The following is a 113410-nucleotide window of genomic DNA, read 5'->3' as shown; positions in this document are numbered from 1 at the left end:
GTCATTGCCGGTTTCGCCAATCATCAGCGTTGCAAGAGGCGCCGAGAGGTTGCGGCCAGCTACTTTCTCCCCGTCACTATACGGGGAGTTGAGAAGTGGTCCGCGCAGCGGACGAAAAGCCAATTGCTTGGCTTTTCGAACGACGAACGCCCGGCAGGGCAATGAGAGGCGGCGCCGACTTCCACAATTAGCCCTGCGCCCCTACGCCGCCAGCAACGACTTCAGCTTGACGGCCTGCGATCCCAATGACTCCGGCGCGGGCTTGGCCTGCCTGCCGATCAGCATTTCGGCCAGCCTGATGTCGCGGGCGACCGCATTGCCGGGGCCGATGCCGCTGGCCGCCACCAGCCTGCCGTCCTGCGCCAAATGGAAGAGGATGAAGGCGCCGTCGCCGAGATCGCGGCGGACGACAGAACGGCCTTCGTCCGCTAGACCAGCGATCTGCAGGGACAGGCCATACTGATCCGACCAGAACCACGGCACCGCCGCATGCGCCTCGCCGGCACCCAGCATGTTTCTTGCAGCAAGCGCGCCCTGTTCCTGTGCATTGCGCCAGGCTTCCAGCCGCACGCGCCGACCGCCATAGACGGCGAGCGGGAATGAACAGCAGTCGCCGGCGGCGAAGATGTCGGGGTCGCTCGTGCGCAATTCAGCGTCGACGGCAATGCCGTTGTCTATGGTGAGGCCTGCTTCGGCCGCGAGCCCGGTCACCGGCACGGCGCCGATGCCGATGATGGCGAGATCGGCTGCGATTTCCCGTCCGCCCGCAAGCGACACGCGCACTTCCTTGCCGTCATCGGCGATGGCCGCAATGCCGTCACCGCACAGGATTTTGACGTCCTCGGCAATGTGCGCCTGGTGAATGATTTCGGCAATCTCGGTCGGCACGCCGCGCATCAGAATGCGCGGCTGTGCCTCGATGACAGTGACCGAGGCGCCGAGCTTGCGGGCGGCAGCGGCGAGTTCAAGGCCGATGAAGCCGCCGCCGACGATGGCGATGCGGTTGCCGGCACTGAGATGGGCGCGAATGGCCAGCGCGTCGGCGAAGGTCCTGAGATAGACGCAGCGCGCGCCGAGACCGGGCATCGGCAGTTTGCGCGGCGTCGAGCCGGTAGCCAGCAGCAGCTTGTCGTAAGGCAGGACCGAACCGTCCGACAGACGCACCGTATGCGCCGCGCGATCGATCGCCACCGCCTGGATGGAATGGATATGTCGGATCGACTTTTCGGCCAGCATCCCATCGCTGGCGATCGCCTTGACGGCAAGCGCGTCGCTGGCCATCGCATCCTTGGACAGAGGCGGACGCTCGTAGGGCAGATGCGGTTCGTCGCCGGCCAGCGTCACCGGCCCGTCATAGCCGAGATCGCGCAATCCAAGGGCGGCCCGCCCGCCGCATTCGCCGGCACCGATGATGACCATTCCCCGCGCCATGTCCGTCACCCGATCTGAACGAGGACTTTGCCGGCGTCGACCTTGACCGGGTAGGTCCTGAGGTTGACGCAGACCGGCGCGCCCCTGGCCGCACCCGTCTTGTAGTTGAAGCGGCCATTGTGCTTGGGACATTCGATGATGTCGTCCATCACCAGGCCGTCGGCCAGATGCACCTTCTCATGCGTGCAGAGGCCGTCGGTGGCGAAATATTCGTCGTCCGGGCTGCGATAGATGGCGAAGGTACGTCCGCCGTGATCGAAGCGCATCACGTCCTCTTCATCGATATCATCAGCAGCACAGGCCTCGACCCAGTCGCTCATTCAGTCCTCCCGGCAAATTTCGATCGCACCATCACTCCGCCGCGACGGCGACGGCATCGTTGTGGAATTCCTCGCGGTACGGCCTTGCGGTCGGCGGCAATTCGCGCTTCAGGAAATAATCCTCATTGCGCAACTGGCGCAGGAAGACCGGGATCATCTCGCGATAGCCCGCCAGGATCGACGGGGTCGGCGCCGGCAGGTCGTGTTTGATCAGCGCATGCAGCTTCGGCAGCGCATGGTAAGGCACCATCGGGAACATGTGATGCTCTACATGATAGTTCATGTTCCAGTAGATGAAGCGGCTGATCGGGTTCATGTAGACGGTGCGGCTGTTCAGCCGATGGTCGGTGACGTTGTCGGCAAGGCCGCCATGCTGCAGCAGGCCGACCATGACGTGATGCCAGGCGCCATAGAGCCTCGGCAGGCCGACCAGCATCAAGGGCAGGAACGAGCCGAAATACAGCGCCAGCGCGATGGTCGCGGCATAGATCGCCGTCCAGATGCGGGCAATGCGGATCGCCTTCTTCTGCTCCTGCTCCGGAATGAAGGTCTTTTCGGCCGCGCTGATGTTGCCGGCGGCGTTGCGCAGCATGTCGCTCATCGCATGCCAGGCATCGAGCACGCCGACAAAGCCGAGAATGGCGCGCACCAGGTCCGGCGGCCGCATGACCGAGATTTCCGGGTCGCGGCCGACGATGATGGTGTCGGTGTGATGACGCGTGTGGCTCCAGCGCCAGGTCACCGGATTGCGCATGATCATGAAGCAGGCGATCTGATAGACCGCATCATTCATCCATTGCGTCCGGAACGCCGTGCCGTGGCCGCATTCGTGCCAGCGTGAATCGGTGGACGAACCATAGAGGACGCCATAGACGAAAAAGAACGGCACGCACCACCAGGTGCCCCATAACCAGGCGCCGCCGGCGCCGCTGACGACCAGCGCGGCAATCCAGATCGCGGTGTCGCGGATGGCCGGGCCGTCGGAGCGCTGCATCAGCTCCTTCATCTGCTTGCGGGGAATATCGGTGTGATACCATTCGGCCGCCGACAGGCCGCTTTCCACGGCGAGCTTGGCGTCGCGGCCGATCAGGCTGTAGTCACGCCGGGACGGCGTTGCGGTCATGATTGCCTCCTGGTCATGATTGCCTCCTTGGGCAAGGGCACTCGCCCGAGCGAATGCCAATCACCTGTTGCTTTTGGCACCAATCTGGCTTCGATCCTGAAAAATACCGCCGACCCGTGATAGACTCAATATCACAAAGATAGTTTCTATCATTTCCTATCAAAATAGCGTATCGATGTTGGAAATCGAACGAGGGCGATCATGGCGAAACGACCGACCATATCAGATCTGGCGCGCGTCTCGGGCGTCAGCGTCGCCACGGTGGACCGCGTGCTCAACAACCGCCTGCCGGTGCGCGAGGAGACCGCGCGCCGCGTCTATGAGACCGCGACCGAGATCGGCTACCACGCGGCCGGCCTGATCAAGCAGCGGATGCGCCACGAACTGCCGGAGTACCGGCTCGGCTTTCTGCTTTTGAGAGGCAATGATGTCTTCTACACGGAGTTCGCGCGGCAGCTCGAACTCGCGGTGTCGCAATCGCGGCGCTTCCGCGGCGTCGCGGTCATCGATTTCGCCAGTTCGCTGACGCCGGACGAGATCGTCGAGCGCACGCGCAAGCTGGCGGCCAAATGCAGGGCCGTCGCCCTGGTCGGGCCTGATCACCCGACGCTGACGGTCACGGTCGAGCAGATGAAGGCCAGGGGACTGCCGGTCTTTTCGTTGCTGTCCGACTTCGCCGCCGGTATCCGCGAGGGCTATGTCGGCCTCGACAATCGCAAGGTCGGCCGCACCGCTGCCTGGATGATTTCGAAGGCGGCGAGGCGGCCGGGCAAGGTCGCGCTGTTCGTCGGCAGCCACCGTTTTCATGGGCATGAACTGCGCGAGATCGGCTTTCGCTCTTTCTTCCGCGAACAGGCGCCGGACTTCACCCTGCTGGAAACGCTGGTCAATCTCGAGGCCAACCAGATCACACAGGACACGCTGCTCGAGCTTCTTGGCCGCCACCCCGATCTGGTCGGCTGCTACGTCGCCGGCGGCGGCATGGAAGGCGCGGTCGCGGCACTGAGGCAGGCAAAGCCGGCCGAGATGCCGGCGGTCGTCTGCAACGAGATCACGGCGGTCTCGCGTTCGGCCCTGGCCGACGGGATCCTGACGATGGTTATCTCCACGCCGCTGGCCGCACTTTGCCGCGAATTGCTCGACCTCATGGCGCATGCTATCGAAACCGGCGCGGCGAACGCGCCAGGACAGACATTCCTGCCGTTCGATATCTATCTGCCCGAAAATATCTAGCGATTACCTCGACACCCGGCGCATCCCGCCGGCAGGATGAAAGAATCCATCACGGTTGATAGGAGCCGCATCGTCGCGCGGCCGACCGCTTGGCACATGGCTTCCCGCATCGACATCAAAATCCCGCGTCCAGATTTGGAATCGCCCTTGACGCCTCGATGCGAAATGGAATAAATATTTCACCAACTGCGCATTTTGGTTCTTTCGTTCCGGAACATCTGTTTCAAACGGAGGTTTGGCGTTCCAGCCCGTGCAGGGGAACGCCCTGCGGAACGAAACGATATCAGGGAGAGATTCCCCGGGGAGATCGGGGATTCCGGATAGATCGGTGCAACCGGACACCAAAAGTGGAGGAGAAACACAATGAAGAAACTGCTTTTGGGCGTCGCCTTCGCGGCGCTGATGAGTTCATCCGCCATGGCCGCCAAGATCGGCGTATCGATGGCCAAGTTCGACGACAATTTCCTGACCGTGTTGCGCAACGGCATGATCGCGCAGGCCAAGGGCATGAGCGGTGTCGAACTGCAGGTCGAGGACGCGCAGAACGACGTCGCCAAGCAGCTCGACCAGATCAAGAACTTCGCCGCCTCGGGCGTCGACGCCATCATCGTCAACCCGGTCGACACCTCGGCCACCCAGGCGATGTCGGACGCCGCCGCCGCCGCCAAGGTCCCGCTGGTCTATGTCAATCGCGAGCCGGTCAATGTGAACACGCTGCCGGACAACCAGGCCTTCGTCGCTTCGAACGAAGCCGATTCCGGCACGCTGGAAACCAAGGAAGTCTGCCGCCTGTTCAAGGCAGCCGGCAAGAAGGAAGCCAATGTCTATGTGATCATGGGCGAGCTTTCCAACCAGGCCGCCGTGCAGCGTACCAAGGACATCGAGGAAGTCATCGCCACCCCGGAGTGCAACTTCATCAAGATCATCGACAAGCAGACGTCGAACTGGGATCGCGACCAGGCCCAGAACCTGATGACCAACTGGCTGTCGACAGGCAAGAAGTTCGACGGCGTCATCGCCAACAATGACGAAAGCGCCATCGGCGCAATCCAGGCGATGAAAGCCGGCAACATCGACATGAAAACCGTGATCGTCGGTGGGGTGGACGCCACCCAGGACGCGCTTGTGGCGATGCAGGCGGGCGACCTTGCCGTGACCGTGTTCCAGGACGCTGCCGGCCAGGGCGCTGGCGCGCTGGACGCGGCGCTGAAGCTCGCCAAGGGCGAGAAGGTGGAGCACAAGGTCTACGTCCCGTTCCAGCTGGTTACACCGGCCAACATCGACAAGTTCCTGAAGAAGAACTGAGCGGCGGACATACGGAGCGGCGCTCCCAGGCTAAAGGTAGCGCCGCTCTCTTTCTCAGCGTCTGAAAGACGTGAGGACGGCCGTGGCTGACGGAGGATAGAGGATTGGCACAGACATCTCATGGCGTCGGCGGGCTCAGCTATGACGCGAAGAAGCGCACATGGCCGGCCGAATTCAACGTTTTCCTGGCGCTCGTCATTCTCGTCGTCATCTTCGAGGCGATCGGCCGGATCTTTCTCGGCGACAGCTTCCTGTTCAACACGCGCAGCGACGTCAGCGGCATCTTCAACGAGGCGCGCCTGCAGATCATCATCCTGCAAGTGTCGATCGTCGGCATCATCGCCATCGGCGTCACGCAGGTGATCATAACAGGCGGCATCGACCTGTCCTCGGGCTCGATCGTCGGCGCCACCGCAATGATCGCCATGAGCTTCGCCCAGGTGGCGACCGTCAACGGCAACCCCAATCCCAAGGCGATGTTCCTCGCGGAGGGCTGGACCGACCTGCCGGTCATCGTGCCGGTGCTGGTGGCGATCGGCTGCGGCCTGCTTGCCGGCCTGGTCAACGGCGCCTTGATCGCCTACACGCGCATTCCGCCCTTCATCGCCACGCTCGGCATGATGGTGACGGCGCGCGGCATTGCCAAATGGTGGTCCAAGGGCCAGCCGATCTCGTTTCCGACCGACAGTTTCGCGGCAATCGGCAAGGGCTTGATGCCGGTCATCATCTTCATCTCGCTGGCGATCCTGTTCCAGCTCATCTTGACCTACACAAGATACGGCAAGCACTGTTACGCCATCGGCTCCAACGAGGACGCCGCGCGCATGTCCGGCATCAAGATCGCCAACCACAAGATCCTGGTCTATGTCATTGCCGGGATCCTGGCCTCGCTCGCCGCCGTGGTGCTCTCCTCCAAGAATCTCACCGCCCAGTCCGGCATGGGCGTGATGTATGAACTCGACGCCATCGCCATGGCGGTCATCGGCGGCGTTTCGCTGTCGGGCGGGCGCGGCTCCATCATCGGCACCGTGATCGGATCGCTGATCTTTGGCGTCATCATCTCCGGCTTCACCTTCCTGCGCCTCGACGCCTACTATCAGGAGATGGTCAAGGGCGTGATCATCGTCGGAGCGGTCGTTCTCGACCAGTGGCGCCAACGTATGCGTGCATTGAGGGCTTGACCATGTCAGACATTGTCCTGAAGACCGAAAACCTGACCAAGCGCTATGGCGGCGTGCATGCGCTCGAGGGCGCGAACTTCGAGCTGCGCAAGGGCGAACATGTCGCCATCATGGGCGACAATGGCGCCGGCAAGTCGACTTTCGTGCGCCAGATCACGGCGGTCGAACAGCGCACCAGCGGCAAGATCTGGTTCGACGGCAAGGAAGTGAATTTTACAGGTCCCATCGCGGCACGCGAGGCGGGCATCGAGACCGTGTTCCAGAACCTGGCACTGGCCGACGACCTCGACGTGCCGTCGAACCTGTTTCTCGGCCGCGAAAAGGTGCTGTTCAATCTCGGGCCATTCTCGATCCTCGACCGCAAATATATGCGCAAGGCGACCGAGGCGGCACTGGTGCGCACCGCGGTGAAAATACCCAACCTCTCCAACACCATCCGCCACATGTCGGGCGGCCAGCGCCAGTGCGTGGCGATCGCCAGGACAGCGACCTTCGCTTCCAAGCTGATCATCATGGACGAGCCGACGGCGGCCCTTGGCGTGCAGGAGACGGCGCAGGTCGAAAACATCATCCGGACGCTGAAGGACAATGGCGAGCCGCTGATCCTGATCAGCCACAATATGCGCCAGGTGTTCGACCTTTGCGACCGCATCGTCGTGTTCCGGCGCGGCCGTATCGTGGCCAATCTGCGCAAGGAGAACACCGACGGCCAGGACATCGTCTCCTACATCACTGGCGCCAAGACCGGGGAAGCCGAACTCGCGGCCTAGGGCCGGGCGCGGAGGCGGCGGTCATCGCCTCCCCGTCGATATATCCGGACCGCAAACTCTACGCCCGTGACAGGCGCCCCTGCTTCGAACCACCCCCAGAGGAAATTTCCATGACTCTCCGCTTCGCCCTCCTCGGTGCCGGCCGCATCGGCAAGGTCCACGCCCGCGCGGTTGGCTCCAATCCACAGGCCAAACTGGTTGCCGTCGCCGATGCCTTCGAGAAGGCGGCGACCGAATTGGCGACCGCCTATGGCGCGGAGGTGCGCACCATCGATGCCATCGAAAAATCCGGCGATATCGACGCCATCGTCATCTGCACGCCGACCGATACCCATGCCGACCTGATCGAACGCTTCGCCAAGGCCGGCAAGGCGATCTTCTGCGAAAAACCGATCGACCTCGACGTCAAGCGGGTGGAAAAGTGCCTGGCCGTGGTGGACAAGGCCAAGGCGACGCTGATGGTCGGCTTCAACAGGCGCTTCGATCCGCATTTCGCCGCCGTGCGCAAGGCGATCGATGACGGCGCCATCGGCACCGTCGAGATGGTCACGATCACCTCGCGTGACCCCGGCGCGCCGCCCATCGATTACATCAAGCGCTCGGGCGGCATTTTTCGCGATATGACCATCCACGATTTCGACATGGCGCGCTTCCTGCTCGGCGAGGAACCTGTTGCGGTCAGCGCCCACGCCTCGGTGCTCGTGGACAAGAAAATCGGCGAGGCCGGCGATTTCGACTCGGTCAGCGTCATCCTCGAGACGGCGTCAGGCAAGCAGGCCATCATCTCCAACTCGCGCCGCGCCACCTATGGCTACGACCAGCGCATCGAGGTGCATGGTTCGAAGGGCATGGTCGCGGCCGAGAACCAGCGGCCGGTGTCGATCGAGTTGGCCAACGACAAGGGCTATACCCGCCCGCCGCTGCACGACTTCTTCATGACGCGCTATCTCGACGCCTATGCCAATGAGATTGCAGCATTCATCACCGCTGCGACATCGGGCAAGAAAGCGGCTCCGAGCGGAGCGGATGGGCTTGTGGCCTTGAGGCTCGCCGATGCGGCGTTGAAATCGGCGACGTCAGGCAAGACCGTCCGTCTCGATTGACTCGGCGAGGCGAATTTTTTGGGGCGATCAGCTTGTCAGTCTACAAGGCTTTGCGATTAGCCGGAGCACCCATTACGTCGTCATCCACGGGCGGAGCAAGGAGCGAAGCGACGCGGCGCAGACCCGAGGATCCATGCCGTTACGTCGGAGCGATGTGAACGGTGCAGAAATCTGCTCCGCCACGTTCTTCGGCCGGGGTCACGGTATGGATCCTAGGGTCTCCGCGACGGAGCTTCGCTCCTGCTTCGCCCTAGGATGACGAGGTTGAGGACGCCTAGGCCAAGTTTTCAATGTACCGGAAAACCGATCGGAACCTCGATGAATCTCGAAAAACCATTGGTAATCAAAATCATAGGAGCAAGACGATGAGCGGATCAATTGATCGCAATTCAGAAACACGCGCCATCGTCACCGGCGGCGCGCAAGGCATTGGCTTCGCCGTCGCGGAGGCGCTTGCCGATGAAGGCTGCCGGGCGCTGGCGCTCATCGGCCGCTCGCAGGAGAAGGGCGACAAGGCCGTCGCCAGCCTCAAGAAATCCGGCGTCGACGCCATCTTCATCAGCGCCGACGTTGCGAAAGTGGCGGACTGCAAGCGCGCGGTGGCGACCGCGATTTCGCATTTCGGCACAATCAACGCGCTGGTCAACGCCGCCGCCACATCGGCGCGCGGTTCGCTGGTCGAGACTTCAGAGGAGCTTTTCGACCAGATATTCGACACCAACGTGCGGGGACCCTTCTTCCTCATGCAGGGGCTGGTCGCACATCTGCTGGAACGCAAGGCGCCGGGCTCGATCGTCAACGTGCTGTCGATGTCGGCGCATGCCGGTCAGTCCTTCCTGACGCCCTATTCGACCAGCAAGGGCGCGCTGATGACGCTGACCAAGAATGTCGCCAGCTCCTACCGGAAGAACCGCATCCGCTGCAACGCCGTGCTGCCCGGCTGGATGGACACCGAAGGTGAGGCGATCGTGCAGAAAAAATGGCACGACGCGCCGGACGACTGGCTGGAAAAGGCCGAGGCCGCGCAGCCGATGGGCCAGTTGGTGAAGCCGGCCCAGCTTGCCCAGCTGATCACCTATATGCTGAGCCCGCAGGCCGGCGTCATGACCGGCTCGCTGGTCGACTACGACCAGAACATAGCCGGCGTGGTTGGGGAGTAACGGCAATTGAGCCGCTGCACGCCGTCTGGGTTCAGCATAACGGTGCGGGGCCCCATGAGCCGCATGCCTAACTATTGCCGCAGCATTACCTTTCCCTCATAGTCATAAGTCCGAACAATCATGGGGGTGGAATGATGTCTGCGCCCGAACATACCAGCTGGACTGTCGCCGAGGCAAAAGCCCGGTTCGCCGAGATTATCGAGCGGGCGCGGTACGCGCCCCAAACGATCATCGAAAACAGCAAACCGAGCGTGCTTGTAGTATCGGCCGAAGAATGGCTTCGAAAGACCGGGCGAAAGGGTACGCTTGCGGAATTCCTGTTGGAATCACCACTGCGTGGTGCCGATTTGGACCTTGAACGTCAACACGACGAACCGCGTGACCTGCCGCTATGAATCGCTACTCACTTCGTCATCCACGGGCGGAGCAAGGAGCGAAGCGATGCGCGCAGACCCGAGGATCCATGCCATTACTTTGAAGCGGCGCAGCGGCGCAGAATTTTGCTCGGGTGCATTCCTCGGCCAAGGTCACGGAATGGATCCCAGGGTCTCCGCGACGGAGCTTCGCTCCTGCTTCGCCCTGGGATGACGAAATCGCGAGATTCGGCCATTCCGAATTGGCTCTCATCACCCACGTGACAAACACCCCCGCATCGACTATATGACCCGCATGATCAACCTGTCCGCCACGTATTGGTACTTTAGCAGCTCGCTGGCGGCGGGAGGATTGCGCTCGATCTGAAGATTGCAGCATCAAAATCCGAACAGCCGCCAGACCTGGCGGCTTTTTTGTTTCAGCCGGCAGGTCTCCCAACCAGGAGCAGAAAGCCGTGTTGACCACCACAGATGACCTTCGGGTCACCGAAATCAGGACACTGAGCACGCCGGACGAGGTGATGCGCGAAATACCGCGCACGCTGACGGCGACGCGTACCGTTGCCACCGCGCGCAATTCCATCCATTCCATCCTCACAGGGGCCGACGATCGACTTGTTGTCATCGTCGGCCCTTGTTCCATCCACGATCCGGTCGCCGCCGTTGACTATGCCAGCCGTCTGGCGGCGCTGCGCGAAGCCCTGGCCGACCGGCTCGAGATCGTCATGCGCGTCTATTTCGAGAAGCCGCGCACGACCGTCGGCTGGAAGGGGCTGATCAACGATCCGGACCTCGACGGCAGCTTCAACATCGAAAAGGGGTTGCGCATGGCGCGCAACGTGCTGTCGGCCGTCAACAATCTCGGCCTGCCGGCGGCGACCGAATTCCTCGACATGACCATACCGCAATACATCGCCGACCTCGTCGCCTGGGGCGCGATCGGCGCGCGCACGACCGAGAGCCAGATCCATCGCGAGCTGGCATCGGGCCTCTCCTGCCCGGTCGGCTTCAAGAACGGCACCGACGGCAATCTCAAGATCGCCGGCGAGGCGGTGAAATCGGCCGCGCAGCCGCATCATTTCATGGCGGTGACCAAGGGTGGACGCAGCGCCATAGCGGCGACCACCGGCAATGAGGACTGCCATGTCATCCTGCGTGGCGGCGTTCAGCCCAATTATGACGCGGCGAGCGTCGCGGCCGCCGCCGCGGAACTCGCCCGCATTGGTGTCGCGCCGCGGCTGATGATCGATGTCAGCCACGCCAACTCAGCCAAGAAGCCCGAGAACCAGCCCAAAGTGGCGGCTGACGTGGCGGGCCAGGTGGCGGCAGGCGACGAGCGCATCATCGGCGTCATGATCGAGAGCAATCTCGTCGCCGGTCGGCAGGATGTGGTGGCCGGCAAGCCGCTCGTCTATGGCCAGAGCATCACCGATGGCTGCATCGACTGGGCGACCACCGAGACCGTGCTGCACGGCCTTGCCGGCGCCGTCGAGTGGCGCCGATCGGCACGGCGCGCGATGATGGAGAGGCAAGGAGCCGCCTGATCTGGCAGGCCATGTCTGTATGGAAGGGCGGCGGTCTCCGGATTCGGACCGGGCTCACGCCGCCTTCAGCCTTGCAATGCCTGGGTTTCGCGGCACCTCGGCCGGAGCGACCGACCTGGCGCCGGTGCGCCGCGCAATCCTCAACGAGCAGAAGCTCGGCCGACAAGCCTGACCGCGCCTGCAGGCGCCTGATCCGCCCGACCCCGCTCAACTCCTACGCTGAAACCGCCAACATCGTCGCCTGGTGTGAACTCCGCCAGGCGATCTGCAATTCCGCAACGATCGCATCGAGGATGCCCCGACCGAGCCGTGGTTCAAAGGCAAAGGCGACGGCTTGCGGCAGGTCTGGGTGAACGGGTGGGAGACGAATACCACCGCTGGTAACTGAGACGTTTGCCGCCGTTCGCGAGTAGCACCGACCGGTGTGCCCCGCGATCAGCACCAACTGATTGATTTGAAATGTCGGCGCTGCCCCTCATCTGCCTGCCGGCATCTTCTCCCCCTGTAGTGACGGGGAGAAGGGAGCGGTTTCGGCCTTGGCGCTTGCCCTGCAGTGCGGGAAACTGGCGAAATCCGTGGCGAAGGCCCGGCAGGGCAATGAGGGACGGCGCCGACGTTAAAGCTAGCAGCGGGCGTGGCATCATATGTGTTCCCCGCTGGATAGCGCTCGATCGGCGGCCAAGCCGCCGCTACCGCACATCGACCCAGCGCTTCTCCTCGAACGAGCGCGCCATGGCGTGCACGGTGCGCTCGATCTCCAGGCCTTGCGCGAATTCGATGAGCCGCGCCGGCTTGCCGGCGAGCCGCGTCAGCAATTCGCGGCACTCGATGATCTTGAGATCGTTGAAGCCGAGGCCATGACCGGGCGCCGGCACAAAGGCGTCGTACGGCTTGTGGTGCGGCGCCACCAGGATGGTGCGATAACCCTGTTCGGTCGGGCGGTCCGATGTGAGGTAAAGCTGGAATTCGTTCATCCGCTCCTGATCGAAGAGTATCGAGCCCTTGGAGCCAAAAATCTGGACGGCGATGCGGCCCTTGCGGCCCCAGGCCGAGCGGTTGACCTGGAGCGTGCCGGCAATGCCGTTTTCCAGATGCATCAGCACGCTGGCGATGTCGTAGGTTTCGACCGCGCGGCGCCCGCCGGCCGCCAGCTTGCGGTCGGCATAGGGCTTGGCCATGTCGCAGATGACGCTGGTGACGCGTCCGAACAGCACAGAGACCAGCGACAGCGGATGCACGGCGAAATCGTCGAGCGCGCCATAGCCCGAAGCGGCCTCGTGCTTCCAGAAGAACAGCGCCTCGGGATCGGCCATGAAATCCTCATCCATCTCGATGCGCAGATGGTTGACCTCGCCGATGATTTTCTCGTCGAGCAGCGCGCCGATGTGGCGGATGGCCGGGCTCTGGATGTAGTTGTAGCCAAGAGCCGCGACCTTGCCTGATTTCTTGGCCGCAGCGGCCATCGCCTCGGCTTCGGCAAAGCTCGGCGCCATCGGCTTTTCGCACCACAGATGCTTGCCGGCTTCAAGGATGGCGATGGCCATCTCCGGATGGAACTGGTTGGGCGTGGTCAGCGAGACGATATCGACCTCCGGGTCGTTGACGACGGCGCGCCAGTCGCCGGACGCCCTGGCGAAGCCGAATTCGCCGGCCTTGCGCCTGGCGAGATCCTCGTTGACCTCGCCGAGATGGACCAGCCGCGGCTTGGCAACGTCGGGAAAGACTGCGCCGACAGCGCTCCACGCGATGGCGTGGCATTTGCCCATGAAGCCCGTGCCGATAAGACCTACGCCGACCATCCGCGATTTCTCCACTGCTTGAAGCGCCGATTGGATGAATTAATCCATTTTCTTCGGGAATGGAATGTCTGCCTCATTTTTTATGGCGTTCTTGCACAAGCTCGCTATGATGAGGCAGAGAGGACGCTTCACGGATGAGCTTGAACGGGCCGACGATGGACGAACTGGTACCTCGCGACTTCGAGACGCTGCGCGCCACTATCCTGGATCGGCGCGAGAGCCTGCCGAAGCGTATCGCCCAGATCGCCGCCTATGCGCTCGACAATCCGGACGACATCGCCTTTGGCACCGCTGCAAGCATCGCCGCCTCGGCCGGCGTACAGCCTTCGACCCTGATCCGCTTTGCCCAGCAGCTTGGCTTCGACGGCTTCACCAGCCTGCAGCAGGTGTTTCGCGAGCGGCTGCGTGAGCGCAACTCCTCCTATGACGAACGGCTGCAGGCGCTGCGCGCCAAGGCCGATACCGGCGCCGGCCACCGGGCGATCTTTGACGGGTTCGTCGCCGCCGCCAGCACTTCGCTTAACGACATTTCGCGCACACTGGATGACGCGCATCTGGAAGACGCGATTTCCCTGCTGGCGAAGGCGCAGACCATCTATGTGCTGGCCAAGCGGCGCTCCTACCCGGTGGCGACCTACATCGCCTACGCGCTGGGCAAGTTGAAGATCCGCAACCAGCTGATCGAATCGGCCGCCGGCCTGAACGCCGAGATGGTCGGCTTCGCGACGCCGGCGGACGCCGTCATCGCCATCAGCTTCTCACCCTATGCGCCTGCGACGATCGAGGAAGCGCGCAGCATTTCGGAACAGGGCGTGCCGATCGTCGCCATCACCGACAGCTCTTTTTCGCCGCTTGCCCAGTTCGCCAGGGTCTGGTTCGAGGTTGCCGAGGCGGACTTCGCTGGCTTCCGCTCGCTGTCGGCAACGATGGCGCTGGCCATGGCTCTGACCGTCGGGGTCGGCGAGAAGCGGCGCGACGCAAGCCGCAAGCGAAGAACCTGAATTTGACCCCGAGAAGGCTTGGGCGAGACCGGAAATCGGACACCGCCCATCGCTTCCCGCCTTCGGTCCGGGATCATGGCCGCGCAGTTTTCAGTACGGGAATGCTCATTCCATATTGACTATGGATTGGAATTATTATTTCATATTGCCGGCGCCACGCTGCCGCTCGCGCGTGTTGCCCAAACAATGTTGTTCATGACAACAGACCGACGGGAGGTTCCAATGAGCGAAGCCGTGGACGCGAAACAGGCGCCGCTCGACGTCATCACCATCGGTCGTGCTTCCGTCGACCTCTATGGCCAGCAGATCGGCTCGCGGCTGGAAGACATCACTTCGTTCGCCAAGTCGGTCGGCGGCTGCCCGGCCAACATTTCGGTCGGCACGGCGAGGCTCGGCCTGCGTTCGGCGCTGCTGACGCGCGTCGGCGACGAGCAGATGGGCCGCTTCATCCGCGAACAGCTCAAGCGCGAAGGCGTCAACGTCGACGGTCTGAAGACCGACAAGGAACGGCTGACCGCCCTGGTGCTGCTCTCGGTCGAGAGCGAAGGCGTTTCGCCGATGATCTTCTACCGCACCGACTGCGCCGACATGGCGTTGGCGCCGGAAGACATCGACGAGGCTTTCATCGCCTCGGCGCGCTCGATAGTGGTCACCGGCACGCATTTTTCGCGCCCCAACAGCGACGCCGCCCAGCGCAAGGCGATCCGCATCATGAAGGCCAAGGGCGGCAAGGTTGTCTTCGACATCGACTATCGCCCGAATTTATGGGGCCTCGCCGGCCATGCCGAGGGCTTCGAGCGCTATGTGAAGTCGGACCGGGTCTCGGCCCAGTTGAAGACGGTGCTGCCCGATTGCGACCTCATCGTCGGCACTGAGGAAGAGATCATGATCGCCTCTGGCGCCGACGACTGCCTGAGCGCGCTGAAGACGATCCGCTCACTGTCCTCCGCCACCATCGTGCTCAAGCGCGGCGCCATGGGCTGCATCGTCTATGACGGGCCGATCAGCGACGATCTCGAGGACGGCGTCGTCGGCAAGGGTTTCCCGATCGAGATCTACAATGTGCTGGGCGCAGGCGACGCCTTCATGTCCGGCTTGCTGCGCGGCTGGCTCGGCGGCGAAAACCTGGAAACAGCGGCGACCTGGGCCAATGCCTGCGGCGCCTTCGCCGTTTCGCGGCTGCTTTGCGCACCGGAATATCCAACCTTCGAGGAGCTGCAGTTCTTTCTGAAGAACGGCAGCAGGCACCGGGCTCTGCGCAAGGACGAGGCGATCAACCACATCCATTGGGCGACCACGCGCCGGCGCGAGATCCCTTCGCTGATGGCGCTCGCCTGCGACCATCGCGTGCAGCTCGAGGACGTCGCGGCCAAGGCCGGCGCCGATCCTGCGCGCATCCGCGATTTCAAGGTGCTGGCTGTCAGGGCGGCGGCAAAGGTCGCCGCCGGCCGTGATGGCTACGGCATGCTGATCGACGAGAAACATGGCCGCGAGGCGATGTTCGAGTTCGCCCGCCATCCCTTCGCCTGGCTTGGCCGCCCGGTGGAACTTCCGGGATCACGACCGCTGCGCTTCGAGTTTTCGCAGGACATCGGCTCGCAGCTTGCCGAATGGCCTGTCGATCACTGCATCAAGTGCCTGTGCTTCTACCATCCCGACGATCCGGCGGCCTTGAAGGAAGAACAACAGCAGAAGCTGCGCGCGCTGTTCGAGGCCGCGCGCAAGGTCGGCCGCGAATTGCTGGTCGAAATCATTGCCGGGAAGCACGGCAAGCTCGACGACACGACCATCCCGCGCGCGTTGGAGGAGCTTTACGCGCTCGGTATCAAGCCTGACTGGTGGAAGCTCGAGCCGCAGGCCTCGGCCGGCGCCTGGGCCAGGATCGAGGCTGTCATCCTGAAACATGATCCCTGGTGCCGGGGCATCGTGCTGCTTGGGCTCGAGGCGCCGCAGGACGAGCTGGAAGCCGCTTTCGCCGCCACGGCCAAGGCACCGATCGTCAAGGGTTTTGCCGTTGGCCGCACAATCTTCGTCCACGCCGCCGAAGAGTGGCTCGCCGGCAGGATGTCCGATGACGAGGCCGTCGCCGACATGGCGTCGCGCTTCGAGCAACTGACCGAAGCGTGGCTTGCCGCGCGCGGCCGCAAGGCAGCATAACAGGCGCGGCACAAGGACTGCGAAGGAAAAGACCATGAGCAAGACAATCCGCCTGACGATGGCGCAGGCGTTGACCCGCTTCCTGTCCCACCAGATGACCGAGATCGACGGAAAAAAAATGCCGATCTTCGGCGGTGTCTGGGCGATCTTCGGCCATGGCAATGTCGCCGGCATCGGCGAGGCGCTCTACCAGGTGCGCGACGACTTGCCGACTTTTCGCGCCCACAACGAACAGGCGATGGCGCATGCGGCGATCGCTTATGCCAAGGCCAATTTCCGCCGCCGCTTCATGGCCGCGACCTCTTCGATCGGGCCGGGCGCGCTCAACATGGTGACGGCTGCCGCACTCGCCCATGTCAACCGCTTGCCGGTTCTGTTCCTGCCTGGCGATGTCTTCGCCAACCGCATTCCCGATCCGGTGCTGCAGCAGGCCGAGGATTTTTCCGACGGCACCGCGACCGTCAACGACTGTTTCCGTCCGGTCTCGCGCTATTTCGACCGCATCACGCGGCCAGAGCAGATCATCCCGGCGTTGAGCCGCGCGATGCAGGTGCTGACCGATCCGGCCGATTGCGGGCCGGTGACGCTGTCGCTGTGCCAGGATGTGCAGGCCGAGGCCTATGACTATCCGGAGAGCTTCTTCGTCGAACGGGTCTGGCATCAGCGCCGGCCGCGTCCGGATCGCGGCGAGCTTGCCGCGGCCGTCGCAACACTCAAGGGCGCGAAGAAGCCGCTGATCATCGCCGGCGGCGGCGTCCTCTATTCGCAGGCATCGGATGAGTTGGCCAGATTCGCCGGGGGTGCCGGCATTCCGGTCTGCGAGACGCAAGGCGGCAAGTCCTCGCTGCCGGACGGTCATCCGCTCAATATGGCGGCGGTCGGCGTCACCGGCACTTCGGCCGCCAACCGGCTGGCTGAGGAAGCCGATGTGGTGCTGGCCATCGGCACGCGGCTGCAGGATTTCACCACCGGCTCTTGGGCGCTGTTCAAGAACTCCGGCAAGACCATCATCGGGCTCAACGTGCAGCCTTTCGATGCCGGCAAGCACCGCGCGCTGCCGCTGGTCGCCGATGCGGCCGAGGGTCTCGCCGAACTCGGCGCCGCGCTGAAGGGCTGGAAGGCGCCCGCCGTCTGGACCGAGAATGCGGCCAAGGGCAAGAAGATCTGGCAGTCCGACGCGGCCAAGGTGACGGCGTCGACCAACGTCGCTTTCCCCTCCGACGCGCAGGTGATCGGCGCCGTGCAGCGGGCCATGGGCTCCGGCGTGACCCTGCTGCATGCGGCCGGCGGCCTGCCGGGAGAACTGCACAAGCTCTGGCAGGCCGGCACGCCCGGCTCCTACCATGCCGAATACGGCTTCTCGACCATGGGCTACGAGATAGCCGGCGGGCTTGGCGCCAAGATGGCGAAGCCGGACGAAGAGGTCGTCGTCATGATCGGCGACGGCTCCTACCTGATGCTCAATTCCGAGATCGCCACCTCGGTGATGCTCGGTTTGAAGCTGACCATCGTGCTGCTCGACAACAGGGGTTTCGGCTGCATCAACCGGCTGCAGATGGCAACCGGCGGCGCCAACTTCAACAATCTGCTGAAAGACTCGCGCCACGAGATCCTGCCCGATGTTGACTTTGCCGCGCATGCGGCGAGCATGGGGGCGATTGCCGAGAAGGTGCCGTCGATCGCCGAGCTGGAAAACGCGCTGCGGAAGGCGAAGACAAACGACCGCACCACCGTGCTGGTCATCGACACCGACCCGCTGGTCTCGACCGATGCCGGCGGCCACTGGTGGGACGTGGCGGTGCCGGAAGTCTCCGCGCGGCCACAAGTGAACGCGGCACGCAAGGCCTATGACGAGAAGCGGCAGATGCAGAGTGTCGGTGACTAATGTCAGCGCCGCCCCTCACCCTTACCCTCTCCCCGTAAGAACGGGGAGAGGGGTCGCCAGCGTCGTGATCAGCCCCTTACCCGTCCCTATACGGGGAGAAGGTGCCGGCAGGCGGATGAGGGGCGGCACTGACGGCCAAAGAATGACCTGTTTTGAAACTGGAGTGACGACTTGAAAGCCAAACTGGGCATGTCCCCCATTGCATGGTGGAACGACGATCTTGCCGAACTCAGCGATGATGTGTCGCTGGAGGAGTGCCTGCGCCAGTCGCGTTCGGCTGGCTTCACCGGCATGGAGATGGGCCGGCGTTTTCCCAACGATCCCGCTGTCATGCTGCCGATCCTGAAGGCGGCCGACGTGACGCTGTGCGGCGGCTGGTTCTCGGGCACGCTGGTCGATGAGGACATGGCCAAGAACAAGGATCGCATCCAGCCGATGATCGACTTGTTCAAGGCGGTCAACGCGCCCTGCATCGTCTATGGCGAGGTCGGCCGCTCGATCCAGGGCGACCGTTCCAAGCCGCTTGCCACTAAGCCGAAACTCACCAGCGACGAGATGAGGGCGTATGGCCGGCGCCTGACCGAGTTCGGCGAATGGTGTGCCGAACAGGGCATGCCGCTGTCCTACCACCATCATATGGCGGCGGTGGTCGAGACCGAGCCGGAACTCGATGCCTTCATGCGCCATTCCGGCGAAGGTATTCCGCTGCTGCTCGATGCCGGCCACCTGGCCTTCGCTGGCGGCGATGTGCTGCGCGCCATCGACAACCACCACAGGCGCATCAACCATGTCCACGTGAAGGATGTGCGCATGGGCGTGATCGACAAGCTCGACCGTACGAAGCAATCCTTCCTCGATGCCGTGGCGCTCGGCGCCTTCACGGTACCGGGCGACGGCTCGCTGGATTTCGGCGCCATCGTGCAGCGCTTCGCCGATCATGGTTATGAGGGCTGGTTCGTGGTGGAGGCCGAGCAGGATCCGAAAGAGAACCCGCCGCTCAGGATGGCGCAGGTCGGCTACAAGGAACTGATGCGGGTGATGACGGCCGCCGGCTACACGGTCGAAACGCAAGGTTTTCCGCATGCCTGACGCGAGGGTTCCCCGCGAGGCGGGTTGCTATAGATTGGGCTGATGAAAGATTCCGAACATCCCTTCTTCCGACCACTTTGGCGGCGCGTCGCCGTCGTCGCGGTCTGCGTCCTCTGGTCGGTCATCGAGTTCGCCACCGGCACGCCGTTCTGGGGCGTCATCGCGCTCGGCTTTGCCGGCTATGGCGTCTGGCAGTTTTTTTACCTCTACAAGCCGGCCGACGAGAGCAAGGCAACGGCCGAGCCCGAAGCGAAGGAGTGACTGATCCTATGCGTTGGCGATTAGCATGGCCTTCGCAAATCTTCGGCCGGCGCCCTTCCAACTTCGTCATCCTAGGGCGAAGCAGGAGCGAAGCTCCGTCGCGGAGACCCTGGGATCCATGCCGTTACCTCGGCCGAAGGGCACAGCGGAGCGGAATTCTGCACCGTCACACCAGCTTCAAAGTCTTGGCATGGATCCTAGGGTCTGCGCTGCGTCGCTACGCTCCTTGCTGCGCCCTAGGATGACGAAGTTAGAAGCACTGCACCCTTTCAAACAGGCGGCTTGGCTTCAGGGAATCCTTCAAGCCAACGGAATAGGAGACAAAAATGTCGAAACTGCTGGTGAAGGCCGACAAGGGCCATGGCCGCGTTGCCCATGTGACGCCGAAAAGCGCCGGCTGGACGTATGTCGGTTTCGACCTGCATCGGCTGAAGCCGGGCGAAAGTGCCTCGGGCCAAACGGCCGATCGCGAGGTCTGCCTGGTGTTCGTGACCGGCAAGGGCACCGCCACCACCGGAGGCAAGGATCTTGGGGTGCTCGGCGAGCGAATGTCGCCCTTCGATGGCAAGCCGTGGTCGGTCTATGTTCCCGAGGGATCGGACTGGTCGGTAACAGCCGATACCGAGCTGGAACTGGCGGTCTGCTCGGCGCCGGGCCTGGGCGGCGGGTTGCCGGTTCGGGTGATCGGGCCGGACGATCTCGGCCAGGAGGTGCGCGGCAAGGGCACCAATACGCGCTACGTCACCAACATCCTGCCGGAAGGCGAGCCGGCCGATTCCTTGCTTGTGGTCGAGGTCATCACGCCGGGCGGCCATACGTCGAGCTATCCGCCGCACAAGCATGACCAGGACAATCTGCCCGCCGAATCCTATCTCGAGGAAACCTACTATCACCGCCTCAACCCGCCGCAGGGCTTCGCCTTCCAACGCGTCTATACCGACGCCGACAAGGATGGCCATCGCGCGCTGGACGAGGCCATGGCGATCGAGGATGGCGACGTGGTGCTGGTGCCCAAGGGCTATCACCCCTGCGCCGCCTGCCACGGCTACGACCTCTACTATCTCAACGTCATGGCCGGACCCAAGCGGACGTGGAAATTCCACAATGCCCCCGAGCACGAATGGTTGATGAAGGCCTGAGAATCGGGGCGGGACCGGTGAAGCTATTGGTCCAGCTCGGAAAAATCGTCGGCTAAGGAACTGAGGAGCGATTTGCCTTCGAAAACCCTTCAAAGCTTCGTCAATCCGTCATGGAAATCACCTATGGCAACGGATCTGATGAGGACTTGCCATGCGTTATGCCATCTATTTCGCCCCCCGGCAGGACGAACCGCTGGCGCGGATCGCCGCCAACTGGCTGGGCCGCGACCCGTTCGGCGCGGCGACAAAGCCGGTTGAGGCCGTGGCCGACCTTGCGGCGGCGGAAGTTGCCTTCCACACCGCTTCGGCGCGCCGCTATGGCTTCCACGCGACGCTGAAAGCTCCGTTCCGTCTTGCGGTGAACGAGACAGAGAGTTCGCTGCGCGCGGCACTCGACCAATTCGCCGAGGCGACGCCGGTGGTGACGATCCCGCGTCTCGTCGTCAGCCAGATCGACAGCTTTTTCGCGCTGGTGCCGGACGGTCCGCTGCCGCCGCTCAACCGCTTCGCCGACGACGTCGTGCGCGATTTCGACCGGTTCCGTGCGCCGCTGACCGAAGCCGAGATCGAACGGCGCAGTCCGGATTCGCTGAAGCCGGCCGAGTTCCGCAATCTCTGCCAGTGGGGTTACCCCTATGTCTTCGAGACGTTCCGCTTTCATATGACGCTGTCCGGGCGGGCAGGGCCACAGGAAAGCCCTCGTCTGCGCGCGGCAATCGACAGCCTGTTCGCGGATGTGCTTCGGCAGCCGGTGCTGGTGGATGGACTGACGCTGTTCGTCGAACCCGAACCAGGCGCGCCATTCCTGGTGCTTTCGCAGCACGCGCTGGGACGGCGCCCGACCAGAAAAACCGCCTGACCGCCTGCCGGAATAGCTCCGGCCGGAGATAACCGAGGACTGCCCGAAATGACCGCCGAGACTGTTCTTTCCAACGCCCGCATCGTGCTTGCCGACGAGATCGTCGAGGGTTCGCTGGTGCTGCGTGACGGCTTAATCACCGGCATCGATCCAGGTGCTGCCCGAACCGGCGACGACATGGGCGGCGACTATATAATTCCGGGACTGGTCGAACTGCATACCGACCATCTCGAAGGCCATTACGCGCCGCGGCCGAAGGTGCGCTGGAACCCTATCGCGGCCGTGCTCGCCCATGACGCGCAGGTCGCGACCGCCGGCATCACCACCGTGCTCGACGCCTTGCGGGTCGGCATGGATGAAGACGCCGACCTGACCTCGGACGACATCCGCAAGCTCGCCGATGCGATCGAGGACAGCGTGCGGGAAGACCGGCTGCGCGCCGACCACTTTATCCATCTGCGCTGCGAAGTTTCGGCGCCGGACTGCCTGCGGGCCTTTGCCAATTTCGAGACTGACGACCGGGTGAAATTGGCGTCGCTGATGGACCATGCGCCGGGCCAGCGCCAGTTCGTCAATCTCGAGACCTATGCCTATTATTACCAGCGCAAGCTGAAGCTGAGCGACCAGGACTTCCAGAAATTCTGCGAGAAGCGAATGGGCGAATCGGCAAGCAATTCCGGCCCAAACCGGGTCTTCATCGCGGCGGCCTGCCATGAGCGCGGCATCGTTCTGGCGAGCCATGACGATGCGACGACAAGCCATGTCGACGAGGCGATCGAGCAAGGCGTCCGGGTCGCCGAGTTTCCGACCACCGAGGAAGCGGCGCGGGCTTCGAAAGCCGCCGGACTCGGCGTGCTGATGGGCGCGCCCAACGTCATGCGCGGCGGCTCGCATTCGGGCAATGTCTCGGCACGCACGCTGGCCGGCAACGGCCTGCTCGACATTCTGTCATCCGACTATATCCCCTTCAGCCTGATCCAGTCCGCCTTCTTCCTCGGCGACATGGTCGAAGGCATTTCGCTGCCGCAGGCGGTCGCCATGGTTTCGAAAAACCCGGCCGAAGCCGTTGGCCTGACCGACCGCGGCATCATCGAACAGGGCCGCCGCGCCGATCTGGTGCGCGTGCGCGTCGACGATCATGTTCCGGTCGTGCGCACCGTATGGCGGCAGGGGCGCCGGGTCGCATGATGGTGTCGGCCTTGATCGAGCGTGAGTTGTCCGCCGAAACGTTCCCGATCCGCCATGGCGTGTTTGTAGCGGTCGTAGGCCCAAGCGGTGCCGGCAAGGACACGGTGATCGGCTACGCCCGCGCGCTTTTTGCCGACGAGAGCCGGCTGGAATTCGTGCGCCGCGTCATCACCAGGCCGAGCGATGCGGCGAGCGAGGATCACGACACGCTGGCCGATGCCGCCTTTGTCGAGGCCGAGGCTGACGGCGCCTTCGCCATCTCCTGGGAGGCGCATGGGTTGCGCTATGGCCTGCCCGCCGATGTCGACTGGTCGGTCGCCAATGGCCATGTCGCGGTGGCGAACGTGTCGCGTTCGATCATACCCTCCTTGCGCGAGCGCTACGCCAATCTGGCCATTGTCGAGATCACTGCTTCGCCTGACGTGCTGGCCGAGCGACTGGCAATGCGCGGCCGGGAATCGCGCGGCGAAGTGCTGGCCCGGCTGGCGCGCAGCGCCAATGTGACCTTGTCCGGTCCCGGCGTCACCACGATCGACAACAGCGGTCCGCGCGAGGCGGCTGGCGAGCGCTTCGCCGAACTGCTGCGCAAGGCAATGGCCTTTTCCGACATGTCGGGCATGATCTAGGCCCTCCGCCCTACAGCTCGATTTTCGCACCTCACGAGGCAACGGCCGCCGCTTCCGGCGGTTTGCGGCCGCTCGTCTTTCGGCAGGCAGACATGTTCGCCTGGGCCGACCGCCATTGTCACATCCTTGTAATAGACATTTCGGATGGTGGCGCCCGTTGCAATTGCTACAGCCAGAAAAATGACCGCCCGACATGACATATGATGCCTCGAAAGATCGGAAGGCGACGGTCGATGCCCGGGTCCAGGCGGCGCTCGAAAATCTGCCGCCCGCCGAGCAGCGCATGGCGCGGTTCTTCGTCGACCAGAAGCAGTCCGTCCTGCTGGGATCGGCGGCCGAGATCGCCGAATTGGCCGGCACAAGCGACGCCACCGTCGTTAGGACGGCGCGCTCGCTTGGCTTCGAAAGCCTCTCGGCGCTTCGCCAGATGCTGCTGTCGGACCTGACCGGCACGCCATCCCCCGGCAAGCGCCTGGCGCGCACCTTGCAGGAGACCGGCGACGACAGCGCTGGCGCATTGCGACATGTGATCGACATCCACGAGAGCGTGCTCGACGTGCTGAAGCGTCCGGAGATGGCGGCCGCGTTCGAGCGCAGCATCGACATTCTGGCGCAGGCCAATCGCCGCCATGTCTTCGGCATCGGTCCATCGGGCGTCATGGCCGACTATGCCAGTTTGCAATTCAACCGGATTGGCCTGCCGACCAGCGCGCTGTCGGTATCGGGAATTGCGCTCGCCGACCGCCTGCTGTGGCTCGCCAAGGGCGACGCCGTGCTGATGATGGCCTATGCGCCGCTCTACCGCGAGGTCGAGATCATTCTCGAACAAGCCAGGCAGGTCGATGTCCCGGTCGTGCTCATCAGCGACAATCTGGCTCCACTGGTGTCCGGCAAGGTGGCCGAGACGCTGCCAATACCGCGCGGCAAGGCCGATCACCTGGCCATGCATGGCGGCACGATCGTGCTCATCGAAGCGATGATCATCGGGCTGGCGAAACGAAACAGCGAAGCCGCCTTTGATGCCCTCGAGCGGCTGAGCACGGTTCGTGGGGCGATCGACAAGGCATGGACAAAGCGCGGCGTCCGCAAGAATAATAACAATAAAAGCTAGAAACTCCTGCGCGTGACACAAAACATTCAATTTGTTCGTACATGATACAATGGGGCTTACTATGCCCATGGGAAATCCACTGGAGAACAAGATGAACGCCCGTACCATTTTCTGCTTCGCAATTGGCTTGAGCGCGCTGACCGCCGCAGCACCTGCTTCGGCATCAGACCTCGTGCTTTATGATGCGCTCGATTTCGCTGGCCCGGTGGCCAAGGCCTTCCAGGCCAAGACCGGTCTCACGGTCGACGTCGTCGAGCCTGGCAGCACCGGCGAGACGCTGGGCAAGATCGCTGCCGAAGGCAGCAACCCGCAGTTCGATATCGTCTGGCTCGACGGCTCCGCCGTCATGGAGCGCATGGCGGCCGACCACGTGCTGCAGGCGATTCCCGCTGCCGCCTACGATAAGGTGGCATTCACCGATCTCGGCAAGTCGCTGATCCCGCAGAGCCACGCTTTCCTGCCGACCGGCACCAGCACCACGGCCATCGAGGTCAACACCAAGAAAGTACCCGCCGACAAGCTGCCCAAGTCGTGGGCCGATCTTCAGTCCTTCGCAGGCAAGGTCGCGGCCAAGGATCCCAATCTGTCGGGCCCTGCCTATCAATGGCTGGCCGGCTTCTTTCAGACCAACGGCCTCGACGCCGGCAAGGCCCTGTTGACCAAGACGCTGACCAACAAGTCCCTGTCGGGCCTGTCGAGCGGCGGCAAGGTGAACAAGGCGGTGCTGACCGGCGATGCCTCGGTCGGCATCAATCAAGACAGCGCCATCTTCTCGAAGATCGCCGCCGGCGAACCCGTCGTCGCGGTCTATCCAAGCGAAGGTTCGGTGTCGCTGCCGCAGGGCCTCGGCATCAGCGCCAAGACCCAGCACATGGATGCGGCGCGGAAATTCATCGACTTCGTCACCAGCGCCGAAGGCCAGGCCGCCATGCAGAATGGCGACGATACCGACTTCTTCTACATCCCGATCATCAAGGGCATCAACGCCAAGCCGGGCCGTGAAACGAACATCACCTACACGCATCTCGACGATGCCGTGGCCTCCGCTCACGAGACCGAGTGGAAGCAGTGGTATAAGGCCAATTTCGTCCAGTGACCCGGCTGTTCGGGAAATGACGATCGTCCAGCATTCCGGCGCCGCGGCTTTTGCCCGCGGCGCCGGCGCCAGAAAACCGCCGCTGGGCCGTCTGTCGTCGCTCGCCCGCTATGGCGGTCCACTTGCGGTTTACGCCGTGTTTGGCCTGCTGATCGGATTGCCGCTTGCCCTGGTGCTGGTTCAGGCGGTCATGCCCGGCCTGTTTGCCGCGCAAGATGCCAGCAGCGGCCTGAGTTTCGAGCCGCTGGCCCGCGTCTTCAACTCGCCCTATGTCGCGGGCTCTGTCCTGCATTCGCTTGAACTCGGCATGCTCGTCGCCTGCACCACGACGGCGCTGGGTGGCGCCTTCGCGGTCCTGGTCCAGCGCTGCGACATTCCGGGGCGGACAGCGATTTCAATCGTGCCGTGGCTGGTTTTCCTGACGCCGTCCTATCTCAAGGCGCTCGCCTGGGTGCTGCTGATGTCCTCCGGCGGTTACCTGGCGCAGTTCGGGCTGCTGCCTGCCGCGCTGAGCTCGGCTTTTTTCGGCCTGGCCGGCCTGGTGTTTGTCCACACGCTCAGCCTGTTTCCGCTGGCCGCCTTCATCATCGGCAGCGCGCTCGCCGGCCTGGGCAGCGAACTGGAGGATGCCGCGCGGCTCTCCGGTGCCACGCCACTCAGGATCTGGCTCCGCATCAACGGCCCCTTGCTGGCGCCGGCCATCGCCTTGAGCTTCATCGCCACCTTCGCCGAGGTGCTGTCCGACTTCGGCCTGGCCTCGACCATCGCCAGAATGTCGAATTTCGGCGTGCTGACCTACGGCATCTACGCCGCCGCCAGCGACTACCCCGTCGACTTTCCCGCCGCCGGCGCCCAGGCGCTCATCCTGCTCAGCCTTGTGCTGCTCGTCGTGGTGGCGGACAGGCTGCTGCGCCGCCGCGCCGATCCGCGCCTGATCTCCGGCCGCGCAAGGCCCGCCCGGCTTTACAATCTCGGGGCGTGGCGCTGGCTTGCCATGGCGGCGGCCCTGGCCATCGCTTTCCTCGCACTGGCATTGCCGCTTGCCGCGATCGCGGCACGCGCCCTGACGCAGACGCTGGGTCACGGGCTCATCTGGAGCAACTTCACCAGTGCCAATGTGGTGGCGGCGCTCAGCCTGAACACCGCGGCCAATGACGGCCTGTTGCGCAGCCTCTTTTACGCCGGGCTGACGGCGCTTATCGCCAGTTCGCTTGCCCTACTCCTGTCGGCGCAACTCGATCGCGCGGGCCCGGTGCTGCGCAGCGCCGTCGTCGGCCTGTCGCTGGGATCGGTGGCGATACCGGGCATCGTGCTCGGCTTCGGCTATATCCTGGTCTGGAATCGCCTGCCGGGGTTCCGCGACTGGCCGTTTCCCCACTATGGCGACGGCTCGCTGCTGGTTATGGGCTATGTCGCGGCAGCACTTCCCTACTGTCTGGTGGTGATCCTTTCAGCCATCGGCCAGTTGGCACCGAGCCTGACGGACGCGGCGCGCCTGCATGGCGTCGGGACAATCCGGCGACTGCTGGCGATCACCTTGCCGCTGGTGCTGCTGAGCGTGGTGACGGCCTTTCTGCTGACGTTCATCCGCACCGTATTCGAGTTGCCCATCTCGCAGATGCTCATTCCGCAGAGCGGGCCGCCGGCGCCGACGCTCATCCTGAAACTGTTCAGCCACGATCGTGATGGGCTGGCATCGGCGATCGCGCTGGTCGCCATGGCGGCCGCCGGCATCGGTGCCGCGCTGGTCTGGTACCCGCTTCGGCGGTTCGTCAAACCGCGTCGAAGTGTGGGCTATACCGGCGTGGGCAGCGGTCAAGCCGCGAGAACGGGAACCTTGTCATGACCGCCTCCCTGCATTGTGCCGGCATCTGCAAATCGCTCGGTGGACGTCCGGTCCTGAGCGACCTCAATCTCAAGATCGATGCCGGCGAAGTGGTGTCGCTTCTTGGCGCCAGCGGCTCCGGCAAGACCACGCTCCTGCGCATCATCGCTGGGCTGGTCGAACCCGAAAGCGGATCGATCACGCTGGACGGGCGTGTCGTGTGGAGCGAAACGTCGGTCATCCCCGCCGAGAAGCGGCGGATCGGCATGGTTTTCCAGGACTATGCGCTGTGGCCGCACATGACGGTCGCCAACAATCTGGCCTTCGGGCTGCGCTCACAGCGGCTTTCGGATCGCGACATCGCCCAGCGGCTCGCCCACGCGCTCGACGTCACCCGCCTTGCTCCCTACAGGGATCGTTACCCGACCGAACTGTCCGGCGGCCAGCAGCAGCGGGTCGCCATCGCGCGTTGCCTTGCGGCGCGTCCAGCGCTGATGCTGTTCGATGAGCCGCTGAGCAATCTCGACGCGGCCCTGCGCGAGGATATGCGCATCGAGATGATGGAACTGGTGCGCCGCGAGGCCATCACCGTCGTCTATGTGACGCATGACCAGGCGGAGGCGATGGCGGTCTCCGACCGCATCGCCATCATGCGGGCAGGCGAGATCGTCCAGTTCGATACACCACGTGCGATCTACGAGGCGCCCGCCGATTCCTTCGTGGCCAGCTTCATCGGCGGCTTTTCGATCGTTCACGGACAGGTCCGTGACGAACGCTTCACAATCGCCGAGAGCGACGCCGAAACCGTGCGCACGCCGGGCGCACGCCCTGGCGCCGGCATGCTCGTCATCCGTCCCGAAGACGCACGCCCGGCCAACGCCTATCCGGACAACCGTCTGCAGGGCAAGGTTCTGTCGAGCGCCTTCCAGGGCCGATGCTGGCGGCTGGCGGTCGACCTCGGCCCCCACCGCGTGCGGCTCGATTGGCCCGAAGCGCCGCCGGTTGGCGCTTCGCTTGCTTTTTCGCTGCCGCCGGAGCGCTGTGTGGTGCTGACCGCATAGTGATGCTAACCACGATGCCGAATGTGGAAACGGCCTTTCAAAAGTTCATGATCAAACGAAGACACAGGGCGCCTTCATGCAGACACTGACACCCATTCTCTCGACGGTCACGGCGGCATTTCTCGCCTCCTTGGTCGAGGTCGTCGAGGCCTTCACCATCGTGCTCGCGGTCGGGGTGACACGCAGCTGGCGCCCGGCCCTGACCGGCGCCGCCCTGGCGCTGGCGGTGCTGGCGGCCCTGGTACTGGCGTTCGGCCCGCTGCTGGCGCTGGTGCCGATCTCCACGCTGCAGTTCGTTGTTGGGGTGCTGCTGATCCTGTTCGGCATGCGCTGGCTGCGAAAGGCCATCCTGCGCAGTGTCGGCGTGATCGCCCTGCATGACGAGGAGGCGGCCTTTGCCAAGGAAACCGCCGCCCTGAACCGGCAGGCCAATGACCGCCGCGCCGACTATCTTGCCGGTCTGGCGTCGTTCAAGGCGGTGCTGCTCGAAGGCGTCGAGGTGGTGTTCATCGTCATTGCCGTCGGTGCCGCGCACGGGCAGACGCTCTACGCCAGCCTGGGTGCGCTGGCGGCCTTCGTCCTGGTGATGCTTGTCGGCCTTGCCGTGCACCGGCCGCTGGCGCGCGTTCCGGAGAATGCACTCAAATTCGTGGTCGGTCTGATGCTGACCAGCTTCGGCATCTTCTGGACCGGCGAAGGCATCGGCGCCGACTGGCCAGGCGCCGATCTCGCCCTGCTCGCCATCTTCGCCATCATCGCGGTGGCGTCCTTCGCCATGGTGCGCTGGTTGCGCATTACCCACCCCGCAGCCGCTGGAGGGCTCGTCCGATGAACGTCATTCGTCTTATCGCCAAGGAATTCTTCGGCATGTTCGTCGATGACGGCAATCTGGCGCTGCTGGCGCTGGTGCTGGTGGCCGCCGTGCTTGCGGCGGTGAAGCTGCTGGCACTGCCGCCGTTGCTCGGCGGCGCGTTGCTGCTGGTCGGCTGTCTCGCCATCCTGTTGCAAAGCGTTCGCCGCGCCGCAAGCGCGACCAACCGGTAGCTCCGACAGGCACGCGCTGAAGCCTGACGGGCTCAGCCGCGCAAGGTGCGGGCAAGCGCGGCGCAGAGTGGCAGGGATGTTACTCAGCGGCCGCGCCAGCTATGGTCTTGCGGCTGGCGTCGATCATGCGCCGCCGGGCCCGGAACACGCCCCATTGCTGGTCGACGAGCACGCCGATGAGGATAACGCCACCCATCACCGCGAAGTTGAGGGAGGACGGAATGCCGAGCAGGTTGACGAGGTTCTGCAACTCCTGCAGCAGCACGGTGCCGAGGAGGACGCCGATCAGCGAGCCCTCGCCGCCACGCAACGAGAAGCCGCCAAGCACCGCCGCGGCGATGGCGTAAAGCTCGTAGAACTGGCCGTGGCTGGCCGGCGAGATCGAGCGCGTGTACATGGCGAAATAGATCGCCGACAGCGCCGTCAGCACGCCGCAGATGACATAGGCCGCCATGACGATGCGCCCGGTGCGGATGCCCGAATATTTCGCCGCCTCCTCGTTCTTGCCGATGGCGTAGAGATAACGGCCGAACACCGAGCGGTGCAGCACCACCCACATGACGATGGCGATGACGATCAAGGCGAAGAAGGAGTTCGGCACGCCCCAGGAGCGGCCGGCAGAGAGGAATTCGAGCTCCGGAAAGTTCTGGCCGAAGGCGAAGCCGGCGGTGCCGTCGGCGGTGTAGAAGCGGGCGACGCCGCGATATATCAACAGGCCGCACAGCGTGACGACGAAGGGCTGCAGCTTGAGCCGCGTGATCAGCCAGCCATGCACCAGGCCGATAATGGCCCCCAATGCGATGATCAGCACGAAGGCCAGCGGCCAGTCGAGTTCGCGCACGGCGATGAAGTCGATGAACAGCGTGCCCAGCAACGCCACCAGCGAACCGACCGACAGCTCGATGCCGCCGGTGATGATGACAAAGGCCTGGCCGATGGAAAGGATGCCGAACAGGCCGATCAGGTTCGAGGTGTTGGCAAGGTTGATCGGCAACAGGAAGCGCGGGTTGATGATGGCAACGATGGCCCCGACCACCAGGATCAGGATCAGCAGGCCGAGATCTTTCTTGCTCATCGTCTTCTCCCCAATGCTTGCCCGAGCAGCTCGCGCTTCCGCGACCCCGAGGCAAAAACTATTTCGGCTGCTTGCCCACCGCCAGCAGCAGCACGTTTTCCTGGCTGAACCGGTCCTTGTCGAGAATGCCCGAGATCTGGCCCTCATGCATGACGGCGATGCGGTCGGACACGCCGATCACCTCTTCCATGTCGCTGGAGATCATCAGCACGGCGACCCCGGCATCGGCGAGCGCGCGCATCAGCCCGTAAATCTCCGCCTTGGCGCCGATGTCGATACCACGCGTCGGCTCGTCGAGGATCATCACCTTCGGGTTCATAGCCAGCCATTTGCCGAGGACGACCTTCTGCTGGTTGCCGCCCGACAGCGTGCCGGTGCGGGTCTGCACCGAGGGCGCCTTGATGCCGAGATTCTTCTTCTGCTTTTCGGCGGTTGCCGTTTCGGCGCCTGCGGACACGAGCGATCGCTTCGCATGGGCCGGCAGATTGGGCAGCGAAATATTCTGCGCGATCGACAAATCGAGCAGGATGCCGGTGAGCTTGCGGTCTTCCGGCACCAGGAAGATGCCATGCGCGACGGCGTCGGCGGCCGAGCGCAGGACAAGCGGCGTGCCGTTGAGTTCGAGCGTGCCGCCGAGGCAGCCGTCGATGCCGAAGAACACGCGTGCCAGTTCGGTGCGGCCGGAGCCGACAAGGCCGGCAAGGCCGAGGATTTCGCCGCGCCTGACGTCGAGTTCGACCGGCCGGCCGGGATAGGTGGGGGTGCGGACGGCCTTGGCCGACAGGGCGACGGCGCCCGGCGCACGCGCGGCCTCGGAAGCCTTCTCGCGCTCCTTCAGCATGCGGCCGATCATCAGCTTGACCATCTGGTCATGGTTTATATCGCGCTTGCCCAGCGTGCCGGCCAGCATGCCGTCGCGCAGCACGACGACGCGATCGGCGACACGCTCGACCTCGTGCAGGCGGTGCGAAATGAAGATGACGCTGATGCCGTCGGCCTTCAGCCCCTTGATGACGTCGAGCAGCTTGTCGGTCTCGGCGATCGGCAGGCTCGAGGTCGGCTCGTCGAGGATGACCAGCCTTGCCTTGATCGACAGCGCCTTGGCGATCTCGACCATCTGCTGCTGGGCGAGCGACAGGTCGGCGACCTGCGTGTCGGCGGAGAAATTGGCGCCGACGCGCTTGAGCAACGGCGCCACCATCTCGCGCAGCCTGGCGCGGTCGACGAGCCTGAGCGGCCCGGCGCGCAGCGGCTCGCGGCCGAAGAAGATGTTGGCGGCGACGTCGAGGTTCTCGAACAGGTTGAGCTCCTGGTGGACGAAGGCAATGCCCGAGCCAAGGCTGCCTTCGACGCTCAGGCCCTTGTGGGCGGTGCCGTCGACGGTGATGGTGCCGGTGTCCGGCGTGGTGACGCCGCCGAGGATCTTCATCAGGGTCGACTTGCCGGCGCCGTTCTCGCCGACGAGGCCGATGACCTCGCCAGGCCTCACCTCCATCGAAAAGCCATCGAGCGCGACGACGCCCGGATAGGTCTTGCGCACGTTCTCGAGGCTGAGGAACGGGGTGATTGCCGAGATGGATGTGTCGGAATAATTCATCATGCCTGACAGCAGCCGGTGGGCCATTTTGGTCCATCTTCAGACTGACGATCCTCGCGGTGTTCGTCAATGCGAGCAGCCGGCTCAAGGCTAGCTTGAGCCGGCTGAACTGCCTGTGGCCTTATTTTCCAGCCATCGCCTTCAGGTTGGCGGCATATGCGTCGACATCATCCTTGCCGATGATCTTGGTCGGGATGATGATCAGATTGCCGGCCGGGATGCCCGACTTGTCGCCCTTGAGGTAGGCTGCCATCAGCTTCATGCCCTGATAGGCCCATTCGAAGGGCTGCTGCACGACGGTGGCGGCAATGGTGCCTTCCTTGACGCCGCCCAGCGTGATCGGATCATCGTCGAAGCCGACGACGGTGATCGAGCCGAGCTTGCCGGCGTCGCGCAGCGCTTCATAGATGCGCGGCGTGTTGTAGGAATAGAAGCCGACCATGCAGGTGACGTCGGGGCTGGCGACCAGCGCGTCCTCGACATTCTTCTTGGCGCGGGCCTGGTCGATGTCGTCGCCGCGCACGTCGACGAGCTCGATTTTGGTACCGGCGAGACCATCCTTCATGCCCTGGATGCGCTCCTTGGCGTTGTCGGCGCCGAGAAGGCCGACGAAGCCCAGGCATTTGCCGCCGTTCGGCATCGCCTTCTTGGCGATTTCGGCCGCCTGCTTGCCGGCATCGACATTGGAGGAACCGATATAGGCGACACGCTTGGTCTGCGGGGCGTCGCTGTCGGTGGTGAACAACGCGGTTTGCGAGGCGATCTTGTTCAGGCCATCGGTCGAGGTCTTGGGATCGACGGCCGAGACCATGATGCCCTTGACGCCGGCCGTCACCAGATCGTCCATCAGCCGCTGCTGGATGGCGACCGAGGATTGTTCCGGATATTTGAGCTCAAGCGTGTAGTCGGGCAGTTCGCCCTGCGCTTTCTTGACGCCGGCTTCGGCGGCTTTCCAGAAATCGGACGCGCCGTTGACGACGAAGGCCAGCGTCGGCTTGTCGTCGGCGCGCGCGATGGCGGTCGCCGCCAGGCCGACGGCGAGAGCCGCGGCGGCCACGGATGCATTGCGTATCAAAGACTTCATGTTCAACCTCCCGTTTTGGTCCAGCCATCGGCCGACCGGTCTTGCTCACTGAGAATTTGCCTTGCTCACCTGAATTTGCCTTTTGCGGCTTGGATGCCCCTCCTCCTCAGGGGTTCCCGGCACTGAAAGAATGGCGTCGTTCCAGCCACGGCCAGGGACTTTAGAGACTCATCCTTCGTTCGTAAATAGTCCGATTTGTCTGACATATCATATGTCCGAGACAAAGCTCGCGGAGCCCAAGTCCGCTCGCCATCGGGCCAGCCACGCTCGCTTTCCGCCGCCCCCCGGAACCGATGGGCCGGATGCGACGGATTGACGTTACAGCGCATTTTTGTATTAGTAAACAGTATTAGTTCCGAACCTCGACCTGACCCTGCCACTGCGGTCCCGCAGTCGACGCGCCGGCTAGCCAAGACTTTGGTCGCGCGGCGCTTAATGCCGCTTTGCCGTTGCATTTCTGGTGTGCGGAGCCGCATGAGCAATGGACCGCGAGATTGCTAATAGATATAAGTCATGGGGCAGTTTCTATAAATCGATGCCACCGCGCCATCTTGTCGATCCGGCAGGCTGCCGCTAGACAGCACCGGGGATTGGGACAGGAATGCAATGAGCGAAACGACGGATCGGGAGACAGCGAGGCGCCGTAAGGCGCCGGCAAAACCCAAGGGCCGGGTCACCATGACCGACATCGCAAGGGCTGCTGGCTGCTCGCAAGCGACCGTTTCCTTCGTGCTGAACAATTCGCCAGGGATACGGCTGTCGCGGCAGACGCGCGAGCGGGTGATCGAGGCCGCCAGGGCGCTGGGCTACAGCGCGCCGGCCTTCTCCGCGCTGAAGACGCCGGTTGCGGCCTTTGAAGGTCTTGACGGGGTCATCGGCTTTGCCGTCGACCAGCTCGCCACCAGCCCGGAGGCCGTGGTGGCCATCGAGGGCGCGCGCCAGGCCTCGTGGAATGCCGGCAACGTGCTGCTGGTGGCGCAGACCATGGGCGATGCCGTGATGGAGCCCCGCGCCATACAGGCGCTGACCCGGCGGGGCATTTCGGCGCTGATCTACATGACCATCTTCACCCGCGAGATCACGGCGCCCGACTTTCTCTACAGCCTCGACATTCCGGTGATCCTGCTCAACTGCTACACGTCGGACTATGCCTTCCCCGCCGTGGTTCCCTCCGAGATCGCCGGCGGCCAGAGTTCGACCCGGCACCTGATCAGCCACGGCCACCGCCGTATCGCCACCATCACCGGCGAACCCTGGATGCAAGCGGCGCAGGACCGGCTGAAAGGCTACCGCCGCGCGCTCGCCACGGCCGACATCCCCTTCGACCCCGAACTGGTGGTCGAAGGCGACTGGTCGGCCAGCGCGGGCTATGCCGCAACGGTGAAGCTGCTGGCGCTGAAAGACCGCCCGACCGCCATCTTCTGCCAGAACGACCGCACGGCGATCGGCTGCTACGAGGCGCTGAAGGAAGCCGGCCTGCACATCCCGCAGGACATCTCCGTGGTCGGCTACGACGACGAGGAAATCGCCCGTCACCTGTTCCCGCCGCTGACCACCTCGATCCTGCCGCATATGGCGATGGGCCAATGGGCAATCGAACAGCTCGAGGCGCCCTCGCCGCCCGGGCGGGGGCGCTATCCCATCACCAAGCTGGAATGCCCGCTGGTGGAACGCGAGAGCGTGCGGGCCATGGCGGCAGGCTGAGGCGAGGCGACGGGCTGACACAGCGCCTTGTCCGCCAGCGGGCCGCGAGGGTGTATTCCGGCGGTCCGCCGGCAGATCCGACAACCCAGCTCACCCTTTTGCGGCAGCGCCCTTGCCTGCGACCACCCTGTGGGCCCATCGATCGCGGTCACCATCATGCCGTCTGTTGCCAGTAGGCGGCCGGGCAATTGTCGTCCATACTTGAGCCATGATGGGTCGAGGCTTGCGCTGTGTGCAGGTGTGTGCGGCTTTGCTGGCCGCGGACTGCCCACGCGCCGAAGCCGACGGGACCAAACTCTTCCAGGCGGGCGCCTACTCGTTCTCGGACGAACTCGGCGGCTTCAGGATCCTTTCGGCCACCGGCGCCGGAACGCGCACCGACCCGATCGTGGTCACCGAGGAACTGGAGACCGCGGACCCGGTGACGCTGACCATACGCGCCGCCATGCCGATCCAGCCGTTCGGAACGGCAGGCAATTACGCGACCGGCTTCCTGCCGCTGAAGATCGTCGCCCGCAACAACAGCGGCGACGCCTGGATCGAATTCGAATTCGAGCTGCAGCCGATCATGAACCGGCCGAGCGACTATGGCGACGGGCTGTCCTTCGACCAGGCGCAGCGCGAGGACAAAATGATCAAATCCGACAGCTTCGCCGAATTCAAACGCGACTTCGAGCCCTATGACAGGCTGCTGTTCCGCAAAGGCAAGGTCGACCCGCTGAAGACAGCCTCGTTTTCATTTCTGATCACGGACTTTTCGCCGAAGGATAGGTTTTATCTGGTGGAGGAGCCAAGGGTTCCTTCGTCGTAGGGGCTGGTGTTAGGGACGAGGATTGGTTCTTCGGTTGGGTGGCTGAGCATCTTCACGATCGGGGCTCTACGGCTCATTGCACTGCGAAAGATCGCTGCCATCCTCCGACGAGCGGTTAGGCGCATTGCGAGATGTCGATTCTGGAAATCCGGACGACGTCCAATCCGACAAGCCAGCAGGCCTTCCGAAATCCCGCATCATTTGTAGCCATCCCCGTAGAAAAATCCTACGGGGAATAGGAAATTACCTACGGGGACGTCTTGACCCCGCCCGGTCGGGTATGCTCCAAAAGAAAATGCCGGCGAGGTTTCTGCCCTCACCGGCATCATTCAACCAAGCACCATGGAGAACACCGTGCTTAATTCTACTCAACTTACCATCCGCATTGCGGCCGTTCAAGGCGCCTACGGTCATCGGCTCGCAACCTATGCTACCCAAATCTCGCCGCGCTCGCTGGAGGCATTCCTTGGGCACGATCCGCGTTCGCGCTTCTGGAAGAAGCTCGATCCGGAGCTCGAGCAAATCTACGTCCAACTCCAGCGCACCACCACCAGTGATCGTCTCCGTGCCATTCAGGCCTACATCCGGAAGCGGTTCTCCCAGTTAGCGGTAATCCTCGGTGCCTTCCCTGCGATTTCCGTCGCCGTTAAAAGACATCTCCGGTTCGATCCGTTCAATGAGAGCGGCGTGGAGGGGGCCGGCACCCTTCACCTCGACATGTCGAAGTCGAACGGGAGGATCGTCCTCGATGGTCTCGCTCGTGTGTCTGGAGTTATTGAGCTTGTGGAATTGGCCAACGATGAAGCACTGAGCATTGATGAACGCAGGGCCCTCAACGAATTGATCGACCAGTTCACTCTCCCGCTTGTGATCTTTGCGCCGCGGCAGGCCGACAAGCCTCTCGATCTCAAGGAGTTGAGGCAGTTATTTGCGGACTTCAACTTCAAACAGACGTCGATCAGTCCCACCATGGCTATGAACTACGATTCGAGCGACATCTATGTTGAGGCTACCCGTCGCCTCGCTGATCGTGCCGTTATCAAGTCGAACGGGGGCATGGAGACGAAGGCCGCGTCACTCGGTGCCAAGTCGACGGCCCTCGTAGTCCTGCAGCACCTCGTCCGCTTCGTGCGCGGCGCCGCCGAGGGCGATGCGTTCACCGAGGCCAAGACCAACGTGGACAAGGCGGAGGGGCAGCGCCGTCTGTCCGAGGACAGTATTGATGAATTTGTCACCCAGGCCAATCGCTTCCTGAGCGGCATGACCGAAATGATGGGCGCTGAGCGTTTCTCGGATACCAAGAACAGCATCCATCTGACAGGCCCAGGCTGGGGGGCACTAGGGACCATCTTCCACGACCTCGACGTGACGTTGGAGGTCGACGACATCGCGGCCATGGGCAGGAGGCTAGGAGAGCTCGACTGGAGGCGCGACGCCGAGTTCTGGTCCGATGTTATGCGTGAGAGGGAGGTTCGTGGGAAGATGATGCTGACTTTTGTCGGCGGAGGCTACGAGAGCCGGCAGGCCATCCGCCGCAAGGCTCATCAATATCTTGGGACATGGGATCGGCTCCAAGCCAAAACAGCTCCCTCCGAAGTTGGCGCGCCGACCGAGAGCAACGCTGCCGCTGCGTGATGCTGCGTAGATCTGGCCGGGCTTAGCCTATGAGCCCGGTCAGATTCTACTTGGAGCTGATCTTGGGGTATTCTAGTCCTCTGATCGATGACCGAAACTTCGACGGCAACGACGTGATCGCTGGCAATATCTTGTGCGTTAAATGGGCGGGCAAGAGCAACCATTGGTCAGATCGACCAGCCAGGTTGACGGTTCACGGTGCGTGGCGGCCGCACGCGATATGATATGATGGCTCTGCGATTTAAATAGATGGTACTCGACGAAAAGCCCCATCTCGCAGGGCAATGAAGACACCACTTTGAACGAACTGCATTACTTCGAAGGCGACAGCAGTGTATTCGCGGACATGATCGGCGCTCGGCACCCGCAGAGCATCACCGTGTGCGATGGCATTGCGCACGCCAAGCAACCGATCGATGGTGCCGCGATGCCGATCGATTGCTGGATAGTCGAGGCCAAGCTGGTATAAGTTCCGTTTCAGCACGACTGAATTCAGATTGGCTTTCGTGTCGATTACCCGATCGGGGATCTCGACCGTGCGGCTGAGGATTCCTTCGTAGGCTTCGACGAACGTTCGTTCCCTCCACAGCATATGGAGCTCTTGGTCGTCCGGCAGGCCAGTACGAAATTCTGGTGCCTTGCTGTTCGGATTGCGGAGTGCCGCGAAAATATCGCCAAGGCTGGCAGCCAGTACTGGGAAGGCTGCGTCGCGGCAAGACAAGGCCAAAGCATTGACTGCACCCGCGTAGGCCAGCAGAGCGAACTTGCAGAAGCCTTCCAGATGAGCATAGGTCAAGAGGGTCAACGAGCGGAACAGCATGTTGCGCTCAGCCTCGACCTCGGTCCGCGAGGCGATGTTCTCGATCAGGCGGAGTTCGGCCTCGCGCTGAAGCCGATCTGATTCGAGATCCTGAAAGACGTCATCCGGGGAACGCATCTACCAGCCGTCGTTCTACAAAGCCGATGCGATCGTTCAGCGGGCCAGGCGAATTCTTGCCGCCTCCAGTGGTCATTTCAATGAAGGCCGGGTCAAGCTTGGTGGCAATAAGAGTGTCCTTCAGGCGCTCGATCACAACATCATCGTTTAGATCCAGACGGTCGAGCACCGGCTGAAGACCGATGGTTATCGCCTCATAATGATAGGCACCAAACCCGGCCGTCAGCTTGTCACGCGTCTTATAGGCGATAGCGAAGGACATATCTCCTAGCGCCTTACGTAGAGCTAGGAAAGTCCGCCGAAAAACGCTCTCCTCAACCTCATAGTCGAAAGTTTCCGCCTCCATAGGATCGGCCACCTCTTCCATATATTCGGTCAGGAAGTCCGTAACCTCGTGTTTGAACCGCGCGCGCCTGTTCTTCAAGGCGAAGAACCTGAGGACCAGCTCCTGATCAAAGGCCGACAACTTGCGCGCCGGGGTCATGCCACTGGTGCATTCCTTGAAGTTGTCGACCTCGCTCATACGAATGAGGAAATCGGGAAAGTCCGCACCCAGCAGGCGGATAGTACAGTTGCGTAGCTGCTGCGCCGACAGCAACTCCCCGCCTGTGTTGAGCCGCTTGAACATATGATACTTGAAACGAGGATCGGTCTCCTTGCGGACCACCTCGACGCGGATAAAAGCCCGCTTTAGTCGGATCTGCAGGGCGGTCGGAAAGTCGTTATAGGTCAAGCCATTCAGGGCTGGAACAATGTCGCAATCCGACAAGATCAGGAACTCACCAGGGGCAACCGGCGGGTCCAAATGCGCTGCCGAGAGCTTAGCGCGCATATGTAGGTACGACGAGATACGTTGTAGTCCATCGATCAATTGATACGTTCCGTCCGGTTCCTCGATAACAAAGATGGGCGGCACCGGCATCTCAAGAAGCAAAGACTCGATGAAACGGGATCGTTGTCCCTCACTCCAACGAAACAGGCGCTGGTAATCTGGTGTTATGTTGAGTTCACCGTTCTCACTCATGTCCAAAAGTTCGTTGAACGACAGATCCAAGGATTGAGTGCTCGCCTGCTTCAACGTTGCGGCAATAGACTCAATCAAGGGGGACGCATTTGTCATTGCTGGATCGCCTCTCGACTCTTCTCGAAGCAGAGTACTGCCTCGATGGCCCCAGCGGCGCGCTTATAGGTTCGAGTGTGGGGGTTTATACCGGCCATGGAGCGCTTGAACTCGAAGTCATGGCGCCGTCTTAACTGAAGGCCCGCAGCCGCACCCATCTCCGTCACTATGCCGGGAAGATCGTTGTGGATGTCCTTATAATAAGAGTCTTGGACCACGAGGATTGCAGCCCCGGCAGGCTTAAGTCCCTTAGCAAGATGGGTGAGCGAGAGGGCCATCTTTTCGAAGTAGTCGAGATGAGTTTTGTAGTAGTAACCGGCTGAAGCCTTTGACGGATGTGCCTTCAGATCCCCAAGAAACCGGCCACAGATCGGTCCCCAGGCGGCGTCTACTGCAATGTCGTGATCCGGCACTCGAGTCGAGCCGATCATCTGACGACCGAGATCCTCCATCTTCACCTCAACCAGGGGATGCATCACGGCGAGCTCTATGCGTGTCGCCGCGCTGTAATCTATTCGTGTGCAATAGGGCGGCGAAGTCAGCACCATGTCGACGCTGGCTTCGGTCAGAGCGGTCAAGGTGGTGTTCGCCAGTTGTAGCTCCGCTACTGCATGGTCGGTATGCTGTTCGGTAGCGCGCTGAGCTAGGGCGGCGGCCATGTTCTTGACGTTCGCCGCAAACGACGAGAGGATAGCTTCTCGATCTCCTGTGATGAGACTCTCGTCGATCTTAGGCTTGCGGAACCAAGTAGGATTGGATGAGCGAAAATGCCCAGCCATCTGTCGGCAAACGGAAAACAGCGCCACATAGAAGGCGGCCGCTAAACCGGATATATGATCCAGTTTAACGCCGTTGGCCGTCAACGTATACTCGCCAACCAACTGGCCGCGAATGCGACGCTCGAGCGCCCGGATGAGCGCAGCTGTAGACAGTTCGAACCACCAGAGCAGCGGATCGTCAGGCCGCAGGATTCGTGGATCGGCTCGAACGCCTTTTATGGTGTCCCGAGCCAGCGCTTCGAGACTATCGGCCTCGGAAGGCGATAGCAGACGTGCCCGCGCGATCACGATCATCACTGGATTCAGATCGAATCCACGCGAGACAAGGCCAAGTTGCGACGCAGAAAATGTGGTCGTACCACTTCCATTCCAAGGGTCGAGAACGACCGCCCCCTTCGGAAGGAGTGCGCTCTTTAGCAGTGCCCGAGCGAAGCTTTCTGGATAGCCCGCGTAGTAGGGGAAGAATCCATCCCAACCCCGCTGGGTTTGGGGCGACCGCTTAGGTGATTGTATGTTAAGGGACTCGAACGCGACCACTTCTCTCTTCCTGTAACTTAGTGGCGCGGACGGGCGACCGGCGGCGCGGCCGACTCAGGCCAACCGGATTCTGCCCCATCTAGACACATTCGCACAAGTCAGCCTTAGACACCTGCAGGCAACGAATCCAGGTTAACAAAGTTTACCTTGGTGCCTTTTGCCACGACCCTCGGTTGAGTTTTGATGGAACGAGGACTCGCATGACGGGCTTAGGCAGCGCTCTCCGTCGCAAAAACATGCGAACTGTGGTTCGTCCATGCAATGCAACCGACACTTCGCAGCTTTTTGTTAACCTGAGTTCGGCGCCATGAGACGCCTGGGGTTGGAATGTCTCACTTTCTGCGTGATGCCACGTGCATTTATCACCCAAGACTGTTCACACGAACTGCTAGCCGAATAGCTGACTCCTACCTTCCTAGGCAACGCGCGATCGGTGCTGGGGGTTTATGAACGGCTGTCTCTGCAGAGAATGGTGATACGAGCCCGACTATACTGCGTCGATCGGCATCGGTCGGCCAACGAAGAAAGCGAGTTACTTCGGTGGTTTTTGCTTCGACGCAAGCTGCATCACTTTGTGGGTGCAACCAGCTGAAATGCAGAGCGAAATCTGGCGCACCCGACAAGATTCGAACTTGTGACCTCTGCCTTCGGAGGGCAGCGCTCTATCCAGCTGAGCTACGGGTGCTTTCCGGCGATGCGGAAAACGAACCAGCCGGTGAACCGGCAAGTCACGGCTTCTTAGCGGAAGCGGGCGCGGGCTTCAACGGGCAATTGGCGATTGTGCGGCGCCCCGTGATGGGATGCGAGGCGCCCCTGCCACTGGTGTCGACTATTTGTATATGGCGCTCCCCTCTCCGTCTCGGCTTCGCCGAGCCCCTTGCCGGGGCGAGCCACGGGTCTCGCCCGTCCTTCGAATCCCCTTCAATCAGGGCGAGGAACCCAAGCTTACTGCCCCTCACCCCCCACCTCGCTCTTCACCGTCCTTCTTCTCGCGCCGCGCACTTCCCGTTTCTGCTTCTTGGCGCCGGCCAGCTCGTGCATGGCGTCGAGCTGCATCTGCTGCATTTCGGCCAGCCGCGTCCATTGGCGCGAGATGAGGTAGTCGAGTTTTTCATGCAGGTGGCGCACTTCGAGCTCGGCCTTGAGGTTGACGCGGTAGTCGTTGAAGGAGCGCAGGCGGTCTTTCACTTCCTGGCGCTTCTGGCTCATCATGATGACAGGCGCCTGGATGGCGGCGATGCAGGAGAGCAGCAGGTTGAGCAGGATGAAGGGGTAGGGATCGAAGGCGCCGGCCATGCCCTCGAACAGATTGATGCCGATCCACACCAGAAGCACGCTTGCAAACGAGATCAGGAACCACCAGCTGCCGCCGAAGGCGGCCATGTTGTCGGAGATGCGGTCAGCGAAAGAGCGGTGCTCCTCGAACTCCTCTTCCGAGTTTTCGGAGATCGTGTCCTGCCGGGCGATCGATTCCACCACTTGGCGGTCGAGTTCGGAGAATTCGCCGTGCTCCTGCTGCAGCAGCTCTTCCATGTAGCGCATGCGGTAGCGGCCGAGCTCCTCGCGGCTGATGCGGGCGCCCCTGGGCAGGTCAGGATGGTCGGAGCGGATGCGGTCGGCGAGGCTCGGCCTGAGATCGTCGATGCGCACCAGGTCGCGCTTGCGGAATTTGCGGCCCGAGATCGCCGATGGCTTTTTCTTAGGCTTTATCCGCGACGCGCCTGGGCCAGCCGGTTCGGAGTCCGGCACTTCGGGCGTGTCGAAATGCTCGTCCGAAACCCCGTGCAAATCCTCCTGCGTGGTCGGCGCCTCGAGATATTCGCCGCCGCTGTCGTTCTGATTGTCGGCGCCTTGCTGCTCGGATGCCTTGGGAGTGGTGCTCATGATGGGCTCCTGCTGTCGCGCTGCACGGGAGGATACGCCGAGGTGGCGGGACATATCCACTGTCGGTTTCCGCAGCCTATGCCATGTCTTCCGCACGATTGCGTGACAGCTGCAAGACGATAGCCGGCTGCGGGTCTTTGGCGGCTCTTGGCGGGCTGAAGGCGGCGCATCATCTAGACATTCGAGATTAGCCGAAGCCTCTCGAACTTCGTCATCCACGAGCGGAGCAAGGAGCGCAGCGACGCGGCGCAGACCCGAGGATCCATGCCGCGACTTCCAAAATGCCGCTGCGGTGCGGAACTCCGCTCTGCTGCACTCCGTGGCAAGGTCGCGGCATGGATCCCAAGGTCTCCGCGACGCCGCTGCGCGGCTGCTTCGCCCTGGGATGACGAAATCAAGGGCGGCGCCGATGCCCCTCTCTTGCTATTGCTGTTCGGCGAACATCAGCCTTGCCTTGCTGTCGGCCATCGCGGGCGACAGGCTGCGCTGGATCAGCGCCTCGACATGGTCGTTGCGCTGGCGGGCACTGTCGGCGCCCATCACCACCACGATCAGCTGGCGGCCATCGGCATTGTAGGAGGTGACGATGTTGAAGCCGGAAGCTCTGATGTAGCCGGTCTTGATGCCGTCTACGCCGCGCACGCGGCCGAGCATGTCGTTGTGGCCGCGCACCAGCCTGCCGCGGAACATGAAATCGCTTTCGGAGAAATAGTGGAAATGCTGCGAAAAGCGCTGGCGCAGCGCCATGCCGAGCACCGCCATGTCGCGCGCCGTCGTCATTTGGCCATTGTCGGGCAGGCCGGATGCGTTGCGGAAGGTGGTGCCGGTCATGCCGAGCGCGCGCGCCTTGGATGTCATCATGGCGGCGAACTGGTCCTCCGAGCCGCCGAGATATTCGCCGACCGCCACCGCCACGTCATTGGCCGATTTGACGACGATGGCGCGAATGGCGGAATCGACATCGATGGACTCGCCGCGCCGGAAGCGCAGCTTGGTCGGCGGCTGCGAGGCGGCGTGGCCGGACACCGGAATCTGCGTTTCCTTGTTGACGCGGCCGGACTCCATCGCCTCGAACAGGAGATAGAGCGTCATCATCTTGGTTAGCGACGCCGGATAGCGCTGCGCCGTCGAGTTGACCTCGAACAGCTGCTTGCCGGTCCTGGCGTCGACGACGATCGCTGCGTATTTCTGCGGTGGCGCGGGCACGGCCAGCACCGAGTCCGGCGGGGTCGTGGTCGAGCAGCCGGCAACAAGCAGCAACAGGCCAAGAGCGACGAAAAGTCTCTGGACAAACGGGAAGGAACGCAAATTGGACAAGGCAGGTCTGTTCTGGCGATGGTGTTGCTGAGATGAGGCGAAGCTAACGTAACGCGATTGATGCGTCCATTTGGTTAATGGTGGTTAGCCCCAGGATTGTCCGCCTTCGCAGGCACCGCTGATGCAAAATGCCGGTTGCGGCGCTTGCGCGAAGGGCGCCGAAAGAGTTCTGCTTGCGCCTTCAGAATCGGGTGAGCACGCTATGGATACCTGCACGATCACGGCCAAGGGCATTTCGGTTTCGCTCGATCTCACCGTCGGCCATATCGCCGACATGACCGTCGAGAGCGGCGGCCGCCTGATAAAACCGCTGCACCGCGCGCCATGGGTCGATGCGGGCGAGCCGCTGCCCAGGGACCTGCCGCAAGGCACGGTTCGGCTGTCCGGCGACTTCCTGTGCGCGCCGTTTTCACGCAGCGATGTCGAGGAGGCGCCGCTGCATGGCTGGCCGGCCAACAGCGCCTGGGACGTGGTCGACAGCGGCGCGACGGAGGGCGGCTGGCGGGCTGTGTTCCGGCTGCGGCACAGGGTCATGGGCGCCAGCGTTGACAAGACCCTCACGCTCGTCGACGACCATCCTTTCCTCTATCAGGAACATGTGTTTTCCGGCGGGTCCGGCGCGATTTCCGTCGCCCATCATCCAATGACGGTGATGACGGGCGGCGGCAGGCTGGCCTTTTCGCCGAAGCGCTTTGCCGCGACGCCGGCCGATCCGCTGGAGCCGGACCCCGCGCGCGGCCGCTTCATGCTGGCCTATCCGGCGCGGTCGGCGGACCTCAGCCATTTTCCCGCCGCCGGCGGCGGCACGCTCGACCTGACGCAGTACCGCATGGAGGACCGGCGCGAGGATTTCGTCACCCTTGTCGAGGCTGACCATGGCGGGCCGGGCTGGACGGCGCTGGCGCGCCGTGCCGAGGAGGACCTTGTGCTGGTGCTGAAGAACCCGGCCGAACTGCCGGTCACCATGCTGTGGCTCAGCAATGGCGGGCGCGATTACGCGCCCTGGAGCGGCCGTCACCTGGGCGTGCTCGGCATCGAGGATGGGCGCACGGCTGTCGGCCATGCCGCCTCGATCGGCGACAACTGGCTGAAGCGCGAAGGGGTGGCGACAGCGTTTACGCTCGGTGAAGGGCACAGTTTTTCCTTTCGCCATGTCATCGGCGCTTTGCCCTTGTCAGGCGGCACGCCGCCCCGGGCGATCGCCACGGCCAACGGCCAGATGCGGCTCGCGGCCGGCGACACCCAATGGAACGTCCCCTTCGACGACGATTTCCTGCGCATTGGCCAGCCCGTCCCTGTTTGAGCCGGGCTGCGCAACACGGGGTTTGAAATTTCCAGCGAGTGCCGCCAAAATGCGGCGGAAACACCGTGCCGATCATCCAGGCAAGTGAGGCTCCCATGTCCGAAATCGCCCACCTGGCCGCCACCATCTTCAAGCGCGCCGGCAAGGCAAAGCGCTTCATCGTCGCCATTGCCGGGCCGCCCGGCGCAGGCAAGTCGACGCTGTCGGCCGGCCTGCATGACCTGCTGCCGGAAGGGGCCGTGAAAGTCGTGCCTATGGATGGCTTCCACTACGACGACGTCGTGCTCGACCAGCGCGGCCTGCGCGCGCGCAAGGGCGCGCCGGAAACCTTCGATTTCGCCGGCTTCGAAACCTTGCTGAAACGCATTCGTGCCGGCGAACCCGACATCGCCATCCCGGTCTTCGACCGCAGCATGGAACTGTCGCGTGCCGCGGCGGCGATCATCGGCACCGAGACCAAATTCATCCTGGTCGAAGGCAATTATCTCTTGCTCGATGAGGAGCCGTGGTCGCGGCTGGCGCCGCTGTTCGATTACTCGATCTTCGTCGAGGTGCCGCGCAACGAACTCGAACGCCGCCTGATGGAGCGCTGGCACGGCCATGGGCGTTCCGACGAGGATGCGCGCGCATGGATCGCCTCCAACGACATGCCCAACATCGAACGGGTGCTGGCACGGCGCCGGGTCGCCGATCTGGTCATTGGTTAACTCGCTTAATTTTCGATATTTTTTGACGGGAACCTTAAGACTTTCGCGCCGTTATGGCCGAGAACCCGATTGTTTGGCGTAAGGGATTTTCCAATGGCAACCAAGGCAAGAAAACCCGCAGCCGCCAAGACCAGGTCCGCGAAGGCCAGTCAGGCGAAGGCCGGTGCCGGTCCAGCGCTTGCCGAGCGCTCGAAAGACGCGAAGGCCGCTTTCGGCAAGGCCGCGCCGAGAAAGGTCGTGCCGGCCGCCGCGAAGACAGCCAGCCCGCGTAAACCGGCGCCAGCCAAGACCGGTGCCGTTCGCACAGCGGCGAACATCGCGGCCGGCGCGGTGGTGGCAACCGCGCGCGGCGCTGCCTCGCTCGCGGCCTCCGTGATTGGCAAGGGCGGCCCGAAAGCAAAGACCAAGTAGCTGAGCGGCCCGGTCATCCGCGGCCAGGCAGCCAGTCTATTGGACAGGCCGCGTCAGTTCTTTGCCGGAATGGTCAGGCCCTTCCGCACCGCCGGTCGGGCCAAGCCGCGCTCCAGCCATGCCACCACATTGGCGAAGTCATCAAAACCGACAAGGTCGCGCGCTTCATAGAAGCCGATCAGGTTGCGCACCCAGCCGAGCAGCGAGATGTCAGCGATGGTGTAGTCGTTGCCCATGATCCATTTTCGACCCTTCAACCTGCCGTCCAGCACGCCGATCAGCCGCCGCGATTCATCGCGATAGCGCTCCAGCGGGCGCTTGTCGGCGATCTCGCGGCCGGCGAATTTGTGGAAGAAACCGACCTGGCCGAAGATCGGACCGATTGAGGACATCTGGAAGAACACCCATTGGATCGTCTCATAGCGCCGGGCTGCGTCCGCCGGGACGAGCAGGCCGGTCTTGTCGGCGAGGTAGAGCAGGATGGCGCCGGATTCGAACAGGCCGATCGGTTTGCCGTCCGGGCCGTTGGGATCGATGATCGCCGGGATCTTGCCATTGGGATTGAGCGACAGGAACTCCGGCGTCCAGCTTTCATCCTTGCCGATGTTGATCAGGTGCGGCTCATAGGGCAGGCCGATCTCTTCCAGGGCGATCGAGATCTTCACTCCGTTCGGCGTCGTTGCCGAATAGAGCTGGATCTGGTCCGGATGTTTGGCCGGCCAACGGGTGGTGATCGGAAAGGCGGACAAATCGGCCATCGGGAACTCCTGCGGGGGATTTGCGCCAAGGGCGCGGTGTGGCGGGATAGGCCAAGAGTTATGCTGCGACCCGGCATGATCAACATGCGGCGACAGTTCGCCGCGCACGGACAGTCCACTCAATCGGACGGCCCGAGACAGATGTTGGCCCGGGATCAGATGGCCTTGAACGCCAGCACCGCGTTGGTGCCGCCGAAGGCAAAGCCGTTGCTGATCGCGGCGCGCACCTTGCGCTCGCGCGCGACATTGGGCGTCACGTCGAGATCGCAATCGGGATCGGGTTCGCGGTAATTCGCGGTCGGCGGAACGACGCCCTCGCGGATAGCCATGACACAGGCGATCATCTCCAGCCCGCCCGATGCGCCCAGGCAATGCGCATGCATCGATTTGGTCGAGGAAACCGACAGTGAGCGCGCATGCTCGCCAAAGACGCGCTTGATCGCGTTGGTCTCGATCTGGTCGTTGGCCTTGGTTCCGGTGCCGTGGGCGTTGAGGTAATCGATGTCCTCTGGATTGAGCCCGGCATCGGCAAGGCAGAACCGCATTGCCGCCTCCGGCCCCTCGACTGTCGGAGCGACGATGTCGGAGGCGTCGGCCGAGAGGCCGGCACCGGCGATTTCGGCGAGGATGGTGGCGCCACGCGCCATGGCATGATCGTAGCTTTCAAGAACCGCCATGCCGGCGCCTTCGCCCAGCACCAGCCCCTGGCGATCAGCCGAGAACGGCCGGCACGTGTCGGGCGACAGCACGCGCAACGCCTCCCAACCCTTGAGCACGCCCCAGACGAGCGGCGCCTCGGTGCCGCCGGCGACCATGACATCGGCGCGGCCGAGCCTGATCTGGTCGACCGCCGAGGCGATGGCATGGTTGGCCGAAGAGCAGGCCGAGGTGACGCCGAACACCGGCCCGCGCAGGCCAAGATGCATGCTGACCTGGCCGGCGGCAGCGCCAGGCATGACCCTGGGCACGGTGAAAATGCCGGCGCGGTTCTTACCCTCGATCAGGATCGCCCGGTAGTTCTCCTCGATCGTCTCGAACCCGCAGACGCCGATCCCGATGACCGTGCCCATCCGGTAAGTGTTGTCCGCATGCGGGGCCAGGCCGGACTGCTGCATGGCTTCCTTCGCCGCGATCACAGCCAGCAGGCTGAAGCGGTCCATCGACACCAGTTGCCTGCGCTCGATGCCGTGATCGGGCAGCGCCTTGATCTCGCAGCCGGTCTTGACCTTCAAATCGTGCAGGAAAGGATTGTCGATCGGGCCTATCGCCGAACGGCCGGCCCGCATCTCGGCCCAGATTGCCTGCGCATCGGGGCCTAGTCCGCACAGCCCACCAATGCCGGTAATGACGACGCGCTTCAGCATTCGGTCAGGCTTTTTTCGCGATCAGCGCGCGAACGGCCTCGACCATGTCGCCAACATTCTTGAGATTGCTCCAGGCATCGACGGTGTTCATCTCGATCTCGATGCCATACTGCTCCTCGAGATCGAAGATGATCTCCGTCAGCTCCAGAGAATGGATGCCGAGCGCCGTCAATTCGGTGCTGGTGGTGATTTCTTCACCGCCCGGCTCGGCATGGGCCTTGATCTTCTCGATGATTTCCGTTGCCAGCTGGTCAGCCATACGGTTTCTTCCCCACTTTGTCGTTTCCCGACGCCAACTGAACAGCGCCTTGTTGTCCTCGATATCAGGCCGCGACCGTCGCCTTACACCCCCGCCAGGCATCGCGTGACCGCACCAAGGTGGCTCCCTCTATAGAAACGGAAACGCCATCAAGCAACAAGCTATATATCGACAAAACCGCCGCAGTGCTTAACCTGACGGCGTGGACACCATCGAATATACGAGGTTTTCGGCCCCTCGCGCCCAGCGCGCCGCGGGCCTGGCACAGCTGGGCTGCGCCAGCGCAGGCGGCTGCACGCGGCTGCGGCGCCTCTATCAGGACGGCTCCGCCAAGATCAGGCTGCCGGCCGTTTCGGTCGAGCCGCTGGAAGCGGTCCTGATCAACACCGCCGGCGGACTGACCGGCGGCGATCGCCTCGAATGGGATGTGGATGTCGGCGCGGATGCCAGCGCCACGATAACGACCCAGGCCTGCGAGAAGGTCTATCGCGCCGCATCCGACCATGCCGAAGTGCGGGTCAAGCTGACTGTCGGCGAAAACGGCCGCATCGCCTGGCTGCCGCAGGAAACCATCGTCTTCAACCGGGCGGCCTTCGCCCGCACGCTCGATGTCGAACTTGCCGCCGGAGCCGAGGCGCTGGTGCTGGAAGCGACGGTCTTCGGCCGGCTGGCGATGGGCGAACGCGCCACGCTGGGCACTTTCCGGGACCGCTGGCGAGTTCGCCAGAACGGTTTTCTCATCCATGCCGAGGATTTCCGCATCGGCCCTGACATCGCAGCAAGCATGGCCCGTCCGGCAGTCGCCGGAGGCGCAATCGCCATGGCCACGCTGTTGATGGTGTCGGCGCGGGCCGAGGATTTGCTCGATCCGGTGCGGGAAATCATCGGCGACCGGGGCGGTGCGAGCGCCTGGAGCGTGAAGAGATCTGGCAAGCTTCTTGCGAGGCTCTACGCCGAGGACGGCTACCAGCTGCGCCAGCGGCTGGTTCCGCTCGTCGGATTGCTCAATGGAAGGGCGGGGCTGCCCAAATTATGGTCAATGTGATTCAGGAAACCGCATGAACCTGACGCCGCGAGAGAAGGACAAGCTGCTGATCGCCATGGCGGCGATCGTGGCACGCAAACGGCTGGAGCGCGGCGTCAAGCTCAACCATCCGGAAGCGATCGCGCTGATTACCGATTTCGTCGTCGAGGGCGCCCGCGACGGCCGCCCGGTCGCCGAACTGATGGAGGCCGGCGCCCACGTCGTCAGCCGCGCACAGGTGATGGAAGGAATCGCCGAGATGATCCATGACGTGCAGGTGGAGGCGACCTTCCCCGACGGCACCAAGCTGGTGACCGTGCACCAACCCATCCGGTGAGGAGAGAAAAATGCTTGAACTGCGCCCGAACTGCGAATGCTGCGACAAGGACCTGCCGCCCGAGGCGGCGGATGCGTTGATCTGCACCTTCGAATGCACCTTCTGTGCCGATTGTGTGGAACATGTGCTGGATGGCGTCTGCCCGAACTGCGGCGGCAATTTTTCGGCCCGACCGATCCGACCTGCCGCGATGCTGAAGAAATATCCCGCTTCGACGAAGCGCATCCTCAAGGCCGAAGGCTGCGGCCCCCGCAAGGCCGCGTGACCACTGCGGCACCGCAATCATGAAAGGCAAGTAGAATGATCCCTGCCAAACGCCTCTGCCTCTCTGCGATCCTGTTGATGGCCGCCGCTATGCCGGCCTATGCCCATGTCGGTGTCGGCACCACCTCCTCCCTGATGGCCGGCTTCATGCATCCGCTTTCCGGCCTCGACCACATGACCGCCATGATCGCGGTCGGACTGTGGGCGGCACTCAAGGGCGGCCGAGCGATCTGGGCCTGGCCGCTCGCCTTTATCGGCGTCTTGCTGGGCGGCGCGGCGCTTGGCATGGCCCATGTGCCGATGCCGTTCGTGGAGCCGGGCATACTGGCCTCCGTGGTGGCGCTCGGGCTGCTGGTGGCGCTGGCGGTCGATCTGCCCGTCTCGGCCGGGGTCGCCATCATCGGCCTGTTCGCACTGTTCCACGGGCACGCCCATGGCACCGAAGTGCCGGAAAATGCTGGCGGGCTTGAATACATGGCCGGCTTTGCCATCGCCACCGCGCTGCTCCATGCCGTCGGCATTGCCGACGGCCTGAGCCTTGGCCAGAGGTTGCGTGGCCTGGCTCGCGTTGCGGGCGCGGCCTGTGCGGCGATCGGCGTCGGCCTCGCCTTCGGCGTTGTGTGATATCAGATGATCCCCGGCGAAATCATCCCCGCACAAGGCGACATCGAACTCAACAAGGGCCTGCCGACCGTCACCCTGAAAGTCGCCAACAGCGGCGACCGGCCGATCCAGGTCGGCAGCCACTACCATTTCTTCGAAACCAATGACGGACTGAAATTCGACCGCGAACAGTCGCGCGGCATGCGCCTCGACATTGCCGCCGGCACCGCGATGCGCTTCGAGCCAGGCCAGGAGCGCGACGTCACGCTGGTGCCGCTTGGCGGCAAGCGCGAGGTCTATGGATTCCAGCAGAAGGTGATGGGCAAGCTGTGAGTTTTGTGGCGTCTCATGCGCGGCGCGCACAGCTTCCCAAGGGAAAGCGCCATGCGCTTTTCCCGCGAAACCCGCTTCACATTTCTCCCGGAATCGCTCTAGTCCGACGGCTTGGCGGCCGCATAGATGACGATCTTCCCGGGATCGTCGAACTCCACGGCGAGAACGTCCTCGGCAAGCACGCGCCGCGAATCGATGGCATTGTAAAGCAAGGCGTTGGCCTCGATCTCCTTGCGCAGTTCGGCGACATCCTCCTGATGCTGCCGGACCTTGTTTTCGATGGCCGGCGGCGGACCGCCCTCGCTGCGCGCGGCGTCGGTCAGGAACACGATGTCGACCTTGTCGAGCTTGGACGTCTTGCGCACCGTGCTGATGTTTTCACGCGTGCGGTCGATCGCCGAACTCACTTTATCGATTTCAGCTGTTGTCTTGGCTTCTTTCTGATTGACCTGCGAGCCGACGATCCGGTCGACGGTTTCCGGGCTTTCGAGGCCCTGCGCGTTCAGCGCGGCCTGGGGAAGGCTCGCGGCCAGAAACGCAGCCGCCGCGATAGCATGCAGCCATCGGGAATCGGGCAAGGTGATGATGGTCATCGTTGGCTTTCGGGGTTTGTTTCACTCAGGAAACGAAACGACTCCGGCCCTGCCACGGTTCCCTTCTTGAAGCGATCGGCGGACCGGTTACCGGCCCGCCGCGCCGATTCGTCAGCTGGCTTTCTTGGTGATCAGGGTCAGCGCGCCATTGGGCTCCATGCTGGCCGCGACCACCTGCGCCGAGGTCATTCCCTTGGCCTGAAGGGCGGACTTGACCTTGGGGGTGGCGTCGATCGAACTGCGCAGTTTCTGCAAGCCAGCATCGCCACGCTGGGCGATCACCTGATTGACCTGCGTCTGGGTGTCCTTTGGCAGTTCGGTGATGTCGACAATGTTGACGCTCTGGATCGCCGGCGCGGCCTGCTGGCCGCCGGGCGCCGGCGTTTTGGCCGCAGGGGCGGGCGTGGCCGGGGCGGGCTGTTGCTGGGCACTGGCGGCACCGGCCAGCATCAGGCTGGCGGCGGCTGCAAGAACTATCGATTTGCGCATGGATTTTCCTTCCATCGATTTGGCAAACGGTCGTTTTGGGGTGACCTGCCAACCTCAACCGCCAAATGGGATGAGAAGGTGTCGCCCAGCGGGTCATTGCGTGACCATTGGATGGCGGCAATGTGCAGCCCGGCTTCAACCACAGCGCATTTCGGGAGCAATCGCCGATGGCCAGAATAACCCGTGCCGCCTACGCCCAGATGTATGGTCCGACGGTCGGCGACAAGGTCCGGCTGGCCGACACCGAACTCATCATCGAGGTCGAGAGAGATCTCACCGTTCACGGCGAGGAGGTGAAATTCGGCGGCGGCAAGGTGATCCGCGACGGCATGGGCCAGAGCCAGGTGCCGCGGGCGCAGGGCGCGGTCGACACCGTCATCACCAATGCGCTGGTGATCGATGCCGGCGCCGGCATCTTCAAGGCCGATATCGGCCTCAGGGGCGGACAAATCGCGGCCATAGGCAAGGCCGGCAATCCAGACACGCAAGACGGTGTCACCATCATCATCGGCCCCGGCACCGAGATCATCGCCGGCGAAGGCAAGATCCTGACCGCGGGTGGTTTCGACGCGCATATCCACTTCATCTGTCCGCAGCAGATCGAGGAAGCGCTGATGAGCGGCATCACCACCATGCTTGGCGGCGGCACCGGTCCGGCGCATGGCACGCTGGCCACCACCTGCACGCCGGGACCATGGCATATGGCCCGCATGATCCAGTCCTTCGACGCCTTCCCGATGAATATCGGCCTGTCGGGCAAGGGCAACGCCTCGCTGCCGGCGTCGCTCGAGGAAATGGTGCTGGGCGGCGCCTGTTCGCTGAAGCTGCATGAAGACTGGGGCACGACGCCGGCGGCGATCGACTGCTGCCTGTCGGTCGCCGACACCTATGACGTACAGGTGATGATCCACACCGACACATTGAATGAATCCGGCTTTGTCGAAAACACCGTGGCGGCGATCAAGGGACGAACCATCCACGCCTTCCACACCGAGGGCGCCGGCGGCGGCCATGCGCCCGACATCATCAAGGTCTGTGGCCTGCCCAACATCATCCCGTCCTCGACAAATCCGACGCGGCCCTACACGGTCAACACGCTGGCCGAGCATCTCGACATGCTGATGGTCTGCCACCATCTGTCGCCGTCGATCCCCGAGGACATCGCCTTTGCCGAAAGCCGCATCCGCAAGGAGACGATCGCGGCGGAGGACATCCTGCACGACATCGGCGCTTTCTCGATCATCTCGTCGGACAGCCAGGCGATGGGCCGGGTCGGCGAGGTGGCGATCCGCACCTGGCAGACCGCCGACAAGATGAAGCGCCAGCGCGGCGCGCTGCCGCAGGAAACCGGCGACAACGACAATTTCCGCGTCCGCCGCTACATCGCCAAATACACGATCAACCCGGCAATCGCGCATGGGCTGTCGAAGGAGATCGGCTCGATCGCGGTGGGCAAGCGCGCCGATCTGGTGCTGTGGAACCCGGCCTTCTTCGGCGTCAAGCCGGACATGGTGCTGATCGGCGGCATGATCGCCGCCGCCCCGATGGGCGACCCCAACGCCTCGATCCCGACGCCGCAGCCGATGCATTACCGGCCGATGTTCGGCGCCTATGGCAAGGCCAGAACCAATTCATCGGTGACCTTCGTCTCGAAAGCCGCGCTCGAATCCGGTTTGCATGGCCGTCTTGGCGTCGACAAGCAGTTCGTCGCCGTCGAAAACACCCGCGGCGGCATCGGCAAACATTCGATGGTCCTCAACGACGCCACGCCGCATGTCGAGGTCGATCCCGAAACCTACGAGGTGCGCGCGGATGGCGAGTTGTTGACCTGCGAACCGGCAACGGTGCTTCCGATGGCGCAGCGGTATTTTCTGTTTTAAGGCAAAAACGGCGATTGCGACAGGTGCTGCAAAATCCGTTGCAGCAGAGGATTCGACACCGCAATATGCGGCCTCGAAAAGCCGCATCGTGATCACGCATGGCAACTGAACTAGCCTCACCCCACGACATCTTCCCGCATATCCGCATCGTCATGGGCATGGTGATCGGGCTCGGCGTCGCCCGCCTGCTGTCAGGGGTGGCGCGCATCGTCCAGCATCCCGGCCAATACCGGCTCTATCCCGTGCACTTGGCCTGGGTGGCCTCGGTGCTGTTGACGCTGGTGCATTTCTGGTGGTGGGAGTTTGGCCTCTACGCCATCGAGACATGGACCTTCGGCAAGTACCTTTTCATCATCTTCTACGCCATCACGCTGTTCCTGCTCTGTGCGCTGCTGTTTCCGGACTCGATGCTGGACTACACCGGCTACGAGGACTTCTTCTATTCGCGCCGCGCCTGGTTCTTCGGCCTGCTGGCCGCGACCTACCTGCTCGATGTGATCGACACGCTGCTGAAAGGACCGGAGCATTTCGCCCGCTTCGGCAACGAATACCTGTTCCGCACGCCGGTCTTCGTCGCGCTCTGCATCGCCGCGATCCTGGTGCGCGACCGCCGCTTCCACATCGCTTTCGTCGCGGCAGCGCTCATCTACCAGATATCATTCATCCTGCGGCTCTTCGACACGATCGTATGACTATAGCGGATGGTCTAGAGTCCGGGGAAAAGGCAGGTTCTCATGTACAAGGCCATCGGATCGCGCGGATCGCGGGTCAGCCGCGTCCTCTGGATGCTCGAGGAACTCGGGCAATCCTATGAATTCACCGAGGTCAAACTGCGCTCGCCGGAGGCCTATGCACTCAACCCGTCGGGCAAGGTGCCAATCCTCATCGACGGCGAGCTGACGGTAACGGATTCGGCGGCGATCTGCGTCTATCTGGCCGACAAGCACGCCGACAAGGAGATGGGCGCCAATCCGGGCGTTGCCGGCCGCGCCGAGATGGATTCCTGGATGCATTTTGCCCAGAGCGAGTTCGAGGCGCCGCTGTGGAACAAGCTGCGCCACCGCTTCCTGCTGCCCAAGGAAGTGCGCGTCGATGTCGGCCCCGCCGCGACGTACGACTTTGCCTCGGAGGTCAAGGCCTTGCACCGCCGGCTTGGCGACAAGCCGTTCGCGCTCGGCGACCGCTTTTCGGCTGTCGATATCCTGCTCGGCGACATGGGCGCCTGGGCGCGCGCCGGCCGCTTCCCGATCGACTCCGAGCGTGTCAACGCCTATTTCGACCGGGTGCTGGCGCGGCCCGCCCGTGCACGAGCACAAGCTAATGGGGGAGCCATGACATGAAGCTCGATATCAAGACCGATTTCACCAAATTCCCGCGCGCCGTTTCGGTGCTGACAGGAAACGAGGCCGGGACCACGGCGCCGGCGGGCCGCGCGGTTCTTGCTCATGATGAGCGGCATCTGCGCCGCCGCGCCATCGAACTCGCCGACGGCAGCAAGGTGCTGGTCGACCTGCCCGAGCCCGTTGCCCTGAACGACGGCGACCGGCTGGTGCTGGAGGATGGCCGCCACATCGAGATCGCCGCCGCGCCGGAAGAAGTCCATGACATCCGCGCCCGCGACGCCGTGCATCTGGCCGAGCTTGCCTGGCACATCGGCAACCGCCATCTGGCGGCGGCGATCGAGGCGCACCGCATCCTCATCCTGCGCGACCACGTCATCAAGGCGATGCTGCAGGGGCTGGGCGCCACGGTGACCGACGTCTCCGAGCCGTTCAAGCCGGTGCGCGGCGCCTATTCCGGCCATGGCGGCGCGCATGGACATGATCACGGCCACGCTCATGCCCACGCCGAAGCGCACAGTCATGGCCACAGTCACAGCGAGGCGCATTCACACAGCCATTCGCACGACCATCACGATCATGACTGACCAACCTTCGAACATGGCGCTGCTGCGGCTGATGGCGTGGCTGTCGCCAGCCTTTCCGGTCGGCGGCTTTGCCTATAGCCACGGCCTGGAGCGGGCGATGCATGATGGGCTAATTGCCGATGCCGGGAGCCTCGCCCAATGGCTGGAGACGCTGGTCGAGATGGGCTCCGGCTGGAACGATGCCGTGCTGTTCGCCGAGAGCTGGCGCCGCGCCCGCACAGCCGGCGATCTCGACGACGTCGCGGCACTGGCCGAGGCGCTCGCCGGCTCGCGGGAACGTCACGCGGAGACCACGCAGCAAGGCGCCGCCTTCCTGAAGGCCGCAGCCGCCTGGCCCAATCCGGTTCTGGAGCGCTTGCCGGCCGATTGCGCCTATTGCATTGCCGTCGGTGCCGCTGCCGGCGGCCATGGCATAGGGCTGCAGGACGCGCTGTCCGCTTTCCTGCAAGCCTTCTTCTCCAACCTCGTCCAGGCGGCCATCCGCCTCGGCACCATCGGCCAGAGCGAGGCCACCTTGCTGCTGGCCGGCTTCGAGCCGCTGGCCCTGGCAACCGCCGCCCGTGCTTCCCGCTCGACTTTGGATGATCTCGGCGGCTGCGCCTTCGTCTCCGAAATCATGGCGATGAAGCACGAAACCCAGTATTCGCGACTGTTCCGCTCATGATCCTGCTTGCCTTCATCCTCTCATTCGTCCTGCTGCTGATCACAGCGCTGCACGTCTATTGGGGCATCGGCGGCATCTGGCCGGGCAGGGATGCTGCGACCTGCGCCCGGGCGGTGGTCGGGTTTCGCGGCGTCGATGAAATGCCGACGCCTTTCGCCAGTTTCGCCGTCGCGGCGTGCCTTTGCCTGGCAACGCTCTGGCCGCTGGCGCTCATCGGCTTCTTTGCCTCGCCCTTTCCCCGCGAGGGCCTAGCCGCCACGTCGCTGCTCATCGGGCTGGTGTTCCTGGGGCGCGGTATTGCCGGCTTCACGCCGTGGTGGCGGCGGCTGGCGCCCGAGCAACCTTTCGCGCGGCTCGACGTCCGCTACTATTCGCCGCTGTGCGTGTTGATCGGGCTCGGCTTCGCAGCCCTTGCCATCATGGAGTTCCCGATATGACCCAGCTCAACGGTCCTCTTCGCATCGGCATTGGCGGCCCGGTCGGCTCCGGCAAGACGACGCTCACCGAAAAACTGTGCAAGGCGCTGCGCGACGAATTTTCCATCGCCGTCGTCACCAACGATATCTACACCAGGGAAGACGCCATGATGCTGGCCCGGCTGCAGGCGCTGCCGGAGGACCGCATCGTCGGCGTCGAGACCGGCGGGTGTCCGCATACCGCCATTCGCGAGGACGCTTCGATCAATTTGCAGGCGATCGCCGAGCTGAACCGCAAATTCCCGAACCTCGACATCATCTTCATCGAATCCGGCGGCGATAACCTTGCCGCCACCTTCTCGCCTGACCTTGCCGATCTCACGCTCTATGTCATCTCAGTCTGCCAGGGTGAAGAAATCCCGCGCAAGGGCGGGCCGGCGATAACCCGCTCCGATTTCCTGATCATCAACAAGAGCGACCTGGCGCCCTATGTGAACGTCAACCTTGATGTCATGGAAAGCGACGCCGCCCGCATGCGCGGCAAGCGGCCGTTCGGCTTCACCGACCTGTCGCGCGGCAAGGGCCTGCAGGAAGTCATCGAATTCATCGTCGAGCATGGCGGGCTGAGGGCGAGCGCTACCGCGAGCACTGCAGCGTAGTCTGCACCAAACGAAAGCGGTTGCGGGCACCAGCGGAGCGCGGCATTCTTGCGAAAACTGGAGGATTTTTCATGAGCATTGCCCGCCTGCCAAGGGAAACGCTGACCAACCTGGCCTTTTACGAGGAGCGCGTCGATCTCGCCTGTGCCTTTCGCTGGACGGCGCGGCTCAACATGCACGAAGCGGTGGCCAACCATTTCTCGCTGGCGGTCAATGAAGGCGGCACAAAGTTCCTGATGAATCCCAACCAGGTGCATTTCTCGCGCATCAAGGCGAGCGACCTGATCGAGATCGATGCCAACGACCCCGACACGCTGTCCGGCCCCAACGCGCCGGACCCGACGGCCTGGGGCCTGCACGGCGCCATCCATCGCAATGTGCCGCATGCGCGGTGCGTCATGCATGTCCATTCCATCCATGCCACGGTGCTGGCCTCGCTAGCCGACTCGACATTGCCGCCGATCGACCAGAATTCGGCGATGTTCTTCAACCGCCATGTCGTCGACGCCCACTATGGCGGGCTGGCCTTCGAGGAAGAGGGCGAGCGCTGTTCGCAGCTTCTCACCGATCCCAAGGTCAAGGTAATGGTGATGGGCAATCACGGCGTGCTTGTCGTCGGCGATACGGTTGCCGATGCCTTCAACCGCATGTTCTATTTCGAGCGTGCCGCCGAGACCTACATCAAGGCGCTGTGGACCGGTCGGCCGCTGCGCACGCTGTCCGACGCCATCGCCGAGAAGGCCGCGGCCGAGATGGACGACTATCCTGGCCAGGCCGAGCGCCACCTCGCCGAGCTGAAGGCGATCCTCGACGAGCAGGAACCGGTCTACCGGAACTGAAGATCCCGCGCTTTAGCTGACGCTGCGGCTCTCGCGAGCTCCACTTGATTTGAGAGCTTGGCGCTGCCCCTCACCCCTACCCTCTCCCCGTGAAGAACGGGAGAGGGGGCGCTAGCGCTGGAGCTTGTCCCTTCTCCCCGTTCTTCACGGGGAGAAGGTGCCGGCAGGCGGATGAGGGGCAGCGCGAACCATGTTAATTCTCGCTCAGAGCCCGAGTTCCCTGCGCAATTCCACCGCGCTGTTAATGACGATAGCGCCAGGCGGCCCTTCCATCGGCGCTTCCGGCCAGAAGATCGTCTTCATGCCTGCCGCGAGCCCGGCCATGGTACCCGGCCAGCTGTCGTCGACCGCAAACGCGTGCGCGGGATCGACGCCGGCAAGGTAAGCGGCGCGCAGGAAGGGCTCGGCGTGCGGCTTGCCTTCGCGCACATCGTTGCGGCTGATCGACTTCATGCCGGGATAGGTGAGGCCAACCATGCGCAGATTGGCGTCCACGATCATTCGGTCCGAATTGGAAACCACGGCCTGCTGCACGCCAAGCGCCCGCAATTCGTTGAAGACTTCGATGGCGCCGGGGCGCGGCTTCAGGCCCTCGACCAACGGCAGATAATGCTCGTATTTGCGCATGATCCAGTCGTCGAAAGGCATGTCGAGACCAAATTCGTCGCGCATCATCTCATAGACCGGCCAGGCGGCAACGCCCAGCACGCGCTCGTGCAGGTCGGCTGGCGGTTCGAGGCCGGCATTGTGCATTGCCGCCACGAGAGCGGCCGCGTGCAATGGCTCGCTGTCGACCAGCGTGCCGTCCATGTCCCAGAAAACCGCCTTCGGTGTCATGCAACGCTCCTTTTTGCCATCCCTTAAAGGGTTAGCGCCGAGAGATAAACCATCTGGGCGACAGAACGTGCCATCGGCCGGGACCAAGACCAGCCGCTTTGTCCGACAGACATGGTTGGCGGCAAAATCTCCCAGGCGCGATATCCAAGCATTTGCTCTTGAGATTGACAATTGCGCAGCAGACGGTTCCCTGCGAAACTAGAGGCGGACCGCTCGTGTGACCAGCGGTTTTGGGAGGCAGGACGTGAATACCCGGCAGGATGGCGGCAGCAACAGGCTGGACGACGCGGCGCGCGCCGGCTGGCTCTATTATGTTGCCGGCAACACACAGGACCAGATCGCAGCTACACTCGGCATCTCGCGGCAGACCGCGCAGCGGCTGGTGTCGCTGGCTGTGTCGGAGGGCTTGATCAAGGTCCGCGTCGACCATCCGATCGCCAATTGCCTGGACCTTGCGGCGCGGCTGAAGTCGCGCTTCGCGCTCGACCTCGTCGAGGTTGTGCCGAGCGACCCGACCTCGTCATCGACGACAATCGGCATTGCCGAGGCGGCGGCAGCCGAGATCGAAAGGCGATTGAGATCGCCGAGCCCGATCGTGCTCGCGATCGGCACAGGCCGCACGCTGAAGGCGGCGATCGAACAATTGCCGCCGATGGAGTGTCCGCAGCACAAGGTGGTGTCCTTGACCGGCAACATCTCGCCGGACGGCTCGGCTGCCTTCTACAACGTCATCTTCACCATGGCCGACAGGGTCAAGGCGCGCTCCTTCCCGATGCCGCTGCCGGTCATCGCCTCCTCGCCGCAGGAGCGCGAGATGCTGCTCAACCAGCCGATGATCCAGCCAACGCTGGCGCTCGCCGCCGAGGCCGACGTCACGTTCGTCGGCATCGGCGACCTCGGCCCAAAGGCGCCGCTCTATGAGGACGGCTTCATTTCCGAAACCGAGTTGAAGGCTTTGCAGAAGGCCGGCGGCATCGCCGAGATCGTCGGCTGGGTGTTCGATCGCGACGGGCGGATGATCGAAGGCATCACCAACGACCGCGTGTCGTCGGCGTCGCTGCCGTCGCGAGAGAGGTCGCTGGTCATCGCGCTTGCCATGGGCGAGCGCAAGCTGCCGGGCATACTGGCGGCCGTAAACCGCCGGCTGGTCAACGGGCTCATCACCGATGAGCGGACGGCGACCGCCCTTTTGGCCGGCGTCTGACCGACAGCCGCTGCTGCTGGCGGAACGGGTCGATGCCGTCCGCGTCGCGATAAAACCAACAGGGCTATCTGTGCCGCCCGAAAGGGTCGTTGCCATCGAGGAAACCGAGGTCGCGCTGCAGATGCGGCGACAGGTCCCTGATGTCGAGATGCGCCTTTTTTCTGATCGCGAACCAGCCAAAGCCGTCCGTAAGCCACGAAATCCAGCGGTGATCCGGAGCGGGAGTGCACTTTTGTTGCGCCATGGTCATGCTCGTCAACCTTCGCTATCCTGAACCCGAATGACAGGTTGACACTGAATGTCGGTCTTGCCGGCCAGCTTTGCCAATCGAACGTCGATAAGGACCCATAAGGAGGTTTTATGCCGGACCTCAGCTCGCGCCAGGTTTCGCAACTCCCGCCGCTGCAGGCGATCCGGGTGTTCGAAGCCGTGGCGCGGCATCTTTCCTTCACCAAGGCCGCCGAGGAGCTCGCCATGACGCAGGCGGCGGTCAGCTATCAGATCAAGGTTCTGGAGGAGCGGATCGGAGCGCCGCTGTTCCTGAGGCGCCCGCGCCAGATCGCGCTGACCGAAGCCGGACAGCGCCTGGCGCCTGCTGTCAGCGAAGCCTTTGCCATTCTCGGCCAGGCCTACGCCGCGGCGCGTGGCGGCGCGGATGGTCTGCTGTGCGTCACGACTGTGCTGACCTTCGCCTCGAACTGGCTGGCGCACCACCTCGGCTCTTTCCAGATTACTCATCCGTCGCTTGCCGTGCGGCTGGAGACGTCGAGCCGGCTAACGGATTTCGCCCGCGAGGATGTCGACCTCGCCATCCGCTCGGGCGGCGGCAAATGGCCGGGGCTGGAAGCCCACAAACTGCTCGACGCCGATTTTACGCCGATGCTGAGCCCCAAGCTCGCGGCGAGCATTGGCGGCATCAAGGAGCCGGCCGACCTGCTGCGGCTGCCGATCCTCGATCCGGGTGACATCTGGTGGACACAGTGGTTCGAAACCGCCGGCGTGCACGCGCACGACCTTGCCAAGCGGCCCGGCAGCAGCATGGGCGCGCAGGCCTACGAGGCCAATGCCGCGATCGCCGGCCATGGCGTGGCGATCCTGACCAGAGCGCTGTTCAAGGCCGAACTCGCCGACGGCCGCCTGATCCAGCCCTTCGACCTGGTCGGTGACGATGGCCACGCCTACTGGCTGGTCTATCCCGAGGCGCGCCGCAACGTGCCGAAGATCCGCGCCTTCCGGGACTGGCTGTTGGCTGAAATCGCCTGCTGATCGGCAGGCGACGGAACCAACATCCGATTTCAAAGATTTTGATCCCACTGCCTGGCCTCAGGCGGTGGCAACCCGGCCATTGCGCCCCCCGGATCCTCGGCCGTTCGTCGCCATTCTTGGGTCGCGTGCTGCGCTGCAGCATCGAATCCGTCTTGACATAATTAAGACTAAGTGAGTAATTGCTCACAGCCAAGGCAAATGCTCATCTTGGTTTATGGGAGGAATTTGATGAAACTTCGCACGCTCACCCTGGGCTTGTTGTCGGCCAGCGCCCTCGCCTTCGCCGCACATGCCGAATCCATCACCATCGCCACCGTCAACAATGGCGATATGGTCCGCATGCAGAAGCTGACCGACGACTTCACCAAGGCCAATCCCGACATCCAGCTCAACTGGGTCACGCTCGAGGAAAACGTGCTGCGTGAGCGCGTCACCACGGACATCGCCACCAAGGGCGGCCAGTATGACGTGATGACCATCGGCACCTATGAGGTTCCGATCTGGGCCAAGCAAAGCTGGCTCCTACCGCTCGACAAGCTCGGCGACGACTATGATGTCAAGGATATCATCCCGGCCATTGCCGGCGGCCTTACCGTCGACGGCAAGCTCTATGCAGCGCCTTTCTATGGCGAGAGTTCCTTCGTCATGTACCGCAAGGACCTGATGGACAAGGCCGGGCTGAAGATGCCCGATGCCCCCACCTGGGACTTCATCAAGCAGGCCGCCGACAAGATGACTGACCGCGCCAACGGCGTGAACGGGGTCTGCCTGCGCGGCAAGGCCGGCTGGGGCGAGAACATGGCCTTCCTGACCGCGATGTCGAACTCCTTCGGCGCCCGCTGGTTCGACGAGAACTGGAAGCCGCAGTTCGACCAGCCGGAATGGAAGAAGACGCTGCAGTTCTACGTCGACCTGATGAAGGCCGACGGCCCCGAGGGCGCCTCGTCCAACGGCTTCAACGAGAACCTGGCGCTGTTCCAGCAGGGCAAGTGCGGCATGTGGATCGACGCCACCGTCGCGGCGTCCTTCGTCTCCGACCCGAAGAACTCGACCGTCGCCGACAAGGTCGGCTATGCGCTGGCGCCCGACAACGGCCTGGGCAAGCGCGGCAACTGGCTGTGGGCCTGGTCGCTGGCCATTCCCGCCGGCACCAAGAAGGCTGACGCCGCAGAGAAGTTCGTGTCGTGGGCGACCAGCAAACACTATGCGGAGCTCGTCGCGTCGAAGGAAGGCTGGGCCAACGTTCCTCCGGGCACGCGCTCCTCGCTCTACGCCAACCCCGAGTACCAGAAGGCGGCTCCGTTCGCCAAGATGACGCTGGAGTCCATCAACGCCGCCGATCCGACGCATCCGACCGTCAAGCCGGTGCCCTATGTCGGCGTGCAGTTTGTCGCCATCCCTGAGTTCCAGGGTCTTGGCACCACCGTCGGCCAGCTCTTCTCGGCGGCTCTTGCCGGCCAGTCGAGCGTCGACGATGCGCTGAAGCAGGCCCAGGACGCCGCCACCGCGACGATGACCGAGGGCGGGTATATCAAGTAAGGCTCCTCCCGGTGCCGAATGCCGGCCAGCTTGCTGACCGGCAACGGCCGCCCGAAACCCAGTTCGGGCGGCCGTCTTCAATGCCTCTGAAAATTCAGCCTGATCCTTGAAGGGTGACCGTCATGGCTACTCAGCAGACCCGTTCGCTTGCCCGATTCATGATGGCGCCTTCCGTGGTGCTGCTGTTCGTCTGGATGATCGTGCCGCTGATCTTCACCATCTGGTTCTCATTCCTCCAGTACAACCCGCTCAATCCGGTCCGCGATGGATTTGTCTGGTTCTCCAATTACAAGCTCTTCTATTCCAACCCGGCCTTCCTGCAATCGATCCTCAACACGCTCACACTCGTCGTCAGCGTGCTGCTGATCACGGTGATCGGCGGCATCCTGCTGGCGCTGCTCATCGATCAGCCGATGTGGGGCCAGGGGATCGTGCGCATCCTCGTCATATCGCCGTTCTTCGTCATGCCGCCGGTGGCCGCATTGGTCTGGAAGAACATGATCATGCACCCGCAATATGGCGTGTTCGCCGACATAGCGCGCTTCTTCGGGGCACAACCAATCGACTGGTTCGGGCAGCATCCGATGACGGCGATCATCATCATCGTCGCCTGGCAGTGGCTGCCTTTCGCGACATTGATCCTGCTCACCGCGCTGCAGTCGCTCGACGGCGAGCAGAAGGAAGCCGCCGAGATGGACGGCGCCGGCTTCATCAGCCGCTTCATCTATCTGACGCTGCCGCACATGTCGCGGGCGATCACCGTCGTCATCCTGATCCAGACGATCTTCCTGCTCTCGGTCTATGCCGAAATCCTGGTCACCACCAATGGCGGCCCCGGCTACGCCTCCACCAACCTGCCCTTCCTCGTTTACCAGAAGGCGCTGCTGGAGTTCAAAATCGGCCAGGCATCCGCGGGCGGTGTGATCGCCGTCATTCTCGCCAACATCGTCGCCTTCTTCGCCATGCGCGCCGTCGGCAAGAACCTGGACAGATAAGGAGGAAAAGATGGCACGCGCAGTCACCACCCGGCACAAGACCATCGCGACGGCAGCCGCCTGGATCGTCGCCCTGCTGATCTTTTTCCCGATCCTCTATACGATCATCACCTCGTTCAAGTCGGAACAGGAGGCGATCCAGGGCTTCAACCTGATCCCGTCGGGGACATTCGAGAGCTATTCCGAGGTTCAGGCGCAGAGCGGCTATTTCAAGTTCTTCCTGAACTCGGTGCTGCTCTCGGTCGGCTCGACCATCCTGGCCCTGTTGGTGGCGATACCGGCGGCATGGTCGATGGCGTTCTCGCCGACCAAGCGGACCAAGGACATCTTGATGTGGATGCTGTCCACCAAGATGATGCCGGCGGTCGCCGTGCTGTTCCCGATCTACCTGATCTTCCGCAACCTCGGACTGCTGGACAGCCGCATCGGCCTGATGGTGATGCTAATGCTGATCAACCTGCCGATCGTGGTGTGGATGCTCTACACCTATTTCCGCGAAATCCCCGGCGAGATTTTGGAAGCGGCGCGCATGGACGGCGCCTCGCTGTGGAACGAGATCATCTATGTGCTGACCCCGATGGCGGTGCCGGGCATTGCCTCGACCATGCTGCTCAACATCATCCTGGCCTGGAACGAGGCGTTCTGGACGATCCGCCTGACCACCACGGATGCCGCGCCGCTCACCGCCTTCATCAGTTCGTTCTCCAGCCCGCAAGGCCTGTTCTGGGCCAAGCTTTCGGCGGCCTCGACGCTGGCGATCGCGCCGATCCTGATCATGGGCTGGTTCAGCCAGAAACAGCTGGTGCGCGGCCTGACATTCGGTGCCGTGAAATAGCGGGCATACCGTAGGCAGCGCCACGAACAAACAGACGGCGGACAATAACCCCTCGGGGAGGAAACCATGGGAAACATCACGCTCAAGAACGTCTCCAAATCCTTCGGATCGACGTCCATCATCCCAGGCCTCGACCTGGTGATCGAGAATGGCGAGTTCGTCGTCTTCGTCGGCCCGTCGGGTTGCGGCAAGTCCACGCTGCTGCGGCTGATCGCCGGGCTGGAGGACACCAGCGGCGGCACCATCAACATCGACGGCCGTGACGTCACCGGCGAGGCGCCGGCCAAGCGCAAGCTCGCGATGGTGTTCCAGTCCTATGCGCTCTATCCGCACATGACCGTGGCCAAGAACATCGCCTTCCCGCTGAAGATGGCGGGCGAGGATCAGGCGACGATCGACAAGAAGGTGAAGGATGCGGCGCGCGTCCTGAACCTCACCAACTACCTCGAGCGCCGCCCGGGTCAGCTCTCCGGCGGCCAGCGCCAGCGCGTCGCCATCGGCCGCGCCATCGTGCGCCAGCCCTCGGCCTTCCTGTTCGACGAGCCGCTGTCCAACCTCGACGCGGCGCTGCGCGGCACGATGCGGCTGGAGATCAGCGAACTGCACCACCAGCTCAAGACCACGATGATCTACGTTACCCACGACCAGGTCGAGGCCATGACCATGGCAGACAAGATCGTCGTGCTGAACGCCGGCAACATCGAGCAGGTCGGCTCGCCGATGGAGCTCTACAAAAGCCCGAACAATCTGTTCGTCGCCGGCTTCATCGGTTCGCCGAAAATGAACCTCATCGAGGGCGCGCCCGCCACCAAATACGGCGCCAAGACCATCGGCATCCGACCCGAGCACATGCAGATCTCGACGACGGCGGGCGACTGGAAGGCGACCGTCGGCGTTGCCGAGCATTTGGGATCCGACACGTTCCTGCATGTCCAAGCCGATGGCGTGGGCCCACTGACGGTCCGCGCCGACGGCGAACTGGCTGTCCATCACGGCGACACAATCTACCTGACGCCAGACAAGGCCAAGCTGCATCGCTTCGGTCCTGACGGAAAGGCGATGTAAGCATGCGACTGGCTGGCAAATCGGCGCTGATCACGGGTTCGGCGCGCGGCATCGGCAAGGCCTTCGCCGAAGCCTATGTGCGCGAAGGCGCTATCGTCGCGATTGCCGACATCAACCTCGAGGCCGCGCAGAAGACAGCCGCCGAGATTGGCGGCGGCACCTATGCGGTGAAGCTCGACGTCACGGATCAGGCATCCATCGATGCCGCGGTAAAGGCGGTGGAGGACAAGGCCGGCGGCCTCGACATCCTGATCAACAACGCCGCCTTGTTCGATTTGGCGCCGATCGTCGAGATCTCCCGGGCGAGCTACGACAAGCTGTTCTCGGTCAATGTCGCCGGCACGCTGTTCACGCTGCAGGCGGCGGCACGCTCGATGATCGCGCGGGGCAAGGGCGGCAGGATCATCAATATGGCGAGCCAGGCCGGACGACGCGGCGAGGCCCTGGTGGGCGTCTATTGCGCCACCAAGGCCGCCGTCATCTCGCTGACCCAGTCGGCGGGGCTCGACCTCATCAAGCATCGCATCAACGTCAACGCCATCGCGCCCGGCGTCGTCGATGGCGAGCACTGGGACCACGTCGATTCACTGTTTGCCAAATACGAGAACCGGCCGAGGGGCGAAAAGAAGAAACTGGTCGGCGAGAGCGTGCCTTACGGCCGCATGGGCACGGCGCAGGATCTCACCGGTATGGCGGTGTTTCTGGCCAGCAGCGACGCCGAATACATCGTCGCCCAGACCTACAACGTCGATGGCGGCCAGTGGATGAGTTGAGGGGGTGAAAGCGCTCTTCTCCCCGTCCTTCACGGGGAGAAGATGCCGGCAGGCAGATGAGGGGCATCGCAGCCATCGGAAGCGTTGGCGCTGCCCCTCACCCTTACCCACTCCCCGTGAAGGACGGGGAGAGGGAGAATGATCAAGGCCGCAGCCCGGCCGAAGGGTAAAGCAGATGACCGTGAAACTCTCTTCTTCCAATCTCGCCAGGCTTCCCGCCAATGTCGCGGGACCGAAATACGACCGTTCCAAATTGAAGGCCGGCATCGTGCATTTCGGCGTCGGCAACTTTCATCGCTCGCATCAGGCCGTCTATCTCGACGACCTGTTCAATGCGGGGCTCGGCCAAGATTGGGCGCTGGTCGGCGCCGGCGTTTTCGCCGGCGAGAAGATCGGCCGCGGTAAGCTGGAAGAGCAGGACTGGCTGACCACCGTGGTCGAGCAGGATGAAGGCCATATGAGCGCCCGCGTCACCGGCGCGATGATCGATTTCCTGATGCCGGGCGATGCGGCCGGAATCATCGAACGGCTGGCCGACCCGGCGATCAAGATCGTTTCGCTGACCATCACCGAAGGCGGCTATTTCATCGATCCGGCCTCCGGCGTCTTCAATCCGACCCATCCCGACATCGTCGCCGACGCCCAGCCGGGCGCTGTGCCGAAGACGGTGTTCGGCATCATCCTCGCCGGCCTGATGCGCCGCCGCGGCGACGGCATCGTGCCGTTCACCGTGATGTCCTGCGACAACATCCCTCACAACGGCCATGTCACCTCGGATGGGGTCATTGGGCTCGCCCGCCTGATCGACGAGGACCTGGCGACCTGGGTCAGCGACAATGTCGCCTTTCCGAACGCCATGGTCGACCGCATCACGCCGGCCACCACGGATCGCGAGCGCGACATCCTGGCCAAGGACTTTGGCGTAGAGGACAATTGGCCGGTATTCTGCGAACCGTTCAAGCAATGGGTGCTGGAGGACCATTTCACCGCCGGTCGCCCAGCGCTGGAGAAGGTCGGCGTGCAGTTCGTCAGAGATGTCGCTCCCTATGAATTGATGAAGATCCGCATCCTCAATGGCGGCCATGCCACCATTGCCTATCCCGCCGGGCTGATGGACATCCATTTCGTTCATGAGGCGATGCAGGAGCCGCTGGTTCGCGCCTTTCTCGACAAGCTCGAACATGACGAGATCATTCCGACCGTGCCGCCGGTGCCGGACACGGTGCTGGAGGATTACTACCAACTCATCGAGAAGCGCTTTTCCAACCCCAAGATCGGCGACACGGTGCGCCGGCTTTGCCTGGACGGCTCCAACCGCCAGCCGAAATTCATCATCCCGACCATCGCCGACCGCCTGAAGGCGGGAAAAAGCGTCGCCGGCCTGGCGCTGGAATCGGCGCTCTGGTGCCGCTACTGCTTCGGCACGACCGATAGCGGCGCCGTCATCGAGCCGAACGACCCGAGTTGGGACCGGCTGCAGGCGACGGCAAAGGCGGCAAAGGACGCACCCGCCGCCTGGCTGGCCATGGACGACATCTATGGCGATGTCGGCCGCGCCACGGCATTCGTCGAGGCGTTTGCCCATGCGCTCAACGTGCTGTGGGCGAATGGCGCCCGCGCCACGCTGACACGCTATCTCGATGGCAAGCTCTGAGAGCCATTCGATGCCATGACGCCTGAACTGGTCATCTTCGACTGCGATGGCGTGCTGGTCGACAGCGAAGCGCTCTCCGTCTCGGCGCTGCTCGGCATGATCGAACTTGCCGGCGGAAGCATCGGCGAGGATGCCGCCTACGAGCATTTCCTCGGCAAGAGCATGAAAAGCGTGCGCGAGATCCTCGGCCGCGACTTCGGGCTTGAGATCACCGATCAGCATCTCACCGCCATGCGTGTCGATCTCATGCGCAAGTTCCGTGAAGAGCTGAAACCGATCCCCGGCGTCAAGGAGATGCTGCCCAAGCTCGGCCAACCATTCTGTGTCGCGTCCTCCGGCACGCTGGAACGGATCCGTTATGCGCTGGACGTCACCGGCCTGCTCGGGTTCATGGAGCCGCATCTGTTCAGCGCTGCCATGGTCGCCAGGGGCAAGCCGGCGCCCGATCTTTTCCTGCATGCCGCCGCCAGCATGCGGGCGCAGCCGCGCAAATGCCTCGTCATCGAGGACAGTCCGGCCGGCATCGCGGCGGCGCGCGCGGCTGATATGCATGTCTTCGCCTTCACCGGCGGCTCGCATGCCGGCAACCCCGCCCTGAAAGCGCGGCTTGCGTCGACCGAACCTGACTTTATATTCGCTGACATGCTGCAATTGCCCGATCTGATTGCAGGCCTGGGAGCGAGAGTTAGAGCATCTTGACGAAACAGTTTATCTGCGCGGTCGATGTCGGCACCGGGAGCGCTCGCGCGGGCATTCTCGACACCAGTGGCACCTTGCTTGGCCGCGCCGAACGGCCGATCGCCATGAACCAGCCAAAGCCCGATCACGCCGAACATGATTCGCGCGATATCTGGTCCGCCGTCTGCACCGCCGTGCACGCCGCCCGGCAAAAAGCCGGCGTTGCGGCTGAAGATGTCGTCGGCATCTCCTTTGATGCGACTTGTTCGCTGGTCGTGCGCGACCGTCAGGGCGAACAGCTCAGTGCCTCGGTGTCGGGCGACAGGCGCTGGGACACCATCGTCTGGCTCGACCACCGCGCCATCGCCGAAGCGGACGAATGCACGGCGAGCGGCCACGAGGTGCTCAACTATATTGGCGGTGTCATGTCGCCGGAAATGGCCACGCCGAAGCTGATGTGGCTGAAGCGCAACCTGCCCAGGACATGGAATGAAGCCGGCTATCTATTCGACCTGACCGATTTCCTCACATGGCAGGCGACGGGCTCGCTGGCCCGCTCGCAATGCACGCTGACAGCCAAATGGACCTATCTGGCGCATGAGGAAATCGCATGGCAGCGCGATTTCTTTGAAATCGTCGGCCTCGACGATCTTTTCGACCACGGCAATCTCCCTGAAAAGGCAAGCCCGGTCGGCGCGGATATCGGCCAGCTGACACCGCAAGCGGCGGCCGAGCTCGGCCTGACGGAAAAATGCCGTGTCGGCGCCGGGGTCATCGACGCCTATGCCGGCGCGCTTGGCGTGCTCGGTGGCTTTGCCGGCGACGAGCAGGATATCGGCCGGCATCTGGCGCTGATCGCCGGCACGTCGAGCTGCGTCATGGCGATGTCGCCCGATCCACAGCCTTTCGCCGGCGTCTGGGGCCCCTATTATGGCGCGGCGCTGCCGAAGCTGTGGCTGTCGGAAGGCGGCCAGTCGGCCACCGGCGCGCTGCTCGACCACATCATCCGCTGGCACGGGGCCGGAGGCGAGCCGGACGCCGCCATGCACGCCAGGATCGCCAAGCGTGTCGCCGAATTGCGCGCCGCCGAGGGCGAGAAGCTGGCCGAAAGGCTGCACGTTTTGCCGGATTTCCACGGCAACCGCTCGCCGCTGGCAGACCCGCACGCTGTCGGCGTCATCAGCGGGCTGACGCTGGATTCCTCCTTCGACAGCCTGTGCAAGCTCTACTGGCGCACCGCCGTCGGCGTCGCGCTCGGCGTGCGCCACGTGCTGGAGGCGTTGAACGAGAACGGCTATCTGATCGACACGCTGCATGTCACCGGCGGCCACACCAAGAACCCGCTTCTGATGGAGCTCTATGCCGACGCGACCGGCTGCACGATGGTCGAGCCGCTGGCCGACGAGGCGGTGCTGCTCGGCACCGGCATGGTCGCCGCCACCGCCGCAGGGCTTTTCCCCGATCTCAACGCCGCCTGTCTTGCCATGCAGCAGGGCGGCAAGACACGCGCCGCCAACCCGGCCGCCAGCGCGCGCTTCGATCGCGACTACCGGATTTTCCTGGAGATGCACCGGCAGCGGCAAGCGCTCGACGCGATTGGATAGAAGGCCAACTGCCTGGCTCAATCTGTTCCGGCACCTCCTCCCTTGCCTTCATGTCGCATTTCGTTCAATAGACGACGCAAACACAGCGAAACCAAAGGTTTTGCGGTTTGACATGCGGCTTCCGGCTTTTCGCCGACGTGCCGCGCCTGGAAAGAGCGGAACAATGTCTGCGATCGAAGCCAGCGCTCGCGCGCCGGAAAATCTTTGGCGTCAGGAGATCAGGGCGACGCTGGCGCTCGCCTGGCCGATGGTGCTGACAAATCTCGGCCAGACCGCGATGACGGCAACCGACGTCATGATGATGGGACGGCTGGGGGCCGATACGCTGGCCAGCGGCGCGCTTGGCGCCAACCTCTATTTCATGCCGCTCATCTTTGGTCTCGGCCTGATGCTGGCGACCTCGCCGATGATGGCGACCGAGCTTGGCCGCCGCCGCTATTCCGTGCGCGATTTGCGCCGCACCGTGCGCCAGGGCCTGTGGCTGGCGATCCTGATCTCGATCCCGATCTGGCTCGTGCTGTGGCACGGCGAGGCCATTCTGCTGGCCATGGGCCAGGAGCCTGCACTGGCGCACCAGGCAGGCATCTATCTGCGCTGGCTGGAGTGGGCGGTGCTGCCCTTCTACGGCTATATCGTGCTGCGCTCGTTCATCTCGGCGCTGGAGCGGCCCGGCTGGGCGTTGATCATCGTCTTCGTCGCCGTCGCCTGCAACGCCGTCTTCAACTGGGTGTTCATGTTCGGCAATCTCGGCGTTCCTGCCATGGGCATCGCCGGCTCCGGCCTTGCCACGACGCTCTCCAGCACGCTGATGTTCGTCGGCATGGCCGTAGTAGTGATGTGGGAGAAGAAGTTCCGGCGCTACCGCCTGTTCGGCCGCTTCTGGCGGTCCGACTGGCCGCGCTTCAAGGGCCTGCTGCGGCTCGGCCTGCCGATTGCCGGCATCCTGGCCTTCGAGGTGACGATCTTTAATGCCGCGGCGCTGCTGATGGGCCTGATCGACGCGGATTCGCTGGCGGCACACGCCATTGCCATCCAGATCGCCTCGATCTCCTTTATGGTGCCGCTCGGCCTCAACCAGGCGGTGACGGTGCGCGTCGGGCTTGCGCATGGCGCGGGCGATCCGGAGGGGGTGTCGCGTGCCGGCTGGACCGCCTTCGTCATCGGCGTCTCATTCATGGCACTGATGGGGCTGGTTATGACCCTGTGGCCGCATCTCCTGATCAGCGCTTTCATCGATCTCGCCAACCCGGCCAATGCCAGGGTGATCGCGCTTGCCGTGTCGTTCCTGGTTTTTGCCGCCCTGTTCCAGGTCTTCGACGGCGCCCAGGCGGTTGCGGCCGGCATGCTGCGCGGCCTGCACGACACCAAGGTGCCGATGATCTATGCCGCGATCGGCTATTGGGGCGTCGGCCTGCCGCTCGGCGTGCTGCTCGCCTTCCATTTCGGCTTCCACGGCGTCGGCATCTGGATGGGTCTGTCCAGCGGGCTGGCGGTGGTGGCAGCGCTGCTTTTGGCACGCTGGCTGCGACGGGACCGCCTGGCACCGCCGCTCGCCTTCGGGCATTAAAACCACACGGCCTCCGGGAGCCGTTGTTTCTTAGCTGTCAGCGCGTCGCCGTGCGCTTCTCCAGCCGGCGGGCGTATTGCGTCAGCGGGAAGCACATGAGGAAGAAGATCAGCGCTACCAACCCGTAGACCTTGAAAGGCTCGAAGGTGGCGTTGTTGATGGCGTTGGAGGTCCGCACCAGTTCCTCGAAGCCGATGATCGAGGTCAGCGCGGTCGACTTGATGAGCTGCACCAGGAAGCCGACCGTCGGCGCGCGGGTGATCGAGAACGCCTGCGGCAGGATGATCAGCCGCAGCTCCTGCAGATAGTGCAGGCCGAGGCTGGCGCCGGCATCCCATTGGCCTAACGGCAAGGCGTCGACGCCGGAGCGCCATATCTCGGCGAGGTAGGCGCTGGCGAAGAAGGTGAGGCCGAGCACCGCCGCGGTCCAGGGCTCGATACGCATGCCCAGCATCGGCAGGCCGAAGAACATCAGGAAGAGCTGCATCAACAGCGGCGTTCCCTGGAACAGGGCGATGTAGCCGGAGGCAAGGCGCCGGCTCCATTTATTCTTGGCGATCCTGAAGAACAGCACCGCCATTCCAACCGCCGCGCCGCCGACAAAGGCGGCCAGCGACAACAGCACCGTCCAGCGTGTGGCCAGCAGGAGGTTGCGCACGATATCCCAGAGGGTGAATTCGATCATGACACGCCAGCCCCGAGGGCGCGGCGCCCGCCGGTGACCAGAAGCCGGCGCAAGGCCATCGACAGGGCCAGATAGACCAGCGTCACGACGAAATAGGTCTCGAAGGAACGGAAGGTGCGCGCCTGCAGCATGTCGGCCTCATAGGTGAGCTCACGCACCGCGATCTGCGAGACCACGGCGGACTCCAGCATCATGATGACGATCTGGCTGGTGAGCGCGGGATAGATGATCTTGAGCGCCTGCGGCAGCACGATCTTGATGAACACCTGGCGGGGCCGCAGACCAAGCGCGAGCGCTGCTTCGGTCTGCCCGAGCGGCACGGCGTCGAGACCGGCGCCGACGATCTCGATCGTATAGGCCGCCATGTTGAGCGTCATCGCCAGCATGGCGGCCAGGATCGGGTCGAGCCTGATGCCGAGGCTCGGCAGGCCGAAGAAGATGAAGAACAGCTGCACCAGGAACGGCGTGTTGCGCATCACCTCGACATACCAGGCGATGGCCCGGCGAAGCAGCACAGGGCCGTTTCGCCGTCCGGCGGCACCGAGAATGCTGAGCAGCGTTCCCGCCAGCGTGGTCACGGCGATCAGCAGGATCGTCGTGGCCGCGCCGTGCGCGATGTCGCCCAGGGCGCCCGGGAGCCAACCGAAGGCCACGGGAGCTCAATCCTTGAGGTTGTCGGGATTGAGCGGCGTCTTCAGCCAGGCCTTCGAGCTTTCGTCGAGCTTGCCGTCGGCCAGCATCTTGGCGATGGCGTCATTGACCGCCTTCTTGAGGCCGTCCTCGTTCTTGTTGAGACCGATATGCGAGGGCGAGGTCAGAAGCTGGAACTTCTGTTCGGGCTTGAGCGCTTCCTGGCGCGCCAGCACCTGCGCGCCGACATCATTGCCGACGACCATCAACTGGGTCTGGCCGGAGATGAAGGCCTGGATCACGGCATTGTAGTTGTCGAAGCGCTTGATGTCGGCCGACGCCGGCGCCGCCTCGGTGAGCGAGGTATCCTCCAGCGTGCCGCGATTGACGGCGATCGACTTGCCGGCAAGGTCCTCCTTGCCTTTGACCGTCATCGCCGCCGGACCGATCACCGCGATGTAATAGGGCGCGTAGGCGGCGGCGAAGTCGATCACCTGCTCGCGCTCCTTCGAGTAGCCGACGCTCATCAGGATATCGACGCGGTGGTCGTTCAGATAGGGAATGCGGTTCTGGCCGGTGACGGCAACAGGATTGAGCTTCACCTTGAGCGTGTCGGCGATGTATTGCGCGACGTCCATGTCATAGCCCTTGAGGCTCATATCGGCGCTGGCCGAGGAGAAGGGCGGAAAGTCGGCGAAGACACCGACATTGATGGTGCCGGCCTTGGTGATATCGGCGAGCGCGTCGGCGCTGGCGGCCTGCGTGGCGATACCGAGGCCGGCGCCCAGCATCAGGACGGCGGCAATGGACGATTTCAGTGTCGAGTGGATTGTCATTGTCATTCCCCTTCTGGAAGCTTTTGATTGTTTGAGGCGACCGCCGGCTCCAGCGCGGCGGCCGCCTTGGATTTCAGGCGTCAGGTTCCCTTGCCGATCACGGCCGGGCTGAACACCATCAGGCTCAGGATTTCGAACAGCACCTGGGCGCCGGCATGCGCGGTGTTGGTGGTCGCGTCATATTGCGGCGCCACCTCGACGACGTCGCCTCCGACGATGTTGAGGCCCTTGAGGCCGCGCAGCAGTTCAAGCACTTCGCGCGTGGTCAGGCCGCCGACTTCCGGCGTGCCGGTGCCCGGCGCGAAGGCCGGATCGACGCTGTCGATGTCGAAGGACACATAGGTCGGGCCATCGCCGACGATTTTGCGCGCCTTCTCGATGATGGCGGGAATGCCGAGCCCGGTCACCTCCTCGGCGTGAACGACGGTCATGCCGGATTCATAGGTGAACTCCCAGAGATATTCGGCCGAGCCGCGGATACCGATCTGGATGGTGCGCGTCGGGTCGAGCACGCCATCGAGCACCGCGTTGCGGAACGGCCCGCCGTGGTGGAACTTGGTCATGTCGAACAGGCCGCTGGTGTCGCAATGGGCATCGATGTGGATCAGGCCGACCGGAGCCTTCTTGCCGACGGCCTTCAGGATCGGATGGCTGATCGAATGGTCGCCGCCGACCGATAGAGGGATGACACCGGCATCGACGATCTGGTTGGTGCGGCGCTCGATGTCCTCATGGCTGGCCTCCAGCCGGTAGCGGCTGCGGAACGGCGTATCGCCGATGTCGGCCACGCGCAGCTCGTGCGTCGGCGCGCATTCCAGCACGTGATTGTAGGGGCCGATGCGCTCGATGGCGCGCAGCGCCCTCGGCCCGAAACGCGAGCCCGGCCGGTTGGTGACGCCGAGGTCCATCGGCACGCCGATCATGGCCACCTGCAGGTCGCCGAAATCCGGGTTCTCCGCTGATAATTCGCGGTAGGGCGCGGCGAGGAAGGTCGGGATGCCCGAATAGGGCGCCAGCCGCGTGCCGCTCTTGGAGAAGATCTTGTCGGCGACCTTGCGGAATTTCGGGTCGAACATCTCGCCGCCATGGCTCTCGCCATATTTGCGACGCAACGCGTCGAGCTTGCCGCTGTTATAACCCATATCCATTCCTCCTCGATTGGTGCCGCCGACCAGTGGGACCTCGGGCGAACCGACCATCATCCGGCCGGGTCGCTTGCCCCGCTCGCTGCCCGCAGATTTCAGGTCTTGATGCGATTGCGGCAAAGTGTCCGGCAGCCGCATTGAAAAAGCAATTGATATTGTTAAGGTGTTTTCTGTGAGAAAATCTCACAATGAGCCGAGCATCCATGGCCAAGCGCCTGCCCCCTCTCAACCCGCTGCGTGCCTTCGAGGCAACCGCGCGCCATGGCTCGCTGACCAAGGCGGCGAGTGAGCTCAATGTCACGCATGGCGCCGTCAGCCACCAGATCAAGGCGCTCGAGCAGTCGCTTGGGGTCAAGCTGTTCGAACGATCTGGCCAGCGGGTCAAGCTGACCCCGCATGGCGCCGAGCTTTTGCCCGCGGTGTCGACGGCTTTCGACGGCATCGCCGCCGCCACGCAGCGGCTGACGCGGCCGGCAAGCAGCGGCGCGCTTTCGGTGTCCTGCGTGCCGGCGTTGCTGCTTTTGTGGATGACGCCGAGGCTCGGCAGCTTCACCGCGCAGTATCCCGACATCCAGCTGACGCTCATCCCTTCCAACGACCCCAGGGATATCCGGGCGCCGCATATCGATGTCTGTGTGCACTATGGCAATGGCAGCTGGGCCGATTGCTGGATGCGCAAATGGTCGGGCCTCGAACTGTTCCCGGTGGTCAGCCCGACACTGATCAACAACCGCCCGATCCGCACTGTTCGCGACCTCGCCGACCATGTGTTCCTGCATGGCGACGACGGCCGCGAGTGGCACACCTGGCTGGCGGCAGCCGATGCGCTGGACCTCGAACGCGGCCGTCGCCATCATCTGGGTGATGCGCGCATGGCGGCCGAGGCCGCGGTGCACGGTCACGGCGTGGCGCTGGGCGATTCCGTGACGGCAAGCGCGCTGCTGGCCAGGGGCATGCTGGTCGCGCCGTTCAGCCTGTCGGTGCCGGCGGTCGATGATTTCTACGTCGTCTGCCGCAACGAGATGCGGGCGACGCCGATCGTACAGGTGTTTATCGACTGGCTGTTCGCCGAGAAGGCCGGGGATGACAGCCGCGCCGACGCCCCGGTCGCGGGCCGCCTCGTGACCCGACGCAAACGTCCGGCGCTCAAGGTGATGGGCGGCAAACCCGCGAGCTGATGCAGCCTAGGCCCGGCCGCATTCAGGCCCTTCTTTTTGTCGGGCCAGCCTGAAAGCGGGCAGCGTTTTGGCTGATTCGATGCTATGAGGCCTGTCGCGATTGTGGATGGCAGGCAGCGAAGGCGACAACGAGACATGGCCAGGACCGATATTGCGCGGCGCGTCTATAACCATACCTGGAAGCTCGACCCGATCGTGCGCAGCCTGCTCGACACCGACTTCTACAAGCTTCTGATGTTGCAGATGATCTGGGGCATGTACCCCAAGGTCGACGCCACCTTCTCGCTGATCAACCGCACCACCTCGGTGCGGCTTGCCGACGAGATCGACGAGGGCGAGTTGCGCGAACAGCTCGATCATGCCCGCACCTTGCGCTTCTCCAAGAAGGAGATGATCTGGCTCGGCGGCAACAATTTCTATGGCCGCAAGCAGATCTTCGAGCCGGAATTCCTCGCCTGGCTGGAAGGCTTCAGGTTGCCCGACTACGAGCTTGCCAAGCACGACGGACAGTACGAACTGACCTTCCCCGGTCCCTGGATGTACACGACGCTGTGGGAAATTCCCGCGCTCGCCATCATCAATGAATTGCGTTCGCGGGCCGCGATGCGGGCGTTCGGGCCGTTCACGCTCGACGTGCTCTATGCCCGCGCCAAGGCCAAGATGTGGGACAAGACCGAGCGGCTGAAGGCGCTGCCCGGCATCCGCATATCCGACTTCGGCACGCGCCGGCGGCATTCCTTCCTGTGGCAGCGCTGGTGCGTCGAAGCCCTGAAGGAAGGCATTGGCGAGGCCTTCACCGGCACCTCCAACGTGCTGCTGGCCATGGACAACGACCTCGAGGCGCTCGGCACCAACGCACATGAATTGCCGATGGTGTTCGCGGCCCTCGCCAACTCGGAAAAGGAATTGCGGCAAGCGCCCTATAAAGTGCTGCAGGACTGGCAGCGCTATTATGGCGGCAATCTGCTGATCGTCCTGCCCGACGCTTTCGGAACGGCGTCGTTCCTGCGCGACGCGCCGGACTGGGTGGCCGACTGGACCGGCTTCCGCCCCGACAGCGCGCCGCCGATCGAAGGCGGCGAAAAGATCCTGGCCTGGTGGCGCGAGAAGGGCAAGGACCCCAAGCAGAAGCTGCTGATCTTCTCCGATGGGCTCGAAGTGGAAACCATCGAGGAGACCTACCGCCACTTCAAGGGCAAGGTGCGCATGTCCTTCGGCTGGGGCACCAATCTGACCAACGACTTCGAAGGCTGCGCGCCGACCGAAACCAACAGCCTGGATGCCATATCGCTGGTCTGCAAGGTCACCGAGGCCAACGGCCGGCCGGCGGTCAAGCTATCCGATAATCCGGCCAAGGCGACCGGCGACGAGAAGGAGATCCAGCGTTATCTGCGGATCTTTGGCGAGAAGGATCGCGTGGAGCAGCTGGTCAAGGTGTGAGAGGTGGCGGGGCTCTTGGATAGTTCGAGTTCCTTCGCCACGGAGAGCTCCCGTCCGTCATTGGCCTTGTTGCTTGTTGCTTTATTGCTCATCGCACCCACCCCCGCCTTCGCCCATGCCTCCGACCGTGGCCACGTCCTGCTTCTCCCGACCGGCTACTATCTGGTTGGCGGCGCTTTCGCCGTGGCTGTCAGCTTCCTCGTGCTGGCGCTGCTGCCGCCGGCGGCTCTGGATAAATTCTGGCGCCGGCGCCTGCCGGTCTTCGCCTTCGGCGACGGCGCTCGCACAGCCATCAGCCTGACCTCCTTTGCCGGCTTTGCAATCCTCATCGCCGCCGGCCTTTTCGGCAGCCGCGACCCACTCTCCAACCCGTTGCCGCTCGTGGTCTGGACGCTGCTATGGGCCGGCGTCACGCTGCTGCAAGGCGTCTTCGGCGACCTCTGGTCATGGCTCAACCCCTGGTATGGGCCTTGGCGCCTGGTTTCGTGGCTGTTCGGCGCAAGGGATGAGGGATCGTGGCGCCTCCCCGGATGGCTCGGCCGCTGGCCGGCCGTCATCCTGTTCCTCGCCTTTGCCTGGTTCGAACTCATCGATCCAGCTCCCGACGACCCGGCTCGTCTCGCTTGGGCCGCCGGCTTGTACTGGCTGCTCGCCTTCCTCGCCATGCTGGTGTTCGGCTATCGGGAGTGGAGCCGCGGCGGCGAGTTCCTGACGATCTTCTTCTCGATGGTGGCGCGCTTCGCGCCGGTCGAGCGCGACGGCGAAGGCCGGCTTGCTCTGTGCTGGCCAGGGGCCAAGCTGCTGGCGGCCGAGCCGTTGCCACCAAGCGGCGTGGCCTTCCTGCTGCTGGCGCTGTCCTCGGTCTCCTTCGACGGCCTGTCGAAAACCTTCTTCTGGCTTGGCCTGTCCGGCGTCAATCCGCTCGAATTCCCGGGACGCACGGCGGTGATCGGCAGCGGCACTTTCGGACTGATTCTGACATTCGTGCTGCTCGCGGCGGTGTTTCTTTTTGCCGTTTTCCTCGGCCAGCGCGTCGCTGGCGGCGATCAACGCATGAGCCAAGCGGCTGGCCTTCTGGTGTGGTCGATCGTGCCGATCGCACTCGCCTATCATGTCGCGCACTATCTGACGACGCTGCTGGTCGACGGCCAGTATGCGCTGGCCTCCCTCTCCGATCCGTTCGCGCTGGGCTGGAACCTTTTCGGCACCGCCGACATGCAGATCGAGGCCGGGATCGTTGCCGGAGCCAGCTCAGCCTGGTGGCTGTGGAACATCCAGGCCGGCGCCATCATAACGGGCCATGTGCTCGCCGTTCTCGTCGCCCACGGCTTCGCCTGGCGCCTGCATCCGCGACCTGCCCGCGCCGCGCTCGGCCAGTTCCCGCTGACCGTGCTGATGATCGCTTACACCGTCTTCGGCCTCTGGCTGCTCGCGACGCCGACGGTCGGCTAGGGTGCGTACCACCTTCGGGCGACATGCCTTGAGGCCATTGGCGCTGGAAAATAAACCGGGATTCCCCTAGGGAAGCGGCATTGCCGTGTCCAGACTTTGGTGATTTAGTTTGTACACATGCAATTTTTCGACTTCCGGACATGAGCGGACTTTGCGCTCCTAACGCTGAACAAGGGGAACGGCATCATGGACAAGAGCAAGAGCTTCAACCTCCCGAAAACCGGTCTCAGCCGCCGCACGGCGCTGAAAGGTCTGGCCGCCGGCGCCGGCCTCGCCATGGCGCCCGGTTTCGTCCGCTATTCCCAGGCGCAGAGTTCGGCGCCGATCAAGATCGGCTTCCAGTCGCACCGCACCGGCATTGGCGCTGCCTATGGCCGCTGGTACGAGAAGACCACTGCCGCGGCAATCAAGGCGATCAATGCTGCCGGCGGCATCAATGGCCGTCCGGTCGAGGTCATCATCGAGGATGACGGCACCGATCCCGGCCGCGGCGCCGAGGTGGTCGGCAAGTTCGCCACCCAGCACAAGACCGACATCGTCTTCGGCACGCTGTTCTCGCATGTCGTCATCGGCTCGGCGCCTGCCGCCGGCGAAGCCAAGATGCCTTATTTCGTCGTCAGCGAGGGCCACCACGTCGCCTCGACCAAGCTCAACCGCTATGTCTTCCAGCCCGGCATCACCGATGTGAAGAGCCAGATCCAGTCGATGGCGCCGTGGATCGCGGCCAATGCCGGCAAGAAGGTGACGCAGATCTTCCCCGATTTCGCCTTCGGCTACGACCATCGGGACTACCTGCCGCCAGCGCTGAAGGCGCAGGGCGCCGAGGTCATCGCGCAGATCGCCGTCCCGCCGACGGAATCCTCCTTCACCAAATACTTCCCGCAGATCCCGGCCGAGACCGAGGTGATCTACCACGTCATGGTCGGCCCGGCGGTGCTCACCTTCGTCAAGGAACTCGGCGAATTCTACGGCTCCAACCGGCCGCAGTTGTTCGGCTTCATCGATTCGTTGGAAGCCGTGGACATCAACAGCCCCGGGCTCGAATTCCTCGACGGCAGCCATTTCTGGGAAGGCTCGCCGCGCTACGCGCAACCCGACGATTCCGCCGCGCAGAAAGCCTACCGCGCCGCCGTCGGCATCGACGACAATGGCGCGGCCGTTGGCGATGCCAAGGACGTCTCCACCGCCGCGCATATGTTCGGCTGCTGGGAAACACTCTACGTCGTCAAGAAGGCGATGGAGGACGCCGGCTACAAGGGGCCGGAAGACCGCGCCAAGCTCGTCGAGGCGACAGAGGCGCTGACCGCTTTCGCCGAGGGGCCGGAGCATCCGCAGGGCGCCAAGACCTTCAACGGCAAGATCCACCAGTGTTTTGGCATCCAGAATATTTCCAAGGTCGAGGGCGGCAAGCTGAAGGTCGTGCACAAGACCAAGATCGAGGATGGGCTTTACGAGCCCGAAGGGGATTACACGACGCAGGCGCTGTGAACTCATTCCAGCAGCCAGCGTGAGCGCCAAGCCACCCCCCTCTGCCCTGCCGGGCATCTCCCCCTGTCCGGCAGGACAGAGGGGGGTGCCTCGCGCATCCCTCGGTGCATAGCCCATGCACTTCGGCCCCCATCTCCTCCTTGCCACCCTCGAAGGCCTCGTCACCTCAGCCGTGCTGGCGCTCACCGCACTCGGGCTGTCGCTGGTGTTTGGCGTCATGCGCGTCGTCAACGTCGCCCATGGCGAATTCTTCATGCTGGGCGCCGTGCTGGCCTGGGCGATCTCGACGGCGATATCGGGCCACCCGGCGCTCGGCTTCCTGGCGGCGCTGGTGATCGCGCCGCTGATCGTCGGCGCTATTGCCTTGGTCGCTGAGCGGCTGGTGCTGCGCCGGCTGAATTACAATCCGGAAGCCACCATCGTCGCCACCATCGGCATGCTCTACATCATCCAGCAGCTGGCGCTGACCTTCTACGGCCCCGAGGCACGGCCCGTCGAGCCGCCGTTCAGCTACCGCATCCTGCTACCCTGGTTCGGCTATTCCGGCTACAAGCTGTCCATCATCGCCGCCTCCGCGCTGCTGCTGATCGCCACATGGCTGGTGCTGACGCGCACGAAAATCGGCCTCATCATGCGCGCCACGCAGTATGACAGCGAAACGGCGCAGGCCTTCGGCATCCCCGTCGACCGCGTCTACGGCGGCGTCTTCGCGCTTGGCGCCATGCTGGCGGCCATCGCCGCGGTGCTGATCGTGCCGATCAGCCAGGCGCACTATCTGATGGGGCAGGACCCGCTGCTGCTCTCCTTCATCGTCGTCATCATCGGCGGCCTCGGCTCGCTGCGCGGCACCGTGGTCGCCGCCGTGCTGATCGGCCTGTCCGACGGCATCATCTCGATGTTCTTCTCACCGACCTTGGCCAAGATCATCGCCACGCTGCTCGTCGCCATGGTGCTGGTGTTCCGGCCGCAGGGTCTGTTCGGAACGGCATCACGATGAGCGAAGCTTCGCCGGCAAAGGCCTACGCGCTGCATCTCGGCGTCATCGCGCTGCTTCTCGCGCTGAGCTTCCTGCTGCCGGACTATTATCACGGCCTGCTCGCCCGCATCATGGTGCTGGCGGTGTTCGCCATGGGCTACAACATGCTGTTCGGCTATGCCGGCCTGCTCAGCCTCGGCCACGCCATGTTCTTCGGCGCCGGCCTCTATGGCGCCGGGCTCGCCATCATCCAGCTCGGCTGGAGCGTGCCGGCGGCTTTCGCCGCTGGCCTCGGCTGCGGTGTCGTTGTTTCCCTGATCATCGGCCTGCTGGCGTTGCGCACCACTGGCGTTGCCTTCATGATCGTCACCATGATGTTCGCGCAGGTCTTTTATCTGCTCATCCTCTACTTCGCGGCGTGGACCGGGGGCGATCAGGGCCAGGTCGTGCCGCAGCCGGCGCGCGTCCTCAATTTCGGCGCGACCTCGCTCGACCTCACCAACCCGACCGTGCGCTACATGAGTGCGCTGGCGCTATTCACGATCGTGCTGCTGATCACTTTAGCCATCGTCCGCTCCCGATATGGCCGCGTGCTGGTCGCCATCCGCGAGAATGAGGAGCGGACCAAGATGCTGGGTTACGACACCTTCTCCAACAAACTCCTGGCAGTCGTCGTCTCCGGCACGATCTGCGCGGCCTCGGGCGCCGCCTATGCGCTGCTGTTCGGCTATGTCGGCTCGAGCTTTGCATCGGTGCAATATTCGATCCTGCCGCTGCTGTGGGTGCTGCTCGGGGGTGCCGCCACGACGCTCGGGCCGCTGCTCGGCACGCTGTTCATGTATTATGTCATCGACGTCACCAGCGGCTACACATCGGCCTATCTGCTGATCGTCGGGGTCGCACTCATCCTTCTGGTGTTGTTCTTTCCCAAGGGCATTCTCGGCACCGTTCGCCAGCGCTGGCTTGGATGGCTGCCATGATGCCGCTGCTGACGACCAGGGGCCTGTCGCGCGATTTCGGCGGCCTGCGCGCCGTCGACAATGTCGACTTCAGCCTGATGCCGGGCGAGATCCGCGCCATCATTGGCCCCAACGGCGCCGGCAAGACCACCTTTGTCAGCCTGATCAGCGGCCGCATTCAGCCATCCTCGGGAGCGATCGTCTTCGACGGCGCCGACATCACAGGCCTGCCGGCCTATGCCCGCGTCCGCCAGGGTATAGCCTATACGTTCCAGATCACCAGCATCTATGCCAACCTTACCGTCTACGCCAACGTCGCGCTGCCCGTGCAGCTGACGCTGCGGCATGGCCATTCCAGGAGCGCGATACAGGCCGCGGTCATGGCGGCACTCGAACGCACCGGCCTCGCCGACCGCGCCCATATGCCGGCCGGGCAATTGTCCTATGGCCACCAGCGCCTGCTGGAGGTCGCCATGGGCCTGGCGCTGAAACCACGCCTGCTGATCCTCGACGAGCCGACGCAGGGGCTGGCCGACAGCGAGATCGACAATTTCGTGGAGCTGGTGCGTGACATCGCCACGAATGCCACGGTGCTTTTGATCGAGCATAACATGCCTCTCGTCATGCAGATGGCCGACCGCATCACCGTGTTCAATGCCGGCAAGATCCTGGCCGAAGGCACGCCCGAGGCGATCCGCGACAACGCGGCGGTGCAGGACGCCTATCTGGGGACGGCCCCATGACCGAGACCGGCAAGACGCAAGCCCTGGTGGTCTCGGGGCTGGACTGCTTCCATGGCGAGATCCAGGTGCTCTACGGGCTCGACCTCGTGCTGAACAAGGGCGAGGTGCTGTGCCTGTTCGGCCGCAACGGCGCCGGCAAGACGACGACGCTGAAGGCGATCATGGGCCTGGTTCCAGCCAGTGCCGGTTCTATCCGGCTTGGGGACCGGGAATTGACCGGACTGCCGGCGCATGAGGTGCCGAAGGCCGGCGTCGCCTATGTGCCGCAGGGAAGGCGTCTTTTCGCCGAGATGACGGTGGCGGAAAATATCGAGATCGGGCTGATGGCGCGCGGCAAGGGCAAGGCGACGCGAGAGCGCGTGCTCGACCTCTTTCCCTTGCTGCGCCAGCGGTTGAGGCAGCGCTCGGGCACCTTGTCCGGCGGCGAACAGCAGATGCTTGCGATGGCGCGGGCGCTGTGCCTCGAACCGGGGGTGCTGCTGCTCGACGAACCGACCGAAGGCCTGATGCCGTCGATGATCGCGAAGATCCGCGAGACCGTGTCGACGCTGCGCGACTTGGGCGTGTCAACCATCCTGGTCGAGCAGCGCGTCGATGCGGTGCTGTCGGTGGCCGACCGCGTCTCGTTCATCGAGAACGGCCGCAACCGCGAGACGGTCGATGTCGAGCACCTGCGTGCCGACCCCTCGGCGGTGAGGCGCTATGTCGGTGTGGGCTGAGATTGCCGCAACTGCAACGGCAATAACACTTTCCAGACGGTAGCGCCGCCCCTCATCCGCCTGCCTCTGCCTTCTCCCCGTATAGTGACGGGAGAAGGCAGAGGGCAGCGACGACGGCGCCCATCCGACAACGTTGATGATTGGCGAAACCATTGGCAAAGGCGTTCTTCTCCCCGTCACTATACGGGGAGAAGTGCCCGGCAGGGCGATGAGGGGCGGCGCAAACGGTACCAATTCAAAAGCACCAATTCACCCGCCAAAGAACAAAAAGCCCGCAGCCAAAAAGATCGGGATCAACACCAGCCCTGACCAAAGTATGTAGCCAAAAAAGCCAGGCATCTTCACACCGTACTGCCGGGCGATGGCATAGACCATGAAGTTGGGTGCATTGCCGACATAGGTGTTGGCGCCCATGAACACCGCGCCGGCTGAAATCGCGGCGAGCGTCGAGGCAAGCTCGGTCATCAGGTGCCGTGGATCGCCGCCGGCAAGCTCGAAGAACACCAGATAGGTCGGCGCATTGTCCAGGAAGGACGACAATGCTCCGGTCAGCCAGAAATAGGCGAGATCGTTGGGCGTGCCATGGCCCGAGGTGACGAGCGCGACCAACGGCGCCAGCGCGCCGTCATGGCCGGCTCTCAGGATGGCGACGACCGGCACGATGCAGATGAAGATGCCGGCAAACAATTTCGCCACCTCCGCGATCGGCCCCCAGTTGAAGCCGTTCGCTTGGCGGTATTCCTTGCGCGAGACGGCAAGGGAAGCGAAGGCGAGGATCAGGATGATCGCGTCGCGGACCAGGTTCTGCAGTTCAAGAGTCACCCCTTGAATGGAGATGCTCGCTCCAGGATTCCAGCTGGCCGACAGCAGGATGGCACCGATGACGCCGGCCAGCAGCGGAATGTTGGGCAGGCCGCGAATGCGCACTTTCGAATCCGGTGTCGGGTCCTTGATCTTTGGCGCCCCGGCCTCGCGCCGATGCAGGATGATGTCGATGGCGAGAAATACCGCAAGCACGACACCGCCGGTAAACAGCGTCTCCCGGTAGAGGTTCGTGGTCGTCCAGAAGAAATCGACGCCGCGCAGGAAGCCGACGAACAGCGGCGGGTCGCCGAGCGGCGTCAGCGAGCCGCCGATGTTGGACACCAGGAAGATGAAGAAGACGACGACATGGGCGTTGAACGGCCTGGCGTCGTTGGCGCGGATGACCGGCCGGATCAGGATCATCGAGGCGCCCGTCGTGCCGATGACCGAAGCGAGCAGCGCGCCGGTGAGCAGCAATCCGGCATTGACCAGCGGCGTGCCGTGGATGTTGCCGGCGACCAGAATGCCCCCCGAAATGGTGAACAGCGCGAACAGCAGGATGATGAACGGCATGTATTCGGTGAGCAGCGCATGCAGCACTGCCTCGGTCGCCGATGGGACGCCGAAGGCAAGCGCCAGCGGTACAACCGCAAGGGCGGCCCAGAGGGCCGCGATCTTGCCGTAGTGTGGGTCCCAGACATGGTGGAACAGCAGCGGCCCGGTGGCAATCGACAGCAGCAGGCCGGCGAATGGCAGCACCCACCACAACGACATCGCTTCACCCGGCAATCCGTGTTCCTCGGCCGCGAAGGCCACGCCCGGGATCGTCACCGCTATCGCGATGACCGCACCCGTCATCACACCTGCGGTGATCCGCAAAAAGTCTCCCCGATACCCCACTGTTCAGTCCGTCAAACTGTCTTCAAGCGCCACGCCGGCATCGCGCATGCGCTGCAGCATCGCGTCGAGGGATCCGTTGAGGTCGATACCGCGACAGGCATCGAGCCGGACGGTGGTCTTGAACCCCTGGCTGACAGCATCCAGTGCCGAGAAGCCGACACAGAAATCGGTCGCCAGGCCGACCAGGGTCAGCGTGTCGATGCCCCGTTCCCTGAGATAGCCGGCGAGACCGGTAGGCGTCGTATGGTCATTCTCGAAGAAGGCCGAATAGCTGTCGATGTCAGGGCGAAATCCCTTGCGGATAACGAGTTCGGCCTTGGTCCAGGCAAGACCGGAGTGGAAATCCGAACCCAGGCTGCCCTGGATGCAATGGTCGGGCCACAGCGTCTGCGGGCCATAGGGCATGTCTATCATCGTGAAGGGCTGTGCGCCCGGATGGCTGGAGGCGAAGCTCGAATGGCCGGCGGGATGCCAGTCCTGCGTCAGCACGACATGGTCGGCTCGCCGGATCATGTCGTTGACCAGCGGCACGATCTCGTCGCCGCCGGTCACGGCCAGCGCGCCGCCCGGGCAAAAGTCATTCTGCAGGTCGATCACAACAAGCGCTTCGTCGGCCATGAGGCCTCCTTCTTCTCTGTCATGTGGCTCAGGCTACAGCAGAAAGATGCCGCTGACGCGACCGGACGCAGAAACTTGACCAGAAGGCCGGCCGCGTCAACCTCCCATGCCATAACAAATGCGTTTCGGCTCACCCGCTGCCGGCAACGGTGCAAACTCTGGCTTTGACAATTTCCACCGGCTTGATATCATTTGCATACGAATGAATTTCCGGTTTCGGGAACCGGCAAGAAACTCCAGGCAAGACGTCCTGGGCGGGCCAAATTCGGGAAGGCTCATTCTCTGGGAAGGCAAAGCGTGATCCGTTACGCGAAACCCACCACGGTCGACGAGGCTCTCGCGTTGCTTGGCGAGGGCGCGTGGCGCATCCTGGCCGGTGGCACGGATTTCTATCCGGCACAGGGTGCCAAACCCTTCCGCGACAATGTCCTCGACATCAACGGTCTGACTTCGTTGCGCGGCATCTTTGAAACGGATGACCACTTTGTCATCGGCGCCCGCACGACATGGACCGACATCATCAGGCATCCCTTACCGCCGGCTTTCGACGCGCTGAAACAGGCTGCGTGCGAGGTCGGTTCGCCGCAGATCCAGAATGTTGCCTCGGTCGCCGGCAATCTTTGCAACGCCTCGCCGGCCGCCGACGGCGTGCCCGGCCTGCTGATCCTCGATGCCGAGGTCGAGCTCAGTTCGACAGCCGCGACGCGCCATCTGTCCTTGCCGGATTTCATTCTTGGCAACCGCCGCACCGCTCTGAAACCTGGCGAAATGGTAACGGCCATCAGCGTGCCGAAACCGGCCGGCACGTCGGCCTTCTTCAAGCTGGGCGCACGGCGCTATCTCGTCATTTCCATTGCCATGGTGGCGGCGCGCCTTGTCGTTGAAAACGGCACGGTCACGGAAGCAGCGATCGCCGTTGGTTCCTGTTCAGCGGTTGCCAAACGCCTTGCCGGTGTCGAGCAGGCCTTGCGTGGTCGACGGGCCGATGACGGGCTGGCGGCTGCGGTGCAGTCCGCGCCGATGACTGAGCTCTCACCAATCGCCGATGTGCGCGGCAGCGCCGAGTACCGGCTCGACGCGGTGCGCGAGATCGTCGCGCGGGCCGTGCTGACGGCAGCCGGACCGACGAACGGCCACATGGTGGCGGCGGCATGAGACAAGCTCAGCCTGACATGAGCCCGGTGCTGCCTGACGTCAGCGAAACCCGGACCGATCCGGGCGGAGTTCCACCGGGCCTCGGCCTTGAGCGCGCCGACATTGCTTTCAAGGTCAATGGCGCCGCCGTCTCGGTCAATGTGCCGCCGCTGCGCCGGCTGTCGCAGGTCTTGCGCGACGAATTGCGGCTTACCGGCACAAAGGTCGGCTGCGACGCAGGCGATTGCGGCGCCTGCACGGTGCTGGTCGACGGCGATCCGGTCTGCGCCTGCCTGATGCCGGCGGCCTCGGCCGCTGGCGCATCGGTGACGACGGTCGAAGGACTGGCCAATGGGCGGCTGTCGGCGCTGCAATCATCTTTCCTCGCGCATGGCGCGGCGCAGTGCGGCATCTGCACGCCGGCGCTGCTGGTCGCGGCGACGGCGCTGCTGGAGAAAAAACCCAGCCCGACCGAGACCGAAGTTCAGGATGCGCTGGGCGGTATTCTGTGCCGCTGCACCGGCTACCGGAAGATCATCGCGGCGGTGATGGAGGGGGGGCGGTCCGAACCGTCGACCGACAGCGCTGCCCCTCATCCGCCTGCCGGCACCTTCTCCCCGTTAGGTGACGGGGAGAAGGGATTAGCCGCATCGCTGGCGCCCCCCTCTCCCCGTTCTTCACGGGGAGAGGGTAAGGGTGAGGGGCAGCGCCAACGTCAATTGTTGGATCTCGCCCTCAATCGCAGGATGCCCCTCTCGGGCCAGGCCGTCGGGTCCTCGCCGATCCGGCTCGACGGTGGGCCGAAAGTCACTGGAGACGAAAAATTCGGCGGCGATTCCTTTCCCGCCGACGCGCTTGCCGTGCTGGTGGTCCGTTCGCCGCATTATCATGCCAGCTTCGTCTTCGGTGACCTTGACGATTGGGCGAAGAGACATCCTGGTGTCGCCGGCGTCTTCACCGCAGCCGACATTCCGGGCAAAAACTGTTTCGGCGTCATTGGTCCCTTCGCCGACCAACCGGCACTCGCCGACGGCTTTGCCCGGCTGCGCGGCGAGGCGGTGGCGCTGGTCGCCGGGGAGCGCGAGGCCATCCTCGACCTCGATCTGTCGGATTTCCCGGTGCGCTGGACGGAACTGCCGCATTTTCTCCAATCTGGCGAAGCGCAGGCCGAAGGCGCGGTGCTGATCCATGACAACCGCCCGGCCAACCTGTTGACCAAGGGCTTCGTCGAACGCGGCGATCCCGAAGCCGCACTCGCCAATGCAGCCGTCACCGTGTCGGGCGCGATCGACACCTCCTATGTCGAGCACGCCTATATCGAGCAGGAGGCCGGCCATGCCTATATGGACGGCGACACGCTGGTCGTCGTCGCCTGCACCCAGGCGCCCTACATGGACCGCGACGATACGGCGAAAGTGCTCGGCCTTGCCGTCGACAAGGTGCGCATCGTGCCGACCGCGACCGGTGGTGGCTTCGGCTCGAAACTCGACGTCTCGCTGCAGCCGCTGATCGGCCTGGTGGCGCTGAAGACGGGCCGGCCGGCAGCCCTTGCCTACACCCGCAACGAATCGATGATGTCGACCACCAAGCGCCATCCGGCCGAGATGAAAGCGACCATCGGTGCCGACGGCGATGGTCATGTCACCGGCATGGTCTTTGCCGGCGATTTCAACACCGGCCCTTATGCAAGCTGGGGGCCGACCGTCGCCAGCCGCGTACCCGTGCATGCATCCGGCCCCTACGCGACGCCCAACTACCGCGCCCAGGGCCGTGCCATCCACACCCATGGCCCGATCTCCGGTGCCTTCCGTGGCTTCGGCGTGCCGCAGGCGACCATCATGCAGGAGACGCTCTATGATGAGCTGGCCGGCAAGCTTGGGATGGACCGGCTCGATCTTCGCCTGAAGAACTGCCTTCGGAACGGCTCCGAAACGGTTACCGGACAGAGGCTGGAGTCTGGCGTCGGCATTGCCGAATGCCTCGAGGCCCTGCGGCCGCATTGGGTGCGAGCTGAGGCTGATGCGGACGTTTTCAACAGCGTCCACGCGGACATTAAGCGCGGCGTTGGCTTGGCGTCCTGCTGGTATGGCTGCGGCAACACCTCGCTGCCCAATCCGTCGACCATCCGGGTCGGCATCGCGGCTGACGGCGATGTCATCCTGCACCAAGGCGCCGTCGATATCGGCCAGGGCTCCAACACCGTGATCACGCAGATCTGCGCCGACGCGCTCGGCCTGCCGTTGGAAAATTTCCGGCTGAAGAGCGCCGACACGGCGATCAGCCCCGACGCCGGCAAGACTTCAGCCTCGCGCCAGACTTTCGTCACCGGCAAGGCGGCCGAAAAGGCCGGCCGCGCCTTGCGCGAAACCATTTTGCGCTACGCCAATGTCTCCGAAAACGCTTCGCTCCAGTTGGATGGTTCCGCCATCCTCATCCTCGAGGGTGACGCCGCCCGCCGTATCGACCTCGCCTCCCTCGACGTCGATGCCGACGGCTTCGTCTTCCGCGCCGAGGAAACTTACGATCCGCCGACGCTGCCGCTGGATGCCAAGGGCCAGGGCAAGCCCTACGCCGTCTACGGCTATGGCGCGCAGATCGCCGAACTCGAGGTCGACCTCAAGCTCGGTACGGTGAAGCTGATCAAGATCACCGCCGCGCACGATGTCGGCAAGGCGATCAACCCGCTGCTGGTCGAAGGCCAGATCGAGGGCGGCATCGCGCAAGGCATCGGCATGGCGCTGATGGAGGAATACATTCCCGGCCGCACCGAGAATCTGCACGATTACCTCATCCCGACGATCGGCGACGTGCCGCCGATCGAAACCATCCTGGTCGAGGTCCCCGATCCCGAAGGGCCGTTCGGCGCCAAGGGGCTGGGCGAGCATGTGCTGATCCCGACGGCGCCGGCGATCCTCAACGCCATCCGTCACGCCACCGGCGTTCTGGTCACAAAAATTCCGGCGACGCCGACGCGTATCCGCGCCGCCATCCGCGAAAAGGAGGCACGCCCATGAGCGAGCTTGCCGAACGCTTCGAAACCCATGATCCCGGCGAGAAGCTGGTGGCGGAGAAGATCCGCTGTGATGCCTGCCCGGTCATGTGCTACATCGCGGAGGGCCGCACCGGCGCCTGCGATCGCTACGGCAATGTCGGCGGCCGGATCGTGCGCATGGCCCCGCTGACCATTCTCGACCATGCGGCGGAGACCGGCGGCGCCATGGTTCCGTTCGTCGCCGAGGGCGAAACATGGAACGGCGAGTTGCTCAACACCGGCCGCCGCTTCGTCACCGCGATCGGCGCCGGCACCACCTATCCCGACTACAAGCCGGCCCCCTTCATCGTCAGCCAGGAGGTCGATGGCGTCGACCTTGTCACCGTCGTCACCGAAGGCATTTTTTCGTACTGCGGCGTCAAGGTGAAGATCGACACCGACCGGCATATCGGGCCGGAAACCGCGACTGTTCGGGCCGAAGGCGAAGCGATCGGCCATGTCACCACGGGCGAATACGGCTCGCAGATGCTGTCGCTGGGCGGCGTGCATCATTTGACCGGCGGCTCCAAAGCGGAAGGCCGCGCCACGTGTGACGCGCTGCTTAACCTGTGCAACCGCAAACCGGTGGAACTCACCATCGACGGCGGCGCCACCATCATCGTCGAAGCCGGCAGACCACCTGTCATCGACGGCAAGCAGGAACACCGCATGCGCGTCGGCTGCGGCTCGGCCACCATCGGCATGTTCGCCACGCAGTGGCGCGGGCTGGTCGACGAGGTTGTGGTGGTCGACGATCATATCACCGGCGTCGTTTCCGAGCATCAAGCCGGCAAAGTGCTTGGCTGGCAGGATACCGGGATAAAGATCATCGGCCGCCGTTCGACGCCCGGCCGCTACTTCAAGGTCTCCGAGCCCGGTCTCGGCTGGGGCGGCACCAGCATTTCCGACCCGCTGTCGATCCTCGGCGCGTGGAACGCCGGCAAAGGCGCACGGCCGGGCCTGTCGCTGCTGATGGTTTCGACCACCGGCGAGCAGTTCGCCTATTACGAACTCGACGACGATCTGAAGCCGGTCGAAAAGCCCTTTCCGGAGCGACTGCGGAAGTCGGTCGAACTGATCGAGGACAATTGCGAACCGGCGCTGTGCACCGTGCTGTTCATTGGCGGCGCCGGCGGTTCGCTGCGCGCCGGTGTCACCGAAAACCCGGTCAATCTCACCCGCTCGGTGCAAGGCCTGAAGACCTATGTGACGGTCGGCGGCGCGCCGGTCTATGTGTGGCCAGGCGGCGGCATCACGCTGATGGTCGATGTCACCAGAGTGCCCGAAGGTGCCTTCGGCTATGTGCCGACGCCGGCGCTGGTGGCGCCGATCGAGTTCACCTTGCGCCGTGACGATTACATCAGGCTCGGCGGCTACGAGGCCGAAATCCGCAGCGTCGGGGATATCGTCGCCAAGGGCGGCGAATATCTCAATCCTCGCCAAGGCGCGGGCGCGCCCGCCGGCAATCCATGGCCGCCGCTGGCGCAATTGCGGCGCGCCGCCTCGAACGGGACCGGATGATGGACGGCCCGCAAGCGCATTGGCTGCAGGATGGCAAGCGGCTGCATCTCCACCATGGCCCGATCGACCTGATCGTCGAGGCGTTTGGTGAGGCGCAGGAATGCCGCCTGGCCTATGAGCAGGCCGTCGCGCGCTTCCAGACGATCCTGATCGAGCTGGTCAGAGAGCTTCCCGAATTGCGGCTTCCAGCATTCTTCCTGCGGCCGCGCGCCTTTGACGGTCCGACGGCGCGCCGCATGGAAGCGGCCGTGATACCCTTGGCGGAGTGCTTCATAACACCGATGGCGGCCGTTGCAGGATCGGTAGCCGACGAAATGCTCGCCGCACTGCTTGCCGGCCGCAGGCTCGATCGCGCCTATGTCAACAATGGCGGGGACAGCGCTCTCCACATCGGCAAGGGCCGGTCTATAGGTTTGGCCGTCGCCGGCACCGGCAATGGCATGGCCGACCGGATCACCATTCGCGCGGAAGATGGCGTTCACGGCGTCGCCACCAGTGGCTGGCGCGGCCGTTCCTTCTCGCTTGGCATTGCCGACGCCGTCACAGTGCTCGCGCGGACCGGCGCCGAGGCCGATGCGGCGGCGACGCTCATTGCCAACGCGGTGGACCTGCCGGGCAACCCTGCCATCAGCCGCGTGCCCGCACGTGAACTGTCGCCCGACAGCGATCTTGGCGCGCGGCTGGTGACGCAAGGCGTCGGCGCGCTTGCACCTGGCGAGGTGGCGCGGGCGCTGGACAATGGTCTTGCCGTCGCCGAAGATTTTCGCCGGCGCGGCCTGATTGCCGGATCGGCGCTTTTTCTTGGCGGCGAAGCCCGTATCGGTGGCTCCGTCTCGCTCGCCGCACCCAACAAGGATGAACGGAAGGAAGTTGCCCATGCCTGAGTTTCCAGTCCGCAAGATCGCGGTGCTGAGCGAGGAGATCTTTCATGATGGCGGGCCGGTGGCCGAAGTGCCGCGCCGGCGTGCCGCGGCAATGGCCGTGGTCAAGAACCCGTTCGCCGGGCGTTATGTCGAGGATTTGCAGAGCGCCATGGACGATCTGAAGCCGCTTGGGCTGCTGCTCGCCGATCGGCTGATCGCAGCCCTCGGCGGCGACGTGAAACAGATCGACGGCTACGGCAAGGGGGCGATTGTCGGCACCGCGGGCGAACTGGAGCACGGCGCGCTCTGGCATGTGCCGGGCGGCTACGCCATGCGCGAGCGGCTCGGCGACGCCAAGGCGATCGTGCCGTCGGCGAAGAAGGTCGGCGCCTTCGGGTCAAGGCTCGACGTGCCGCTCGGCCATATCAACGCCGCCTATGTGCGCAGCCATTTCGACGCCATGGAAGTGGGCATCAGTGACGGGCCGCGCCCCGACGAAATCCTGTTCTGCCTCGCCATGACCTGCGGTCCGCGCGTCCACAATCGTATGGGTGGCCTGGCGGCCGAAGATATCAAGGCTTGGGACGGGCTGCGGTGAGCGGCGAGGACAATCTGCTCAAGCTGGTCGAGGTCGATGAGGCCGACGATCACGATTACCGCCTGCAGGAGCAGGTCGGTTTTATCCTGCGCAAGGCGCACCAGCGCCACGTCTCGATCTTCGCCGCGCATATCGCCGACCTGACGCCGCCGCAATTCGCGGCACTGGCCAAGCTGCGCGATGTCGGCGAGACCTCGCAGAACCAGCTTGGCACACTGATCGCCATGGATGCGGCGACGGTGAAGGGTGTCATCGACCGGCTGAAGGCACGCGGCCTGGTCGAACTCTCCAGGCATGACGTCGACAAAAGGCGGCTACTGGTCAACCTGACCGCCGAAGGGCGCGACGCGATCGATCGCCTGATCCCGTTGGCCCGCGAGATCACCAGGGAAACGCTGGCGCCGCTCTCGGCCAAGGAGATCACCACCTTCATGAAGCTGTTGGCGAAACTGGCATGAGAGCAGACTTACAGACCGCAGAGGTTGGTTGGACGAGGCAGTTGACGCATCCGCGTCATGCTGTCGGCGTCCGTGCACACATGCAATCGGTCTATTCTGTTACCTATGTTTCCGGTCGGACACCGGACACTTCTCCCCGTATGGTGACGGGGAGTTGAGAAAGTGGTCCGCGCAGCGGACGAAAAGCCAATTGCTTGGCTTTTCGAACGATGAACGCCCGGCTGGGGGGTGAGGGCAGCGCCAACCCATTCCACAAGCCCTCACGACCTCACAGGCCGTTGTCCTTCAGCACCTTGGCGGCGTTTTCCTTGGTGATCTTCTCGGTGGGCAGCGTGATGGTCTTTTCGACCTTCTCGCCTTTGAGGAACTTGATCGCCTGGCGCAGGCCCTCGGCGCCGGGAGTCACATAGGTGAAGGTCGCCGTCAGCTCGCCCTTGTTGACCAGCTGCACGCCTTCATTGGGCAGACCGTCAATGCCGATGAACTTGATGTCCTTCTCGCGGCCGGCATCCTTGGCGGCGAGATAGGCGCCGTAGGCCATCGGATCGTTGTGACCGTAGACGAGGTCGATCTTCTCGTTGTTGCGTAGCGCGGTCGCCATGATGTTGTAGGCCTGGTCCTGCTTCCAGTCGCCCGACTGCTGGTCGAGCAGATACTTGATGCCCGGCTCCTTGTCGGTGAATTCGTGGAAGCCGTCATGGCGGTCATGCGCCGGCTGGGTGCCCATGCCGCCCCAGATCTCGACGACATTGCCCGCCGCCTTGCCCTTGCCGCCGAGCAGTTCGACGGCATATTCGCCGGCCGCGCGGCCGATCAGCTTATTGTCGCCGCCGACGAACTGGGTGTAGTCCTTGGTGTCGACATTGCGGTCGAGCACGAAGACCGGAATCTTGGCGTCGATGGCTTGCTGCACTACGCCGGTCAGGCCGGCGGATTCCTTCGGCGACACCAGCAGCGCGTCGACCTCCTGGCGGATCAGATTCTCGACATCGGCGACCTGCTTCTCGGTCTTGTCCTCGCCATCGGTGACGATCAGCTCGACGTCCGGATGCTTGGCGGCTTCGGCCAGGATGTCCTTGTTGAACTGGGCGCGCCAGGGCTCGATGGTCGTCACCTGCGAGAAGCCGATCTTCCACTTCTTGTCCTGGGCGAAGGCATGGCCGGTGGAGAGCAGCGCGGTGGTAGTCAGCAGTGCCGCGCCGAGGGCGGCAAGCTTCAGCATGTCACGTCGTTTCATTTCTTGTTTCCTCCGAGATTGAGAGACGGGGTCTCTTGTGACGGCCGCTTCACCGCGGCCGTTTCCTTGCGCGCCGCTTGCCCGCCCCAGACAGACGCAGGTACCAGGCGCAGATAGGCCAGGAGATCACCGGCATTGCGCTCCTGCACGAGCACGGTGCCGATGATGATCATTCCCTTCAGCACCAGCTGAAGGTTCGAATTGATATTGTGGAGCTGCAATATGTTGGAGAGTAGCCCGAAAATCAGCACGCCGCAGAAGGTGCCGGTCAGACTGCCCCGGCCGCCCATCAGGCTGGTGCCGCCGATGACCACGGCGGCGATGGCGTCGAGCTCCAGCCCGGCGCCAGCATCCGGCTTGCCTTGCCGGTACTGCGCCACATAGAGCACGGCGGCGATGCCGGCGAGCAGGCCGGAAACGGCATAGGTGGCGATCTTGACGCGGCCCGCGGCGATGCCCGACAGCCGGGCCGCCTCCTCATTGCCGCCGATGGCGTAGACGTAGCGGCCGAACGGGGTGAAGCGCAGCACCGCGCCATAGATCAGGATGGCGCCGAGGAAGAACAGGCCAGGCATCGGGATCACGCCGAACACCAGCGAGCGCAGCATTTCGAAATCTGCGGTCGCATTCGAGCCGGTATAGACGGGCAGCACCGCGTTGTTCTGGCCGGCGGTGAGCCGGGCGATGCCGAGTGCCGTCACCATCATCGCCAGGGTGACGATGAAGGGCTGCAGGCGCCCGCCAACGATAATGAAGCCGTTGACGGCGCCAAACAGCAGGCCGACGCAGGGCGCCACCAGCAGCACGCCGAGCACGCCGAATTTGGGTTCGATCTGCGGCAGCAGATACCATAGGGACAGACAGCACAGGACCACGCCGACGATGGCCGGCGTAAGCAGCCCCCGAGCGCTGTCCAGCCGGATATCGCGCGCGGCGGCATCCGGACCGGCGCGGGATTTCTCCAGGTTGAGGAAGATGAAGCGGGTGATGGCGAAGCCAAGGCAAAGCGCCACCAGGGCAACGGTCGGCACGCCCAGCACGACACCCGGCGTCACGCCCGGAACGGTCAGCAGCATGGCGCAGACCACCGAGCAGATGGCCATCAGCGAGCCTACGGAAAGATCGATGCCGCCGGTGATGATCACCGCCGTCATGCCGGTGGCGATCAGCCCGGTGGTCGACACCTGGCGCAGCACGTCGAGCAAGTTGCCGTAGGACAGGAAGATGTTGTTGCCCTTGGAACTCACCGGCGAGCCCAGCACGCCGATCAGGAAGATGGCGATGAGGCCCCAGTAGAGCTTGGTCCGGGACAGGAGCTTCAGGGCAGTCATGCGGCCGGTCTCGAAATGGCACGGCGCGGCGCAGCGAGGCGCATGATGGCCTCCTCGCTTGCCGCCTCGCGGGAAAGAATGCCGGTCTGGCGGCCGTCGGCCATCACCAGGATACGATCCGAGAGATGCAGCAGTTCCGGCAGCTCGGAGCTGATGACGGCGATGGCCAGGCCATCGTGCGCCAGCCTGAAGATCAGGTCGTAGATTTCGCGCTTGGCGCCGACATCGATGCCGCGCGTCGGTTCGTCCAGCAACAGCACGCGTGGCCTCGTCGCCAGCCACTTGCCGATGACGACCTTCTGCTGGTTGCCGCCCGACAGCGTGCCGGCCGGCTGGTCGATGTCCTGGCAGCGTATGCCGAGCGCCTTGACCGCCTGCCGCGCCAGCCCCTGTTCGCCGGCCAGAGAGCGGATGCCGAAGCGCGCCAGCGATCCGACCAGCGGCAGCGCCACATTGTCAGTGATCGAGGCCTGCAGGTGCAGGCCTTGCGTCTTGCGATCCTCGGTCACCAGCGCGATGCCCAGCCGCCTTGCGTCGCGCGGCGAGCGGATGTTCACGGGAGCGCCGTCGAGCCGGATCTCGCCGCCGGTCCGGCCATCCCCGGAACCAAAAATCGCCTCCATGATCTCGGTGCGGCCCGAGCCCAGCAGGCCGCCAATGCCGAGGATTTCGCCAGCGGCAAGATCGAAGCTGACGCCGTCGATCACCTGCCGCCAGCCCTGGCGGTCGGGCTTCGACAGCGACAGATCGCTGACCGAAAGCACAGTCCCGCCGCCGATATCCCGCTCGCCTTGGGAGGATGCGAGCAGGTCCCTGCCGACCATCGCCGAAATGATGGCATTCTCGTCAAGCTCGGCCATCGGTCGCGTCAGCACATGGCGCCCGTCGCGGAAGACGGTGACCCGGCTGGCCAGATGCATGACCTCGTCGATACGGTGCGAGATGTAGACGATGGCGACACCGCTGTCGGCAAGCTGGCGGATGATGCGGAACAGCCGCTGGCATTCGGCCGGCGACAGCGCGGAGGTCGGCTCGTCCATGATCAGGATGCGCGCCGACATCGACAGCGCCTTGGCGATCTCGACCAGCTGCTGTTCACCGACGCGCAAGGCGCCGACGCGGGCTTCGGGATCGAGTTCGATGCCGAGCCGCTGCAACAGGGCGCCGGCGGCACGGCTGCTCGCCTTGCGGTCGACGATCAGCCCGGCGATCAGCTTCTCGCGGCCGAGAAAGATGTTGTCGGCGACGCTAAGCTCCGGCACCAGGTTGAGCTCCTGGTGGATAATGGCGATGCCGGCATCCTCGGCGTCGCGCACGCCGGCGAAGCTGACCGGCCGGCCATCGACGCTGACCGTGCCTTCATAGCCGGTATAAACGCCGGAGAGGATTTTCATCAGCGTCGACTTGCCGGCGCCGTTTTCGCCCATCAAGGCGTGGACCTCGCCGCCGCGCAGGTCGAAGCGAACATCGCTAAGCGCTGCGATGCCGCCGAAGCTCTTGGAAATATGCTCCGCGCTCAGAACCGTATCTGGCTGGTCCGCTGGCGCGTTATGCCCCGGGGAAAGGGAACTGCTGTGCTCCATGACAATGGCGGCCTCCCTTCCGTCTTCGTCAAATTCGAACCGAACGCTAATCTAAACGTTTCGATCATGTCAAGCCGCTATCTGAACAAGGCAGGATTGACTCTTTTCAATTCTTGCGAAAAACCTTGATACTCCGTAGGTATAGCGAACTGGCACGGGCGAAACGTTTCGAAAAATGGCATCATCCAAGCGGACGCGGCAGCGGAAATCCACGGCACCGACGATGCTGCATGTGGCGGAAGCCGCGCGTGTCTCGGTCGCCACCGTTTCGGCACTGATCAACGGCACGGCGACCGTCAGCCCGGAGCTCAGCCAGCGCATCGAACAGGCGATCCGTGATATCGGCTACAAGCGCAATGCGATCGCCCGCAGCCTCAAGATGGGCACGACACGCACCATCGGGCTGACCGTGCCGCACATCACCAACCCGTTCTTCACCGATGTCGTCTCGGTCATCCAGCAGGCGTTCGACCGCGCCGGCTATGCGGTCATGCTATGCTGCACCGATGAGGATTTGAACACCCAGGACGACCAGATCAGACTGTTGCTCGACCGCATGGTCGACGGGCTGATCGTGGCGCGCGTCGGCGACGGCGCGATCCTCAAGGGGATCGTCGATGACGCCAAGGTGCCGGTGGTGCTTCTGGACCGTATCTGCGAGGGCGTCGACACCGATACGGTGGTTCTCGACAACCAGCGTGCCGTGTTCGATGCCAGCACCTATCTGATCAATCTCGGTCACCGGCGCATCGGCTACATCACCGGCACCTCGGACATTTCGCCCATGCATGACCGCATGACGGGATACCGTGAGGCGCTCCAAGCCGCCGGACTGCCTGTGGCCGAAGAGCTGGTCCGCTCCGGCAATTTCCACGAGATCGACGGCTATAACGCGACAATGCAGCTGCTTTCGCTGCACGACCGGCCAAGCGCGATCTTCTCGGCCAACAACCCGATGGTGATCGGCACCATGAAGGCGATCCGCGACATCGGCCTCTCCTGCCCGGAAGACATTTCGGTTGCCTGCTTTGACGATTTTCCGTGGTCCGATGTGTTCCAGCCGCAGCTGACCACGGTGGCGCAACCCGTGCAGGCGATCGGCGAACAGGCGGCCAATCTGCTGCTTGATCGTCTCGCCGGCAACCGTGATGCGCCACCGCGCAAACTGGTGCTCAAGGGCCGGTTGATGATCCGCAATTCGTGCCGGCCGCTGGGGGCGGTTGTGCAGAGCGTGAGTGCCTGAACGGCCGATGGCAAATCAGGGCCAGGTATCGGAACAAAGCGCCTGCAACTTCGAAAAGACGTCCTTGCCGCCCGTGATGATCTTTGTTCCGCTCCGCAGCACCGTCTTCGGATCCGCCTTCAGAGCCGTGCCGCCGGCCTCCTCGATCAACAGCATGCCAGCCAGACAGTCCCAGGCGTTCATGTGTTCTTCCACATAGCCAAGCAGCCGGCCCGACGCCACATAGGCAAGCATCAGGGCGCCGGACGCGTTGCGGAAGAAGACGCAGCCTTCGGCGAGGATCTTCTTGATCAGCACCGCGATGTTCTCGGCCTCGGCCCGATTCGAGAATCCGGTCCCCACCGACCCCTCTTCGAGGCTAGTGGCCGCACTGGCCTTGATCGGCCTGCCGTTGACGAAAGCGCCGCCGCCGAGGCTTCCGTGAAACGTCTCGCCGGTCGAAGGCTCGTGGATGACGCCGGCAACCGTCTCTCCGTCCCGGGCGCAGGCGATCACCACGCACCAGGCCGGAATGCCGCGCACGAAATTGGCGGTACCGTCGATGGGGTCGATCACCCAGACGTAGCCTGTCGCGCCGGCGACCGGGGCATGCTCCTCGCCGACGATGCCGTCTTGCGGATAGTCGGCGGCAATGGCGGCGCGGATGAACAGCTCGACCTCGCGGTCGGCTTGCGAGACCAGGTCCTGATGGCCCTTGCTCTCGATGGTCAGGCTTTCCAGATCGCGGAAGTATTTCAGTCCGAGTTCGCCCGCGCGACGCGCCAACTCGATGGCGAATTGCATTCGCGCGTCACGGTCATTTTTCACGGGGCGGCGCTCGATCCTGAGGGAGACAGCCTGCCTTAGCAAAAGGATCCCGTCCGCAAAAGTGCCCAAGAACAATTCCGGGAGAACAGTGCAATGCTCCCGTCCGGAATTGCGCGGAAACAAGGAGTTAGGCTGCTTCCGCCAGGGATTTGTGGGCCTCGGCCAGGATTTCGAACGACCGCAGGCGGGCGGCATGATCGAAGATCTGCGCGGTGACCATCAGTTCGTCGGCGCCGGTGCGACGCACGAACGCATCGATGCCTTGCCGGACCGTTTCGGGAGAGCCGACGACGGCGCAGGACAGCGCCTGGCCGAGCATGGTCTTGGCCATCGGGTCGAGATCGCGGTCATAGTTCTCGACCGGCGGCGGCAATCTTCCCGGCCGGCCGGTGCGCAGATTGACGAAGGCCTGCTGCAGCGAGGTGAACAGCAATCGTGCCTCGGCGTCGGTGGGTGCTGCAAAGACATTGAGGCCGAGCATGACATGCGGCTTGTCGAGCTGGTCCGACGGCTGGAAGCGCGAACGGTAGATGTCCAGTGCGTGATCTAGCTCCGCCGGCGCGAAATGCGAAGCGAAGGCGTAGGGCAGGCCGAGCATGGCGGCGAGTTGCGCGCCGTAGAGACTCGATCCAAGAATCCAGATCGGCACGTTCTGGCCTTCGCCAGGCACGGCCCTGAGGCGCTGGCCTTCCTCGGCCGGCAGGAAATAGCCCATAAGCTCGACGACATCCTGCGGGAAATTGTCGACGCCGGCCTCGAGGTTACGGCGCAAGGCGCGCGCCGTATTCATGTCGGTGCCGGGTGCCCGGCCGAGACCGAGATCGATACGGCCGGGAAACAAGGCGGCCAGCGTGCCGAACTGCTCGGCGATGACCAGCGGCGCATGGTTGGGCAGCATGATGCCGCCGGCGCCGACGCGGATGGTGCGGGTGCCGCCGGCGACATGGGCGATGACCACGGCGGTGGCGGCACTGGCGATGCCCGGCATGTTGTGATGTTCCGCCAGCCAGTAGCGCTTGTAGCCCAGCTGCTCGGCATGGCGGGCGAGATCGAGCGAGTTGGCCAGCGAGTGCGAGGCATCGCTGCCTTCGACGATCGGAGACAGGTCGAGAACGGACAGTTCGGTCATGCAGTGATCTCCACGATCTTCTTCTTACGCACCCTGGCCTCGAAGGCCTCGCGGTCGGGAATGATGATGCCGAGCTGGTCTTCCAGCGTGTCGGCCAGTTCGGCGGCGGTGGCTATGTCCTTCTGCTCGCTGCGGCCGTCAATGTGATGGATCGACAGCTTGGCACCGCGCAACGCGAAACGTCGGTCGGGCGCGGCGCGCGCCGCCATGACGGAGGTGAGGAAATGCGATGCCGGATTGGTCGACAGGAAGTAATTGGTGACGGAATAGTCGACCTCGTATTGCGGCTGCAGATCGAAGCGGTAGAGCGAGCGCCAGTCGCCGCCGATGGCGGCCTGCAATCGGAAATGATCGTCCGCTTCGACGATGCGGAACGTCTCATGCGGGGTTTTCTGTTCCGTGCCGGGATCCAGCAGCAGGGGGGCCGTCAGGGTCAGGCCACCGAAGCCGACATCGGCGATGTAGGTCTTGCCAGCAAGCTGGACCCGCAAAAGCATATGGCCACGCGCCGTGATGGCGTCCTCGTCCTGACCCCAGAGCACGCGCGCGGCTAGCCCGCCGACCTCGAAACCCAGCGCCTTCAGGGCATGCATGAAGAGGAGATTGTGCTCGAAACAATAGCCGCCGCGCCCGCCAACGACGATCTTGTCCTGCAGCGCTGCAAGATCCAGACGGACCGGGCGGCCAAGAAACGGATCGATGTTCTCGAAGGGGATTGCCTGCGGGTGGAGGAAATGAAGCGTCTTCAGCGTGTCCAGCGAAACATCCCTGGACCCGGCATGGCCGATGCGTGCGAAATAGGCGTCGAGGTCGAAGGGAACATCACTCATCGGAAGGGCACCGGCCATTGTCCGAGCGGATATAGGCATTCAGTCAGGATGCCGCAAACACGGCGCGCCGCTCATGCGGCGGCCTTGCTGTCCTCCTCGACGGGTTCGTCCTCCACCACGGCGGTCTGTTGCGCGGCGAGAAAATTGCCGACATGGCCGAGCCCCTCGAAATGATCGCAGAACACCTTGATGACCACCAGCAGCGGTACAGCCATCAGGGCGCCAACGAAGCCCCACAGCCACGACCAGAAGGCGATCGCGATGAAGATCGCCACCGCGTTGATCTCCAGGCGCCGGCCGACCACCATCGGCGTCACGAACTGGCCTTCGACGATGTCGCAGAGCAGCACGAAGGCCGGTGCCAGAAGCGCGTAGGAAATGCTGTCGAAGCTGATCAGCGCCATCACCGCGACCAGCACGATGGTCAGCAGCGCGCCGACATAGGGCAGGAAGTTGAGCAGCGCCGCCGCGACGCCCCAGACCAGCGGGTTGGGCATGCCGAGTGCCCACAGGCCAAGGCCGATGACGGTGCCGAGACCCGCGTTGATCATGGTGACGGTGAGCAGATAGTGCGAGATTTCGCGCTCGACGTCATAGACGACGCGCAGCGCCCGCTTCTTCTCGGTGAGGCTGGCGAACGACTGGATGATCTTCTCGTAAAACATCGTCCCCGAGGCGAGCAGGAACAACGACAGCACGAAGATGATGGTGAGGCTGGTTCCCGCCGACAGGATGTTGCTGGCGGCGGACGACAGAATGCCGGACTGGGCGACCGCGACCTTCTGTATGTCGGGTTCCTGGGAAGTCTCGGTCAATTGCTCGATCTGATGCGAGATCTGCATGACTTTTTCGAATGGACGGCGCAACTGCGCCAGCCGTTCGGTGAGTTGCTGGCCGATGGACGAGGTGTTGTTAATGAGGTCGATGATCGGGCTGGCGAGCAGGTAACCGGCGCTGGCGAAGACGCAGATCGAGAGCAGCACCAGAAGGGTCGCCGAGGCCACCTCGGGAATGCCGTGCTTGCGCAAAAGCCGGACGATCGGCGTCAGTGTCAGCGCCAGCAGGAAGGCCAGAATGACGGGCATGAAGAAGGCGCGGGCGAAATAGAGCGCATAGACGGTCATGAACGTGAAGATGCCGACAAGCAGCAATCGCATCAGATGCGTGTCGGCGCGGGCCTCGACGCGCGGATCGTCCGATGCGGCTGTGCCTGCGCCCGAAGCGGCGGACTCGGTCTTCATACTTCCCCTTGCCTGCCACCCGGCAATGGACGCATGGCGGGCGCTGCCAAAACGCGGAGTTACGGGCAAGGTTCCATAAGCCGGCTTCGGAAGGCCGCGAGATCGTCGCGCAACAACCGCATAGAGTCCAAGCGGAGCGAGGCGCCACCCGGGCGGGACTTGCCGGATTCAGGCGACGGGCGACGCCACCGCCGGCGTTGATTTCGCCGTCTCCTTGCGCACGATTGGCGCCACCCTGGTGCCGTAGAGCTCGATCGCCTTCATGATCTTGGCATGCGGCATGGTGCCGATAGCCATCTGCAACAGGAAGCGCTCATTGTTGAAGATCTTGTGCTGGGCGACGATCTTCTCGGCTACCTGCTCGGGATTGCCGACGAAGAGCGCGCCGTTGGCACCGCGCGACTGGTCGAAATGCGCCCGCGATGTCGGGCCCCAGCCGCGCTCGCGGCCGATGCGGTTCATGACTTCGGCCTGCGGGCCGTAAAAATCATCGGCCGCCTGCTCGGTCGTGTCCGCGATGAAGCCATGCACGTTGATGCTGGTGGCAAGGCCCGCCGGATCACTGCCGGCACGCCTGGCAGCCTCACGGTAGAGGTCGAACAGCGGCGCGAACCGCGCCGGCTCGCCACCGATGATGGCGAGCGCCAGGGGCAGGCCGAGCGCGCCCGCGCGGGCGGCGGACTGCGGCGTGCCGCCGATGGCGATCCACACGGGCAATTTGTCCTGAAAGGGCCGTGGGTAGACGCCGCGATCGTTGATCGGCGCGCGCAGATTGCCGGACCAGGTGACCTTCACCTGATCGCGGATGGCAAGCAGCAGATCGAGCTTTTCGGCGAAGAGCTCGTCATAATCCTCCAGATTGTAGCCGAACAGCGGGAAGGATTCGATGAAGGAACCGCGCCCGGCCATGATCTCGGCGCGGCCGCCCGAGAGAAGATCGAGCGTCGCAAATTGCTGAAAGACGCGCACCGGATCATCGGAAGACAGCACCGTGACCGCGCTGGTGAGCTTGATGCGTTTGGAGTGCTCGGCTGCCGCCGCCAGGGCGACGACCGGCGCGGACGCGGCGTAGTCAGGCCGGTGATGCTCGCCAAGACCAAACACGTCGAGACCGACCTGGTCGGCCAGTTCGACCTCCTCGATCAGATTGCGCAAGCGCTCATGTGGTCCGATGGCGCCCGGGCCGGGCTGCGGACTGACGTCGGCAAAAGTGTAGAGACCGAGTTCCATGTCAATGTCATCCTGGTTTTCGGCGAATTCGGAGTTCGCGAGGGTGCAAAGCGGCGCGGGGACAGAACCGCCGCGCCGCTTTGCGTTTCGCTTCAGAGGTAGCGATCCGCCAGCCCCGTCGCCAGAGGGCGGACGGTGAACAGTGCATGCCGATTTCCGAAGGAAAGGCGTCTCCCGCGCGCAACAGCCCAGAAATTCATGGCTGCCATACCGTTTTGGCGCTTGAACTCTCGGTTTTCGCGCGTATGTAAGCCTCGCGAATTGACTTCAGGGAAGTGGACTTGGCTATCTACAGGGAAAAAGACATTTTCGAGCGGCGCAATGCCGCGAACGAGGCAAAGAAGGCGCTTCTGGAGCGCTTTAAGTCAAAGCCGGCAGCAGACGATCCCGCAGTGCTGGCGCGACAGGCCGAACGCAAGGCGATCCTTGCGGCCCGTGAAATACGCGAGGCCGAGAAGGCCCGGTTGAAGCAGGAAAAGCTGGCGCGCGAAGCGGCCGAGAAGGCTGAACGCGAGGCCGCCGCCGAAACGGCGCGCATCGCCGCCGAGGAAGCCGCCGCGGCTGAAGCGAAGATCCGCGAAGCCGAGGAGACCGAGCGCATCGCCCGACTGCTCGCCGACGAGGCCGAACGCAAGGCCAAGCGCGACGCGCGTTACGCGGCGCGCAAGGCGCGCAACGGCAGGGCCCCGCCCGGCTTTACCGGCCGCTAAGCGCGGCATTCGCCTCGAAGGCAGTGGACAAAGGGACGCGCCAAGGCGCGGCCTTTTTTGCGCTAGTCGGTCCCTGTCATTGGACGATGCCCGGCATCGACGTCAGGCGAGCTCACTTTCGAGCCAGGCCTTGAGGCGGGGGAACACCCTCAGGCCGCGAATTTCAGCCCCATGATGCCGCAGACGATCAGCGCGATGCAGGCGAGCCGGATCGCGGTGGCCGGCTCGCCGAGCAGCCAGATGCCGAGCAGCGCCGTGCCGACGGTGCCGATGCCGGTCCACACCGCATAGGCGGTGCCGACGGGCAGCGCCTTCAACGCCAGGCCGAGCAGGGTGAGGCTGACGATCATCGACGCGACCGTGAGCACGGTCGGAACGAGCCTTGTGAAGCCGTCGGTGTATTTGAGGCCGATCGCCCAACCGATTTCGAACAGGCCGGCGAAAAACAGAAAAGTCCAGGACATCGGAGACGCTCCATCCCGCACCGGACCGGAACAGATCCGATCCGCCGATGCGTGATCAACAGTGGGCGGGTCGTCCCGACCGAATTTTCGGAAAGGCGCGGGGTCGTCCCCACGCCGGAAACATAGGGTTGTCCAGACGCCCGATCACACCTGCCCGGCGGCATCGTCGAATACCGCCGGCGAGATCTCGCCGCGCCGGTTAGCCGAGACTACTTTTCCTTGATCCGCATCGCCTTGACCGGCGGCGCCTTGAGGGCCGGAGCGGCTGCGGGTTTCTTGGCGTCCTTTTTCGGCTTGCGGGCTTCCTTGCCAGCCTTCATCGCACCTTTAGCCATGATTCGTTCCTCCAATTGTGGGAAGTGAAGTGAAACAAGAGAAACGCCTCTAAGCAAGAGGGCTGTTTGCGGCCTTGCGCTCCGCGGATGCCTCAATCGGTTTGAGAGGGTCCGCGACGGGACCTGAACGCATTGGCTGTTCGTGCGTTCAGGATAGGTGTGGAGCTTGGGCGGACGGGGGGCTAAGCTCACGCATCGGCAACGGTGAGGAAACGATGGCCGGGCACGGCGGCTCAAAAACGGTCATCTATGCAGCGCTCGCCGGCAATCTGGCCATCGCGCTGACCAAATTCGGCGCCGCCTTGTTCACCGGCAGTTCGGCGATGCTATCGGAAGGCGTGCATTCGCTGGTCGATACCGGCAATGGCAGCCTTCTGCTCTACGGCATGCACCGTGCCGCGCGCCCGGCCGACCGCACGCATCCGCTCGGACATGGCCGCGAACTCTATTTCTGGAGCTTCATCGTCGCTCTTCTGGTCTTCGCGCTGGGCGCCGGCGTTTCGCTCTACGAGGGCATCACCCACATCATGGCGCCCGAGCCTGCCGCCAACGTCAAGGTGAACTATATCGTTCTCGGCCTGTCCTTCCTGTTCGAGGGTAGCTCCTGGCTGGTGGCGCTGAGGGAATTCCGCCGGCAGAAGGGCGGAGAAGGCTGGCTGGAGGCCGCGCAATCGAGCAAGGATCCGAGCGTCTATACCGTTCTGTTCGAGGACAGCGCTGCCCTTCTCGGCCTGACCGTCGCCTTTGCCGGCATATTGGCGGCGGAGCTGCTGGAGATGCCGGAACTCGACGGCGCGGCTTCGATCGGCATCGCGTTTATCCTCGGCGCGACGGCGATTTTCCTGGCCCGGGAAAGCAAGGGGCTGCTCATCGGCGAGCCGGCTTCACCCGAAGTGCAGAGACGCGTGCTGGAGATCGTCCAGCAGGACCAGGCGGTGCAACGGGCGAACGGCGTCCTGACCGTCCACATGGGGCCGGAAGAGATCGTTGCCGGCCTCAGCATCGAGTTCGAGGACCATCTGACCGCACCCGAGATCGAAGCCTGTGTCGAACGCATCGAGGCGCGGCTGAAGAAGGAGATGCCGGAGATCACGCGGTTGTTCGTCAAACCGCAGACCACCGGCACTTGGGAGCAGCGGCGCCAGGTGATCGAGGCGGCGTCAGACTAAGGCGCGTCGCGTGGAACGGATTCGTGCGACGGGCTTTAGATTCTTTGTTTTCATGCCTGTCGTTCTCCCAAAGCCGAGGTCACTTTTGGGCGACATGCATTGACCTTGCAGCAGCATTCCGCCGTTGCCCCGCCGCCTTGCTCCGCTAAGATTAGTGGATGAATTTTGGAGGAACGACGATGAGGATCGACGGCGGGTGCCATTGCGGCGCCATCACCTATGAAGCGGAGGTCGACCCGGAGAAGACCTCGATCTGTCACTGCACGGACTGCCAGCAACTGACCGGGACCGCATTTCGCGTTACCGTTCCCGCGCCCGAGGATCACTACCGGATCACTCGGGGCACGCCAAGAATCTATATCAAGACCGGAGCAAGTGGCGCCAAGCGCGCCCAGGCGTTTTGCGGCGACTGCGGTTCGCATCTTTACGCGACGTCGGTCGGCGACGGTCCGAAGGTGTACGGGATTAGGGTGGGAACCGCGCGGCAACGCGAGGATCTCGTCCCGACACAACAGATATGGCATCGCTCGGCCCTGCGGTGGCTGCCGGAATTCAAGGTGACCACGATCGCGGAAGAGCGGTAGCCGCTCTTTTCGAAAATCGTATCCAAGGACCTGCAGGCATGTGCTAGGCTGTGCACCATAGACATGGTGGGTGATCGTCATGCTCGAAGCCGACAAGGTTTTTTCCGGCTCGATTCCGGAAAACTACGACCGCTACATGGTGCCGTTGATTTTCGAGCCGTTTGCCACGGATCTTGCACGACGAGCGGGGGCCTTGTCGCCCAGCGCCGTTTTGGAAGTCGCGGCGGGCACCGGGGTCGTCACCCGCGCATTGGCGCCAAAACTGTCCTCTGGCGCCAGCTATGTCGTGACGGACCTCAACCAGCCGATGCTCGACTATGCCGCTTCGCGACAGGCTCCCGACGGCCGTATCCGATGGCGCCAGGCCGATGCGCTTGCGCTGCCGTTTGAAAATGCGGCTTTCGATCTCGTTTGTTGCCAGTTTGGGGCGATGTTCTTTCCCAACCGCCTGTCCGCCTATCGTGAGGCGAAGCGGGTCCTCGAGCCCGGTGGGTATTTTCTGTTCAACGTCTGGGATCGCATCGAGGAAAATGTGTTTGCCGATGATGTGACCAATGCGCTGGCAAGGATTTTTCCGGACGATCCGCCGCGCTTTCTGGCACGCACGCCGCACGGCTATCACGATAAGGCGCTGATCCGCCGCGAATTGGAGGAGTCAGGCTTCTCCGGTGTTGTGATCGAGACGCGAGCCGAACAAAGCCGCGCATCCTCGCCGCGCATCCCGGCCGTCGCCTATTGCCAGGGAACCGTTCTTCGCACCGAAATCGAGGCCCGGGATCCAGGAAAGCTGGACGCCGCCACGGATTACGCTGCATCGGCGATTGCCGACAGGCATGGCAGCGGCGAGGTCGCCGGCAAAATCCAGGCACACATAATCATGGCTGCGGTTTAAAGCAATCCCCGGAAAAGCTTGGAGCGGTTCTTCGCCCGAAACTGCTCAAAAACAAGGAATTGGATTGATATCATGGAGCAAACTCACCCAAATATGATGATGTTTGCCATTCTATGAGGTGTTAACCCTTCTTTGCGCCAGCCATTTGGCCCGCAAATCGTCCTTTGTAACCTCGGACGGGCGTCCCTACGGTTTGTTCGAAAATTAACTGGCAGACACGCATGTCGACGCGAAGCCGAATAGGCATCACGTTATGGTTCACCATTTCCAGTCTGATTTGGCCCTTAAACCCAGCATGAATTGTAGGCGCCGTTAGATGAACGCCAATTCCTAGTCTCGCGAGGGAGCTCTTCCCTTCCACTCGCGCAGCAATTCTTGAGTTGTAAGGTAGTTCTACGTACTCTTTAGTCCAAGCGAGCAGCATTTCATGAGGTTGGAATTCGTAGCCCTTTATCTCGTCGATTTCGAATTCGGTTCCAAGCTCGGATAATACGTCTTCGTGATTAAAACCACTTGTTGCAGGATCGATGCATAGGCTGACGCCTATCTTCGGTTTCTTAAATATGGTGAGAGTTTTATCCAAAGTGAGGTCCAAGCTAGTTGAGCTATATTGGATCTCAGTTGGCGTCGGCTCTACTATTATCGCCTTACTTTCGAGAGAAATCTGGATCTCTCTATCGGTTAGTATCATAGCCCCTCCCTTTAAAGGCGGAGCGTCAGGTCACCAAGTTGTCAGGGACCCAAACCCGCCATGATCCGTTTAGTGTCTCGCGAGGCAATTCTACAAGATAACTATCATCACCTTGGTTAATTGGGTAGCCGATATCCAAAGTGTCGCCATCAAGTGCCCGGCGATGCACAACCAAGCGCTCCTCACCTCCGCTTGCAGTCTTTACAGACACCATTACTTCGCTCGGGTGACTGCCTCTCCCTACTGTTTGGACCTTGACCCTCATCTCTTTTCTCCCTTTTTGATTTTTTGCGAGTTGACCACCGCAATCATGATTCGTGAACCAGTCAGACACGATCTGGTCACATTCTCCTTGTGCGTGCCTTTCGAGTCACAGAGAACATAACAAGAACACTATGGTTCAATTAGGACACCTAAGCGAATCACAACGTGTTTCAAGTGTCGCTTGGTCGGGGTTAACGCCGCGTGTTGGCGGTTTATGAGTCGCCAGCGAATCAAAGTTCCAGGCTGACTTGCCGAGCGCCGATCGCATCCATGCACATCATAAAAAACGCGGCGGTGAAGCTCCCCCGGCTTATCTTGTTGGCCAAATTGCGCTCATTCTCATGCGCGCCCTTTGCTATCAGCTTCTCGGCCAGCGCCGCATAGGTTATGCCGCGCCGCTTCAACTCGCCTTTTAGAATTCGCCGCGCCGAGATCGGTATTCATCACCGCATCGCTGGCGACTATCTCGGCTCCTACGCCGCCGAGATGGCATGGCGCGAAGATAACCGCCGCGAAGCCAATGGCACTCAATACGCGATGGTTGTCAGCGCGGCAGGTGTCGCCCCGAAGTCTGGTCAGTGGTGCGGCTACTGGGAGCGTCGTGAAAAATGAGACGGCACCCTTACGGGGTCGCCTTCTTTTGCTCTTTCTTCAAAAAGATATCGAGATACTGACCAAGCTCGGCAAGCCCATCGGCGGACATGTTCTCCGGGAAGATCAGCGTCACGTCCCCCTCGTCTACGGGGAACACGGCCTTTCGTGAGCCCTTCTTGACCTCAATCGCCAAGGTGTTCTGACCAGAGCGAGCCACGATGTCGGCAAGGTGTTGCGGCATGGCCGGCGGCGTCTGTGCGGGGGAAGGTTCCATGATTTTGATCTCTCTTACTGGAATCCCCGACATCCCCTGATCGGTAAAAGCCCACTGGTTGTCGTCCGAAAAACCTAGGACGGTCGCGCCGTTCGGAAACTGGTCTACGCCTTGACTGGACCACTGGATCTTATCCCCGACCTTGATGTCGAGCGGTGGTTTTTCCGTGCCAGCATTATGAATCTCGCTGGCATTTTTGTCCACGGTTTTGTCAGGCCCGTACAGGCCGATGTATCTGGCTGTTTCCTTAAATTCGGCAAGCAACTCGGCCGCCGCATCTCTGTTGAAGTGGAGATCGAACATGAGAAAATGCACGACCGAACCATCCGAGGCCAACCCGGACGGATACTGCTCGTAGAGCGCCTTGTGCGCAGATGGGCTTAGGGCGACCTTCCGTAGAAGCTGCTTTTTCTCTGTGTCATCCTCTCGCTGGTCGAGCAGGATGCGGCGGGCGACGTCGGAGACCTTCACCTTGCGCTTGTCGTTCTCGCCTTGGACGTCGATAAGCCCATAGTACTTAAGAGTTGCAAGGGTCTGGCGACCTCCGCTGCTCTTAGCCCCATAGCCCCATGCCGCCGACGCCGATTCTAGCGGCGCGGCATACTCTCCCTCCCTGTCGTAGAGGGCCTTCGTCTTCTCCACGGCCTTCTGAACGCTGATGTAGGGATAGGCAGGACTGCGCCCGACCTTGCGCTTCTGCGCGGTCTTGGTCTCGGCACTCTTGGTCTGGCTCTGGTCCGACATTTTGCCCTCCGTTTCTAATCGTGCAGCCTCCATACAAGAAAAGGCTATCAAAGTCAAAAACAGAATATGTCTAACCCGCGGGCTTGCATTATGACCAAATTGCCGACAGGATGCACCGTGGAGATTCGTTCCCCACGGTGCATCGAGCAAAGGTAATCGGCATGGAACCCATATAGCTTGACCGCTTCCTGATCTGACGAGGTTTGCCGACCTGGTCAGTTTCAGCAGCCGCCGCTGGGCGGTAGGAGCCGGGGCGCGAATGCTCCGGTTCCACACTGGTCCGCGAATAATCCCGGATCAGAAACATGCGACCGAATATCGGCGCACGCACAACAGCAAGACAATGATTCATCTTCGAATCAACGTCAACCGGTATTCGGTCACACCCTTTTCGAGAAAGGAAAGGCAATGCACGACCGTAAGGTAACGCCGGACATGGTTCCGGTTATTAAATTGGCCCGTCAGAAGCGGATTCCGTATTCGTGGATTTCGGGCTACTACCCCGGCCTCAACTTTGGCCGGATTGCTGACGTGATGTCGGGACGCAAGTTCCCCGAGATCCCGCCGGCGGCAGAACTGCCCGGTGACTTCCCGCCGGCCTAGGCTATCGACTTCTTTTGTGGAAGGGGCGGTCCTAATATTGGCCGCCCCTTTTCAATTGCCAGAGCTTGTATGGCCCGAACATGTCGTGATCCTCCGTCCCAGCCGCATTCCAATCAGCCCATGGCCAATACAGACCTTTATGCAGGCGCCGATGCGCTTCCTTATCGTGGTGACTGTCGCTTCGTCGGCGGCTAGAGCAGAATCTGATCACTCTGGCTCGTAACCTGCGGCGCTGAAGTAGTTTGTGCATTGCTCGGCGGTGAAG

111 protein-coding genes, 1 tRNA gene and 2 pseudogenes are annotated in these 113410 nt (G+C 63.4%); 75 read left to right on the top strand and 39 right to left on the bottom strand.

The features are described 5' to 3' along the window. Window positions 1-201: 201 nt before the first annotated feature. The 3 genes from FJ548_RS09485 to FJ548_RS09475 are packed head-to-tail and all read right to left on the bottom strand — an operon-like array spanning window position 202 to window position 2874. Window positions 202-1431 carry an FAD-dependent oxidoreductase gene (locus FJ548_RS09485; protein ID WP_140777716.1) on the bottom strand — a complete coding sequence of 410 codons (1230 nt, stop codon included), beginning with the start codon at window positions 1429-1431 and terminating at the stop codon, window positions 202-204. Between the two features lie 5 nt (window positions 1432-1436). After that, on the bottom strand, window positions 1437-1751 hold the full coding sequence (locus FJ548_RS09480; RefSeq protein ID WP_140606630.1) for a MocE family 2Fe-2S type ferredoxin: 315 nt from the start codon (window positions 1749-1751) through the stop codon (window positions 1437-1439). Window positions 1752-1782: 31 nt separating this feature from the next. Continuing rightward, entirely contained in the window at window positions 1783-2874 is a 1092-nt protein-coding gene (locus FJ548_RS09475) for a fatty acid desaturase family protein (protein ID WP_140777715.1), read from the bottom strand. 201 nt (window positions 2875-3075) lie between these two features. On the opposite strand from FJ548_RS09475, the gene FJ548_RS09470 reads away from it, so the two are divergent. From FJ548_RS09470 to FJ548_RS30365, 9 genes and pseudogenes are all read left to right on the top strand, one after another. Further along, window positions 3076-4107 carry a LacI family DNA-binding transcriptional regulator gene (locus FJ548_RS09470; RefSeq protein WP_140777714.1) on the top strand — a complete coding sequence of 344 codons (1032 nt, stop codon included), beginning with the start codon at window positions 3076-3078 and terminating at the stop codon, window positions 4105-4107. 363 nt (window positions 4108-4470) lie between these two features. Then, window positions 4471-5412, top strand: coding sequence for a sugar ABC transporter substrate-binding protein (locus tag FJ548_RS09465; protein WP_140606627.1), 942 nt, complete (start codon window positions 4471-4473; stop codon window positions 5410-5412). Window positions 5413-5516: 104 nt separating this feature from the next. Then, entirely contained in the window at window positions 5517-6593 is a 1077-nt protein-coding gene (locus tag FJ548_RS09460) for an ABC transporter permease (RefSeq protein WP_140777713.1), read from the top strand. Between the two features lie 2 nt (window positions 6594-6595). After that, window positions 6596-7363, top strand: coding sequence for an ATP-binding cassette domain-containing protein (locus FJ548_RS09455; protein WP_140767453.1), 768 nt, complete (start codon window positions 6596-6598; stop codon window positions 7361-7363). A gap of 110 nt (window positions 7364-7473) precedes the next feature. Further along, window positions 7474-8466 (top strand): inositol 2-dehydrogenase, encoded by a 993-nt coding sequence (gene iolG / locus FJ548_RS09450; RefSeq protein ID WP_140777712.1) that lies wholly within the window; start codon window positions 7474-7476, stop codon window positions 8464-8466. Window positions 8467-8831: 365 nt separating this feature from the next. Next, window positions 8832-9626 carry an SDR family oxidoreductase gene (locus FJ548_RS09445; RefSeq protein ID WP_140777711.1) on the top strand — a complete coding sequence of 265 codons (795 nt, stop codon included), beginning with the start codon at window positions 8832-8834 and terminating at the stop codon, window positions 9624-9626. Window positions 9627-9757: 131 nt separating this feature from the next. Next, window positions 9758-10021, top strand: a complete 264-nt coding sequence (locus FJ548_RS09440) for a type II toxin-antitoxin system prevent-host-death family antitoxin (RefSeq protein ID WP_140766688.1) — start codon at window positions 9758-9760, stop codon at window positions 10019-10021. A gap of 434 nt (window positions 10022-10455) precedes the next feature. Continuing rightward, window positions 10456-11544 carry a 3-deoxy-7-phosphoheptulonate synthase gene (locus tag FJ548_RS09435; protein ID WP_140690913.1) on the top strand — a complete coding sequence of 363 codons (1089 nt, stop codon included), beginning with the start codon at window positions 10456-10458 and terminating at the stop codon, window positions 11542-11544. A gap of 97 nt (window positions 11545-11641) precedes the next feature. Beyond that, window positions 11642-11932: pseudogene (locus FJ548_RS30365) on the top strand (WYL domain-containing protein); the annotation flags it as partial. A gap of 301 nt (window positions 11933-12233) precedes the next feature. Here the strand turns inward: FJ548_RS30365 and FJ548_RS09425 are convergent. Further along, window positions 12234-13343, bottom strand: a complete 1110-nt coding sequence (locus tag FJ548_RS09425; protein WP_140777710.1) for a Gfo/Idh/MocA family oxidoreductase — start codon at window positions 13341-13343, stop codon at window positions 12234-12236. A 155-nt stretch (window positions 13344-13498) separates the two neighbouring features. On the opposite strand from FJ548_RS09425, the gene FJ548_RS09420 reads away from it, so the two are divergent. The 15 genes from FJ548_RS09420 to FJ548_RS09350 all read left to right on the top strand — a co-directional run bounded on the left by FJ548_RS09420 (window position 13499) and on the right by FJ548_RS09350 (window position 29685). Continuing rightward, complete coding sequence (locus FJ548_RS09420; RefSeq protein ID WP_181168745.1) at window positions 13499-14344, top strand: MurR/RpiR family transcriptional regulator; 846 nt, start codon at window positions 13499-13501, stop codon at window positions 14342-14344. Window positions 14345-14566: 222 nt separating this feature from the next. Next, entirely contained in the window at window positions 14567-16501 is a 1935-nt protein-coding gene (iolC, locus tag FJ548_RS09415; RefSeq protein ID WP_140777709.1) for a 5-dehydro-2-deoxygluconokinase, read from the top strand. 34 nt (window positions 16502-16535) lie between these two features. Next, window positions 16536-18386 (top strand): 3D-(3,5/4)-trihydroxycyclohexane-1,2-dione acylhydrolase (decyclizing), encoded by a 1851-nt coding sequence (gene iolD / locus FJ548_RS09410; protein ID WP_140777708.1) that lies wholly within the window; start codon window positions 16536-16538, stop codon window positions 18384-18386. A 171-nt stretch (window positions 18387-18557) separates the two neighbouring features. Continuing rightward, entirely contained in the window at window positions 18558-19475 is a 918-nt protein-coding gene (gene iolE / locus FJ548_RS09405) for a myo-inosose-2 dehydratase (protein ID WP_140777707.1), read from the top strand. A 42-nt stretch (window positions 19476-19517) separates the two neighbouring features. Next, window positions 19518-19736 (top strand): DUF3329 domain-containing protein, encoded by a 219-nt coding sequence (locus tag FJ548_RS09400; protein ID WP_140606613.1) that lies wholly within the window; start codon window positions 19518-19520, stop codon window positions 19734-19736. A gap of 326 nt (window positions 19737-20062) precedes the next feature. Beyond that, a complete protein-coding gene (gene iolB / locus FJ548_RS09395) occupies window positions 20063-20875 on the top strand; it encodes a 5-deoxy-glucuronate isomerase (RefSeq protein WP_140777706.1) in 813 nt (270 codons plus the stop codon). Window positions 20876-21026: 151 nt separating this feature from the next. Continuing rightward, window positions 21027-21734, top strand: a complete 708-nt coding sequence (locus FJ548_RS09390; protein WP_140612632.1) for a DUF1045 domain-containing protein — start codon at window positions 21027-21029, stop codon at window positions 21732-21734. Window positions 21735-21782: 48 nt separating this feature from the next. Then, window positions 21783-22922 carry an alpha-D-ribose 1-methylphosphonate 5-triphosphate diphosphatase gene (locus FJ548_RS09385; protein ID WP_140612634.1) on the top strand — a complete coding sequence of 380 codons (1140 nt, stop codon included), beginning with the start codon at window positions 21783-21785 and terminating at the stop codon, window positions 22920-22922. Then, entirely contained in the window at window positions 22919-23548 is a 630-nt protein-coding gene (gene phnN, locus FJ548_RS09380) for a phosphonate metabolism protein/1,5-bisphosphokinase (PRPP-forming) PhnN (protein ID WP_181165731.1), read from the top strand. Before FJ548_RS09385 ends, phnN begins: the two co-directional genes overlap by 4 nt. A 193-nt stretch (window positions 23549-23741) precedes the next feature. Beyond that, entirely contained in the window at window positions 23742-24659 is a 918-nt protein-coding gene (locus tag FJ548_RS09375) for a MurR/RpiR family transcriptional regulator (RefSeq protein WP_140777705.1), read from the top strand. Between the two features lie 91 nt (window positions 24660-24750). Continuing rightward, window positions 24751-25755 (top strand): extracellular solute-binding protein, encoded by a 1005-nt coding sequence (locus FJ548_RS09370; protein ID WP_181165732.1) that lies wholly within the window; start codon window positions 24751-24753, stop codon window positions 25753-25755. 16 nt (window positions 25756-25771) lie between these two features. Next, window positions 25772-27601, top strand: coding sequence for an ABC transporter permease subunit (locus FJ548_RS09365; protein ID WP_181168743.1), 1830 nt, complete (start codon window positions 25772-25774; stop codon window positions 27599-27601). Further along, complete coding sequence (locus FJ548_RS09360) at window positions 27598-28641, top strand: ABC transporter ATP-binding protein (protein ID WP_140612642.1); 1044 nt, start codon at window positions 27598-27600, stop codon at window positions 28639-28641. Before FJ548_RS09365 ends, FJ548_RS09360 begins: the two co-directional genes overlap by 4 nt. A 76-nt stretch (window positions 28642-28717) precedes the next feature. Beyond that, complete coding sequence (locus FJ548_RS09355) at window positions 28718-29473, top strand: COG4280 domain-containing protein (RefSeq protein WP_140612644.1); 756 nt, start codon at window positions 28718-28720, stop codon at window positions 29471-29473. Next, entirely contained in the window at window positions 29470-29685 is a 216-nt protein-coding gene (locus FJ548_RS09350; RefSeq protein WP_140612646.1) for a hypothetical protein, read from the top strand. The genes FJ548_RS09355 and FJ548_RS09350 overlap by 4 nt, the downstream gene beginning before the upstream one ends. Window positions 29686-29764: 79 nt before the next feature. Here the strand turns inward: FJ548_RS09350 and FJ548_RS09345 are convergent, their stop codons facing one another. From FJ548_RS09345 to FJ548_RS09335, 3 genes are all read right to left on the bottom strand, one after another. Next, entirely contained in the window at window positions 29765-30760 is a 996-nt protein-coding gene (locus FJ548_RS09345) for an ABC transporter permease (protein ID WP_140612648.1), read from the bottom strand. Window positions 30761-30818: 58 nt separating this feature from the next. Next, window positions 30819-32357, bottom strand: coding sequence for a sugar ABC transporter ATP-binding protein (locus FJ548_RS09340; protein ID WP_140612718.1), 1539 nt, complete (start codon window positions 32355-32357; stop codon window positions 30819-30821). Window positions 32358-32478: 121 nt separating this feature from the next. Beyond that, a complete protein-coding gene (locus tag FJ548_RS09335) occupies window positions 32479-33441 on the bottom strand; it encodes a sugar-binding protein (RefSeq protein ID WP_140612650.1) in 963 nt (320 codons plus the stop codon). Window positions 33442-34047: 606 nt separating this feature from the next. Here FJ548_RS09335 and FJ548_RS09330 point away from each other — a divergent pair. The 3 genes from FJ548_RS09330 (at window position 34048) to FJ548_RS09320 (ending at window position 37591) form a co-directional block, all read left to right on the top strand. Continuing rightward, window positions 34048-35145: a LacI family DNA-binding transcriptional regulator gene (locus FJ548_RS09330; RefSeq protein ID WP_181165734.1), complete on the top strand. Its 1098-nt coding sequence runs from the start codon at window positions 34048-34050 to the stop codon at window positions 35143-35145. Between the two features lie 208 nt (window positions 35146-35353). Beyond that, window positions 35354-35956 (top strand): hypothetical protein, encoded by a 603-nt coding sequence (locus FJ548_RS09325; protein ID WP_140777703.1) that lies wholly within the window; start codon window positions 35354-35356, stop codon window positions 35954-35956. A gap of 342 nt (window positions 35957-36298) precedes the next feature. Then, window positions 36299-37591 (top strand): DNA sulfur modification protein DndB, encoded by a 1293-nt coding sequence (locus tag FJ548_RS09320; RefSeq protein ID WP_140612652.1) that lies wholly within the window; start codon window positions 36299-36301, stop codon window positions 37589-37591. Window positions 37592-37832: 241 nt separating this feature from the next. On the opposite strand, the gene FJ548_RS09315 is transcribed toward FJ548_RS09320, so the two are convergent. The 6 genes from FJ548_RS09315 to FJ548_RS09290 all read right to left on the bottom strand — a co-directional run bounded on the left by FJ548_RS09315 (window position 37833) and on the right by FJ548_RS09290 (window position 44165). Then, complete coding sequence (locus FJ548_RS09315; RefSeq protein ID WP_140612654.1) at window positions 37833-38528, bottom strand: MAE_28990/MAE_18760 family HEPN-like nuclease; 696 nt, start codon at window positions 38526-38528, stop codon at window positions 37833-37835. Further along, entirely contained in the window at window positions 38512-39648 is a 1137-nt protein-coding gene (locus tag FJ548_RS09310) for a DUF262 domain-containing protein (protein WP_140612656.1), read from the bottom strand. Before FJ548_RS09310 ends, FJ548_RS09315 begins: the two co-directional genes overlap by 17 nt. Beyond that, window positions 39645-40721, bottom strand: coding sequence for a hypothetical protein (locus tag FJ548_RS09305; RefSeq protein WP_246678601.1), 1077 nt, complete (start codon window positions 40719-40721; stop codon window positions 39645-39647). Before FJ548_RS09305 ends, FJ548_RS09310 begins: the two co-directional genes overlap by 4 nt. 851 nt (window positions 40722-41572) lie before the next feature. Further along, window positions 41573-41649, bottom strand: a tRNA-Arg gene (locus FJ548_RS09300). A gap of 260 nt (window positions 41650-41909) precedes the next feature. Continuing rightward, complete coding sequence (locus FJ548_RS09295; protein WP_140777701.1) at window positions 41910-42848, bottom strand: DUF1003 domain-containing protein; 939 nt, start codon at window positions 42846-42848, stop codon at window positions 41910-41912. A gap of 423 nt (window positions 42849-43271) precedes the next feature. Further along, window positions 43272-44165, bottom strand: a complete 894-nt coding sequence (locus tag FJ548_RS09290; RefSeq protein ID WP_140777700.1) for a D-alanyl-D-alanine carboxypeptidase family protein — start codon at window positions 44163-44165, stop codon at window positions 43272-43274. Window positions 44166-44367: 202 nt separating this feature from the next. Between FJ548_RS09290 and FJ548_RS09285 the strand changes: the two genes are divergently transcribed. The 3 genes from FJ548_RS09285 to FJ548_RS09275 all read left to right on the top strand — a co-directional run bounded on the left by FJ548_RS09285 (window position 44368) and on the right by FJ548_RS09275 (window position 46586). Then, window positions 44368-45468, top strand: a complete 1101-nt coding sequence (locus tag FJ548_RS09285) for a hypothetical protein (protein ID WP_140777699.1) — start codon at window positions 44368-44370, stop codon at window positions 45466-45468. A gap of 95 nt (window positions 45469-45563) precedes the next feature. Beyond that, entirely contained in the window at window positions 45564-46175 is a 612-nt protein-coding gene (locus FJ548_RS09280; protein WP_140777698.1) for a nucleoside triphosphate hydrolase, read from the top strand. A gap of 93 nt (window positions 46176-46268) precedes the next feature. Next, window positions 46269-46586: a hypothetical protein gene (locus FJ548_RS09275; protein WP_140612668.1), complete on the top strand. Its 318-nt coding sequence runs from the start codon at window positions 46269-46271 to the stop codon at window positions 46584-46586. Window positions 46587-46639: 53 nt separating this feature from the next. On the opposite strand, the gene FJ548_RS09270 is transcribed toward FJ548_RS09275, so the two are convergent. The 3 genes from FJ548_RS09270 to FJ548_RS09260 form a co-directional block, all read right to left on the bottom strand. Then, entirely contained in the window at window positions 46640-47344 is a 705-nt protein-coding gene (locus FJ548_RS09270; RefSeq protein WP_140777697.1) for a glutathione S-transferase N-terminal domain-containing protein, read from the bottom strand. A 155-nt stretch (window positions 47345-47499) separates the two neighbouring features. After that, window positions 47500-48708, bottom strand: a complete 1209-nt coding sequence (locus FJ548_RS09265; protein ID WP_140777696.1) for a beta-ketoacyl-[acyl-carrier-protein] synthase family protein — start codon at window positions 48706-48708, stop codon at window positions 47500-47502. Between the two features lie 4 nt (window positions 48709-48712). Beyond that, window positions 48713-48967, bottom strand: a complete 255-nt coding sequence (locus FJ548_RS09260) for an acyl carrier protein (RefSeq protein WP_140491308.1) — start codon at window positions 48965-48967, stop codon at window positions 48713-48715. Window positions 48968-49169: 202 nt separating this feature from the next. Between FJ548_RS09260 and FJ548_RS09255 the strand changes: the two genes are divergently transcribed. The 5 genes from FJ548_RS09255 to FJ548_RS09235 are packed head-to-tail and all read left to right on the top strand — an operon-like array spanning window position 49170 to window position 51528. Then, window positions 49170-50012 carry an urease accessory protein UreD gene (locus FJ548_RS09255; RefSeq protein WP_140777695.1) on the top strand — a complete coding sequence of 281 codons (843 nt, stop codon included), beginning with the start codon at window positions 49170-49172 and terminating at the stop codon, window positions 50010-50012. A gap of 13 nt (window positions 50013-50025) precedes the next feature. Continuing rightward, the gene (locus tag FJ548_RS09250) at window positions 50026-50328 is read left to right on the top strand and encodes an urease subunit gamma (protein WP_140777694.1); all 303 of its coding nucleotides are present in this window, start codon (window positions 50026-50028) and stop codon (window positions 50326-50328) included. A gap of 10 nt (window positions 50329-50338) precedes the next feature. Continuing rightward, the gene (locus tag FJ548_RS09245) at window positions 50339-50593 is read left to right on the top strand and encodes a DUF1272 domain-containing protein (protein ID WP_140777693.1); all 255 of its coding nucleotides are present in this window, start codon (window positions 50339-50341) and stop codon (window positions 50591-50593) included. A 35-nt stretch (window positions 50594-50628) separates the two neighbouring features. Further along, window positions 50629-51216, top strand: coding sequence for a HupE/UreJ family protein (locus tag FJ548_RS09240; protein ID WP_140777692.1), 588 nt, complete (start codon window positions 50629-50631; stop codon window positions 51214-51216). Between the two features lie 6 nt (window positions 51217-51222). Then, window positions 51223-51528 (top strand): urease subunit beta, encoded by a 306-nt coding sequence (locus FJ548_RS09235; RefSeq protein ID WP_140612682.1) that lies wholly within the window; start codon window positions 51223-51225, stop codon window positions 51526-51528. Between the two features lie 98 nt (window positions 51529-51626). Here FJ548_RS09235 and FJ548_RS09230 read toward each other — a convergent pair whose 3' ends face one another. Together FJ548_RS09230 and FJ548_RS09225 are read right to left on the bottom strand one after the other, a co-directional pair. After that, window positions 51627-52121 carry a hypothetical protein gene (locus FJ548_RS09230; protein ID WP_140777691.1) on the bottom strand — a complete coding sequence of 165 codons (495 nt, stop codon included), beginning with the start codon at window positions 52119-52121 and terminating at the stop codon, window positions 51627-51629. Between the two features lie 111 nt (window positions 52122-52232). After that, window positions 52233-52610 (bottom strand): hypothetical protein, encoded by a 378-nt coding sequence (locus FJ548_RS09225; RefSeq protein ID WP_140766669.1) that lies wholly within the window; start codon window positions 52608-52610, stop codon window positions 52233-52235. Window positions 52611-52777: 167 nt separating this feature from the next. Here FJ548_RS09225 and ureC point away from each other — a divergent pair, with 167 nt between their 5' ends. The 8 genes from ureC (at window position 52778) to FJ548_RS09185 (ending at window position 58995) form a co-directional block, all read left to right on the top strand. Beyond that, window positions 52778-54490 carry an urease subunit alpha gene (gene ureC, locus FJ548_RS09220; protein ID WP_140777690.1) on the top strand — a complete coding sequence of 571 codons (1713 nt, stop codon included), beginning with the start codon at window positions 52778-52780 and terminating at the stop codon, window positions 54488-54490. A gap of 98 nt (window positions 54491-54588) precedes the next feature. Next, window positions 54589-55182: a hypothetical protein gene (locus FJ548_RS09215; protein WP_140777689.1), complete on the top strand. Its 594-nt coding sequence runs from the start codon at window positions 54589-54591 to the stop codon at window positions 55180-55182. 42 nt (window positions 55183-55224) lie between these two features. Continuing rightward, entirely contained in the window at window positions 55225-55830 is a 606-nt protein-coding gene (locus FJ548_RS09210) for a glutathione S-transferase family protein (RefSeq protein WP_140777688.1), read from the top strand. Then, entirely contained in the window at window positions 55827-56417 is a 591-nt protein-coding gene (ureE, locus tag FJ548_RS09205) for an urease accessory protein UreE (protein ID WP_140777687.1), read from the top strand. The genes FJ548_RS09210 and ureE overlap by 4 nt, the downstream gene beginning before the upstream one ends. Continuing rightward, window positions 56410-57081, top strand: a complete 672-nt coding sequence (locus tag FJ548_RS09200; RefSeq protein ID WP_140612694.1) for an urease accessory protein UreF — start codon at window positions 56410-56412, stop codon at window positions 57079-57081. Before ureE ends, FJ548_RS09200 begins: the two co-directional genes overlap by 8 nt. Beyond that, window positions 57078-57518 carry a DUF3995 domain-containing protein gene (locus tag FJ548_RS09195; RefSeq protein WP_140694105.1) on the top strand — a complete coding sequence of 147 codons (441 nt, stop codon included), beginning with the start codon at window positions 57078-57080 and terminating at the stop codon, window positions 57516-57518. The genes FJ548_RS09200 and FJ548_RS09195 overlap by 4 nt, the downstream gene beginning before the upstream one ends. Then, on the top strand, window positions 57515-58156 hold the full coding sequence (ureG, locus tag FJ548_RS09190; RefSeq protein ID WP_140694102.1) for an urease accessory protein UreG: 642 nt from the start codon (window positions 57515-57517) through the stop codon (window positions 58154-58156). Before FJ548_RS09195 ends, ureG begins: the two co-directional genes overlap by 4 nt. A 71-nt stretch (window positions 58157-58227) precedes the next feature. Next, the gene (locus FJ548_RS09185; protein ID WP_140694100.1) at window positions 58228-58995 is read left to right on the top strand and encodes a class II aldolase and adducin N-terminal domain-containing protein; all 768 of its coding nucleotides are present in this window, start codon (window positions 58228-58230) and stop codon (window positions 58993-58995) included. A 204-nt stretch (window positions 58996-59199) separates the two neighbouring features. Here the strand turns inward: FJ548_RS09185 and FJ548_RS09180 are convergent, their stop codons facing one another. Then, the gene (locus FJ548_RS09180) at window positions 59200-59832 is read right to left on the bottom strand and encodes an HAD family phosphatase (protein WP_140694098.1); all 633 of its coding nucleotides are present in this window, start codon (window positions 59830-59832) and stop codon (window positions 59200-59202) included. A 244-nt stretch (window positions 59833-60076) separates the two neighbouring features. Between FJ548_RS09180 and FJ548_RS09175 the strand changes: the two genes are divergently transcribed. Then, window positions 60077-61036 (top strand): sugar-binding transcriptional regulator, encoded by a 960-nt coding sequence (locus tag FJ548_RS09175; protein ID WP_140612702.1) that lies wholly within the window; start codon window positions 60077-60079, stop codon window positions 61034-61036. Between the two features lie 64 nt (window positions 61037-61100). Here the strand turns inward: FJ548_RS09175 and FJ548_RS09170 are convergent, their stop codons facing one another. Beyond that, complete coding sequence (locus FJ548_RS09170; RefSeq protein WP_140694191.1) at window positions 61101-61286, bottom strand: hypothetical protein; 186 nt, start codon at window positions 61284-61286, stop codon at window positions 61101-61103. Between the two features lie 110 nt (window positions 61287-61396). Between FJ548_RS09170 and gcvA (FJ548_RS09165) the strand changes: the two genes are divergently transcribed. The 10 genes from gcvA (FJ548_RS09165) (at window position 61397) to FJ548_RS09120 (ending at window position 73012) form a co-directional block, all read left to right on the top strand. Further along, a complete protein-coding gene (gene gcvA / locus FJ548_RS09165; RefSeq protein ID WP_140694096.1) occupies window positions 61397-62302 on the top strand; it encodes a transcriptional regulator GcvA in 906 nt (301 codons plus the stop codon). A 228-nt stretch (window positions 62303-62530) separates the two neighbouring features. Then, the gene (locus FJ548_RS09160; RefSeq protein WP_140612708.1) at window positions 62531-63841 is read left to right on the top strand and encodes a sugar ABC transporter substrate-binding protein; all 1311 of its coding nucleotides are present in this window, start codon (window positions 62531-62533) and stop codon (window positions 63839-63841) included. A gap of 122 nt (window positions 63842-63963) precedes the next feature. Beyond that, complete coding sequence (locus FJ548_RS09155; protein WP_140612710.1) at window positions 63964-64836, top strand: sugar ABC transporter permease; 873 nt, start codon at window positions 63964-63966, stop codon at window positions 64834-64836. Window positions 64837-64846: 10 nt separating this feature from the next. Next, on the top strand, window positions 64847-65671 hold the full coding sequence (locus FJ548_RS09150) for a carbohydrate ABC transporter permease (protein ID WP_140612712.1): 825 nt from the start codon (window positions 64847-64849) through the stop codon (window positions 65669-65671). Between the two features lie 66 nt (window positions 65672-65737). Then, a complete protein-coding gene (locus FJ548_RS09145; RefSeq protein ID WP_140612714.1) occupies window positions 65738-66736 on the top strand; it encodes an ABC transporter ATP-binding protein in 999 nt (332 codons plus the stop codon). A 2-nt stretch (window positions 66737-66738) separates the two neighbouring features. Next, window positions 66739-67509, top strand: a complete 771-nt coding sequence (locus FJ548_RS09140; RefSeq protein WP_140694094.1) for an L-iditol 2-dehydrogenase — start codon at window positions 66739-66741, stop codon at window positions 67507-67509. A 175-nt stretch (window positions 67510-67684) separates the two neighbouring features. Then, on the top strand, window positions 67685-69163 hold the full coding sequence (locus tag FJ548_RS09135; RefSeq protein WP_140694091.1) for a mannitol dehydrogenase family protein: 1479 nt from the start codon (window positions 67685-67687) through the stop codon (window positions 69161-69163). 15 nt (window positions 69164-69178) lie between these two features. Continuing rightward, entirely contained in the window at window positions 69179-69862 is a 684-nt protein-coding gene (locus FJ548_RS09130; RefSeq protein ID WP_140609911.1) for an HAD-IA family hydrolase, read from the top strand. Further along, window positions 69859-71445, top strand: a complete 1587-nt coding sequence (locus tag FJ548_RS09125) for an FGGY-family carbohydrate kinase (RefSeq protein WP_140609910.1) — start codon at window positions 69859-69861, stop codon at window positions 71443-71445. The genes FJ548_RS09130 and FJ548_RS09125 overlap by 4 nt, the downstream gene beginning before the upstream one ends. A 163-nt stretch (window positions 71446-71608) precedes the next feature. Continuing rightward, the gene (locus FJ548_RS09120) at window positions 71609-73012 is read left to right on the top strand and encodes an MATE family efflux transporter (RefSeq protein WP_140609909.1); all 1404 of its coding nucleotides are present in this window, start codon (window positions 71609-71611) and stop codon (window positions 73010-73012) included. Between the two features lie 37 nt (window positions 73013-73049). Here FJ548_RS09120 and FJ548_RS09115 read toward each other — a convergent pair whose 3' ends face one another. The 4 genes from FJ548_RS09115 to speB all read right to left on the bottom strand — a co-directional run bounded on the left by FJ548_RS09115 (window position 73050) and on the right by speB (window position 76305). After that, entirely contained in the window at window positions 73050-73697 is a 648-nt protein-coding gene (locus FJ548_RS09115) for an amino acid ABC transporter permease (RefSeq protein ID WP_140609908.1), read from the bottom strand. Beyond that, window positions 73694-74350 (bottom strand): amino acid ABC transporter permease, encoded by a 657-nt coding sequence (locus FJ548_RS09110; RefSeq protein WP_140694086.1) that lies wholly within the window; start codon window positions 74348-74350, stop codon window positions 73694-73696. The genes FJ548_RS09115 and FJ548_RS09110 overlap by 4 nt, the downstream gene beginning before the upstream one ends. 6 nt (window positions 74351-74356) lie before the next feature. Continuing rightward, a complete protein-coding gene (locus tag FJ548_RS09105) occupies window positions 74357-75163 on the bottom strand; it encodes a transporter substrate-binding domain-containing protein (RefSeq protein WP_140694084.1) in 807 nt (268 codons plus the stop codon). Between the two features lie 80 nt (window positions 75164-75243). Further along, on the bottom strand, window positions 75244-76305 hold the full coding sequence (gene speB, locus FJ548_RS09100) for an agmatinase (RefSeq protein WP_140694082.1): 1062 nt from the start codon (window positions 76303-76305) through the stop codon (window positions 75244-75246). A gap of 206 nt (window positions 76306-76511) precedes the next feature. Between speB and gcvA (FJ548_RS09095) the strand changes: the two genes are divergently transcribed. The 8 genes from gcvA (FJ548_RS09095) to FJ548_RS09060 all read left to right on the top strand — a co-directional run bounded on the left by gcvA (FJ548_RS09095) (window position 76512) and on the right by FJ548_RS09060 (window position 85263). Continuing rightward, window positions 76512-77486 carry a transcriptional regulator GcvA gene (gcvA, locus tag FJ548_RS09095; RefSeq protein WP_140609920.1) on the top strand — a complete coding sequence of 325 codons (975 nt, stop codon included), beginning with the start codon at window positions 76512-76514 and terminating at the stop codon, window positions 77484-77486. A 135-nt stretch (window positions 77487-77621) separates the two neighbouring features. Then, a complete protein-coding gene (gene pncB, locus FJ548_RS09090; RefSeq protein WP_140694080.1) occupies window positions 77622-78926 on the top strand; it encodes a nicotinate phosphoribosyltransferase in 1305 nt (434 codons plus the stop codon). A gap of 90 nt (window positions 78927-79016) precedes the next feature. After that, window positions 79017-80378, top strand: coding sequence for a hypothetical protein (locus tag FJ548_RS09085; RefSeq protein ID WP_348640906.1), 1362 nt, complete (start codon window positions 79017-79019; stop codon window positions 80376-80378). A gap of 183 nt (window positions 80379-80561) precedes the next feature. Next, entirely contained in the window at window positions 80562-81866 is a 1305-nt protein-coding gene (locus FJ548_RS09080) for an ABC transporter substrate-binding protein (RefSeq protein WP_140765277.1), read from the top strand. A 115-nt stretch (window positions 81867-81981) separates the two neighbouring features. After that, window positions 81982-82863, top strand: coding sequence for a branched-chain amino acid ABC transporter permease (locus FJ548_RS09075; protein WP_140765279.1), 882 nt, complete (start codon window positions 81982-81984; stop codon window positions 82861-82863). Beyond that, window positions 82860-83822 (top strand): branched-chain amino acid ABC transporter permease, encoded by a 963-nt coding sequence (locus FJ548_RS09070; RefSeq protein WP_140777685.1) that lies wholly within the window; start codon window positions 82860-82862, stop codon window positions 83820-83822. Before FJ548_RS09075 ends, FJ548_RS09070 begins: the two co-directional genes overlap by 4 nt. After that, window positions 83819-84544, top strand: a complete 726-nt coding sequence (locus FJ548_RS09065) for an ABC transporter ATP-binding protein (protein ID WP_140765283.1) — start codon at window positions 83819-83821, stop codon at window positions 84542-84544. The genes FJ548_RS09070 and FJ548_RS09065 overlap by 4 nt, the downstream gene beginning before the upstream one ends. After that, window positions 84541-85263 carry an ABC transporter ATP-binding protein gene (locus FJ548_RS09060; RefSeq protein ID WP_140777684.1) on the top strand — a complete coding sequence of 241 codons (723 nt, stop codon included), beginning with the start codon at window positions 84541-84543 and terminating at the stop codon, window positions 85261-85263. Before FJ548_RS09065 ends, FJ548_RS09060 begins: the two co-directional genes overlap by 4 nt. A gap of 249 nt (window positions 85264-85512) precedes the next feature. Here the strand turns inward: FJ548_RS09060 and FJ548_RS09050 are convergent, their stop codons facing one another. Beyond that, complete coding sequence (locus FJ548_RS09050; protein ID WP_140694185.1) at window positions 85513-86925, bottom strand: sodium:proton antiporter; 1413 nt, start codon at window positions 86923-86925, stop codon at window positions 85513-85515. A 45-nt stretch (window positions 86926-86970) separates the two neighbouring features. Next, a complete protein-coding gene (pncA, locus tag FJ548_RS09045) occupies window positions 86971-87585 on the bottom strand; it encodes a bifunctional nicotinamidase/pyrazinamidase (protein ID WP_140694063.1) in 615 nt (204 codons plus the stop codon). Window positions 87586-87882: 297 nt separating this feature from the next. Here pncA and FJ548_RS09040 point away from each other — a divergent pair, with 297 nt between their 5' ends. The 6 genes from FJ548_RS09040 to FJ548_RS09015 are packed head-to-tail and all read left to right on the top strand — an operon-like array spanning window position 87883 to window position 95190. Beyond that, a complete protein-coding gene (locus FJ548_RS09040; protein WP_140694060.1) occupies window positions 87883-88740 on the top strand; it encodes a xanthine dehydrogenase family protein subunit M in 858 nt (285 codons plus the stop codon). 17 nt (window positions 88741-88757) lie between these two features. Then, a complete protein-coding gene (locus FJ548_RS09035; protein ID WP_140777736.1) occupies window positions 88758-91733 on the top strand; it encodes a molybdopterin-dependent oxidoreductase in 2976 nt (991 codons plus the stop codon). Then, complete coding sequence (locus FJ548_RS09030) at window positions 91730-93271, top strand: 6-hydroxynicotinate reductase (RefSeq protein WP_140777683.1); 1542 nt, start codon at window positions 91730-91732, stop codon at window positions 93269-93271. Before FJ548_RS09035 ends, FJ548_RS09030 begins: the two co-directional genes overlap by 4 nt. After that, complete coding sequence (locus tag FJ548_RS09025) at window positions 93271-94155, top strand: UPF0280 family protein (protein ID WP_140694164.1); 885 nt, start codon at window positions 93271-93273, stop codon at window positions 94153-94155. Before FJ548_RS09030 ends, FJ548_RS09025 begins: the two co-directional genes overlap by 1 nt. Beyond that, on the top strand, window positions 94148-94732 hold the full coding sequence (locus FJ548_RS09020) for an amino acid synthesis family protein (protein WP_140609894.1): 585 nt from the start codon (window positions 94148-94150) through the stop codon (window positions 94730-94732). Before FJ548_RS09025 ends, FJ548_RS09020 begins: the two co-directional genes overlap by 8 nt. Next, window positions 94729-95190, top strand: a complete 462-nt coding sequence (locus FJ548_RS09015) for a MarR family transcriptional regulator (protein WP_140777682.1) — start codon at window positions 94729-94731, stop codon at window positions 95188-95190. Before FJ548_RS09020 ends, FJ548_RS09015 begins: the two co-directional genes overlap by 4 nt. Before the next feature lie 268 nt (window positions 95191-95458). Here the strand turns inward: FJ548_RS09015 and FJ548_RS09010 are convergent, their stop codons facing one another. Genes FJ548_RS09010 through FJ548_RS09000 form a run of 3 tightly spaced genes read right to left on the bottom strand, consistent with a single transcriptional unit; the run spans window position 95459 to window position 99341 of the window. Beyond that, complete coding sequence (locus FJ548_RS09010; RefSeq protein ID WP_140694048.1) at window positions 95459-96427, bottom strand: substrate-binding domain-containing protein; 969 nt, start codon at window positions 96425-96427, stop codon at window positions 95459-95461. Then, window positions 96424-97758, bottom strand: a complete 1335-nt coding sequence (locus FJ548_RS09005; protein WP_140777681.1) for an ABC transporter permease — start codon at window positions 97756-97758, stop codon at window positions 96424-96426. The genes FJ548_RS09010 and FJ548_RS09005 overlap by 4 nt, the downstream gene beginning before the upstream one ends. After that, the gene (locus FJ548_RS09000; protein WP_140777680.1) at window positions 97755-99341 is read right to left on the bottom strand and encodes a sugar ABC transporter ATP-binding protein; all 1587 of its coding nucleotides are present in this window, start codon (window positions 99339-99341) and stop codon (window positions 97755-97757) included. The genes FJ548_RS09005 and FJ548_RS09000 overlap by 4 nt, the downstream gene beginning before the upstream one ends. A gap of 223 nt (window positions 99342-99564) precedes the next feature. Between FJ548_RS09000 and FJ548_RS08995 the strand changes: the two genes are divergently transcribed. Continuing rightward, window positions 99565-100584, top strand: a complete 1020-nt coding sequence (locus FJ548_RS08995; protein ID WP_140694162.1) for a LacI family DNA-binding transcriptional regulator — start codon at window positions 99565-99567, stop codon at window positions 100582-100584. A 15-nt stretch (window positions 100585-100599) separates the two neighbouring features. Here the strand turns inward: FJ548_RS08995 and FJ548_RS08990 are convergent, their stop codons facing one another. From FJ548_RS08990 to FJ548_RS08970, 5 genes are all read right to left on the bottom strand, one after another. After that, window positions 100600-101391: an inositol monophosphatase family protein gene (locus FJ548_RS08990; RefSeq protein WP_140694039.1), complete on the bottom strand. Its 792-nt coding sequence runs from the start codon at window positions 101389-101391 to the stop codon at window positions 100600-100602. A 127-nt stretch (window positions 101392-101518) separates the two neighbouring features. Beyond that, a complete protein-coding gene (locus FJ548_RS08985) occupies window positions 101519-102520 on the bottom strand; it encodes an LLM class flavin-dependent oxidoreductase (protein ID WP_140694036.1) in 1002 nt (333 codons plus the stop codon). Then, the gene (locus tag FJ548_RS08980; protein ID WP_140777679.1) at window positions 102517-103350 is read right to left on the bottom strand and encodes an arylamine N-acetyltransferase; all 834 of its coding nucleotides are present in this window, start codon (window positions 103348-103350) and stop codon (window positions 102517-102519) included. The genes FJ548_RS08985 and FJ548_RS08980 overlap by 4 nt, the downstream gene beginning before the upstream one ends. 71 nt (window positions 103351-103421) lie before the next feature. Further along, window positions 103422-104591: an AI-2E family transporter gene (locus FJ548_RS08975; RefSeq protein ID WP_140609886.1), complete on the bottom strand. Its 1170-nt coding sequence runs from the start codon at window positions 104589-104591 to the stop codon at window positions 103422-103424. 168 nt (window positions 104592-104759) lie between these two features. Next, entirely contained in the window at window positions 104760-105821 is a 1062-nt protein-coding gene (locus FJ548_RS08970; RefSeq protein WP_140694031.1) for an LLM class flavin-dependent oxidoreductase, read from the bottom strand. 281 nt (window positions 105822-106102) lie between these two features. On the opposite strand from FJ548_RS08970, the gene FJ548_RS08965 reads away from it, so the two are divergent. Then, window positions 106103-106531, top strand: a complete 429-nt coding sequence (locus tag FJ548_RS08965) for a DUF6481 family protein (protein ID WP_140609884.1) — start codon at window positions 106103-106105, stop codon at window positions 106529-106531. Window positions 106532-106680: 149 nt separating this feature from the next. On the opposite strand, the gene sugE is transcribed toward FJ548_RS08965, so the two are convergent. Together sugE and FJ548_RS30700 are read right to left on the bottom strand one after the other, a co-directional pair. After that, a complete protein-coding gene (gene sugE, locus FJ548_RS08960) occupies window positions 106681-106995 on the bottom strand; it encodes a quaternary ammonium compound efflux SMR transporter SugE (protein ID WP_010912766.1) in 315 nt (104 codons plus the stop codon). 209 nt (window positions 106996-107204) lie between these two features. Continuing rightward, on the bottom strand, window positions 107205-107330 hold the full coding sequence (locus tag FJ548_RS30700; protein ID WP_081294138.1) for a hypothetical protein: 126 nt from the start codon (window positions 107328-107330) through the stop codon (window positions 107205-107207). A gap of 215 nt (window positions 107331-107545) precedes the next feature. Between FJ548_RS30700 and FJ548_RS08950 the strand changes: the two genes are divergently transcribed. The 3 genes from FJ548_RS08950 (at window position 107546) to FJ548_RS08935 (ending at window position 109975) form a co-directional block, all read left to right on the top strand. After that, complete coding sequence (locus FJ548_RS08950) at window positions 107546-108499, top strand: cation diffusion facilitator family transporter (RefSeq protein WP_140694028.1); 954 nt, start codon at window positions 107546-107548, stop codon at window positions 108497-108499. A 179-nt stretch (window positions 108500-108678) separates the two neighbouring features. Then, window positions 108679-109083, top strand: coding sequence for a GFA family protein (locus FJ548_RS08940; protein ID WP_140609882.1), 405 nt, complete (start codon window positions 108679-108681; stop codon window positions 109081-109083). 79 nt (window positions 109084-109162) lie between these two features. Beyond that, window positions 109163-109975, top strand: a complete 813-nt coding sequence (locus FJ548_RS08935) for a class I SAM-dependent methyltransferase (protein WP_140694025.1) — start codon at window positions 109163-109165, stop codon at window positions 109973-109975. Between the two features lie 121 nt (window positions 109976-110096). Here the strand turns inward: FJ548_RS08935 and dcd are convergent, their stop codons facing one another. Further along, the gene (dcd, locus tag FJ548_RS08930; protein WP_140694022.1) at window positions 110097-110666 is read right to left on the bottom strand and encodes a dCTP deaminase; all 570 of its coding nucleotides are present in this window, start codon (window positions 110664-110666) and stop codon (window positions 110097-110099) included. A 494-nt stretch (window positions 110667-111160) separates the two neighbouring features. Then, a complete protein-coding gene (locus FJ548_RS30360) occupies window positions 111161-111334 on the bottom strand; it encodes a DUF6471 domain-containing protein (RefSeq protein ID WP_246673284.1) in 174 nt (57 codons plus the stop codon). A 10-nt stretch (window positions 111335-111344) separates the two neighbouring features. Here FJ548_RS30360 and FJ548_RS08920 point away from each other — a divergent pair. Beyond that, window positions 111345-111542 (top strand): annotated as a pseudogene (locus FJ548_RS08920) (transposase); the annotation flags it as partial. 10 nt (window positions 111543-111552) lie between these two features. Here the strand turns inward: FJ548_RS08920 and FJ548_RS08915 are convergent. Next, window positions 111553-112542 carry a hypothetical protein gene (locus tag FJ548_RS08915; RefSeq protein WP_140694019.1) on the bottom strand — a complete coding sequence of 330 codons (990 nt, stop codon included), beginning with the start codon at window positions 112540-112542 and terminating at the stop codon, window positions 111553-111555. Window positions 112543-112950: 408 nt separating this feature from the next. Here FJ548_RS08915 and FJ548_RS08910 point away from each other — a divergent pair, with 408 nt between their 5' ends. Next, complete coding sequence (locus FJ548_RS08910; RefSeq protein WP_140694017.1) at window positions 112951-113145, top strand: hypothetical protein; 195 nt, start codon at window positions 112951-112953, stop codon at window positions 113143-113145. Window positions 113146-113410: the final 265 nt, after the last annotated feature.

It is taken from the genome of Mesorhizobium sp. B2-4-17 (assembly GCF_006441275.1).
Taxonomy (GTDB): Bacteria; Pseudomonadota; Alphaproteobacteria; order Rhizobiales; family Rhizobiaceae; genus Mesorhizobium.
The sequence above is the reverse complement of the archived record's forward strand: the minus strand, read 5'-3'. Positions and strand labels throughout refer to the sequence as shown.

Coding starts and splice junctions, on each gene's coding strand:
- FJ548_RS09130 (WP_140609911.1), top strand. CDS start 69,179: ATGACGCCTGAACTGGTCATCTTCGACTGCGATGGCGTGCTGGTCGAC.
- FJ548_RS09075 (WP_140765279.1), top strand. CDS start 81,982: ATGCACTTCGGCCCCCATCTCCTCCTTGCCACCCTCGAAGGCCTCGTC.
- FJ548_RS09250 (WP_140777694.1), top strand. CDS start 50,026: ATGAACCTGACGCCGCGAGAGAAGGACAAGCTGCTGATCGCCATGGCG.
- FJ548_RS09420 (WP_181168745.1), top strand. CDS start 13,499: ATGGACGAACTGGTACCTCGCGACTTCGAGACGCTGCGCGCCACTATC.
- FJ548_RS09385 (WP_140612634.1), top strand. CDS start 21,783: ATGACCGCCGAGACTGTTCTTTCCAACGCCCGCATCGTGCTTGCCGAC.
- FJ548_RS09120 (WP_140609909.1), top strand. CDS start 71,609: ATGTCTGCGATCGAAGCCAGCGCTCGCGCGCCGGAAAATCTTTGGCGT.
- FJ548_RS09345 (WP_140612648.1), bottom strand. CDS start 30,760: ATGAGCAAGAAAGATCTCGGCCTGCTGATCCTGATCCTGGTGGTCGGG.
- FJ548_RS09060 (WP_140777684.1), top strand. CDS start 84,541: ATGACCGAGACCGGCAAGACGCAAGCCCTGGTGGTCTCGGGGCTGGAC.
- FJ548_RS08975 (WP_140609886.1), bottom strand. CDS start 104,591: ATGAAGACCGAGTCCGCCGCTTCGGGCGCAGGCACAGCCGCATCGGAC.
- pncA (WP_140694063.1), bottom strand. CDS start 87,585: ATGGCCGACGAAGCGCTTGTTGTGATCGACCTGCAGAATGACTTTTGC.
- FJ548_RS08935 (WP_140694025.1), top strand. CDS start 109,163: ATGCTCGAAGCCGACAAGGTTTTTTCCGGCTCGATTCCGGAAAACTAC.
- FJ548_RS09375 (WP_140777705.1), top strand. CDS start 23,742: ATGACATATGATGCCTCGAAAGATCGGAAGGCGACGGTCGATGCCCGG.
- FJ548_RS09355 (WP_140612644.1), top strand. CDS start 28,718: ATGCAGACACTGACACCCATTCTCTCGACGGTCACGGCGGCATTTCTC.
- iolD (WP_140777708.1), top strand. CDS start 16,536: ATGAGCAAGACAATCCGCCTGACGATGGCGCAGGCGTTGACCCGCTTC.
- FJ548_RS08910 (WP_140694017.1), top strand. CDS start 112,951: ATGCACGACCGTAAGGTAACGCCGGACATGGTTCCGGTTATTAAATTG.
- FJ548_RS09070 (WP_140777685.1), top strand. CDS start 82,860: ATGAGCGAAGCTTCGCCGGCAAAGGCCTACGCGCTGCATCTCGGCGTC.
- FJ548_RS09285 (WP_140777699.1), top strand. CDS start 44,368: ATGGATACCTGCACGATCACGGCCAAGGGCATTTCGGTTTCGCTCGAT.
- ureE (WP_140777687.1), top strand. CDS start 55,827: ATGAAGCTCGATATCAAGACCGATTTCACCAAATTCCCGCGCGCCGTT.
- FJ548_RS09280 (WP_140777698.1), top strand. CDS start 45,564: ATGTCCGAAATCGCCCACCTGGCCGCCACCATCTTCAAGCGCGCCGGC.
- FJ548_RS09305 (WP_246678601.1), bottom strand. CDS start 40,721: ATGATCGTGATCGCGCGGGCACGTCTGCTATCGCCTTCCGAGGCCGAT.
- FJ548_RS09185 (WP_140694100.1), top strand. CDS start 58,228: ATGAGCATTGCCCGCCTGCCAAGGGAAACGCTGACCAACCTGGCCTTT.
- ureG (WP_140694102.1), top strand. CDS start 57,515: ATGACCCAGCTCAACGGTCCTCTTCGCATCGGCATTGGCGGCCCGGTC.
- FJ548_RS09195 (WP_140694105.1), top strand. CDS start 57,078: ATGATCCTGCTTGCCTTCATCCTCTCATTCGTCCTGCTGCTGATCACA.
- gcvA (WP_140694096.1), top strand. CDS start 61,397: ATGCCGGACCTCAGCTCGCGCCAGGTTTCGCAACTCCCGCCGCTGCAG.
- FJ548_RS09390 (WP_140612632.1), top strand. CDS start 21,027: ATGCGTTATGCCATCTATTTCGCCCCCCGGCAGGACGAACCGCTGGCG.
- FJ548_RS09295 (WP_140777701.1), bottom strand. CDS start 42,848: ATGAGCACCACTCCCAAGGCATCCGAGCAGCAAGGCGCCGACAATCAG.
- FJ548_RS09440 (WP_140766688.1), top strand. CDS start 9,758: ATGATGTCTGCGCCCGAACATACCAGCTGGACTGTCGCCGAGGCAAAA.
- iolC (WP_140777709.1), top strand. CDS start 14,567: ATGAGCGAAGCCGTGGACGCGAAACAGGCGCCGCTCGACGTCATCACC.
- FJ548_RS09330 (WP_181165734.1), top strand. CDS start 34,048: ATGAGCGAAACGACGGATCGGGAGACAGCGAGGCGCCGTAAGGCGCCG.
- speB (WP_140694082.1), bottom strand. CDS start 76,305: ATGGGTTATAACAGCGGCAAGCTCGACGCGTTGCGTCGCAAATATGGC.
- FJ548_RS09340 (WP_140612718.1), bottom strand. CDS start 32,357: ATGAATTATTCCGACACATCCATCTCGGCAATCACCCCGTTCCTCAGC.
- FJ548_RS08950 (WP_140694028.1), top strand. CDS start 107,546: ATGGCCGGGCACGGCGGCTCAAAAACGGTCATCTATGCAGCGCTCGCC.
- FJ548_RS09145 (WP_140612714.1), top strand. CDS start 65,738: ATGGGAAACATCACGCTCAAGAACGTCTCCAAATCCTTCGGATCGACG.
- FJ548_RS09365 (WP_181168743.1), top strand. CDS start 25,772: ATGACGATCGTCCAGCATTCCGGCGCCGCGGCTTTTGCCCGCGGCGCC.
- FJ548_RS08985 (WP_140694036.1), bottom strand. CDS start 102,520: ATGACCGAACTGTCCGTTCTCGACCTGTCTCCGATCGTCGAAGGCAGC.
- FJ548_RS09315 (WP_140612654.1), bottom strand. CDS start 38,528: ATGCGTTCCCCGGATGACGTCTTTCAGGATCTCGAATCAGATCGGCTT.
- FJ548_RS09180 (WP_140694098.1), bottom strand. CDS start 59,832: ATGACACCGAAGGCGGTTTTCTGGGACATGGACGGCACGCTGGTCGAC.
- FJ548_RS09030 (WP_140777683.1), top strand. CDS start 91,730: ATGAGCGAGCTTGCCGAACGCTTCGAAACCCATGATCCCGGCGAGAAG.
- FJ548_RS09215 (WP_140777689.1), top strand. CDS start 54,589: ATGGCAACTGAACTAGCCTCACCCCACGACATCTTCCCGCATATCCGC.
- FJ548_RS09445 (WP_140777711.1), top strand. CDS start 8,832: ATGAGCGGATCAATTGATCGCAATTCAGAAACACGCGCCATCGTCACC.
- FJ548_RS09475 (WP_140777715.1), bottom strand. CDS start 2,874: ATGACCGCAACGCCGTCCCGGCGTGACTACAGCCTGATCGGCCGCGAC.
- FJ548_RS09000 (WP_140777680.1), bottom strand. CDS start 99,341: ATGGAGCACAGCAGTTCCCTTTCCCCGGGGCATAACGCGCCAGCGGAC.
- FJ548_RS09485 (WP_140777716.1), bottom strand. CDS start 1,431: ATGGCGCGGGGAATGGTCATCATCGGTGCCGGCGAATGCGGCGGGCGG.
- FJ548_RS09005 (WP_140777681.1), bottom strand. CDS start 97,758: ATGACTGCCCTGAAGCTCCTGTCCCGGACCAAGCTCTACTGGGGCCTC.
- FJ548_RS09235 (WP_140612682.1), top strand. CDS start 51,223: ATGATCCCCGGCGAAATCATCCCCGCACAAGGCGACATCGAACTCAAC.
- FJ548_RS09240 (WP_140777692.1), top strand. CDS start 50,629: ATGATCCCTGCCAAACGCCTCTGCCTCTCTGCGATCCTGTTGATGGCC.
- ureC (WP_140777690.1), top strand. CDS start 52,778: ATGGCCAGAATAACCCGTGCCGCCTACGCCCAGATGTATGGTCCGACG.
- FJ548_RS09225 (WP_140766669.1), bottom strand. CDS start 52,610: ATGCGCAAATCGATAGTTCTTGCAGCCGCCGCCAGCCTGATGCTGGCC.
- FJ548_RS09325 (WP_140777703.1), top strand. CDS start 35,354: ATGATGGGTCGAGGCTTGCGCTGTGTGCAGGTGTGTGCGGCTTTGCTG.
- FJ548_RS09335 (WP_140612650.1), bottom strand. CDS start 33,441: ATGAAGTCTTTGATACGCAATGCATCCGTGGCCGCCGCGGCTCTCGCC.
- FJ548_RS09210 (WP_140777688.1), top strand. CDS start 55,225: ATGTACAAGGCCATCGGATCGCGCGGATCGCGGGTCAGCCGCGTCCTC.
- FJ548_RS09360 (WP_140612642.1), top strand. CDS start 27,598: ATGACCGCCTCCCTGCATTGTGCCGGCATCTGCAAATCGCTCGGTGGA.
- FJ548_RS09465 (WP_140606627.1), top strand. CDS start 4,471: ATGAAGAAACTGCTTTTGGGCGTCGCCTTCGCGGCGCTGATGAGTTCA.
- FJ548_RS09350 (WP_140612646.1), top strand. CDS start 29,470: ATGAACGTCATTCGTCTTATCGCCAAGGAATTCTTCGGCATGTTCGTC.
- FJ548_RS09455 (WP_140767453.1), top strand. CDS start 6,596: ATGTCAGACATTGTCCTGAAGACCGAAAACCTGACCAAGCGCTATGGC.
- FJ548_RS09260 (WP_140491308.1), bottom strand. CDS start 48,967: ATGGCTGACCAGCTGGCAACGGAAATCATCGAGAAGATCAAGGCCCAT.
- FJ548_RS09425 (WP_140777710.1), bottom strand. CDS start 13,343: ATGGTCGGCGTAGGTCTTATCGGCACGGGCTTCATGGGCAAATGCCAC.
- FJ548_RS09140 (WP_140694094.1), top strand. CDS start 66,739: ATGCGACTGGCTGGCAAATCGGCGCTGATCACGGGTTCGGCGCGCGGC.
- gcvA (WP_140609920.1), top strand. CDS start 76,512: ATGGCCAAGCGCCTGCCCCCTCTCAACCCGCTGCGTGCCTTCGAGGCA.
- FJ548_RS08970 (WP_140694031.1), bottom strand. CDS start 105,821: ATGGAACTCGGTCTCTACACTTTTGCCGACGTCAGTCCGCAGCCCGGC.
- FJ548_RS08980 (WP_140777679.1), bottom strand. CDS start 103,350: ATGAGTGATGTTCCCTTCGACCTCGACGCCTATTTCGCACGCATCGGC.
- pncB (WP_140694080.1), top strand. CDS start 77,622: ATGGCCAGGACCGATATTGCGCGGCGCGTCTATAACCATACCTGGAAG.
- FJ548_RS09050 (WP_140694185.1), bottom strand. CDS start 86,925: ATGACGGGTGCGGTCATCGCGATAGCGGTGACGATCCCGGGCGTGGCC.
- FJ548_RS09155 (WP_140612710.1), top strand. CDS start 63,964: ATGGCTACTCAGCAGACCCGTTCGCTTGCCCGATTCATGATGGCGCCT.
- FJ548_RS09470 (WP_140777714.1), top strand. CDS start 3,076: ATGGCGAAACGACCGACCATATCAGATCTGGCGCGCGTCTCGGGCGTC.
- FJ548_RS09320 (WP_140612652.1), top strand. CDS start 36,299: ATGGAGAACACCGTGCTTAATTCTACTCAACTTACCATCCGCATTGCG.
- FJ548_RS09170 (WP_140694191.1), bottom strand. CDS start 61,286: ATGACCATGGCGCAACAAAAGTGCACTCCCGCTCCGGATCACCGCTGG.
- FJ548_RS08915 (WP_140694019.1), bottom strand. CDS start 112,542: ATGTCGGACCAGAGCCAGACCAAGAGTGCCGAGACCAAGACCGCGCAG.
- FJ548_RS09160 (WP_140612708.1), top strand. CDS start 62,531: ATGAAACTTCGCACGCTCACCCTGGGCTTGTTGTCGGCCAGCGCCCTC.
- sugE (WP_010912766.1), bottom strand. CDS start 106,995: ATGTCCTGGACTTTTCTGTTTTTCGCCGGCCTGTTCGAAATCGGTTGG.
- iolB (WP_140777706.1), top strand. CDS start 20,063: ATGTCGAAACTGCTGGTGAAGGCCGACAAGGGCCATGGCCGCGTTGCC.
- FJ548_RS09135 (WP_140694091.1), top strand. CDS start 67,685: ATGACCGTGAAACTCTCTTCTTCCAATCTCGCCAGGCTTCCCGCCAAT.
- FJ548_RS08940 (WP_140609882.1), top strand. CDS start 108,679: ATGAGGATCGACGGCGGGTGCCATTGCGGCGCCATCACCTATGAAGCG.
- FJ548_RS09200 (WP_140612694.1), top strand. CDS start 56,410: ATGACTGACCAACCTTCGAACATGGCGCTGCTGCGGCTGATGGCGTGG.
- FJ548_RS09150 (WP_140612712.1), top strand. CDS start 64,847: ATGGCACGCGCAGTCACCACCCGGCACAAGACCATCGCGACGGCAGCC.
- FJ548_RS09245 (WP_140777693.1), top strand. CDS start 50,339: ATGCTTGAACTGCGCCCGAACTGCGAATGCTGCGACAAGGACCTGCCG.
- FJ548_RS09275 (WP_140612668.1), top strand. CDS start 46,269: ATGGCAACCAAGGCAAGAAAACCCGCAGCCGCCAAGACCAGGTCCGCG.
- FJ548_RS09020 (WP_140609894.1), top strand. CDS start 94,148: ATGCCTGAGTTTCCAGTCCGCAAGATCGCGGTGCTGAGCGAGGAGATC.
- dcd (WP_140694022.1), bottom strand. CDS start 110,666: ATGATACTAACCGATAGAGAGATCCAGATTTCTCTCGAAAGTAAGGCG.
- FJ548_RS09310 (WP_140612656.1), bottom strand. CDS start 39,648: ATGACAAATGCGTCCCCCTTGATTGAGTCTATTGCCGCAACGTTGAAG.
- FJ548_RS09400 (WP_140606613.1), top strand. CDS start 19,518: ATGAAAGATTCCGAACATCCCTTCTTCCGACCACTTTGGCGGCGCGTC.
- phnN (WP_181165731.1), top strand. CDS start 22,919: ATGATGGTGTCGGCCTTGATCGAGCGTGAGTTGTCCGCCGAAACGTTC.
- FJ548_RS09230 (WP_140777691.1), bottom strand. CDS start 52,121: ATGACCATCATCACCTTGCCCGATTCCCGATGGCTGCATGCTATCGCG.
- FJ548_RS09480 (WP_140606630.1), bottom strand. CDS start 1,751: ATGAGCGACTGGGTCGAGGCCTGTGCTGCTGATGATATCGATGAAGAG.
- FJ548_RS09035 (WP_140777736.1), top strand. CDS start 88,758: ATGAGCCCGGTGCTGCCTGACGTCAGCGAAACCCGGACCGATCCGGGC.
- FJ548_RS09065 (WP_140765283.1), top strand. CDS start 83,819: ATGATGCCGCTGCTGACGACCAGGGGCCTGTCGCGCGATTTCGGCGGC.
- FJ548_RS09115 (WP_140609908.1), bottom strand. CDS start 73,697: ATGATCGAATTCACCCTCTGGGATATCGTGCGCAACCTCCTGCTGGCC.
- FJ548_RS09105 (WP_140694084.1), bottom strand. CDS start 75,163: ATGACAATCCACTCGACACTGAAATCGTCCATTGCCGCCGTCCTGATG.
- FJ548_RS09370 (WP_181165732.1), top strand. CDS start 24,751: ATGAACGCCCGTACCATTTTCTGCTTCGCAATTGGCTTGAGCGCGCTG.
- FJ548_RS08995 (WP_140694162.1), top strand. CDS start 99,565: ATGCTGCATGTGGCGGAAGCCGCGCGTGTCTCGGTCGCCACCGTTTCG.
- FJ548_RS09010 (WP_140694048.1), bottom strand. CDS start 96,427: ATGAAACGACGTGACATGCTGAAGCTTGCCGCCCTCGGCGCGGCACTG.
- FJ548_RS09270 (WP_140777697.1), bottom strand. CDS start 47,344: ATGGCCGATTTGTCCGCCTTTCCGATCACCACCCGTTGGCCGGCCAAA.
- iolG (WP_140777712.1), top strand. CDS start 7,474: ATGACTCTCCGCTTCGCCCTCCTCGGTGCCGGCCGCATCGGCAAGGTC.
- FJ548_RS30700 (WP_081294138.1), bottom strand. CDS start 107,330: ATGGCTAAAGGTGCGATGAAGGCTGGCAAGGAAGCCCGCAAGCCGAAA.
- FJ548_RS09025 (WP_140694164.1), top strand. CDS start 93,271: ATGGACGGCCCGCAAGCGCATTGGCTGCAGGATGGCAAGCGGCTGCAT.
- FJ548_RS09265 (WP_140777696.1), bottom strand. CDS start 48,708: ATGCTGAAGCGCGTCGTCATTACCGGCATTGGTGGGCTGTGCGGACTA.